The 115343-nt window shown below is 44.2% G+C and carries 104 protein-coding genes, 3 tRNA genes and 2 pseudogenes (1 of these 109 cut by a window edge); 75 read left to right on the plus strand and 34 right to left on the minus strand.

All coding sequences use genetic code 11. The features are described from left to right. The first annotated feature begins 17 nt into the window (after window positions 1-17). From GWP43_RS13375 to GWP43_RS13545, 35 genes and pseudogenes are all read left to right on the plus strand, one after another. On the plus strand, window positions 18-455 hold the full coding sequence (locus GWP43_RS13375) for a hypothetical protein (protein WP_162664565.1): 438 nt from the start codon (window positions 18-20) through the stop codon (window positions 453-455). Next, window positions 452-766: a hypothetical protein gene (locus tag GWP43_RS13380; RefSeq protein ID WP_162664566.1), complete on the plus strand. Its 315-nt coding sequence runs from the start codon at window positions 452-454 to the stop codon at window positions 764-766. The genes GWP43_RS13375 and GWP43_RS13380 overlap by 4 nt, the downstream gene beginning before the upstream one ends. Before the next feature lie 55 nt (window positions 767-821). After that, a complete protein-coding gene (locus tag GWP43_RS13385) occupies window positions 822-962 on the plus strand; it encodes a hypothetical protein (protein ID WP_162664567.1) in 141 nt (46 codons plus the stop codon). Continuing rightward, a complete protein-coding gene (locus GWP43_RS13390; RefSeq protein ID WP_162664568.1) occupies window positions 959-1387 on the plus strand; it encodes a hypothetical protein in 429 nt (142 codons plus the stop codon). Before GWP43_RS13385 ends, GWP43_RS13390 begins: the two co-directional genes overlap by 4 nt. A gap of 7 nt (window positions 1388-1394) precedes the next feature. After that, window positions 1395-1874, plus strand: coding sequence for a DUF1804 family protein (locus GWP43_RS13395; RefSeq protein WP_162664569.1), 480 nt, complete (start codon window positions 1395-1397; stop codon window positions 1872-1874). Window positions 1875-1888: 14 nt separating this feature from the next. Then, window positions 1889-3424: a hypothetical protein gene (locus tag GWP43_RS13400; RefSeq protein ID WP_162664570.1), complete on the plus strand. Its 1536-nt coding sequence runs from the start codon at window positions 1889-1891 to the stop codon at window positions 3422-3424. After that, on the plus strand, window positions 3421-5070 hold the full coding sequence (locus GWP43_RS13405) for a DUF935 domain-containing protein (RefSeq protein WP_162664571.1): 1650 nt from the start codon (window positions 3421-3423) through the stop codon (window positions 5068-5070). Before GWP43_RS13400 ends, GWP43_RS13405 begins: the two co-directional genes overlap by 4 nt. After that, window positions 5067-6290 (plus strand): phage head morphogenesis protein, encoded by a 1224-nt coding sequence (locus tag GWP43_RS13410; RefSeq protein WP_162664572.1) that lies wholly within the window; start codon window positions 5067-5069, stop codon window positions 6288-6290. Before GWP43_RS13405 ends, GWP43_RS13410 begins: the two co-directional genes overlap by 4 nt. Before the next feature lie 302 nt (window positions 6291-6592). Further along, complete coding sequence (locus GWP43_RS13415; RefSeq protein ID WP_162664573.1) at window positions 6593-7186, plus strand: C39 family peptidase; 594 nt, start codon at window positions 6593-6595, stop codon at window positions 7184-7186. A 120-nt stretch (window positions 7187-7306) separates the two neighbouring features. Then, entirely contained in the window at window positions 7307-8278 is a 972-nt protein-coding gene (locus GWP43_RS13420) for a hypothetical protein (protein WP_162664574.1), read from the plus strand. Window positions 8279-8281: 3 nt separating this feature from the next. Continuing rightward, entirely contained in the window at window positions 8282-8662 is a 381-nt protein-coding gene (locus tag GWP43_RS13425; protein WP_162664575.1) for a structural cement protein Gp24, read from the plus strand. A gap of 31 nt (window positions 8663-8693) precedes the next feature. Next, on the plus strand, window positions 8694-9662 hold the full coding sequence (locus tag GWP43_RS13430) for a hypothetical protein (protein WP_162664576.1): 969 nt from the start codon (window positions 8694-8696) through the stop codon (window positions 9660-9662). A 30-nt stretch (window positions 9663-9692) separates the two neighbouring features. Beyond that, window positions 9693-10196: a DUF1320 domain-containing protein gene (locus GWP43_RS13435; RefSeq protein ID WP_162664577.1), complete on the plus strand. Its 504-nt coding sequence runs from the start codon at window positions 9693-9695 to the stop codon at window positions 10194-10196. 1 nt (window position 10197) lies between these two features. Further along, window positions 10198-10719 (plus strand): phage virion morphogenesis family protein, encoded by a 522-nt coding sequence (locus GWP43_RS13440; protein ID WP_162664578.1) that lies wholly within the window; start codon window positions 10198-10200, stop codon window positions 10717-10719. Window positions 10720-10722: 3 nt separating this feature from the next. Continuing rightward, window positions 10723-11241 carry a hypothetical protein gene (locus GWP43_RS13445; RefSeq protein ID WP_162664579.1) on the plus strand — a complete coding sequence of 173 codons (519 nt, stop codon included), beginning with the start codon at window positions 10723-10725 and terminating at the stop codon, window positions 11239-11241. A 23-nt stretch (window positions 11242-11264) separates the two neighbouring features. Further along, entirely contained in the window at window positions 11265-11456 is a 192-nt protein-coding gene (locus tag GWP43_RS13450) for a hypothetical protein (RefSeq protein ID WP_162664580.1), read from the plus strand. Between the two features lie 3 nt (window positions 11457-11459). Further along, window positions 11460-12869: a DUF2586 family protein gene (locus GWP43_RS13455; RefSeq protein WP_162664581.1), complete on the plus strand. Its 1410-nt coding sequence runs from the start codon at window positions 11460-11462 to the stop codon at window positions 12867-12869. 12 nt (window positions 12870-12881) lie between these two features. Then, window positions 12882-13319 (plus strand): hypothetical protein, encoded by a 438-nt coding sequence (locus GWP43_RS13460; RefSeq protein WP_162664582.1) that lies wholly within the window; start codon window positions 12882-12884, stop codon window positions 13317-13319. Between the two features lie 74 nt (window positions 13320-13393). Continuing rightward, entirely contained in the window at window positions 13394-13735 is a 342-nt protein-coding gene (locus tag GWP43_RS13465) for a DUF6848 family protein (RefSeq protein ID WP_162664583.1), read from the plus strand. Between the two features lie 166 nt (window positions 13736-13901). Next, complete coding sequence (locus GWP43_RS13470; RefSeq protein WP_162664584.1) at window positions 13902-16199, plus strand: phage tail tape measure protein; 2298 nt, start codon at window positions 13902-13904, stop codon at window positions 16197-16199. After that, a complete protein-coding gene (locus GWP43_RS13475) occupies window positions 16196-16876 on the plus strand; it encodes a hypothetical protein (RefSeq protein ID WP_162664585.1) in 681 nt (226 codons plus the stop codon). Before GWP43_RS13470 ends, GWP43_RS13475 begins: the two co-directional genes overlap by 4 nt. Then, the gene (locus tag GWP43_RS13480; protein WP_162664586.1) at window positions 16863-17621 is read left to right on the plus strand and encodes a hypothetical protein; all 759 of its coding nucleotides are present in this window, start codon (window positions 16863-16865) and stop codon (window positions 17619-17621) included. The genes GWP43_RS13475 and GWP43_RS13480 overlap by 14 nt, the downstream gene beginning before the upstream one ends. Beyond that, window positions 17618-18241: a hypothetical protein gene (locus GWP43_RS13485; RefSeq protein WP_162664587.1), complete on the plus strand. Its 624-nt coding sequence runs from the start codon at window positions 17618-17620 to the stop codon at window positions 18239-18241. Before GWP43_RS13480 ends, GWP43_RS13485 begins: the two co-directional genes overlap by 4 nt. A gap of 138 nt (window positions 18242-18379) precedes the next feature. Then, a complete protein-coding gene (locus GWP43_RS13490; protein WP_162664588.1) occupies window positions 18380-18604 on the plus strand; it encodes a hypothetical protein in 225 nt (74 codons plus the stop codon). Then, a complete protein-coding gene (locus GWP43_RS13495) occupies window positions 18605-18976 on the plus strand; it encodes a hypothetical protein (RefSeq protein WP_162664589.1) in 372 nt (123 codons plus the stop codon). A gap of 357 nt (window positions 18977-19333) precedes the next feature. Then, window positions 19334-20386, plus strand: coding sequence for a baseplate J/gp47 family protein (locus GWP43_RS13500; protein WP_162664590.1), 1053 nt, complete (start codon window positions 19334-19336; stop codon window positions 20384-20386). A 12-nt stretch (window positions 20387-20398) separates the two neighbouring features. Then, window positions 20399-21313, plus strand: coding sequence for a hypothetical protein (locus GWP43_RS13505; RefSeq protein ID WP_162664591.1), 915 nt, complete (start codon window positions 20399-20401; stop codon window positions 21311-21313). A gap of 18 nt (window positions 21314-21331) precedes the next feature. Beyond that, window positions 21332-21775 carry a hypothetical protein gene (locus tag GWP43_RS13510; RefSeq protein ID WP_162664592.1) on the plus strand — a complete coding sequence of 148 codons (444 nt, stop codon included), beginning with the start codon at window positions 21332-21334 and terminating at the stop codon, window positions 21773-21775. A 12-nt stretch (window positions 21776-21787) separates the two neighbouring features. Then, window positions 21788-22843, plus strand: a complete 1056-nt coding sequence (locus GWP43_RS13515) for a hypothetical protein (protein ID WP_162661915.1) — start codon at window positions 21788-21790, stop codon at window positions 22841-22843. A 72-nt stretch (window positions 22844-22915) separates the two neighbouring features. Further along, a complete protein-coding gene (locus GWP43_RS13520) occupies window positions 22916-23293 on the plus strand; it encodes a hypothetical protein (protein ID WP_162664593.1) in 378 nt (125 codons plus the stop codon). Window positions 23294-23499: 206 nt separating this feature from the next. Then, window positions 23500-24339: a DNA adenine methylase gene (locus GWP43_RS13525; RefSeq protein ID WP_162664594.1), complete on the plus strand. Its 840-nt coding sequence runs from the start codon at window positions 23500-23502 to the stop codon at window positions 24337-24339. A gap of 179 nt (window positions 24340-24518) precedes the next feature. Next, a pseudogene (gene hcp, locus GWP43_RS13530) lies at window positions 24519-25945 on the plus strand (hydroxylamine reductase); the annotation flags it as partial. A 221-nt stretch (window positions 25946-26166) separates the two neighbouring features. Continuing rightward, window positions 26167-26433, plus strand: a complete 267-nt coding sequence (locus tag GWP43_RS13535; RefSeq protein ID WP_162664595.1) for an RNA-binding regulator — start codon at window positions 26167-26169, stop codon at window positions 26431-26433. 318 nt (window positions 26434-26751) lie between these two features. Then, entirely contained in the window at window positions 26752-27903 is a 1152-nt protein-coding gene (locus GWP43_RS13540; RefSeq protein WP_162664596.1) for a tetratricopeptide repeat protein, read from the plus strand. Between the two features lie 181 nt (window positions 27904-28084). Next, complete coding sequence (locus GWP43_RS13545; protein ID WP_162664597.1) at window positions 28085-28609, plus strand: hypothetical protein; 525 nt, start codon at window positions 28085-28087, stop codon at window positions 28607-28609. Window positions 28610-28643: 34 nt separating this feature from the next. Here GWP43_RS13545 and pta read toward each other — a convergent pair whose 3' ends face one another. Next, window positions 28644-29768, minus strand: a complete 1125-nt coding sequence (gene pta, locus GWP43_RS13550) for a phosphate acetyltransferase (protein ID WP_230977731.1) — start codon at window positions 29766-29768, stop codon at window positions 28644-28646. A gap of 108 nt (window positions 29769-29876) precedes the next feature. Between pta and trxB the strand changes: the two genes are divergently transcribed. From trxB to thyX, 3 genes are read left to right on the plus strand one after another with little or no spacing between them, the layout of a single operon-like run. Next, window positions 29877-30803, plus strand: coding sequence for a thioredoxin-disulfide reductase (gene trxB / locus GWP43_RS13555; protein ID WP_203232419.1), 927 nt, complete (start codon window positions 29877-29879; stop codon window positions 30801-30803). 5 nt (window positions 30804-30808) lie between these two features. Further along, complete coding sequence (locus GWP43_RS13560) at window positions 30809-32497, plus strand: glycoside hydrolase family 3 protein (protein ID WP_162664598.1); 1689 nt, start codon at window positions 30809-30811, stop codon at window positions 32495-32497. A 32-nt stretch (window positions 32498-32529) separates the two neighbouring features. Next, window positions 32530-33366: an FAD-dependent thymidylate synthase gene (gene thyX, locus GWP43_RS13565; RefSeq protein WP_162664599.1), complete on the plus strand. Its 837-nt coding sequence runs from the start codon at window positions 32530-32532 to the stop codon at window positions 33364-33366. A gap of 185 nt (window positions 33367-33551) precedes the next feature. Here the strand turns inward: thyX and GWP43_RS13570 are convergent, their stop codons facing one another. The 9 genes from GWP43_RS13570 to coaD all read right to left on the minus strand — a co-directional run bounded on the left by GWP43_RS13570 (window position 33552) and on the right by coaD (window position 45675). After that, a complete protein-coding gene (locus GWP43_RS13570) occupies window positions 33552-34388 on the minus strand; it encodes an SPOR domain-containing protein (RefSeq protein WP_162664600.1) in 837 nt (278 codons plus the stop codon). An 8-nt stretch (window positions 34389-34396) separates the two neighbouring features. Further along, a complete protein-coding gene (locus GWP43_RS13575; RefSeq protein WP_162664601.1) occupies window positions 34397-35029 on the minus strand; it encodes a dephospho-CoA kinase in 633 nt (210 codons plus the stop codon). Between the two features lie 6 nt (window positions 35030-35035). Continuing rightward, a complete protein-coding gene (locus tag GWP43_RS13580) occupies window positions 35036-39103 on the minus strand; it encodes a FlgD immunoglobulin-like domain containing protein (protein ID WP_162664602.1) in 4068 nt (1355 codons plus the stop codon). Window positions 39104-39178: 75 nt separating this feature from the next. Next, on the minus strand, window positions 39179-40336 hold the full coding sequence (locus GWP43_RS13585) for a peptidoglycan DD-metalloendopeptidase family protein (RefSeq protein ID WP_162664603.1): 1158 nt from the start codon (window positions 40334-40336) through the stop codon (window positions 39179-39181). A 54-nt stretch (window positions 40337-40390) separates the two neighbouring features. Next, window positions 40391-41899 carry a flotillin family protein gene (locus GWP43_RS13590; protein WP_162664604.1) on the minus strand — a complete coding sequence of 503 codons (1509 nt, stop codon included), beginning with the start codon at window positions 41897-41899 and terminating at the stop codon, window positions 40391-40393. A 35-nt stretch (window positions 41900-41934) separates the two neighbouring features. Further along, window positions 41935-43083 carry a branched-chain amino acid transport system II carrier protein gene (gene brnQ, locus GWP43_RS13595; protein ID WP_230977732.1) on the minus strand — a complete coding sequence of 383 codons (1149 nt, stop codon included), beginning with the start codon at window positions 43081-43083 and terminating at the stop codon, window positions 41935-41937. Further along, window positions 43043-43264: a branched-chain amino acid transport system II carrier protein gene (locus tag GWP43_RS15100; RefSeq protein ID WP_230977733.1), complete on the minus strand. Its 222-nt coding sequence runs from the start codon at window positions 43262-43264 to the stop codon at window positions 43043-43045. The genes brnQ and GWP43_RS15100 overlap by 41 nt, the downstream gene beginning before the upstream one ends. Window positions 43265-43287: 23 nt before the next feature. Next, window positions 43288-44952, minus strand: a complete 1665-nt coding sequence (locus GWP43_RS13600) for a formate--tetrahydrofolate ligase (RefSeq protein WP_162664605.1) — start codon at window positions 44950-44952, stop codon at window positions 43288-43290. A gap of 237 nt (window positions 44953-45189) precedes the next feature. Beyond that, window positions 45190-45675, minus strand: coding sequence for a pantetheine-phosphate adenylyltransferase (gene coaD, locus GWP43_RS13605; RefSeq protein WP_162664606.1), 486 nt, complete (start codon window positions 45673-45675; stop codon window positions 45190-45192). 232 nt (window positions 45676-45907) lie between these two features. Between coaD and GWP43_RS13610 the strand changes: the two genes are divergently transcribed. After that, entirely contained in the window at window positions 45908-46921 is a 1014-nt protein-coding gene (locus tag GWP43_RS13610; RefSeq protein ID WP_230977734.1) for a hypothetical protein, read from the plus strand. Between the two features lie 30 nt (window positions 46922-46951). Here the strand turns inward: GWP43_RS13610 and GWP43_RS15470 are convergent. From GWP43_RS15470 to GWP43_RS13640, 6 genes and pseudogenes are all read right to left on the minus strand, one after another. Further along, window positions 46952-47989: pseudogene (locus tag GWP43_RS15470) on the minus strand (PTS transporter subunit IIC). 89 nt (window positions 47990-48078) lie between these two features. Further along, window positions 48079-48837, minus strand: coding sequence for a YfcE family phosphodiesterase (locus tag GWP43_RS13620; RefSeq protein WP_162664607.1), 759 nt, complete (start codon window positions 48835-48837; stop codon window positions 48079-48081). Beyond that, window positions 48834-49718, minus strand: coding sequence for a hypothetical protein (locus GWP43_RS13625; protein ID WP_162664608.1), 885 nt, complete (start codon window positions 49716-49718; stop codon window positions 48834-48836). Before GWP43_RS13625 ends, GWP43_RS13620 begins: the two co-directional genes overlap by 4 nt. Window positions 49719-49735: 17 nt before the next feature. Continuing rightward, on the minus strand, window positions 49736-50668 hold the full coding sequence (locus GWP43_RS13630; protein WP_162664609.1) for an ABC transporter permease: 933 nt from the start codon (window positions 50666-50668) through the stop codon (window positions 49736-49738). Window positions 50669-50686: 18 nt separating this feature from the next. Next, a complete protein-coding gene (locus GWP43_RS13635) occupies window positions 50687-51544 on the minus strand; it encodes an ABC transporter permease (protein WP_162664610.1) in 858 nt (285 codons plus the stop codon). A gap of 14 nt (window positions 51545-51558) precedes the next feature. Next, window positions 51559-52680: an ABC transporter ATP-binding protein gene (locus GWP43_RS13640; protein WP_162664611.1), complete on the minus strand. Its 1122-nt coding sequence runs from the start codon at window positions 52678-52680 to the stop codon at window positions 51559-51561. Between the two features lie 175 nt (window positions 52681-52855). Here GWP43_RS13640 and GWP43_RS13645 point away from each other — a divergent pair, with 175 nt between their 5' ends. From GWP43_RS13645 to GWP43_RS13680, 8 genes are all read left to right on the plus strand, one after another. After that, window positions 52856-54046 (plus strand): THUMP domain-containing class I SAM-dependent RNA methyltransferase, encoded by a 1191-nt coding sequence (locus GWP43_RS13645; protein WP_162664612.1) that lies wholly within the window; start codon window positions 52856-52858, stop codon window positions 54044-54046. Window positions 54047-54057: 11 nt separating this feature from the next. Continuing rightward, the gene (locus GWP43_RS13650) at window positions 54058-55068 is read left to right on the plus strand and encodes a permease (RefSeq protein WP_162664613.1); all 1011 of its coding nucleotides are present in this window, start codon (window positions 54058-54060) and stop codon (window positions 55066-55068) included. A 78-nt stretch (window positions 55069-55146) separates the two neighbouring features. Then, window positions 55147-55221, plus strand: a tRNA-Asp gene (locus GWP43_RS13655). A 64-nt stretch (window positions 55222-55285) separates the two neighbouring features. Continuing rightward, window positions 55286-55357, plus strand: a tRNA-Pro gene (locus tag GWP43_RS13660). A 106-nt stretch (window positions 55358-55463) separates the two neighbouring features. Continuing rightward, window positions 55464-56486, plus strand: coding sequence for an omptin family outer membrane protease (locus GWP43_RS13665; protein ID WP_230977737.1), 1023 nt, complete (start codon window positions 55464-55466; stop codon window positions 56484-56486). Beyond that, a complete protein-coding gene (rpoN, locus tag GWP43_RS13670) occupies window positions 56450-57982 on the plus strand; it encodes an RNA polymerase factor sigma-54 (protein WP_230977738.1) in 1533 nt (510 codons plus the stop codon). Before GWP43_RS13665 ends, rpoN begins: the two co-directional genes overlap by 37 nt. Before the next feature lie 148 nt (window positions 57983-58130). Continuing rightward, on the plus strand, window positions 58131-59000 hold the full coding sequence (locus GWP43_RS13675; protein ID WP_162664615.1) for a hypothetical protein: 870 nt from the start codon (window positions 58131-58133) through the stop codon (window positions 58998-59000). A 79-nt stretch (window positions 59001-59079) separates the two neighbouring features. After that, on the plus strand, window positions 59080-59730 hold the full coding sequence (locus GWP43_RS13680; RefSeq protein WP_162664616.1) for a master DNA invertase Mpi family serine-type recombinase: 651 nt from the start codon (window positions 59080-59082) through the stop codon (window positions 59728-59730). 764 nt (window positions 59731-60494) lie between these two features. Here GWP43_RS13680 and GWP43_RS13685 read toward each other — a convergent pair. Together GWP43_RS13685 and GWP43_RS13690 are read right to left on the minus strand one after the other, a co-directional pair. After that, on the minus strand, window positions 60495-63773 hold the full coding sequence (locus GWP43_RS13685; protein WP_162664617.1) for an Eco57I restriction-modification methylase domain-containing protein: 3279 nt from the start codon (window positions 63771-63773) through the stop codon (window positions 60495-60497). Window positions 63774-63791: 18 nt separating this feature from the next. Continuing rightward, window positions 63792-67379, minus strand: coding sequence for an SNF2-related protein (locus GWP43_RS13690; RefSeq protein WP_162664618.1), 3588 nt, complete (start codon window positions 67377-67379; stop codon window positions 63792-63794). A 177-nt stretch (window positions 67380-67556) separates the two neighbouring features. On the opposite strand from GWP43_RS13690, the gene GWP43_RS13695 reads away from it, so the two are divergent. Next, entirely contained in the window at window positions 67557-68612 is a 1056-nt protein-coding gene (locus GWP43_RS13695) for a lipoprotein TP_1001-related protein (RefSeq protein WP_162664619.1), read from the plus strand. A gap of 45 nt (window positions 68613-68657) precedes the next feature. Here GWP43_RS13695 and ychF read toward each other — a convergent pair whose 3' ends face one another. Beyond that, window positions 68658-69764, minus strand: a complete 1107-nt coding sequence (ychF, locus tag GWP43_RS13700) for a redox-regulated ATPase YchF (protein ID WP_162664620.1) — start codon at window positions 69762-69764, stop codon at window positions 68658-68660. 308 nt (window positions 69765-70072) lie between these two features. Here ychF and dinB point away from each other — a divergent pair, with 308 nt between their 5' ends. Beyond that, window positions 70073-71239 (plus strand): DNA polymerase IV, encoded by a 1167-nt coding sequence (gene dinB, locus GWP43_RS13705; protein ID WP_162664866.1) that lies wholly within the window; start codon window positions 70073-70075, stop codon window positions 71237-71239. 134 nt (window positions 71240-71373) lie between these two features. Here dinB and GWP43_RS13710 read toward each other — a convergent pair whose 3' ends face one another. Together GWP43_RS13710 and GWP43_RS13715 are read right to left on the minus strand one after the other, a co-directional pair. After that, window positions 71374-71844 carry a hypothetical protein gene (locus GWP43_RS13710; protein ID WP_162664621.1) on the minus strand — a complete coding sequence of 157 codons (471 nt, stop codon included), beginning with the start codon at window positions 71842-71844 and terminating at the stop codon, window positions 71374-71376. 328 nt (window positions 71845-72172) lie between these two features. Continuing rightward, window positions 72173-72616 carry an Hsp20/alpha crystallin family protein gene (locus tag GWP43_RS13715; RefSeq protein WP_162664622.1) on the minus strand — a complete coding sequence of 148 codons (444 nt, stop codon included), beginning with the start codon at window positions 72614-72616 and terminating at the stop codon, window positions 72173-72175. A 503-nt stretch (window positions 72617-73119) separates the two neighbouring features. On the opposite strand from GWP43_RS13715, the gene GWP43_RS13720 reads away from it, so the two are divergent. Then, window positions 73120-74289: a type III PLP-dependent enzyme gene (locus GWP43_RS13720; protein ID WP_162664623.1), complete on the plus strand. Its 1170-nt coding sequence runs from the start codon at window positions 73120-73122 to the stop codon at window positions 74287-74289. A gap of 52 nt (window positions 74290-74341) precedes the next feature. Here the strand turns inward: GWP43_RS13720 and GWP43_RS13725 are convergent, their stop codons facing one another. Beyond that, window positions 74342-74767, minus strand: coding sequence for a flavodoxin (locus tag GWP43_RS13725; RefSeq protein WP_162664624.1), 426 nt, complete (start codon window positions 74765-74767; stop codon window positions 74342-74344). A gap of 51 nt (window positions 74768-74818) precedes the next feature. Further along, complete coding sequence (locus tag GWP43_RS13730) at window positions 74819-75403, minus strand: DUF3793 family protein (protein ID WP_162664625.1); 585 nt, start codon at window positions 75401-75403, stop codon at window positions 74819-74821. Window positions 75404-75666: 263 nt separating this feature from the next. On the opposite strand from GWP43_RS13730, the gene GWP43_RS13735 reads away from it, so the two are divergent. The 11 genes from GWP43_RS13735 (at window position 75667) to GWP43_RS13785 (ending at window position 85172) form a co-directional block, all read left to right on the plus strand. Then, a complete protein-coding gene (locus GWP43_RS13735; RefSeq protein ID WP_162664626.1) occupies window positions 75667-76104 on the plus strand; it encodes a GAF domain-containing protein in 438 nt (145 codons plus the stop codon). 67 nt (window positions 76105-76171) lie between these two features. After that, a complete protein-coding gene (locus tag GWP43_RS13740; RefSeq protein WP_162664627.1) occupies window positions 76172-77620 on the plus strand; it encodes a TolC family protein in 1449 nt (482 codons plus the stop codon). 25 nt (window positions 77621-77645) lie between these two features. Further along, complete coding sequence (locus GWP43_RS13745) at window positions 77646-78644, plus strand: efflux RND transporter periplasmic adaptor subunit (protein WP_162664628.1); 999 nt, start codon at window positions 77646-77648, stop codon at window positions 78642-78644. 22 nt (window positions 78645-78666) lie between these two features. Further along, window positions 78667-79362, plus strand: a complete 696-nt coding sequence (locus tag GWP43_RS13750; RefSeq protein WP_162664867.1) for an ABC transporter ATP-binding protein — start codon at window positions 78667-78669, stop codon at window positions 79360-79362. Window positions 79363-79588: 226 nt separating this feature from the next. Then, complete coding sequence (locus tag GWP43_RS13755) at window positions 79589-79813, plus strand: hypothetical protein (RefSeq protein WP_162664629.1); 225 nt, start codon at window positions 79589-79591, stop codon at window positions 79811-79813. After that, a complete protein-coding gene (locus GWP43_RS13760; RefSeq protein ID WP_230977739.1) occupies window positions 79806-80228 on the plus strand; it encodes a PIN domain-containing protein in 423 nt (140 codons plus the stop codon). The genes GWP43_RS13755 and GWP43_RS13760 overlap by 8 nt, the downstream gene beginning before the upstream one ends. A gap of 238 nt (window positions 80229-80466) precedes the next feature. Further along, window positions 80467-81276 (plus strand): HAD family hydrolase, encoded by an 810-nt coding sequence (locus GWP43_RS13765; protein WP_230977740.1) that lies wholly within the window; start codon window positions 80467-80469, stop codon window positions 81274-81276. A 424-nt stretch (window positions 81277-81700) separates the two neighbouring features. Next, entirely contained in the window at window positions 81701-81991 is a 291-nt protein-coding gene (locus GWP43_RS13770) for a hypothetical protein (protein ID WP_162664631.1), read from the plus strand. Further along, window positions 81988-82485, plus strand: coding sequence for a PIN domain-containing protein (locus tag GWP43_RS13775; RefSeq protein ID WP_162664632.1), 498 nt, complete (start codon window positions 81988-81990; stop codon window positions 82483-82485). Before GWP43_RS13770 ends, GWP43_RS13775 begins: the two co-directional genes overlap by 4 nt. A 132-nt stretch (window positions 82486-82617) precedes the next feature. After that, on the plus strand, window positions 82618-83841 hold the full coding sequence (locus GWP43_RS13780) for an ABC transporter permease (RefSeq protein ID WP_162664633.1): 1224 nt from the start codon (window positions 82618-82620) through the stop codon (window positions 83839-83841). Between the two features lie 107 nt (window positions 83842-83948). Next, window positions 83949-85172, plus strand: a complete 1224-nt coding sequence (locus tag GWP43_RS13785; RefSeq protein WP_162664634.1) for an ABC transporter permease — start codon at window positions 83949-83951, stop codon at window positions 85170-85172. Window positions 85173-85410: 238 nt separating this feature from the next. Here the strand turns inward: GWP43_RS13785 and GWP43_RS13790 are convergent, their stop codons facing one another. Beyond that, complete coding sequence (locus tag GWP43_RS13790; protein WP_162664635.1) at window positions 85411-87543, minus strand: methyl-accepting chemotaxis protein; 2133 nt, start codon at window positions 87541-87543, stop codon at window positions 85411-85413. A gap of 209 nt (window positions 87544-87752) precedes the next feature. Here GWP43_RS13790 and gltX point away from each other — a divergent pair, with 209 nt between their 5' ends. From gltX to GWP43_RS13805, 3 genes are all read left to right on the plus strand, one after another. Next, window positions 87753-89285 (plus strand): glutamate--tRNA ligase, encoded by a 1533-nt coding sequence (gene gltX / locus GWP43_RS13795; RefSeq protein ID WP_162664636.1) that lies wholly within the window; start codon window positions 87753-87755, stop codon window positions 89283-89285. 68 nt (window positions 89286-89353) lie between these two features. Continuing rightward, on the plus strand, window positions 89354-90706 hold the full coding sequence (locus GWP43_RS13800; RefSeq protein ID WP_162664637.1) for a glycine--tRNA ligase: 1353 nt from the start codon (window positions 89354-89356) through the stop codon (window positions 90704-90706). A 90-nt stretch (window positions 90707-90796) separates the two neighbouring features. After that, complete coding sequence (locus tag GWP43_RS13805) at window positions 90797-91822, plus strand: CDP-alcohol phosphatidyltransferase family protein (RefSeq protein ID WP_162664638.1); 1026 nt, start codon at window positions 90797-90799, stop codon at window positions 91820-91822. Here GWP43_RS13805 and GWP43_RS13810 read toward each other — a convergent pair. From GWP43_RS13810 to GWP43_RS13820, 3 genes are all read right to left on the minus strand, one after another. After that, complete coding sequence (locus GWP43_RS13810; RefSeq protein WP_162664639.1) at window positions 91779-92537, minus strand: glycerophosphodiester phosphodiesterase; 759 nt, start codon at window positions 92535-92537, stop codon at window positions 91779-91781. The two genes, GWP43_RS13805 and GWP43_RS13810, sit on opposite strands and share 44 nt — an antisense overlap. 76 nt (window positions 92538-92613) lie before the next feature. Further along, on the minus strand, window positions 92614-94122 hold the full coding sequence (locus tag GWP43_RS13815) for an NAD(P)H-hydrate dehydratase (protein ID WP_162664640.1): 1509 nt from the start codon (window positions 94120-94122) through the stop codon (window positions 92614-92616). A 92-nt stretch (window positions 94123-94214) separates the two neighbouring features. Continuing rightward, window positions 94215-95750: a DUF5312 family protein gene (locus GWP43_RS13820; RefSeq protein WP_162664641.1), complete on the minus strand. Its 1536-nt coding sequence runs from the start codon at window positions 95748-95750 to the stop codon at window positions 94215-94217. A 179-nt stretch (window positions 95751-95929) separates the two neighbouring features. Here GWP43_RS13820 and GWP43_RS13825 point away from each other — a divergent pair, with 179 nt between their 5' ends. Further along, complete coding sequence (locus GWP43_RS13825; RefSeq protein WP_162664642.1) at window positions 95930-97297, plus strand: ATP-dependent 6-phosphofructokinase; 1368 nt, start codon at window positions 95930-95932, stop codon at window positions 97295-97297. A 149-nt stretch (window positions 97298-97446) separates the two neighbouring features. Here GWP43_RS13825 and GWP43_RS13830 read toward each other — a convergent pair whose 3' ends face one another. The 3 genes from GWP43_RS13830 to GWP43_RS13840 all read right to left on the minus strand — a co-directional run bounded on the left by GWP43_RS13830 (window position 97447) and on the right by GWP43_RS13840 (window position 100622). Next, a complete protein-coding gene (locus GWP43_RS13830; protein ID WP_162664643.1) occupies window positions 97447-98952 on the minus strand; it encodes an IMP dehydrogenase in 1506 nt (501 codons plus the stop codon). 313 nt (window positions 98953-99265) lie between these two features. Further along, window positions 99266-99823 carry an STAS domain-containing protein gene (locus GWP43_RS13835; protein WP_162664644.1) on the minus strand — a complete coding sequence of 186 codons (558 nt, stop codon included), beginning with the start codon at window positions 99821-99823 and terminating at the stop codon, window positions 99266-99268. 82 nt (window positions 99824-99905) lie between these two features. Continuing rightward, window positions 99906-100622 carry an SDR family NAD(P)-dependent oxidoreductase gene (locus tag GWP43_RS13840; protein WP_162664645.1) on the minus strand — a complete coding sequence of 239 codons (717 nt, stop codon included), beginning with the start codon at window positions 100620-100622 and terminating at the stop codon, window positions 99906-99908. 106 nt (window positions 100623-100728) lie between these two features. Here GWP43_RS13840 and GWP43_RS13845 point away from each other — a divergent pair, with 106 nt between their 5' ends. Next, window positions 100729-101529 carry an RNA methyltransferase gene (locus GWP43_RS13845; RefSeq protein ID WP_162664646.1) on the plus strand — a complete coding sequence of 267 codons (801 nt, stop codon included), beginning with the start codon at window positions 100729-100731 and terminating at the stop codon, window positions 101527-101529. On the opposite strand, the gene GWP43_RS13850 is transcribed toward GWP43_RS13845, so the two are convergent. From GWP43_RS13850 to pepF, 4 genes are all read right to left on the minus strand, one after another. Further along, on the minus strand, window positions 101456-102595 hold the full coding sequence (locus tag GWP43_RS13850) for a sigma 54-interacting transcriptional regulator (RefSeq protein WP_230977741.1): 1140 nt from the start codon (window positions 102593-102595) through the stop codon (window positions 101456-101458). The genes GWP43_RS13845 and GWP43_RS13850 overlap by 74 nt on opposite strands. Window positions 102596-102611: 16 nt before the next feature. After that, window positions 102612-102700 (minus strand) — tRNA-Sec (locus GWP43_RS13855). A gap of 437 nt (window positions 102701-103137) precedes the next feature. Further along, window positions 103138-104121 (minus strand): M28 family peptidase, encoded by a 984-nt coding sequence (locus GWP43_RS13860; RefSeq protein ID WP_162664647.1) that lies wholly within the window; start codon window positions 104119-104121, stop codon window positions 103138-103140. Window positions 104122-104139: 18 nt separating this feature from the next. Next, window positions 104140-105972: an oligoendopeptidase F gene (pepF, locus tag GWP43_RS13865; RefSeq protein WP_162664648.1), complete on the minus strand. Its 1833-nt coding sequence runs from the start codon at window positions 105970-105972 to the stop codon at window positions 104140-104142. Between the two features lie 23 nt (window positions 105973-105995). On the opposite strand from pepF, the gene GWP43_RS13870 reads away from it, so the two are divergent. The 9 genes from GWP43_RS13870 to GWP43_RS13905 form a co-directional block, all read left to right on the plus strand. Continuing rightward, window positions 105996-108251: an MFS transporter gene (locus GWP43_RS13870; RefSeq protein ID WP_162664870.1), complete on the plus strand. Its 2256-nt coding sequence runs from the start codon at window positions 105996-105998 to the stop codon at window positions 108249-108251. A 12-nt stretch (window positions 108252-108263) separates the two neighbouring features. Continuing rightward, window positions 108264-109859 carry a hypothetical protein gene (locus GWP43_RS13875; RefSeq protein WP_162664649.1) on the plus strand — a complete coding sequence of 532 codons (1596 nt, stop codon included), beginning with the start codon at window positions 108264-108266 and terminating at the stop codon, window positions 109857-109859. Between the two features lie 95 nt (window positions 109860-109954). Then, complete coding sequence (locus tag GWP43_RS13880) at window positions 109955-110344, plus strand: hypothetical protein (protein WP_162664650.1); 390 nt, start codon at window positions 109955-109957, stop codon at window positions 110342-110344. Between the two features lie 104 nt (window positions 110345-110448). Next, window positions 110449-111339 (plus strand): DUF2156 domain-containing protein, encoded by an 891-nt coding sequence (locus GWP43_RS13885; protein ID WP_162664651.1) that lies wholly within the window; start codon window positions 110449-110451, stop codon window positions 111337-111339. A gap of 4 nt (window positions 111340-111343) precedes the next feature. After that, window positions 111344-112663 (plus strand): pyridoxal-phosphate dependent enzyme, encoded by a 1320-nt coding sequence (locus tag GWP43_RS13890; protein ID WP_162664652.1) that lies wholly within the window; start codon window positions 111344-111346, stop codon window positions 112661-112663. After that, on the plus strand, window positions 112663-112797 hold the full coding sequence (locus GWP43_RS15330; RefSeq protein WP_256478592.1) for a hypothetical protein: 135 nt from the start codon (window positions 112663-112665) through the stop codon (window positions 112795-112797). Before GWP43_RS13890 ends, GWP43_RS15330 begins: the two co-directional genes overlap by 1 nt. Window positions 112798-112846: 49 nt before the next feature. Beyond that, window positions 112847-113914: a DUF7954 domain-containing protein gene (locus GWP43_RS13895; protein WP_162664653.1), complete on the plus strand. Its 1068-nt coding sequence runs from the start codon at window positions 112847-112849 to the stop codon at window positions 113912-113914. 24 nt (window positions 113915-113938) lie between these two features. Then, a complete protein-coding gene (locus GWP43_RS13900) occupies window positions 113939-114592 on the plus strand; it encodes an HAD-IA family hydrolase (protein ID WP_162664654.1) in 654 nt (217 codons plus the stop codon). 120 nt (window positions 114593-114712) lie between these two features. After that, a protein-coding gene (locus GWP43_RS13905) for a 1-acyl-sn-glycerol-3-phosphate acyltransferase (protein WP_162664655.1) crosses the window boundary here: on the plus strand, window positions 114713-115343 show its 5' portion. 239 nt of this gene lie beyond the right edge of the window; only the first 631 of its 870 coding nucleotides appear in the window; the start codon lies at window positions 114713-114715; its stop codon lies off the right edge, out of view.

A 115343-nucleotide genomic window follows, 5' to 3' on the forward strand; every position in this document is an offset into this window, starting at 1 on the left:
TATCTGGAGGTATTACTATGACGACAAAAAAATCACAAATTGCATGGCTTTTATTCGCAGCGCTGTTTGTTGCAGCGATGGTATTTTTCGTAACGGATTCTCTGACGGTTACGGCAATCGCCGGAACTTTTACCGGAGTGCTGGGGACATTTCTCGGTATCGATATTCTTACGATGCTGCATAAAACAAAAGAGCTTCCGGCAGGACGGTATAAAAATATGAACCGGCATCGTTACATTATTGCCCTTATTATTTTTGCTTTGCTGCTTATCGAAGCGTTTATCATTTCAAGCATCTTTGAACGGGATATGAACTCGCTTTATTTATCCTTTGGCGTCGGTTTTATCATCGTTATCGGCGGGCTTGTCTCGGGCGTTGAAGCAAATAAAATCGTAACCGGCGAGCAGCCGCCTGAGCTCAATGAGACAGGTGAACTATCCGGAGACGAGTCATGATACCTCTTTATATCATATTAGCGTTGTTGGGCGTTATCGCGGTGCTTTCACTTTTGCTTACTATCATAGTGAAAAAATTAAAAAGAGCAAAAACGGAAGTACAGCGATTAAGCGGCGCTTTTGAAGCGGTTCGTAAAAGAGCAGAACGCTTACAAGAAGCGCAAGATAAGAATAAAAAAATTACGGAGGAATCGGATGAAAAAAGGCAGGCGCTTTCCGCTACTGCTGACGCTTCTCTTGTTACTCGTGCAAATAGTCTTTTTTCAGACCGGATGCACGACAACAAAAGCGCCGACGACTGCGGACATTGATGCGGTATTACAAAACATTGCGCCTGAAAAACCGCCTGCTCCTGTAATGGAGCCGGTGGTTTTTGAGGATAAAGACGACGGGCTTTGGCTTTCGTATGAAAATTACCGCACACTTGAACGCAATATTATTGCAATGAGAGAATATACTGCGCGTCTTGAAGTCATTATTGCATTTTGGGAGACAAAAGAGAAATGAGTGGAACGGTTATTATATCCCTGATTGGCACTCTTGTCGGAATGCTTATAACCGTCGGCGGGGTATTTATCGCAGTCGGCGGCTTAAAGCAAAAAATACACGACAGCGTCGAAACAAATAAAGCGCAAGAAGAACATATCAAAACGCTCGCTTCAAAAGATGAGTTAGCGAAAGCAATAAAACGTTCCGATGAATTACTGGTGCTGATGCAAAAGCGGGCTGATGAAGACCGTTTATCGGGTGAGCGAAAGTACACGGAATTGTATGGCTTACTGAATGTACACAGTGAACGTATCGGCAAACTTGAAGTGTCGCAAGCACAAGTGTTTAAAATGCTGGATAAGCTTGATTCTAACATCAATAACGGTTTTAAAGACATGAAAGAAGACATCCGCGAATTGCGCAAAGCAATCAAAAAGGAATAGAAGCGGTATGGCAAAAGATGAAAGACGCGCTGAGGCTGAGCGGCTTTATGTAAAGGAAGGAAAATCCTGCGCTCAAATTGCCACCGAACTTGCAGTAAGTGAAGGCACTATATACCGTTGGAAAGCAGACGCTGCAGCCTTAGGGGAGACAAGCGACTGGGACACGGCGCGGCGGGTGTATAACATGAGTCCGCGCGAATTAGTCACCATGTATGCAGAAGCCTTAAAGCAGTGGGTAGTAAAAATAAAACAAAGTCCCGATCTTCTTTCCGATGGAAAAATAGCTGATGCGATTGCGAAGCATGTGAGCGTTTTACAAAAGCTCGATAACCGCAGCCAGTATATGGGTGTCGCGCTTGACCTGATTAAAATTGCCGACCGGTGGCTCTATGAAAATGAACCTGCCTTAAAAACACAAATGGAGCCGCATTGGGAAAGTATCTATCAAGCACTTTCGGAGTATAGCACGAAAAAAGGCTTATTATAAAAGGACTATCAAACGTGAAAGAAATTAGAACAGCGCGGGAACTTGAAAAAGAATGGAATAAGCTCAAAGAAGAAATCTTATCCCGTCCGCTGTTTGTTGATAATAGTGAAAAAGCAAAAGATGCGCGGAAACGTAAGTGTGCTGATTCGGTATGGGAATTTGCCCGTACCTACTTCCCCGAATACGTTGCAAGTGAAGGGGCAAAATTTCATAAAGAATGGGAAAAAATCCGGCTTACCGAAAAAGAGCCAATTTTACTGCAAGCATTCCGCGGCTGTGGAAAGTCTACGTTTTTTACACTGCTTGATCCGATACACGAAATCGCTTACGGCAGACGGAAGTTTATGCTTTTTTCTAGCTATACGGAAGAAAAGTCAGAACGCTTTACCGGCCGCATCTTATTGGAATTGATGTACAATCAGCGACTTAAAAATGATTTTGGTGAGTTTATTCCGGAAGGAAAACGCCCGGCAATGGGCGACTTTTCGGTCAATATCCCCGGTAAAAAAGGGAGTACTATCGGCGTGGTTGCCGTTTCAATCGGACAAGACCCGCGCGGGTTCGTACACGGAGCCGCCCGCCCTGATTATGTCAGACTCGATGATATTCAAAACAGAAAGCGTGCAAAATCACGGAAGTTTGTAAAAGAATCGGTTGAATGGATTATGCAGGATTTAATTCCTGCCCTCGCTGCAAATTATTCATGTATCATTGTTGCAACCCCGCTTAACACACAATGTGTAGCTGCAACGTTAGAGAAAGGCAGCGATGAAATAGAGGCGGTCAAAACGTATAAATTCCCTGCCGAAGTGAGAGGAAAACCGGCATGGCCTGATTTCTTTCCTCTCGACCGGTTAAAGCGGCTCAAGCGCACCATTGGCTCTCTTGCATACGGGCAAGAGTTTTTATTAATTCCGATTGCCCTTGATGAGCGCATTTTTAAGGAAGAGCATATCCGCGGCTACCAACCGGAAGAACTTACCGCGGTACGCTTTGCTTATGTTTTTTCATGGACAGACCCAAGTGTTAAACAGGAAGAAAAACATTGTTTTAAAGCAACTGTTTGTGCAGGTATTACGAATGAAGGGATTATCTATATTTTAAAAGCACGTATTCGTAAAGAAAGTATTCAGCGGATGGTAGACGGCATGTATATGATTTATCAAACGTGGAATCCGTCGTATATGTTTTTTGAAGATAACGGCGGGCAAGCGATGCTTGCAACCGTGCTTGATATGAAGGCGGAACAGGAAGGCTATTACATTCCGTACCGACCTGAGACGGCAACTATCAATAAAGATACCCGCATTGAAGCGACGCTTTCTGCACCGATCGAAAACGGTATCATCCGGTTTTATAAACAAGATAAAGATCAAAAAGAATTGATAGACGAGCTGTTGCAATATCCTGACGGGGAATATAAAGACGGCCCTGATGCGCTTGAAGGAGTGGTGAGAAAACTCATTGAAGCGGCAAAAAAGAAAAGAGCAGGAATGCCGTATTCACGGAGCACGCGGGAAAGCAGCGCTGTGTTACAGGGGTATGAATGATGGGAAAGTATAAAAAGCAGACAGGCGGCGTACAGCGCTTTGATCGCTGGAGTCCGGACACGAAAGATACGGCAGATAAGCGTATACAGACCGTTGAAGAAACGATTGAAAAAATGAGCGGTAATCATTTTGCAACCCGCGAGCGGGCAAATGACTTTGTCCGGCTGATGCGCTCCCTTCCTGATCCTGATCCTATTTTGCAGAAAATGGGACGCGGCATTACCGCCTTGCAGGAACTTTTAACAGACAGCCATTTAGAGAGTGTGTGGAGTATTCGCTGTTCTGCTGCAAGCGGCGCGGAATGGTTTTGTGCTGCAGGCGGAGATGGTAATGGTAAAAAAGAGCAAGAAGCGGCAGACCTTTTTGCAGAAGAATTGAGGCAGCTTGATATTCCGCGTGTCATCGAAGAGATGATGGATGCCATTGCATTCGGCTATGCCCCGCTTGAGGTTATCTGGCGCGCTCAAGGTGGACGGTGGGTAATCGGCGACATCGTTGGTAAGCCTCCGCAATGGTTTGAGTTTGACCAAGAAAATAATCTGGTGTTTCGTACCGGCGTTATCGGAACGGAACCGCTGCCGAAGAATCGGTTTCTTATTGCCCGCCACCGGCCGAGTTATGCGAACCCGTACGGAGTCAAAGTATTTTCAAAATGCTATTGGCCGGTAACCTTTAAAAAGAACGGGTTCCGCTGGTGGACGGTATTTGTCGAAAAATACGGCGGTGCCTTTTTGTACGGAAAATATCCGAATAATGCCAGTGACATTTATAAAAATGAACTGCTTACGTCGCTTGAGCGGATGGCATCTGATGCGGTGGCTATTGCACCTGAGGGAGCAGAAATCACCATTGAAAGCCTTGCTAATAAGGGGAGCGTTTCTAATGTCCACGCAGAGTATATAGAAGCAGCCAATAAAGAAATTTCAAAAGCGGTTTTAGGGCAAACGCTCACGACTGACATCGGCAGTAAAGGAAGCTATGCTGCAGCGCAGGCGCATAATCTTGTCAGGCAGGATTTAGCGGCTGCCGACCGTAGACGTATATCCGCCTGCTTTAATCGGCTCGCGGCAGTCTGGACGTATTACAATTACGGTGCAGATGTACTGCCTCCCGTATTCGAGTTTGTCAAAGATGAGGATTTACAGCAAGAGCGGGCAGAGCGGGATGCCAAGTTATACGCTCTCGGCTGGCGACCGAAAAAGGCGTATATCGAACGTGAATACGATATTCCACAAGAAGATTTTGAGATAGCGCACGAAGGCGAACAAAAAGAACAAGGAGATTTTGCTTTTCATACCAGTCATACCGGCGGTCAAACAAGCTGCCCCTGCGGATGCGGAACACACACGGAAAAAACGCTCTTTCAAAAAGCCGCTTCTTTTTTTGCGGATAAACAAACAAAGCAGCAATTAAAAGACCGGCAGCTCATGGATTCATTTAATAAAGCGATGCAGGAAAAAGGACAAGATGCAATCGACAAAAGTATTGAAAGCTATGTGAATGCACTCGGTATGGTAGACGATTATCAAGACGCTTCAAAGGCGCTTTTAGCTGCGTATAAAAACCGTTCACTGGATGATTTTGCTTCGTGTATCGACAATGTACGGTTTGCCGCTATCGGTGTTGCAGGGGTTAAAAAGAAATGAGTGATACCATTCCGTATCCTGAAATAGCGCATAAGTTTCTTGAAAAGAAAATAAATGTGGCGACTGATAAATGGGATGAGCTTAAATGGGGAGAACATGCCCACGCCTTTACCGTTGCGCATTCAAATGAAGCGGCCGTATTAGATACCATTCACGGCTTACTCAATCAGGCGATAAAAGACGGCATTCCTTTTAAAGACTTCCGGGACGGCCTTTTGGATATGATGAGTGCAAAAGGCTGGTATGGCGGAAATGGGCACACAAAAGATGATAAGCGGTATATTAACTGGCGTATCGGTCTTATCTACGATGTGAATATGAGATGCGCGTATGAAGCGGAGCATTACCGCAACCGGCTTATCGGCGCCGATTTACGTCCTATTTGGGTATACCGCCATGATCCAGCCGTTACGAATCCGCGGGCTGAACACCTCGCGCTTGATGGGAAAGCATTCCGGTATGATGATGCGTTTTGGAATACCTATAACCCGCCGAACGGCTGGGGCTGCCGGTGCTATGTAACAACGATGAGTGAGCACGAAGCGCAAAAAGAAGGGGTTACTATTGAGCATTCTGACGATTCCGGAAACCCTCCCGATATAGCCGGTGTCGATTGGAATACATTCGACAGTACGTGGAAATATAATCCTGCACGGGAAGCGTTATCGCCGAATTTCAGTACCTATAAAAATCTTGCAAAAATAAAAGCGGAAGACGGGAAAAGTATCCTCTCTCACGTAACGGAAAGCTACCGAAAAGCGATGGATGGTACAAAACTTACGAAAGGTGAATTTAATGTATTAGCAAAACGCATCAATAAAAAAGATTACACACCGCAAAATATTTTATATCAGGTAGGAAATCTTGAAGCGGAACGTTTTGAAGCAATGCAAGAAATAGGTGTGGCCGATTGCAAAATTCTTGCCTCGGATAAAGATTTATATCACGGTATCGGAGACAAAAATGCAAAGCAACGGATACCGGAATCTCTTTTTGAAGCGCTGTACGATAGTCTTAGTACTCCTGATGCAATCTATGAAAATACCGAACCGAATATACAAGAAGACGGTCGAGAGTTTCATTTTGTGAAAAATATGGATGGCGGGAAAATACTCAAAACCGTATTAAAGCAATTAGGAAAAGATTTTTCTTTACGGATTAAAACAACAGGATATATCGTGTATGATTATAACGATCCGGTGTATAAAAAAATATGGTAAGTGCCGGGCAGGATTTGCGCCTGCTGTACTTATCGCAGTCGGCGGTAACTCCGGCTGTTCAATGCACCTCTTAATACGCACTCTCAACACTTACCACTATAATGGTAACGGTCGGGCGGAATTTGCGTCCGCTGGATTCATCTCTGATGTCCCTCTCAATATACTCCTCAACCGTTACCTTAATCTATACTTTACTACACCTTGCTTAAAAAATCAACCATATAAAAGACTAATTTTTTCAAATAGTTTCTTTGAATTGTCGCACCGGTAAAGCGTAAAATAATCGCATAAAGAGGTTCGTAATGATTAAAGGCGTCAAGTTCTGGAATGCGAGAGAGTGCTATTTTGTGCAGACGAATAACCCAACAGAAGAAATATTGCGTAAGCGCTCTGACGGAGTATGGCTGGTTTCATGCGGGCCGTCGGCGGCGGTTACGTGCATAGCGGCGATGGGCTTTGATGTAGAGGTGAAAACGCCGGGAGGCTATAAACCGCAAAGCGAAGAGGTTTTGATGGACTTTTTCAATGATCCACGCAACTACCCTGCCTTGCAAAAGGTACGCCCTGAAACGCCTCCTGATGTGTGGCACGGTAATGAAGTGCCGCAATTTTATCCGGTTGCGGTTACCGCCGTTTTCGGCGTAAAGGCGCGCTTTGAATGGGGAGCCGTTTTTGAAACGGTTGCATCCGAACTACAAAACGGAAAAGCAGTGCAGCTCTGTCTTAAAAAGCCGGGGCATTACATTGCGGCCGTCGCATACGATGATGTGGCCGATGAGGTGATTTTTAATGATCCGTGGCCGCGCCGCTTTAAAGACGGGAACGGTTTTAACCGCCGTTTGAGCAAGGCGGATTTCAGCAATGTAAAACCGTTCCGGATTGTATACGACGCATAACCTGAATATGCGCAAAACAGCGGTTATGCGAGCGGCTTGGTTATTTAGCATTCTTTCCGTTTCAATCGAATTTGAACGGGTTTTGAACGCTTTTGAACGGTATTTTAAGAGGAGCTAAAGATGGCAGAATTAAAGGTTTTTAAGGCGGGAAAATACCCGCAAGGGGATTGGCCGAAAGAGCGGGTTCAAAGACTGGTCGATTCCTATAATCCTGAAAAATTATATGAAGCCCCGCTTGTTATCGGACACCGCTCATTCGGTATGAGCGATGATTATCAAGATGCACACGGCTGGGTTCAATCTATACGCATGGATAAAAGCGGTTGGGTTTTTGCCGAAGTACCGGCATTTTCTACTGATGTAATAAAAAAGGTTGCAGAAGGAAAGCTCCGGTACATGTCGGTAGAAATTTTTGAAAACGACATGGTGGATAAAAATGAGCCGCCATACTTGAAAGCAATAGCGCTGCTTGGGCGGGATACCCCTGCGGTTGCAGGAGCTAAGATACCGGCTCTCTTTTCGCTTTCATTCGGCGGATTTGTTGAATATGCAAACCAAGACGACCATGTATCAATCTTCACGCAGAAAATGGATGCAGGGACGATAAAACTCTTTTCCGCGAATGAGGCGGAAAAAACGACACAATCTCGGGAGGAAACTATGGATGAGATGACGGAAAAAGTAAAAACGGAAATGGCTGCAAAAGATGAGCGGATTGCGGCTCTCGAACAAGAAAATAAGAGCCTGAAACAAAACGGCATGAAAACCGATGCGGAGGCCTTTTTTTCCAAACTGCGGGATGAGGGAAAAATCACGCCGGCATATTTTGAAAAAGCCGTTGCCCTTGATGTCAAAATGACTGAGGAGGACAGAAAAGATTTCAGAGCGCTTTTTGCAAACAGCGAACCGATTGTCGATTTGTCCGGTGAGCATACGGCGACAAAAGAAAAGAGCAGCACTGATTTTGCCTGTAGCGCCGATGTGACGGCAAAAATAAAAGCCTTTCAAAAAGAGAAAGGTCTTGCGTCCTTTACCGAAGCGGCCGAAGCATTGTACTCGGCAAATCCTGAAATGTTCAGCGAGGAGGAATAAAAAATGATGAATAGACGTCCATATATCGCACAAAGCGAAATCGCTCCCGGTAGTGCAGTAATACAGGGAACGGTAGATAATACCGTAACCGCTCCGGCCGACGAAAAGGCGGATATGCTCGGCGTGTATCCGTTTGATGCCAATGAAGCCGCCGCAGCGCAAGACCGCATCGGCATAGCGATCGGCGGAGTAGTGAAAGTTGTTGCAGGCGGGACTGCAAGTGCCGGAAAAAAAGCGGTGCTTTCAAAAGATAAGCTCGGTGCGTTTGAAGATGTTCCTGCAACCGCGGGTACCTATAAAACGTGCGGGATATTCCTTGAGTCCGGAGAGGCAGGTGAATATATCGATATGTACATTGAACGCGGTGTCATAACCGTCGCATAGTCGGAAAAACGTATTTTAAGGAGGTTTTTTAATGCCCAGAGAACAAGGATATGTCAGTCCCCTGCTTTCCAATTTGGCAGTGGATTATTCAGCTAAGGTGCGGGAAGGAATGGTCGGCCCGCTGTTATTTCCGCGCGTTGAAGTCGGAAAACCGTCAGGCAAGTACGCCGTATTCAACGAGGAAAATATCTATAAAGTACCCGATGTAACGCTTGCAGGGGAACGCTCTCAAGCAAATGAATTTGCAACAAGCGGTACCATGCAAAACTATGCAACCACCCCGTATGGGTTAAAAGCGTTTATCGACAAAGCAGACTTAGAGTTTGCCGACGGGCCGTTCAAATTGTGGGAGCGGCGCAAGGTTGAGCTTTTAATTACGAAGCTTGAACTTGCGCAAGAAAAGCGCATTGCCGATTTAGTTACCAATTTATCGGGACGCACTACCAGCCTTTCAGGAGCAGGGAAAACGGCAACGAATAAATGGTCAAGTGCCTCGGATACAAAAGGCGGTAATCCCGTTGAAGCGATCAATGCAGCAATCAAGGAATGCTTTTTCCGCCCCAATACAATGGTACTCAGCGAGGCTGTCTATGATGCCCTTGAATACCATCCGGTACTTTTAAAGTATCTCGGTGAAGCTAATTTGATAAAAAAAGTTGACGAGGCAAACCTTGCGAAGCTTTTCAGAATTAACAAGGTCATCATCGCAAAAGGCCGAGCGGATTTCGGCAAGCGAAGCGAAGATAAAAAGGTTAGCCCTGAAAGTATCTGGGGTGATTCAGTCGTTCTTTGTTACACCGACTCTCAATGGGATCAGCCGTGCGCGGGAAAAACCGTCGCAGTAAAATACCGCGAAGCCGATAACTCAGGCTATGTCGTTCGAACATGGGATGAAAAAGACGGCGGTATTCTCGGCGGAGAATATGTGCAGGTTGCCCATGATGTTGCGGAATTAATTGTCTGCAAAAATCTGATTTATACCATCAAGGAAGTCCTTTAAAGAATTTTCAAAATAACGAGAGGTTTTGTTATGAAAAGATTTTTTGTTTTGATGTTAAGCCTTTTATACATCGGCTTAACGGTAGGCTTTGCTGAGCCGTGCAGCAGAAAGGAGGGATGTATGGCGTATTGTACCATCGAAGATATGCAGACTACCTACGGCAATGAGCGTATTGCTGCGTGGAGCGCAGTCGATGCAGAACGTGCAGAAAAGGCAATAGCCGATGCAAGTGCGGAAATTGACGGATATCTTTTATCCGGCGGTTACACTGTACCGCTTGCCGGTACCCCAGCGACGATAAAAAAATACTGCGTTGATATTGCCTGCGCCTCTTTAATTATCAGTACCGGTATGCTTGAAAACGATCCCGGCGGAAAAGCGGTTGTTGAACAGGCGGATATAGCAAGACGGTATTTGGATAAGGTTGCACAAGGCAAATACAAAATACCCGGCTACGATGAAAACAGCAGTAAGCCCCCTTCAGGAAACATACAGGCAGTATCGATGACTCGTATGGACTGGAAAGGATATTAACATGAGCAAGGCGGCAATAGAAGTCCGGTTTGATGATGATGCGGAATATCGGAATATCATCGATGCATTACATCGCGCTTCACACTGCGACCTCAAACGGATAGCGCAGGCTGCAGGGCTTGCGCTTGAAGCGGTAACAGCAGAAGCGTTTAAAAAACAAGAAGACCCCGTAACCAAAGATAAGTGGGAAGCGCTGCGCAAAGCACGCGGCCCGCTTGCTGCAAAACCCGGCTCTAAAACGCCTATCCTCAATGATAGAGGAACGTTAAAAAAATCAATTACGTTTCATGCCTTTGATGACGGCTCTGTCATTATCGGCTCAAACCTTGTGTATGCAGGAATACATCAGAGGGGCGGCAAGACAAAAGCGCATACGATAAAGCGGGGCAATGCAGTCATACAGCATCCCGGCTCGAAAATTCCGTCCCGTCCATTTCTTGGCGTGCCGAAAGATTTTCAAGAAAGTTTTTTCTCCGACCCTGCCATTAAAAAGCTACTCGGTATTGCAATAGGAGCGGAATAAACGATGGACGGGATGATAAAGGCTGCAAAAGATTTACTTGACATGTGTATCACCACCGAGATTCCTGATGCAACCGTGGTAAGGAATCGGGCAGATGAAACAAAACAGGTGATGACGCGCAAATGGCCGCTTGTTTCGCTCATTACTCAAGCAGGCAGACTTGATGACCGAACTGCGCGTCTTGCCCGTTATCGGGATGATGTAACGGGAGAACTGAAACAGCGGAGGATTCGGGGTACGCGGATTATCCCGATTTTAATCGGCGTCTGGGCAAAGGGAGAAAATGAGGTTGATGAGGTATTCAGTAAAATCGTACCGCGTATTCCGCGCAGGTGGAGTTATGACAATTTTGTAGGGCGTATCCTCATTAACAGTGAAGAGCATTCGGATTTTGCGGATAACGTGTCAAACCTGTACTGCTCAATATTGGAAGTAGAGTTTCAAGTTGAAGTTGCAGGGGACGCGGAACTGGTTCCGACATTCGTGCAAGTTTCCGAAATCCCTGATATGCAAAATCCTTAAAAGTGCAGGTAAGGAGTTTTTATATGGAGAAGAACATAAAAAAAGAATCGGCAACATTTCTTGCCGTTGAAGAACATGCGGCAAATTTGCAGGTTCCCGCTCCGGTTTTTCAAGCAGTGATGCAAGCGCAAAACTGGGCTGCAGGAAAAAAAGTTGAAAAAACTGAATTTGAAAAGGCGGTCAATGCCTTTTTAAACGCACCTATCGGAGGGTAAAAAATGGCTTTACCGAATATTAACACGACCATTAAAGACGGCGCTATGGGAGTAGCTGGAGCGGATGCGACCGGTATTTTTGCAGCAGTCGGTGTTGCAACGCTTCCTTCAAACGGCATTATTACCTTTACGGATAAAGAAGATGTGGACGGAAAAATAGGAGATGGCTCCTTACGTGATCTTATCGTCAGTGCCTTATCGATTGCAAAAACGACCGTGTACGCAATCGCTGTTGAAGGAAGTACTGCAGGTACTGTTTCAAACGTGAGCACAGTAAGCGGTAATCAAGGGGACGGAAAAATTACCGTAACGGGAAAGCCGCGCAATGAATACGGTATCCGTATTGATATTATGGCAAGCGGAAAACTCAACGACGGCACGTTCCGGGTAACCATCGACGGTCTTTCCGGAAAGACTATCACGCTTCCTGACGGGGAAGGTAAATACGAAATCCCCGGTACCGGTCTTACGCTGCAATTTAGTCATGCTGATAAAGGCTTTGAGTCCGGAGACGCTTTTACGTTTACGACGACGGCACCGCAAGCGACAAACGGCGAAATACTTGCTGCAATCAATACTATTCTTGACGCAAAAAAAGCCATCGAATGGATTGCCGTTGCAGGCGTTTCAAACGCTGCTCTTTGGGCAGCCCTTGCAACTCAGGCGAAGGGCGCTGAAAGCGTATATCAGTATCTCTTTTTTATTGCGCAAGCCCGCTATAAAAAAGAAGGTGAGACAGTAGACGAGTATGTCAACGCGCTTACTGGAGCAGAGCGTGGGGTAACCTCCTCAACTCGCTTGCAGGTTGTTGCAGGCTGGATTGAAGAGGCGGATTCAAACGGACAGGTCGATACACGCGGAGCTATCGGAGTGTACTGCGGAATGCTTGCTGGGCGAAAAGTCCACGAGGGGCCGGATGCCGTTAAATTCGGCAGCATAACAGCCGCAACAGCGATTAAACCTGACGGAATAAATGACGGACACATTGAAGCGTTGAAAAACGCAGGCTATGTAACGGTGAGACAAATCATCGGGCTGAAAGGTATTTACATCACCTCTGGACAAATGATGAGTGAACAAGGAAGTGATTATGATTTGGTGGAACGCAGGCGCGTCATGGATAAAGCATGCCGTGAGATCAGAGTAGCGCAACTGCCGTTTTTGAACGACACGGTCAAAGTCGGTGCTGACGGTTCTCCCGAAGGTTTGGAGATGTTCGTTGCACAGGGAGAAGCGCCGTTACGGACGATGAAAACGAACGAGCAAATATCCGATGGGTATATCATCATTCCTAAGGGGCAAAATATTTTATCGACAAACACCTTACGGACAAAAATCCGTATCGTTCCGCTTGGTAAATTATCCTATATCGAAAACGAAATCGCCTATCATAATCCTGCGCTTGCACAGTAAAAGGAGGGAAAAATGGTAAACGGATTAATTTATGATTTTGAGTCAATCAAACTGATGCTGCCGACCGGCTTAATCTTAGGCTGTGAAAGCGTTGAGTACTCAGATGAAAAGAATGATGAGGTCATCTGCGGCACAAACAATTTGCCGCTTGGTGTCGGACGCGGCGAATGGAAAGGAACGTGCAAGCTGGAACTGCAACGGTTTGAGTATGATAAGCTCAATGTTTTTTCTGCAGGCTCCGGCGGATTTTACAACATGCCGCCTATTCCGGTTGTTGCAAGTTACGGCAATCTGGGACAGCCGCCTGTGACAGATACGCTTTTGGTACACTTTACCAAGCGAGACTTCAAAGGCTCGAAAGGGGACACAAGCCTTAGCGTCACAATTGAAGGGCCGCAAACGATGCCCATGAATAGCGATGGCATCACCGCCTTTGTTCCGTTCATGTAAGAGTCGAACTTCTAAAAACAATAAAAATCGTTTTTAGAAGCGCTCAACATTATTTTATTTACAAGGAGTTTTTTATGACACTGGAAAAAGCAAAAATCGAAGAATTGAAAACTAAATATCCGCAAGGGATATTTGAAGGGGCAATCGATTTTACCACAACGGAAAATACAACGGAACAAGTTGAATTTATTTACCGCAAGCCTGTCATAGCAGATATGGAGTCGTATTCAAAAGCAGCGCAAAAAAATCCGATAACGGCGAACTTAAATCTTATTCAGTCGCTGATTGTCCACCCTGAACCGGCTCCAATCATTACACAGCTTCGGGATTATCCTGCGGCCTATAGCCGGTTTGTAGATGATGTTATCAGCCCTTTTTTTGGAGCGAACGTGGCAGTGCGAAGCCGGAAGCTGTAAACACCTTTACGAGAATCCGGCTTTTTATCAGGCGGTTTCTCGGTGAAGATGTGTCGCAAGCGGATTACCGGCTTTTGATGGAAAAATACGAAGAGGCTCGCATTATGCGGGATTTTGAAGTAGGTGTCTATCAGGAAGCGATTGTAAAAGCTCTTGGCGGAAAGTAATGGCAAATTTTGTAACATCGATAACACTCCAATTTAAAGATGCATTCTCAAGCGGATTTGCCAATGCACAGAACAGCATGGCAGGCATGAAAGATGCCATCGGAGAAATTAACCGCAATAAAGATATGTTTGACCTTGCGGGCGATTTATCGCTTATGTCAGGCCGGTTCGATGAATTGTCAGGCAAAATTACTTCGATGATGGATGCCCCTTCTACGCTTGCCGGTAGTTTTCAATCGACAATGAAAAACATCCAAACTATAACGGGGATGTCTTCAGATGAAATTGAAAAACTCGGAGGCGAGCTAAACCGCATAGGCGGGCGCAATGCAGCAGGAACGCTTGCAGTTGCTGCTGCGTATAACGATGTTGCAGGAGGCATTACGAATGTTGAAGCGCAAATGCCGGTTATGATGAATGCCATTTCTCTTGCAGAAGCCGGTCAAGCTGACTTAGGAACGGCAACGAACGGCTTGGTAAAGATTATGAACTCCTACGGTTTTTCCGTGAGCAAAGCGGCGACTGAGGAGGAACGGAAAGCGGATATTTCGCAAAAAGCAGCATGGGCATCTGACGTAATGACACAGGCGGTCGGTATGGGGGTTGGCAGTATGGAAGAATTTATTTCCGCCATGTCTCCCATCTCAGGGCTCGCATCGTCGGTCGGTATCGGCTTTGACGAAATCGGCTCCACGATGGCATATATGACTGCAACAACCGACACGGCTTCTACGGCCGGAACGAAATTACAATCGTTTATGATTGCCTTACAAAAACCGAGTAAAGAACTTTCCGCAGCCCTTGCATCAGTCGGTATTTCTTCCGGCTCTGCAATGCTTGAAGAATACGGACTTGCTGAATCGGCTCGTATTGTGCAATCGGCATTTGCCGGTAATCAGGATGCAATGGTCGCTGCGATGGGACGAGCTGAAGCGATGCAGGCAGTTATCGCATTGACAGGAGATGCATATTCTGATTTTGCAAAACAGTTTGGCTCCAGTATGAAAGGTATTACCGAAGTCTCTCAAGCAATTCAAACGGAATCGTATGAAAGTAAGACAGGAAGGCTACAGGCGATAAACGATTCACTTAAAATCAAAATAGGTGATGACATTAATGCAATCAAAGGTTTTTTTGTTGATATGCAGACGAGTTTCCTGACGGATGTTGTCTCCCCAATGATGGATTCTCCAGTAGGAGAAGTATTTCAGCGGATTGCAGCCTTTGCAGGGATTGCTGCAGGCGGTGTCTTACGGCTTGGAAGCGGTGTGCTTAATACGGCGACACAACTTGTAACCCTTACCACGACCATAAGCAATGCCGGAGGCATTACAAAACTTTTTAGTTCTACATTAGGGACGCTGAAAAATGCTGTAACGGGTATCGGATCTTCACTGATGAGCTTAATAGCACCATTATGGGCTAAAATTACAGCAACCTTTACCGCAACTGCAGCGGAATCAGGCTTTGCTACTGCTCTTTGGGCAACAGCGGGGGCAATGTGGGCAGTCCTGTGGCCGGTACTTGCCATCGTTGCAGCAGGAGCCTTGATTGTTAAAATAATCTCGGAAGTGGTAAGCGGGTGGGATTCAGTTACGGCAGCCTTTCAAAACGGCGGCATACTTGCTGCTCTTTTACAGATAGGAAAGCTCATGCTTTCGGCGGTTATCGCACCGATACAATGGTTCATAGAACTGTTGGCAAAGATACCGGGAGTCGATTCTTATCTACAGCCAGCCGTTGATAAGCTTCAAGAATTTAGAAACAGCCTGAAAGGAAAGAGCGCCGAAGAAATGGGTTCTGAAGCAGCTGTTACGGTTAAAAGTGAAACGAGTACGGAATTTACCGGCATTGACACCGGAGAATTAAGCACAAGTATTCAAGGGTTACAAAAGCAAATCGGCAGTAAACCGATGGAAGGAGCAAAAGCGCTCGGCGTAAATGATGACGGCGGAGCAGCTCTTACTGCGGAGCACATGGCGGCCGCTGCCCGGAAAGGCGTGGCGGTTTCCTCTCTTACATCGAATGCTTCAGATGCCTTTATGGGAGCCGGAGCGGGCGGATATAGTGCATTAAGTGAAAATGCACATGAGGATATGCACGTACAGTTTAGCGAAGCGATGGTGCAAAAAAACGCGGCAACGATTCCGCTGTTTAGAGAGGAGAAAAAAGAAGCTGCGCCAACCAATCAGACGTTCAAAATAGAAAATATCTATTTACAAGCGGATGATTGCAAAACGCTTTTTGACTTTATCAGGCAGCTTGAATTTGCCGTCGGTCAGGGAGTAGCGGTATGAGGCTTCCCGATTTTTCGTTTCCCAGTGACAGCCACCCTTCCATTCTCGCTCGCGCTGCGGAGTTTAACCGGTACATCGAAAAAGTCTCTGCGGAAAATTTTATCAAAGCGGGTATCGTAGGAGACGGACAGGCGGTGTGGCTTCCTGCCATTCTGGATAGCATCGAAGTAAGCGATGCGCTTTTAGTCGATAGCATTACGACGAAAGGCGTATCAGGCAGTACGAAAATCATATCGGGCTGGGCTGACTGTGATCTTACCATCAAGCTCATCTTAATTGATATTCCAAAGTATACCGCCGATACCGTTACTCCCGATGTTACGCGCTTTGATTGCTTAAAAGAAATCAGGCAGCGGTTCAAGGCGCAAAAGAACGGGGTGCCGTGCGTGTATACCTTGCAGCATCCGCATCTTCAAGCATGGGGCTTAAAAGATTTTATTTTTAACGATTTAAAATCTATAGAAGAACGGGGAAAACGTATTATTCACTGTACGCTCGGCTTTGATGAATTTGACAGCGTCAGCCGCAAAAGTCAAGACCGGCAATTAGGCTTTCAAGGGCAAAAAGGAAGTTCTGGCAGCAGTAGTGGAGCAGCGGTAAAAGCAGTTAATCCGCCGGTCTCGGATAAGACACGGACGGGTTTAGGAAAGTTGGAGGCGCAATATGCCAAGCAATAAAATAATACACCGGCAGACCCTTGAAGTTGAACTGAACGGACAACTCACCGATACACGGGCATGTCGATTTAATCTTGTAACACAAAAAGGATTCTCTTCGGTATTTGCAACGCTTCATTTTCCGGCCGGTTCAAAGGATGGAAAGAAAGGCGACACGATAAAAGTATACATTGCAGATAAAGAGAGCAAAGATTTATATTTTACCGGAACCGTGTATAACGCAACGGAAATAGACAATTATCGAAAACTTTTTTTGACGGACGGTTACTGGAAACTGTGCCACACCTCGTTTACTGCTTCTTACCGGAAAGAAAAAGCCTCAAGTATTGTCAGTGATGTTCTTGATGCGGCGGGGGTGAGTGAAAAATCGGTCACGGTTCCTGATGTTGAACTTGCCCGCTTTTCGACAAAAGAACTATCGGCACACCTCGTGCTGGATATACTTCTTGATGCATTAGAAGAACACGGTGCAAAAGATATTACCTATTTCTTTGATGAAAAGGATTGCTTTCATTTTGGGACGCCAAAAGACACCGGAAAGAACACAGGGAAAACATTCTGCTTCAATACAAAAGAAACGATTTTTTCACATAGCGCCGATTGGATTGAAACGCTTCCGGCTCCCATACGGCATAGCATGAAGGTAACTGTTGACGGTGTTTCAAAAGAAGTTATCAGAACGGACTTAACAGTATTGGAGGGGGTATCGCGCCTTATACTGCATATTGGGGGGAGCTGCACATGAAAAGCGGACAGGAATTTCTTGCATCTCTTTTAAATGCACTGTTGCCGAATAGAGCCGCTCCCGTGCTTGCAAAAGTGATAAAAGCATACGAAGGGGCAGGCGCGAATAAATACGCCTGCGATGTGCAGGTGCTAACAGCAGGAACGCTTGAGGAGACGGATCAAATAATTGCAGAAGTGCCGATTTCTCCTATCTGGGCGGGAAAGAAAAAGCGGGGCGTGTATGCCATTCCCCCCGCAGGACAAATTGTTATCGTCTCGTTTATCGGATGGAATGTTGCTTTTCCCTTTATTGCAGGGGTTTGGGCAGATGAATACGAAGCGGATGATTTTAAGGCGGGGCAATTTGTTATCACCGACGGGGACGGCTTAAAAATCATCGCCGATAGCGAAGAAAAGAAAATAACAATCGATACCGGTAAGGCGCAAGTCATCGTAAACGGCGATAAAATAGCCATTAAAAACGGCTCAAAGAGTCTTTTTACTATCCTTGACACCCATATTCAAAACCTTATCGGTATGACGACAACCGGCGCACCGGTAAAACATGTGGTAGACCCTGCAAGTATTCAAAAATTCATGCAGGATAAACAAGATTTAGCTCTTGTATTGGAGGCGTAAAAAAATGATTGACAAGTTTATAAAAAGCGCACTGATTGCATTCGCATTAATACCGCTTGCTGTATGGAAGCTCGTTGACATCATTATATGGATTGCAACGCATATCACTATTCGTTTGCACTAAATGCAGGTAAAACGATGTTAAGTAAAAGCAAACTTAAAGCAGAATTGCTTATTATTTTTACCGAGATGGAAGCGGCCGCATCGGGTACGCCTAAGACGAAAGAATGGTATGCGGAAAAAATAGCGGCGGCGATTACCGATCAGATAAAATGTGCGGAAATACCGGCGGGAACGGTTGTTGTAGAGGTTGCAGGGACGGCAAAAGGAATTCCTAATCCTGTCGGTATTAAGGTGAGGTAAATGGACTGGGGCACGGATTTTTTATTGCAAGATGATGACATTGTCTTTACCGCTGACGGGGATGTGAAAGTTATATCGGGCGCTGCAATGGTAGCGCAAGATATAGCGCAATCACTGAAAGTGATAAAAGATTCACTATATTGGGATAAGGAGACGGGAAGCACAATGCCGCTTTTCTTAAACGACAATAATAGCGATGCTGCAAGTGTTATTGCTGAACTTGAGCGGGTGGCAATGGATGATGTACGGGTTGACCCCGATAGTGTTTCTGCATACCAAAAGGCAGACGGGGTATTTGCGCTTGTCTTTACTCCTATTGGGGAAGTACAGCCGGAAATGCTTGAATATGATTTACGAAAGACAAAGGAATGAAAAGGGGAAGAATGAAATGAAACTTATTGAGAGAATACGCACCCACTCATTTTTCTTTTTAAAGAAGAAATTCAGCTATGCTGATTATCTCTTTTTAACAAAGGTTATAAATAGCCCGTATATTCGACGGGTGTGCTACACATACCGATATAGTTTTACACAAGTATGGGAATGCGCCGGTCATTTTTTATATTATGGTTTCTTTTTTTTATTTGCAATTGTGGCACTGCTGTTCTGTCCCATTCTACAGCTGTTTTATAGTTATTGGATATGGAAAGCACACAGACAAGAAGACCGTATTATACAAGAGCAATACAGTACAAAAAGCACACAAACAGAATATAAGAGGTAAAATGAATGCAGAATACTTGGATAGATAAAGCGGAACATGAGATACGAGATGATATTGTTGAGATTGCAAAACAAAATACCGGACTTACCAACTTTAAATCGACCGGAGTCTTACGCGGGTTTATCGAAGTAATTGCAAGTGTTGTCTTTTTTATCTATAAGACGGCGATAAATCCGATTTATGCGAATGCATCACTTGATAAAGCAACCGGTATCTTTCTTTCATTCTGGGGGCTTGCCCTTGGTGTTGTACGGAAAAGTGATAATAAAGCAAGTGGGAACTTTACCGGCAGAGCCTATGGTTCAGGTTCCATTGATTCGGGAACGTGGATAGTCGTAGAAGGAACAGCGCTTCGATACAAAGTAACCGAAAAAGTTACCTTTACCGCTGACAGCACTTTTGCCATTCCTGTGCAAGCAGAATTTGCAGGAAGCGATTACAATATCGGTGCAGGGCTTGCGGTGCGGGCAACACGGGTTATCCGCGGACTTGACGGAATAGAGGTCAAAGAGAATTGGCAAAAAGCGCTTGGCGAAAATAGTGAAAGCGATGACAGTTACCGTGAGCGAATTAAAAACCGCTGGAGAAGCCAGACTCTCGGAGATACAAAAGTAACGTATAAATATTATGCAGAAGAAGTAGCAGGGGTTCGTGAAGCGAAGATAATCCGCACTCCGCGCGGAGCAGGCAGCACGGATATTGTTATTGTTTCAGTAACAGGACTTCCAACGGCAGAGCTTATTGAAAAGGTAAAGATGAATCTTTACCTGCATGAACTGATGGCTTTTGATGTCCAGGTAAAAGCTCCCCTTGTTACCAACATTGAAATAGTTATTGAATATTCAGGCGATGCTGTAGAAGCGGATATCGAGCTTGTGGCGAAAAAATATGTTGATTCTCTCGGTATCGGCGGGCGCTTTGCTGTTAAAGATTTATACGAGTTGTATAAACCGTTTGCCGTCAAAACCCTTGAAATCATTTCTCCCGCACGGGACGTTCAAGCCCCTGATTCAAACGTTATTATTGCTTCCGACATTACAGTGAGAAAAATAGCATAATGGTACAAGCCGATGAGTGATACAAACGAGATACACGAGCTGATTGAGAAAACAATTGCCCCGCCGGGTATACAAAAAAAGAACCGCCGGAGCATATTCAAGACTATAGGAGATGTCGGTGTAAAAATAAAGAAAGATGCGCTGACTGCATTTAATGCACACTTCCCGTATGTGGCAGATGAAAAAAAACTTGAAGAACACGGGCAAGCGTTGCTTATTCCGCATTTATTACATGACGGGCAGCAAGAGTTTAGAAACCGTGTTGCAACAGCTTCATTCTTTCTATCTAAAGCGGGGGAGCGCGGCTATATCATGTCGCAGCTTGAAGCGCACTTCGGTAATCGGTATGTACTCTCAGAATCGTTTTTGAATGTATACATCAAGGTTCTGGATATATCCGAAAGCGACCGGCAATGGGTACGGCAATTTCTTGACGAGCTTTTAAATCCGGTTATCAGGCTTACCTTTGGCGATTGGATGAAGTATATCGAACATCTTCCGTTTACGGATACAGACGAGAAGTGTGTAAAGCGTATCGAATCTGAGCATTTTGCTTCAAACCGTGTATTTCGGAACGGCCAGGTATTACGTGATGGGCATACGGTGTTATCGACACGCTATATTCGGCTTTTTCGTGATGGGGCTGCAAAACGGGATGGCGCTGTACAAACCCGTTCAAAGAAACGCCGTGTTGCTGCAATAGATCAGATATCGATACCGATACAGCGTAGATCGGGATTGGTTGACCTACTGACAACAGTACGCGTAAAGACGGCAGCATCAGATATATGGCAAAACCAGACAACAAGCGGCACTTCAATAGTAGATATGTTAAAAGTCGGTCTACGGTACCATTATATACGCAATAAAATACGGATAAGAAACGGCAGTATAAAACGGATGGGCGGCAGTCTTATCGCTGTATAAATAAAGGAGGCATATACTATGCAGAAAATAAAAGATCCCTTCCCGATTCGAGGGATTTTTGAAATGACGGTAAAACGAAACGGTATAGTTATCGAACGCTACCGGGACAAGAACCTCATTGTAAACGGTGCCCGCAATCAAGCAGCACGGCTTTTTGCCGGAGACAGCGTAAATCGAGCAATTGCAAAAATCGCATTCGGTACAAACGGTACCGATCCTGTCATCGGCGATACCGCTATCACAAACGCATTTGTAAAAGATGTTGTAGGCTTTGAATTTCCGGACATGGGACAGATACAGACCAACTGGCTACTGAACACTGACGAAAACAACGGTATGGCAATTATTGAGTTTGGACTTTTGTCGGTTGATGGAACACTGTTATGCCGAAAGGTACGGACAAAGCCCATCAATAAAGAAGCGGATATCAGCATCGAAGGCAGCTGGACTTGGATTTTTTAAGGAGGTAAATACATGGCGAATTTGAAAGAAGAGGCAAAATGGGAAGAGGGCATCTACCAGTACGAACTTGACGACCCGCTCCAAGGCGGGGAAGACGGCATCGATAACGTACAGGGGAGACAACTTGCAAACCGTACAAAGTATCTGAAAGAGACCTATGAACAGCATGCAGCAGTCGTCAATCCGCACAACGTAACAGCAGAGCAAACCGGTGCGTATACGAAACAAGAGATTGACTCGAAGCTCACTAAACTGAAAGCTGATATATCTACAAATCAGAATGTGGACGCAATGTTTGCTAAATTGACATCTCACGGCGGCTGCACTGACGGCAGAAATCTTCTTGACGTTTTTGGGAAAACCACAGTAGCTGAAGTTATGGAAATCCTACATAACAAATGCAACGGCGAAGGAAAAGCAGACTTTTCAGGGCTGATGATTGGTGATTATCTTGATTTGCCAAGTCTTACGGTTGACGGCACTACTTACACATGGAACGATACCTACCGGAACCTGCGCGTTGTTATTTCGGGATTTAATCATTATATCTACTGTGGCAATCAAGATGGGAATAAAAAGAATCATATTCTTTGGACGTTCCGTAATGTCGTATTGCAAAAAAGAATGAATGCGACAGATACAAATGCAGGCGGTTATGGGACGAGTGAGTTAAAAAATTATCTTGATGGAGTTTTTGCGGTCGGATTGGGTAATGCGCTTGGTTCAAGCGGTTATTTATATACAATCAGTCGGGCTATTTCAATAAAAGGCAATAGTGCCTTTGTAACAGATACTGTTTTCTTGCCTACCGAGGTAGAGGTGTTTGGAGTTCCTACTTATGGAGACGATCAAATTACATGGAATACTAACATTCAATATCCTATCTATCGCGACTCTTCATTCTACCGTGTCAAAACATATAACGGTCTCCGTGCTTGGTTGTGGGAAGGAACGCCGGTGGCCTCGGACTCCAAGTGGTTTTGCGGTATCAACTTCAGTGGTGGTAGCTACCGCATCATTGCGAGTGGTGACTACGGTGGCGTTGCCCCGGCTTTCTGTACCTGTTAAGGTACAGAAATGTAGCTTTAATCCGGCGGCGTAATGCCGCCGGCAGAGGAAATAATATAAGGAGTATTAAGTATGGAAGACAGCACTACAAAAAAGGTCTACTTAGCGATAAAAGGAGATGCAGTCATTCATCATACTGATTTGTCGGCTATGGAGAGCATGGACGGCATCAGTCAACCTGATATGACAATTACGGAAGAAGAATTTTATGCAGCCGACGGCCTTGTGCGCCTTATCGACGGCAGAATCTTCTTAGGGAAGACTGATGCCGAAAAGACCGGCGAGGAAGCAATTGAAAAAATCCGCGTTCTTAAAAAGAACCTTGCAGAAACGGACTATATCGCTGCTAAAATTGCCGAAGGTGGCGCAACAACAAAAGAGTATGCCGACAAAATCGCACAGCGCGCAGCATGGCGGAAAGAAATCAGCGAGCTGGAAAGTGCACTTTAATCGCAATAAAAACGGTATCTTTATTCGTTAAGGATACCGTAAAACACGGGCAAGAACCCGGTGTTAACGGCACCGGGCAGGCGTCTCATCCGCCTTCAGGGTTTCCCCTAATCTTAACCCGTACCCTCGTACTCGGGTACTTTGATTATCGGGTCATCATGCCGTCAGGTTTAGCCTGAAACATATTATGTGGAGGCTATAGGCTTATGAAGACACCTATTTCGTACTACGGCGGCAAGCAAACGCTTGCCCCCATTATTCTGGAACTTATTCCGGAACACAAAATATACTGCGAGCCGTTTTTAGGCGGAGCTGCAGTATACTTCGCAAAAAAGCCGTCTAAGGTTGAAGTCATTAACGACACCAATAGCGAGTTGATTAACTTCTACGAAGTTGTCAAAAATGACTTTTCGGCTTTGGAAAAAGAGATTGCCATAACGCTGCACAGCAGGGCGAAGCACCGGCAAGCGCAGGTTATCTATGACAACCCCGATATGTTTGACAGGATAAAACGGGCGTGGGCTGTATGGATGCTTGCAAACATTTCATACGGTTGTAAGCTGGACGGCGTATTTGGATATGACCGATCCGGTACGGCAAGCAAGAAACTTGCCAATAAACGGAAAGGTTTTACCGAAGAATACGCGATAAGGCTGCAAAATACTCAGATTGAGTGTTGCGATGCCTTGAGAATTATCAGAAGCCGTGATACGGAAGAAACATTTTTCTATATCGACCCGCCGTATGTCGGTGCAGATCAAGGGCATTATGACGGCTATAGCCAAGAAGATTTTGACAATTTGCTTGCTTTATTGGAGGAAATTAAAGGTAAATTCTTGTTGAGTTCCTATCGGAACCCTGCATTAAAAGAATGCATTAAACGGAATAAATGGCATACGGTTGAAATAGAGATGGCTTGCTCTATGACTAACCGGGCACAAACACCCCGCCACAAGGTAGAGGTATTGACGGCCAATTATCCTATATCGGTAGACCTGAAAGGCTCACAAAAGCGGATCGTAAACAGCGATACCGACAGCCTTTAAAATCAAAAAAGCATCCTTAAAAATCCGTTTTAAGGGTGCTTTTCCGGTCATTTAAATCTGCTTTATAGGCGGTTCAATTCCTAATATCGATGTAAAATACGGCCGTTGTTTTTCCTATTCTATGTGTAAAATTTTTCCTAGTTCGCCCGAGCGGTTACAACCACCTTGTAACTACTAATCTCTTTGTTACAATTACCAATGCTAACTTTGATCCCGATGCGATTGAGAAAAAGAATACGCTTACCCTCGAAACAATTGCAGCTTTGCGAAAAGAAGCAAAACTTGAAGCGGACGCAGAAATCGATGCTCTTATCGGTGCCGATACCTCTGCACGGCTTGCAAAGGCGTTGACAATCGGCATTTTACAAACCAAGGATGAAGATAAGCGGGCTCTTAAAGAGTTGATTATCTACGGGCTGAAAGGGCTTTGTGCATATATGAAGCATGCCAATATCCTAAAGCATGAGAATGAAGAAGTAGATGCGTTTATCCAAAAAACGCTCTCCGTATTAATCGACGAAACGCTTTCCGTTGATGAGTTGGTTGCACTCACACTGAAAACGGGAGAATTCGGTGTAAAGGGAATGGCTTTACTGGACAGTGCCAATAGCGGAACCTACGGCAACCCCGAAATGACGGAGGTTTCTATCGGGGTACGGAAAAACCCCGGTATCTTGGTTTCCGGTCATGATCTGCGCGATATTGAAATGCTCCTTGAGCAAACCGAAGGCCAAGGCGTAGACGTTTATACACATTCCGAAATGCTTCCTGCACATTATTATCCCAGGCTTAAAAAAGTACAAGCATCTGGCAGGAAACTACGGCGGTTCATGGGCACGCCAAACTTCTGACTTTGCGAGTTTTAACGGCCCCCATCCTAATGACAACCAACTGTATCATTCCAACGAAAGCCTCCTACGTAACAAGGATGTACACGACAAATGCGGCAGGACATCCCGGCTGTGTACATATCGAAGCTGATAAAGACGGACACAAGGATTTCTCCGCTATTATTGCACAAGCGAAAACGTGTCCGCCGCCTCAAGAAATAGAAACAGGGAAAATCATTGGCGGTTTTGCCCATGCACAAGTGTTTGCCCTCGCCGATAAAGTTGTCGAAGCGGTAAAGAGCGGTGCTATTAAAAAATTTATCGTTATGGGCGGCTGCGACGGACGGCAGGGAGCGCGGTCATATTATACCGACTTCGCGAAAGCCCTTCCGAAAGATACGGTTATTTTAACGGCAGGCTGCGCTAAGTACCGCTATAACAAGCTTAATCTCGGCGATATAAACGGTATACCACGCGTATTGGATGCAGGACAGTGTAACGACAGCTACTCACTCGCGCTCATTGCCTTAAAGCTTAAGGAGATTTTCGGATTGAGTGATATCAACGATTTACCGATTATCTTCAATATCGCATGGTATGAACAAAAGGCCGTTATTGTTCTTTTAGCGCTTTTATCCCTCGGGTTAAAAAATATCCACCTCAGTCCGACGCTCCCGGGCTTCCTATCAAAAAATGTAGCGGGAGTCTTGGTTAGCAAGTTTGGCCTTGCGGGAATTACTTCTGTGGACGAAGACCTCAAACGCTTTTTTGCATAACACAAAGGCTTACGTACGAAAGTGCGTAAGCCTTTTTTTATGTATGCATTGGTTAGTTGACCGTTTATCGTAACTGTGTTACAGTAGTTTATCTACGTGATCGTTGTTTCTGTTAATGATAGAGCCGAAAGTTCAGCTTACATAATCAAATAAAGGTCTCATAGAGATTGTTTCCGTATGGATTCAATATTTAGTACCGCAAAAGGTAAAAGGATTTGAGTATGGCTCAAAAAATCTATGTAGGAAATTTAAACTACGCAACCACGGAAGAAGGTTTGACCAACTTATTTGGAACTTACGGTGAAGTCGTTTCAGCAGTTGTAATTAAAGACAAGTTCAGCAACCGCTCAAAAGGTTTCGGATTTGTTGAAATGGCCGACGAAGGTGCCGCACAAAATGCTATTGCAGAATTAAACGAAAAAGAGTTCGAAGGACGCCGCCTTCGCGTTAATGTCGCGCAGGAAAAACCCCGCCGAACTTATCCCTAATTACTTCTATAAAGGATAAGAATCCTCTAATCTTTAATATCCCGCTTATACCGTGACTACGGTGTAGAACACAGCAATACGTTCTATATCGTTACCATTTATGATTTGAGCATCTCTAAAAATCTCAGCTTTTAGAGATGCTCATTTATCACAAAAATATTTTATCGTTCCATACTTAAATAATACAATCTGCCCCCCCCTGTGTGAAAGTTCATCATTGAATAATTTGACTTTCCTCTGTAAGATAAAGATCAATCAATATTCTCCCGGTACAGCGTCCAGGGATAAAATCTGCTATAAATTGATAGGAGCTGAGCTATGATTAACCATAACGTTCAATTTTTCCGATACAAGATTGTTAAGCATACAGCTGATACACAGCCTTGGATACAATCGATATCGGTCATACCGCTGATTATGGCTGTGATAACCCTTTTCTGCGCCCTATGTAGCATTTCTTGCGCTTCGGTACAAACGGATATCCGCTATTCAGGTGGGGCGGGATCTGCCCGTGAAAAGGTGCTTGAAACACTTGAGGCCACTATTGTTTCGCAGCGTATCCAGTATAATCCCGAACAACTTAAACGGACGCAGGCTGATATCGAAGCCACTCTGCGGGAACCGTCTACCGATTCGTCATATTTGGCGAGGTTGCATGCGCTCTCTGCAGACGTATACTTATTACAACGGCAACCTAACGAAGCGCGTAAGCAGTTAGCTGCGGCCAAGCAACAAAATGAATATGATGAATATGTGCAATTGGTTTCAGCGCGTCTTATTTCCGATCCGGAAAAACGGAGAGCATATTTGGAAGAGCGACTCGTACAAAATCCTACCTATTATCGGCTGAAGGCGGAGCTCGGAGGACTTTATTTCGCAGCACAGGATTATCGGAATGCACTCGCAGCCTTTGACGCTTCTCTTTCATTTTTACCCGAAGGGTACCGACAGCTTTACGGCAAACAGCGAGAGCAGAGTTTACAGCTCTATACAATAGACGGAGCTTCCATTCGGAAATCTTCTGAAAAGATATTACAAACTCCTCAACTTTCATTAGTAGAAATGGCAACGCTTACGCAAGATTCTACGAATGCACTGGATTTTATAACCGGTACGGCGGAATGGAAACCACCGCTGCTCGCCGAATATCTGCAAAAAGATGGGTGGTACCATCCGGAGCGTAATGTTTTGAAGGATCTTGCGTCGAAAAAAGATGCCGCACTGTTTTTATGGCATTTGATTGTCGGTAATGATGAAAGTCGGTTGAAGAGATACACGCGCTATTATACCAGTAAACGGCGGCTCCCCATCCCCGATGTGATGATGGACGGGGTTTATTTTGACGCGATAGTCGGTACGGTAGAAGAAGACGTCGTGCCGCTTACAGACGGCAAAAACTTTGAACCCGACAAACCGGTTAGCGGCATGGAGTTTTATCGCTGGCTTTTAAAAGCTGATGCCCTCCGCTGAATACCAGGGCGGTCGAATCAGAAACTTCTTATATCTTTTCTCTTAGAACCATCGCTTTCTGTGACAGTTCTAACTCGACTGCCCGTCTTTCCTAAAAAAGTACAAAATTTCATTTAAAAAAATTGTACACAAAAAGAAGATAGACTGGTTTTTTATTATTTTTTCGGTTATACTGAAAACCATGGAAGCCATGGATATTTTAAAGCCGCTTTTAGAAAAAGGACTGTTAAAGGAAAGCCTTACTTTGGCAGAAAGCGAAGGTAAAGAACTAAGCAAAATTAGCCATGAAGGGCTTAATTTTGTAACAGCCTCTATATTAGCTGATGTCCCATCTGTTGAAAAGACCGAACTGATTAGAAAAACCGGCGCTTTTTTCTCTGCCGAGGATTATTGCAATTTATTAAATGAAAAGGTATTTACCATTCACCCCGTAACTCGCGACCGGTTAAAAGATCAGGGGGTATTATTAACTGATGAAAATATGAAGCAATACTATGCATGGTATAATATTTTTGATATTGCCTTCCCGTGGCTTCCATTATCGGTATTTGAAGACCTGGTAGTTTATCTACGGGATGAAAAGAGGCTTGTTTTAGATAAAGAAACGCGAGAGCTAGTAAAAGAAAATTTTCTAAATTCCAAACGCTACTCCGAACGGGAGCTAGATCGTTTATTCGAATCACCTATCTTTGATAATGAATTTTAATCCGGGTAGCGGTATAAACACATCAGATGCTATTCTACGGTATTGATGTAGTAGCCATCTGATGTGGAAATCCTTCTCCTAAAATCGATATTTCCCGACTCAGAGCGTTGGGGGCGTAAACCATCTGCACGAGCGGGCAGCTCAGATTTATTTTTTTACCAGCCTGTACGAGTGTTACCACTGCCGTTACAATGATATCTTCGGTCGAACAGCCACGGGATAGATCCGATAAGGGTTTTGCGAATCCCTGCATAAAGGGGGGGCCATAAGCATCGGCTTTTGCAAAGCGCTGAACCAACTTATATCCGATATTTCCGGAATTAAGCTCGGGGAATATCAATGTATTTACCTTATCGCGGATAGGGCTACCGGGTGCTTTTCTATCAGTGACTTCCGGTATGAGTGCGGCATCAAGTTGCAACTCACCGTCATAGCAGAAATTTACCTTTCGCTCATCCAACAACTTAACAGCTTCACGTACTTTAATGAGGCTCTCATCTTTATCGCCGCCTGAACCCTTCGTCGAATATGAAAGAAGCGCAACAACAGGCTCATGCCCGACAAAAGCACGATAACTTTCAGCAGCCGCAGTTGCGATATCCGCTAACTGTTCGGCGGTGGGGTTAGGAATAACTGCGGAATCCGAGAAAATCAATACCCCGTTCGTTCCCCATTCGGTACTTTTGGTATCCACGATAAAGCAAGAGGAGGCGGTCTTAACCCCTTTCTTTACTCCGACAATGGTAAGTCCTGCACGCAGTACATTTGCCGTTGTATTCTCTGCACCGGCAACCATTGCATCGGCTTTATCCTGTGCCAGCATCATTGCCGCAAACCGTAAGGGATCGTGCATCTCCTTTTTTGCTTCTTCAGGGGTCATTCCCTTAGCCTTCCGCTTTTCGTATAACGCTGCAGCAAAATCTTCCGTCCATTCGGAATGCTCCGGATCGATAATAGTAAACCCATTGGTTAACACACCTAACTTTTTACAAGCCCCCTCGACCTCAGCCTTCTTTCCAACTAAAAATAATTCCGCGGGAATTTGCATATCAACCAGCGCACGAGCCGCACGTAGGGTACGAGATTCCGTCGCTTCAGGCAAAACCAAGCGATTGTGATATTCTTTCGCTTTGTCTTTCATTATTTGAACAAACCGCATAATAAACCTCCAAGTCACAAATGTAGGCTCGAGTGTACTATTTTACCGCCTTTTCTGCAAGGCGCGCGTTCAATTGACCAAGAGTTTCTTTTTTCGTACATTATAACAGTGAATACAAATTATGACATTATCGTTATCGGTGCCGGCGCGGCGGGTATGGCTGCGGCGCAATATGCGTGCCGATCAAACTTAAAAGTATTGGTGCTGGAAGAAAAAGCGCCGGGCGGACAGGCTGTTTTAATCGATTCGCTCGAAAATTATCCCGGATACGCGGAACCGGTTAACGGCTTCGACTTTGCTGAAAATATGCGTAAACAAGCGATAGGCTTCGGTGCAGAGTTTGCGTCCGATAAGGCGGAAGCCGTTACAAAAAACGGAGATAAAACTTTTACCGTGCGAACCGCCGGGACAACCTACACGGCGCTTGCCGTCATCCTTGCGACGGGGGCGGAGCATCGCAGCCTCGGTGTAAAGGGAGAAAAAGAACTGCAAGGCAAAGGTGTTTCGTACTGCGCTACCTGCGACGGCCCCTTCTTTCGGAACAAACATATCGTTGTAGTCGGCGGAGGGGATGCCGCTTGCGATGAAGCGCTCTTTCTTGCCAATCTGACGGATACCGTTACGATGGTGCACCGCCGTGACACCTTCCGTGCGCAAAAAGCGCTCGTTACCCGAACATTGAACAATCCTCATATAACCGCGGTATTTGATACGACCGTCACGGAGATTAAAGGAACCGATAAGGTAACGGCCGTTGTACTGCGGAACGTAAAAACGCAGGAGGAGCGGGAACTTGCCTGTGATGCAGTCTTCTTTTTTGTCGGTATGAATCCCAGAACGGAATTATTCCCCGACGCAACAAAGGATGCAACAGGATATATCGTTACCGATGAGGATATGCGTACCTCTATCGAAGGGCTTTATGCGGCGGGCGATGTGCGCGCAAAGTCTTTCCGGCAAGTAGTTACCGCAGTTGCGGACGGCGCGATTGCCGCTCATACGGCTGCAGCTTACATCGACACCCTGCGCAGTTAACCGCTTTGCACCGTAAACATCTTTTTGCCGCCGCCTTGTTCGGCGTCGCGCTGCCGGTTTTACTACAGCTCAATACTCAACTGAATGCTCAAACTCAAGTCGCCGGTCTTAAACCCCTGCCTAACTTTTACGACCCCGTACCCGCCGCGGAACTGGCCGACCGGATTACGGAGGCGATGACCGACGAAGAGCTACTGTCTCAAACGTTCATGTTCGGATGGGCGGGGCAGGCGCCGACCGACCTTTTAATGAGCTGGATTACCGAGCGGAGTCTCGGCAGCATTAAGATATTCGGCTGGAATACTGAGGACAGCGTTGAACTTGCGAAGGCAATCAGCCTTTTACAAAAAAAAGCCAATAGTACCCGCTTCCGTATTCCACTCTTTGTTGCAACCGATCAGGAAGGCGGCTGGATACGGCACGTTAAAGGACGCACGTCGGAAACTCCCGGCAATCTCGCTATCGGCGCCTCCGGTTATCCGATAGACGCCTACTACGAAGGTTTTTATATTGCCCGCGAGCTCTCAGCGCTTGGCATCAATCTCAATTTTGCACCGACGGTAGACCTCTATACCAACCATGAATCTTCCATTATAGGGCCGCGCTCCTTCGGACAATCGCCGGAGGCGGCGGGAATTTTAGCACGCGCCTTTGTCCAGGGGAGTAAAAAAGCAGGCGTACTGACAACCGCCAAGCATTTTCCCGGACATGGAGACACCGCGCTTGACAGCCACGGCAAGCTACCGAGTATTGCCATCTCCAAAGAGACCTTTTACAACCGCGAACTGGTTCCGTTTCAGTACCTTATCGAAGCAGAGGTACCGGCAATTATGACCGGACATTTACACTTTCCCGCCGTATCCGAACACGGAGAGCCTGCCTCATTCTCTCAGTATTTACTGCAAACCGTGCTGCGCGGCCAGCTCGGGTTTAAAGGTTTGGTTATCACTGACGACATGATGATGCACGGTGCCATCCGCTATGCCGGTACGGTTGCCAAAGCAGTACAACTTGCGCTTGAGGCCGGAAACGATATTATCGAATCTTCTACCACGCCGCGCCTCTACGATGCATTTTGGACGGAAAATTTACAGCGGATGCAAACCAACGAAGCATTCAGGCTGCGGGTTAAGGATGCGGCATACAGAATTATCGAAACAAAACTTCGGTATTTTAAAAGCGGCAATGCAGTACCGCTGTATCCCGATGTATATGCGATTCCCGAAAAGCTGCCCGATGCCGAAGGACAGGCTTTCTTTCTTTCTCTTGCCGCACGGGCGGTTACCGTTGTTCGCGGCAAATACATTCCGTATACAATAAAACCGGGCGAAAAGATATTGCTTGCCGGTTCGTATTCCGCTTTTTTACAGGCAGGCTTAAAACGCTTTCCCGCCGCCAAAACGAGTAATCTGTCGGACGGCATTTTTACCAAGGCGGCTGCAAGTGATACTGTCATCTTCTGCCTTGCAAACGATTCATCGCTCCAAGTATTACAGCAGCTCTATAAAGCCTATCCTAACAAACGATATATTATTTTCTCCTGCCTTTCGCCGGTGTTTCTATCCGGTATCCCGGAGATACCCACGGCGATTGCTCTTTACAGCTACGCGCCGGTCTCGTTTACCGCGGGTTTCGGAGCATTGCTCGGCGATTTTAAACCGCAGGGACATCTCCCGCTTGACGGTATCAATTAAGTACGCAACAGAAAAATACCGATATATGAGATATGGCTCATTGTATTGTTCCCACAGCGGAAGAAATTCTTGATAAAGAATATAAGGTGTTGGACAAAGGCTTTGTCCGGTTGGTTGATTATCTCGGCGGAGATGCGCGTATTGTACAAGCGGCACGGGTGTCGTATGGAGATGGCACGAAAAGCGTTCGCGAAGATGCGGGGCTGATTGATTACCTGTTACGGCATCAGCATACGTCCCCATTTGAGCAGGTTGTGCTGACCTTCCATATAAAAATGCCGATTTTTGTTGCGCGGCAATGGGTGCGACACCGTACGGCACGGCTCAACGAAATTTCCGGGCGGTATTCGATTATGCGGGATGAATGTTATCTGCCTGCGTCTGAGGATATCGCGTTCCAAAGTACGGATAACCGACAAGGACGTATGAGCGAACCCGCTCCGCTTGAGGTGCGGACGCAGATACGGGATACCCTGCACGCACAGCAAGAGACCGCCTATCGTGAATACAGTGCCCTTATCGATACAAAACTGGCGCGGGAACTTGCCCGCATCAATTTACCCCTTTCAGCATACACGGAAATGTATTGGCAAATCGATTTACACAACCTCTTTCACTTCTTAAAGCTCCGTTGTGATAGCCATGCTCAAAAGGAAATCCGTGATTACGCCTTTGTGCTGCTGGAGATTTGCCGAAGCGTGGCTCCACTTGCAACAAAATCTTTTGAAAAGCATATCTTAACCGGTGTGCATCTTTCCGGCTCCGAATTGGAAGCCGTGCGCAATCTGCTGCAAGGCAAAGAAAGCGGGCTTAAAGGCAAAGAGCTCGAGCGCTTTGAAGAAAAAATCCGTTCTGGAGAACAGTTATAAGAGAAACAGGATAATCGCATTAGACTATTTTTTTAATCTTGTAGGATAAACGCCCCCTGCGCAGAGCGCTAGGGTATTAACTCCTCCACACACGAATAAAGAGGCGCTTTTGATATAAAAAGAAAAAGGGAGCCGGTTTTACTTACCAACGCGGCTCCCTTTCCTCACTTACCCTATAGTTGTATTTAATTATTCTTCTTTACCTTCTCTTCCGTAACATAGCTTTTTTCGAAACCTTCAATTTTCTTGATACTATTCAGCCAATAATTTGCTTCGGTGTTATTGGTAAATGGGCCGACTCTTACACGGTGTGTTAATCCGGAAGGTGTCTCTTTAGTAAAGATTTCGACCTTCATGTGCTGCGCAGCAAGTTTATCCCGTGCACGTTCAGCGTTAATCCTGCTTGCAAGTGAAGCGGTCTGAACCCAGTAGAGAGTCTGAACCTGCGGTGCAGCTGGCTTAACTGATGTTTTCGCCTTAGACTTAACGGTAACTGAAGCACCTGATTTTGTAGATTTTTTTTCTTCTACAGGTTTCGGCTGATTTTGCACTGCTGCTGCTATCTGCGGCTGCGCGGAGGCATCTTCTTTTTTTGCAGGGGCAGGTCGCTCCTCCGACTGTTCCGGAGCGGTATCAATACCGATCTGTTCCGCTAATTCTTTCGGCAAGCCGGAGACATCGGCATCACCCGCCTGTACGGTTAAATCGGAAACGTCAATCCCGTTTGTTTGGGCGCTCTGCCCATCAGTCGAAATGATATTTAGATTATTCAGATTGATAATATTCCCGGCAGCAGCGGGTGCATTTCTATCCAATCCCGCGACCCTATCAGGCTCTCGCGCCCATGCATCAGGATCTACATTAAGAGCATTCCCAGATGCTTCATACGGAATAGTTTCACCTCCGCCCTGCGCCGATGCGCTATTTCGAGACGGTGAATATAAAAACAGTGCAATACCGAAAATAATCAATACGAATAAGCTTACCGAAAGGATAACCCATAAGATTTTCTTTTGTTCCATAGCTGTCCTCAAAAACCCTTTTCGCGCAGCACACGCTCGATTTTTTTCCGTAGAGACTGCACGGAACGAGCGTTTACCACGCTTACAATATCGGCATTTTGCGAAAGGTATTGAGCAAAGAAATCTCTTTGCTGCAAAAAACGGGTAATTAACCGGCAAAGTGGAATAGTATCACGTCTTTTACCCCTTATAAGCCTGATAAAGAACGGTGCTTTAATGTAAAGGATAAACGAACATTCCGGCATTAGGGAGGTCTTATGCAGCGTCGGTGCGTTAAGGACAATCGGCCTATTCGGCTGCTCGGTTAAAGCAGTATTAATAATATTTCGGATACGTGCTTCAATTTTGGGAAGAATAAAAGCCTCGTGTTCCGCCAGCAAAGGCGGTTCCGAAAAAAGTAGAATACTCAAGGCCTTTCTATCCAATGAACCGTTCTGCCCCCGCAGCTGCAAATCTCGTTTTTCGGCATAAGGAGCAAAACGGGCTATCACAGCCTCGCTTTGTTCCTGCAAAACCTCATGAGTAACTTTATCGGCATCGATAACGATACATCCTTTTTCTTTAAGGAAATCTGCAACAAGGTTTTTCCCCGCGCAGGACTGTCCTGCGAGTCCGATAAGGTTAGCTATCTTTTGTGGCATTCATTCTTACTTAATCAAGATAAATTCGACGCGACGGTTTTTCCACCAATTATCCCGATCCGAAAGCGATGCAATCGGCTTTGTACCACCGATACCGACTGACGACAGTCGACCGCGCGCAACGCCTTTTTCAATTAAGAACCTACGGACAGCATCGGCACGCGCTCCCGAAAGCGGAATAAGATCTTCTCTTTCTTCGCGTTCCGTTCCGCTTGTATTATTTGCATGCCCTTCAACCTGTACCTTATATTCAGGGAATTTGTTCAAAATCTCTGCGATACGGGTTAACACCTTGATATTCCGATCAACAACGTTTTGTTCAAGTTCATTAAAGTCGGCCGCGTTTTTTCTAAAGATAATAGAAGGAACTGCAATCTTCAATTTATCGCCATCACGGATAACCAACACATCAATCGGGATATAGCCTTTTACAACGGAGATCTGCCCGACTTCATCGGTTACGGTAAAGGTATACGGGTAGTCGGTAGCTGATTGTACGGTTTCGCCTTTTAACGAGCGGCCATCCCAAATAATTTGCTCGGTTATCTTATCTTTTCCACCGGTACTCCAGAACAGCTTATTGCCAGTATCTTCCGGTTCACGGATTTCAAATGACCATTGTTTTAATGGTGTATCCGACTTTGCAGACAGATTAATAAAGAGTTCGTCTTCGTTGCCGTCGTTATCGGGACTAAAATATTTGGGCGCCATTGTAACACCAAGTACAGGAGCTTTTGTCGAAGAAACAAACGGAGCGGTACTGACAACCAGTTCATCGCCTTTCGTATACAAGAGAGAAAGCTCTGCAATAAAAGTACCAGCCGCAACCCTACCTGTATCAGATTTACCGTCCCATTGAAGGGAAGAAGCAAAGGCATTACCTTTTTCCGACGACCATGTCTTTACCGGGGTAGCAATGCTGTTATCTGCCGATTTTATTGCAATCGACCATGCAGCAAGGCCATCTTTAAGCGTCGTATGAACAGTCAAAGTTTGCGTATCTTTTATTCCGTCTCCGTTAGGCGAAAATGCCGGTAATTCCGCAGTGATATATGCCTTAGGCACACGCGAATCAATCACAATATTATCAAGAAACTTGATTGTCCTGTTACCGGCAAGGTCTTGCGCAAAAATAGTATAGCGGTAAGTTCCGTCGGGTACTTTATTTCCGGAAGTATCGGTTCCGTCCCACACAAAATCGGTAGCCTGTCCTTCCCATGCAAAGTTCCGCATCTCCCTATTACCGGATCCGGTAATACTACCCGTCCACAAGTTTTCTACAGAAGCACTTTGTGTTACGGGTAAATTCGGACGTTTTGCCGTACTATCCGTCGAGAATACCAAATAAGGCGCAGAAATTTCTACTTCGGGATATTTTGTATCAAGCATAATTTCGGGAAGAGTCGATTTTGCCGTCTGCCCGTTGGTGAGTGTTACGTCGATAGCGGCAGAGTATGAACCGTCTGCACAGAGTCGACCTTTTGTATCCCCCGTATCTGCAATACCATCCCAACTGATTGATGCTGGAGGCACGCCATTCCCTGCAAGCGTTTTTACGGCGGCGCCTGTTGTATCGTAGATTCTGAAAGTATAGGATGCGGCAGCGGTATTCGACTTCAGTTTTGGTGAAAATACAATGGTATCCTGCACACCGTCTTTATTCGGTGAGAATGCCAACATATTTGCGGATAAGATAACATTCGCCTTTTCGGTATTCAGCTCGACTGAAACGGGCTCCGAATATCCGGTATTACCGGCATCATTTTTACCTACTAAGCGATAGGCGTACTTTCCATCCGCAAGCAGGGCGCCGGAATTGTCCCGTCCATCCCAAGCAAAATTCGCAGCATTATCTTTTGTAATTGCGAAACTGCGTACCGGCTTACCACTCATATTTCCGGCGGCGTCAAGCGCATAAATTTCTGCTGCCCAAGTATCGCCGGCGCTCATTTGCTGTGTAAAGGTAACTGTATCAAGCTTTCCGTCTCCGTCCGGTGAGAAAATAGCGGTCGAAGCCGTTACCGTTGCCTTAGGAGCGGTAACATTGAGGGCAAAAACAGGCGAGGTTTCGCTCGGTGCATATCCGTTTATATACTGGGCGGAAAGCACTGCTTTATAATTGCCTTCCGGCAACACCTTTCCGCTTTTATTTTTCCCGTCAAAGGTGATGGGAGCGATGCGGGCATCGGTTATCGTATGCACCGTTGTTCCTTTTGCATTTTGAATATCGATTTTCCATTCCTGTAAGCCTGTTTGAACAGGGATTGTCGGTGAGAAGGTGATAGTATCCTTCACACCGTCCCCATTCGGGGAAAAGGCATTAGCGCTGATGGAAATACCGACTGAAGGTTTAATAGTGTCTACGATGATATTGGGGACAGACTGTGATGCGCTGTTTCCTGCGCGGTCGGTAGCGGCAATTTTATAGGTGTAAATACCGTCAGGCACGAACTCACCTGCATTGTTTTTTCCGTCCCAAAGGAAGTCGGAAGGCGCCGCCTTTACGATATCAGCAGTGCGTACAACCTTATTTCCGGCATCGGTAACGGTTACCGTCCACTTATCTTCAACGGAACCACTTTGCTTGATAAGGAACGTATCCTTATTTCCATCTCCGTCAGGGCTGAAAATCAACGCATTTTGTCCGGTAGGAAGCGTAACGGTAATCATCGGTGGCGTATTATCAACCACCACGGCATACCGTTCGGTTTTTGCCGTGTTATTATTATCGTCGGAAGCCGTAAGCGTAAAATAGTAGGTTCCATCTGGCGCTACCGAACCGGAGTCAAGCATACCGTCCCACCGCAGTGTTTTCGGTATTTCAACGCCGGACTTTGGTTTCGTCAGCAGTTTCAAGAATGATTTTCCACTCAGCTGTGGACGAGCTTCTTTATTTGCGATTGTGCGGACACGCTCTCCTTTTTCATTCTCAAAAACACATTCCCATGACATCACATAGCGTTCATCAGTAATTGATAACGGAATTTCTAGTACATCTTGCACGCCGTCGTTATTGGGAGAAATATATTTAGTCTCAGGATAACTAATACTAATAACAGGTGCAGCCGTATCGGTTTTCCCAACTTTCGCATTTACCCCTGCACCGATTACCCAGATATTATTATATAAAGGTTTAACAGCGACCTGTGGAGTAATATCGCTTTGCTCCCATGCATTCATCTCGTTCGCATCTTTTGATTTAATTTTAATTGTACAAGCAAGACCGAATGAGGGTATATAAGTTTGCCGGTGATTCAGTGTTTCAACCAGATTAAAGTTCCAACCGGTTTTAAAGGTAACCATGTCGGCAAACTTCATATGCAACCCTGCATCAAAAACAACGTTTTGGAATGTCGGAAAAGACAGATCAAAAGCCATACCAAGCTTAAAGTTTTTCACCGAAATAAAAGTGGTTGCAAAACCGACACGGGGCGTAAACATACCGGTAAAACCGCTTGTATTCGCCATCCCCTTTATACCGCCCCTACCGGCGTTGTATGGTTTACCCATTCCGGTAATTGAAGCGCCGACTTTTGAATCCTTCGCAAATCCGAGGTCACCAAACCGATACAGTACACCGATGTCGGCGCCGACACCCCAACCGGTACCGACAATACCATAGAGCCCGATACCAAGCGCCAGCTTATCCGTTAAATCCTTTGAATACGAAAGCCGCATCGAAGCGGCAGTACCCCATTGCAATGAAGCAAACGACGAATTAAAAAAATGAACATCGGCAGCAATCACGCCCCACCGAGCAGGATATAAGAAATCGATATTTGCCAAATGCCCCTTCCATCCAAAATCACCGGCAGTACTTTTATTAAACCCGATAACAGCGGCATAAGAAAGATCAAAAATGACCCGCTGTTCATACGCCGAAAGGGCAGGGTTTGTTGCCAACTCGGCAGGATTCCCATCTCCGAACGGTCCTCCGGTTGCGCTTGTCTGACCACCCAGTAAATCGGGAGAAAAGAACGTATTAGCAGATTCCCCTCCAATAGGCGGGTTATAAGCAAACAAGAATGTATATGTACACAATAATGCACATAAAGAGAACACAATTCGTTTCACAAAAGCCTCCTCAATAGGATACCTTCAAAAACTTCAACTATTAGAGATATCCGCATGTTGTTTAGTAATAATTACCTATTTTAAAACGGAGAAGGGATTGATCAATCTCCCATTTTTATAAATAGACAAATGTAAATGAGGCCCCGTAGAATATCCGGTATTACCGACCGCCCCCACGGCCGCACCTTGTGTAACATACTGCCCTCGCTTTACATAAATCGCAGATAAATGACCGTAAAGAGACTGATAGCCTCTATCATGAGTAATAATGATATAATTACCAAAAATACGATTAAACCCCGTTTCGGCAATCCTTCCGTCGAGTGTTGCCTTAACGGATGTCCCTATCGGTGCTGCCAAATCAACGCCTGAATGAAAACTTCGTACCCCTGTAAAGGGATCGCTCCGGTATCCAAACGGTGAGGTAAGTCTACCGCGTATCGGATAGATAAATAGTTCACCAAGCGCTTTCCGCAGCTCAAAAGACGAAAGCGCCGCACCGGGAATAAAAAGCTTTTGTCCGACGGACAGGGTTTCCTGCGTTAAATCGTTCGCATCGAGCAAAACGGTAACGCTTACGTTATGCGCAGCAGCGATGCCCGCAAGGGTTTCGTTCTTTTTAACCGTGTACAAAAGACCGTCCGTTGAAGGTACCCGTAATACCTGCCCGGCACTGATTCGACGGGCGTTATCGATGTTATTTACCGACAACAGCGTTCCGAAATTCCGTAATCCGGCTCGAGAAGCAATACCGCTGACAGTATCTCCCTTTCTCACCGTATAATCTTTAAACGTTACCGCCGAAACATAACCATCTGAAGCAGGCACAGCTCCTTGATCGGTAAAGGTTTCCTGTTCGGGGAAAATATATGAATGCAGCGCACGCCCAAACGAAGGCTCCTCACCAAAGCTCAATGTACGGATGGAATAAGCACCGGCACCACCGCGCAACAGCGGAAGCGCTAACACTGCATATAGAATACTGAAAACCAGCAAAAAAGGCAAAGGATTAAACCGTATACGCGGTATAGCCCTGTTAGAAGCAGTCCGCGGTTTTGTATACGGCACCTCCCCTCCGCTAAAACCGGAGAAAAAACGCATATCGGCCACAACCGCTGCCTGCTGCGCCGGTCTTCCTATATATTCATTTCTATGCTTTACCTGAACGGCAAATGACATCGGATCGCTTTGCAACAAGTCCATATCGGACGCATGATACGTTATTATATCCATAGTTACACTATCGGCAAAAAACCGGAAGACAAAAGACCTCTAATTTCTCAACCATTATTCTTTTGGCTGATTATCCGATTGCGGCGTATCGGCAGCTCCCGTCTGTCCGGACACAGCGGATAGTTTTCCGCCCAAAAAACCCGCAAGCAACGATTTTACATTGAAACCGGCAGCCTCGCTCGTACCGTCAAAAATTTGATTTGCAGTCCCGATAATATCCTTCATAAGCTTGGTATTATTTCCATCGCCGTACATTACAATTTTTTCTACCTTTGCAAGCGGTTCGGCAAGATTTTTTGCAACAGCCGGCAACGCATTAAAGTACATTTCCAAAACAGCCGCCTCCCCCATCTTCTTCATGGCTTCGGCTTTTTTATCAATACCTTCGGCTTCACTCAAAACCTTCGCCTTCATACCCTCGGCCTCGGCAAGGGCAGTCAGTTTTATGGCTTCCGCTTCGGCTTCTCCTTTTGCACGGATACCTGCCGCTTCCTGCTCCGCAATATACCGGTCAGCATCTGCCTTTGCCTTAAACGCCTCAGCCTGTTGCTTTTGTTCATACGCTGCGGCTTCCGCTTCTTTTTTACGGGTATAAAGGTTTGCGTCCGCCTTTTGTTCGGCTGCAAATTTATCCGCTTCAGCCTTTTTCTTAATCTGGGCATCAAGAGATTGCTCCATCGCCTCGGCTTCTCTCTGCTTGAGAATTATAACTTGTTCTTGTTTAGCGATCTCGGCCTTTATGGTGTTTTCTTCGATTGTTTTACGTTGCTCCTGCTCTTGGATTTTCCCTGCCGCAGCCGCTTCGGCTTCCTTGGAATCGCTCAGTTTTTTTAATTCTGCTTTTTTAATCGTTAGCTGATTTTCCCGTTCCGCAATTTCCTGATCGGCTCTAACCTTCGCTTCATTCGCCTTGCTGTTTGCATTCGCTTGAGCCATTGCAATATCCCGTTCCGCCTCCGCGCGGGCAATTTGCGCGGTTTTTCTGATTTGTTCGATATTATCAATACCGAGATTAGTGATCACTGATTCGCTATCCGTAAAATTTTGCACATTGAATGAAATAATATCGAGACCCATCGACGCTAAATCAGGTTCCGCATTGTTTTTTACCAATTCAGCAAATTTTTGTCGGTCATTTACCATTTCCTGTAAACTCATTTTTCCGACAATTTCGCGCATATTACCTTCAAGTACCTCACGGGCAATAGCGCCGATATTTTCAGACGGCAAATTCAGAAAATTCTTTGTTGCGTGCTCAAGCTTTTCCCTCTCTGTTGATATTTTAATATTAACAATAGCATCCACCATAATATTGATATAATCCGCAGTCGGCACCGACGATGAGGTTTTAACATCTATCGGAATAAGCCCCAATGCAAGCGAATCTTTTCGTTCAAAAAACGGAATTCGTATACCCGCTCGACCGATTAAAAAGCGTTTTGGTTTTTTTAATCCTGATATGATAATCGCTTCATCAGGCGCAGCTTTTACATACCCTGTAAGGACGATGATAATAAGAGCCAATACAAAACATCCAAGTGCGATATATATACCGATAGTCATAAACACCCCCTTTTCTATCTTTTACCTTGAGATACTTAAATATCCGTCTTTTTTCCGCCAAGCAGTCCGAATAAGAACGCACCGATGATTGCCGGAATAAGCCACGCAATACCGATACTTGAAAGCGGAAGCTTTTGTAACAGCGCAGCCAAACCACCGAAGGAGATGGGCTTTGCGCCGAACAGACCGAGAAAATCGTTGACAATACCTTCTGTCGAGGCAAATGCCTGCAAACAGCTAACTAAAAGCGTACCGACCGTTCCGCCGACGTAGTAGTACCGATTGGGGATATAGTCATCCAAAAGATTCATAACCGTTAAAAGGATACAAACCGGATACAACGCTTCCAAAAGCGGTACCGAATAGCGGATGATATTTTCTACTCCATAATTAGCAAGCCAGCAGCTGAATACCGACACGACAATGACAATTGCTTCATAAGAGACCTTATTATGGAATAATTTTTTAAAAAAATGTCCTGCGGTGGCGGTTAAACCGATTGCGGTGGTAATACAGGCAAACGCAATCGAAATCGACAAAATAACCGTTCCGACATTACCCCATAAACTCGCACAAATATTGATGAGGAGCGCAGTGCGGCTGATGCTTTTTGGAAATACCATCGAAGCGGAAGCGCCGGCATGCAGTAATCCGCCGTATACCAGCAAGAGCCCTGCCGCAGCGATTAATCCGGCAGAAAGATTGATCTTTAACAGCGATTTTTTGTCAGAGTATCCCCGTTCCTTGATATTATTGATGATAATCGTTGCAAACAGCATGGCCGCAAGCGCGTCCATCGTCTGATATCCTTCCAGAAATCCCTTTAGAAAGAAATTCTGCGGAGGAGGATTTTCCAGCGGCCCGAGCGGAGCGATAAAGGCACGGATAACAATAGCCGCAAGCACAATGATAAGCACCGGCGTTAAATATTTACCGATAGTATCGATTACTTTCGATGGTTTTATCGAAAATATCAACACAATCGTAAAGAATACGATGGAACTGACAACGGGACTTATCGACGCGCTAAACGGAAGTACGCCAATCTCATACGTTGTTGCGGCTGTCCGCGGCAGCGCTAATAGCGGCCCGATACCCAGCATAATAACGGTACCGAATACATCGGCAAAAACGGGATGAACCTTACCGGCAAAGTGCTGTACATCGCCGCCTGCCTTTCCCATTGCAAAAAATACCCAAAATCGGAATACAAATACCTGTAATAGAGAATGCGATAAACGTAATAAACCATTTGCTGCCGGTCATAAACCCGAGCAGCGGCGGAAAGATAAGATTTCCGGCGCCAAAAAACATTGCAAAGAGTGCAAAGCCGACAATGATACAGTCTCTAAAGCCTTTCTTCATAGCAGGCCCCCTAATATAGTAATTTATGCTAATCCGTCAATATAACCGTTTACAAGATCTATGCGAAGTGCCTGAGGTTCTTTTGGTAGCCCCGGCATCCGCATCATATCGCCCATAACGGCCACAATCATTTCGGCGCCATTGTTTACAATAACTTCGCAGACAGTCATACCGAACTGTTCCGGAACGCCAAGCTTTTTGGGATCGTCGGAAAAAGAATACTGCGTTTTTGCGATACATACCGGATAGGAATCGACGCCCCAGGTACTAATCCGCTTTAGCATTTTTTCCGCATCGGCAGAGTAAGCAACATTTTTGGCGCCGTACACCTGTTTGCATATTTTTTCTATTTTAGTCTTGATATCATCGCTATCCTGATATGTAAACGTAAGCGGCTTCGACGGTTCCGTTTCGATCAACCCTACAACGGTACGGGCAAAATTCGTTGCTCCTCCACCTCCATCGGAAAAGGCGCTGTTTACGGCAAACGGCACTCCGATATTCCGACAGTATGCACGAAGACACTCGATTTCTTCTTCGGTATCGTAATCATATTTATTCAATACCACCAACACCGTCTGTCCGAACTTACGCAGATTTTCAACATGTTTATCCATATTCTTAAATCCATGGACGAACGCCTCTTTATTGGGCTTGGACAGCTCCGCTTCTTGAACGCCGCCGTGCAGTTTAAGCCCGCCGGTGGTAACGACAAGCACAGTTAAAGCAGGCGAAAGCCCCGCCTTGCGGCATTTAATATCAAAGAATTTTTCAGCGCCTAAATCGGCTCCAAATCCCGCTTCGGTAATAACATAGTCGCCGTAGGTAAGCGCTATTTCGGTCGCAATAACGGAATTGCAGCCGTGCGCGATGTTTGCAAACCGACCGCCGTGTACAAATGCCGGAGTGTTTTCGGTGGTTTGTACCAAATTCGGATTAATCGCATTTTTAAGCAGTACGGTAATTGCTCCGGCGACACCGAGGTCTTTAACCGTAAACGGCGTATTGTCCGGTCGGTAGCCTAGGATAATCTTTTCTATGCGGCGGCGTAAATCGTCGATGTCGGAAGCGAAACACAAAATAGCCATAATTTCCGAAGCGGCGGTTATGTCAAATCCCGATTCGGCAGGAACACCGTTTCCTGCACCAAGGCCGGTAACAATTGAACGGAGCGCACGGTCATTGACATCAAGCACCCGTTTCCAAATTACCTTTTTTAAACCCTGCGGCATATTCTGCGTTCTAAACAAATAGTTATCCAGCAGTGCGCTGATCATGTTGTGCGCGGAGGTAATGGCGTGAAAGTCGCCGGTAAAGTGTAAATTGATTTCTTCCATTGGAAGCACTTGTGCATAACCGCCGCCTGCCGCCCCGCCCTTCATCCCGAAGCAGGGGCCGAGCGAAGGTTCACGCAGCGCCAACACCGCATTTTCCCCGATTCTCTGTAAGCCGAGCGCCAAACCGATGGAAACCGTTGTCTTCCCGATTCCCGCCTTTGTCGGCGTCATAGAGGTAACGAGGATAAGCTTATGCTCTTTTACACGGGAAGGTATAATAGCGGTATACGGAACCTTCGCCATATAAAACCCATACGGAATTACGGCAGAAGAATCTATATGGAGTTCTGATGCAATTTCTTGTATCGGTTTAAGAGGAGTCTCGCGTGCTATCTGGATATCGGTTTTCATTGGCCGAGTGTACAATAATCGTATGAAAAAAACAAGGCAACGTCCTTTTGAAACATACGGTGCATCTACTGCGTTGTCGCATCTGTTTAAACCAGCGGCATCCGTGCCGCTACTGAAAATCCTCAACGTTTCAGAACGGACAGAGATGTCCGGGGTTATAAGCAGCAGCGAGTTTGCCTTCGCAAACTCTCGTAGCCAAAGAATGAACACGGATGTTCATTCTTTGGCTATTCTCCGCTATTTTTTGGGTGAAAATTTCTTTTTCAGCATTGCTTCTACAATCGGCGGCACCATAGTCGATACATCACCGCCGAAAGCCGCAAGCTCCTTAATTGAACTGGATCGCAGCACAAAAAATTTAGGATCAGGCACCAAAAATAGCGTTTCGATCTGCGGGTTCAAGCTCTTGTTCATCATTGCCAAATCGAATTCATATAAAAAATCATTATCATTCCTGACGCCGCGGATCAGAACATCCGCTTTAATTTTTTTTGCATAATCGACAATCAGCGAATCCCACAGATGTACGGAAACATTATTCCACCGAGAAACTAGCTGCTGAATAACATCCAATCGTTCTTCGCCGGAAAAACAATAATTCTTATTTTTATTTACAGCAATAACAACATGAATTTCGGGAAAAAGCTTTTGCGCCCGCTCGATAATATTTAAATGTCCGAAAGTAGGAGGATCAAATGAACCTGCAAAGACAGCTTTTACCATACTGAAGCATATTCCTTTATTTTATAACGATAGAACACCGCAAAAAGCTCAAGGCCAATTTTTAATGGTGCTCGATATTCTATTGTATCGCATAAAAAAGTAAACCGCAAATAGTTTTTGTGTCGTAAATAGCTTTTGGCACTACAAATAGTTTTTGCTTCGGTGCAGTCACCCTGGTATCTGTCAAGAAAATGTTTGGCAGAATCCGGATTTTGTGTTATACTGATTTCGTATGACTTATGCATCTTTGTCTGCAACGCTCTCAATGCCATACACACCCGAAGATGGAAGCAATTCAGCCGATATTGTAGTATTCGATAAAGACGAATACGCCGTAATCGACCAGATCTTAAAAAGCTTACAAGCTTATGCTCCCGGGGTACTGAGCAACATTGCAAACTGTATTACAACATTAGAACAAGTGGCCATGGCTGTCTCCCGTTATCCTTCGATACAACGCAGCACTGTTCTTGCAGGAGAACACCGATCGACAGAAACATTAATAGACACACTCTGCAGCAGCGCCCCTTCCTCACGCTTGCTCACTTTACCGACAAAGGTTATTCTCGGTAAAAGCTTTCTTATTGCAAAATTTCAGACATTTTCCGCACTCACCAAAATAGCGATGAACGCTTTTTTTGAAGAAAAAGATATCCAAGCGCTGCGACGAATTACATTGCGCTCTATGTTTGCACTCATGGTCGAGGATGTGTATACAATGCTCCTTGATAATGCCGATCTTCAGCATGAAACACGAAAAGAAATAGCGGAATTATTGACGGAATTATGGGAGCATCGACTGGACGAACACTCATCATCCTTTGCCCCTGTTTTGCACAAGGTTTGGGCAGCGCGGAATAAACTTGCACCGAACTTCGGTTCCATGCTTGGCGTAAGTGAACTCTTTTTGCTTTCTATGGAGCTGGATGAATCGTGGGAACGGTTTATGATTGCAAAATTGGCAGACCCTGAAATCGGCCAAGCACTGGAAGAATTCTTATTCGGTATCTCTTATGAAAAGATCAATTTTATCCGCAATATTTTGAAGGAAAGAAAAGTTTCTGCCCTCAGCAGAGACGAAGCATATAATCTACTCGGCTTCAAAAGAGAATTTCCGAGTGATGATCCGCGCGGCTTCTATGCTTCTTTTATTGACCGGAAAAAACAACGCCGAATCGCGCCGGAGACTCCAAGTCTCCGGCCCCAAGCGAACACTCGAAGACCTCTACATCCAATTTATTTTTGAAGAAGGCTTAAGCGATACATAATACGGCTGTTACAGCGCAAGTTTTAAATCGCCGTCTTTAATCCATCCGATTTTCCGCAACGGCACGGTAAAAAAGAATTGTGAGTACGGCGGGAGCGATAATGTGCAGCAACAAGATAGAAAGGTAGATGCTTGCGGTGCTGTGCCCGGTTCCACTCATCGCCGTCAGCGCGCCGATTTGGCCGACTAATCCGCAAGTTCCCATACCGGAGCCGATAGGGGTATTTTCCAACTTTAACAGCATAGTCGAAACCAGTCCTAGTACGGCGGAAACGGCGATCGGCGGTATCCATATTCGGGGATTCTTAATAATATTCGGCATGTGGAGCATACTGGTACCGATACCGACTGCAAAGCTGCCGCCAAATCCGTTATCACGATAGCTCATCACCGCAAAGCCGATCATCTGAGCGCAGCATCCCGCCGCAGCCGCGCCTCCTGCAAGCCCCGAAAGAGAAAGCATCATACAGAGCGCCGCACTGCTAATCGGCAGCGTAAGAATGATCCCAACCAATACCGCAAGGCAGATACCCATCAGGAACGGACGCAGAGTTGTCGCTGTCATAATAACACCGCCGAGCCAATTCATACATGCAGACATATACGGCCGGCCCGAAAAAGACGGCTATTACGCTTCCGGAAAGAATGGTTACCATTGGCGTCACAATGAGGTCGATCTTTGTTTCTTTTGAAACCAGTTTCCCCAGCTCGGTACCGACAATGGCCGAAATAAAAAGCGCCGACTGCACCGCCGAACATATTACCGGCATACCCGACAATAGAGGCGGAGAACAAGACAAAGGTGTGTGCTTTAAGCGAGTGCGCAACGGCAATACCGATGGCGGCTCCCGTCATATCGCGGCATATCGGCCAAATGGTGTCGGTCAAAAAGGTAATATGCAGCTGCTGCCCTACGGTTCTCAGGATTGTTCCGACAAGCAAGGATGAAAAAAGTCCCATTGCCATTGCGCTCATTGCATCAATAAAATACCGCTTACCGGAAATCTCTATATCTTTCTTTTTTAAGAAAAACTGTAATTTGTTCATATCAAGACAAATCTCCCTTATTCGTGCGGAGAGTTTAATCCCCTGCACTATTTTTTACAAGAAGGAACCTCTAAAAAAACAATCGAGATTTAGAGATGCTCATAAATAGGATAAACCGCATGTACGGCGGCGGAAAAAGCGCCGGCGTTTTTCTTTGTTAATGCATATAGTTTCAGTTCTCCGCGTTTGCCAATCACTGCGCCGCCCGTGTCGGCAATTCCGGCATCGGTTTCTGCAGCCGTTCGGTTGGGCGTCTTTTTTGTATTGCCAATAGCGAGGACAGCAAAGCCTCCGTAGGATTTACCGCGGGGACGCAAGGGGCTACCGGGATTGACAGCCGTAACGCCGCCGAAACATTCGATACTTTGAATATGCGTATGCCCGTATACGGCGATGGTGCAGCCGAGGCTTTCAGCTGTCATGCTCAGTTTACGCCCGTCAAGCTCAACATGGTGCAAATGTCCGTGCGCCAATAAAATATGCTGCCCTGCGATCGTCTTTTGCTGATATACCGGCAGCCCGAATGGCTTCGAGTTTTCGCTGTCGGGAAAAATCGGCGGATAGAGCTGGCTATCGCAATTTCCTTGTGCCATAATAATAACCGGTGGAACGGTTATCAGGCCGGTGGTAGCTTCGCGCACAACGGTTATGATATCCTGAGCGCCGTCTCCGGCAAAAAGGCAAGCTTGGCATTCCTCGCTAAAATTCGATAGAATCCACTGCACTGCATCCACTGCTCCGTGCGTGTCGGAAAGCAGCAGAATGGAAGCGGTATCCGCTTTCTGCAGCCGGTTACAGAAAGCCCCGTCCGCAATAACGCCATTCTCGCAGCAGGTAAAACGGTTCATTGTTTTTCCCCTACGGCGCTCATTTCCAGTTCTTCGCTATCTGCCCGCCCGCCGGTCGAAGGCGACGTCAAAATAAGATAATTATATGAACGGATATTCAGTTCAGGGTCTTTATAGGGCTGCAGCACATACGGTATACCGCCCCATGCCGCTATTCCCTGCCTTTTTAATACGTCGACCGTTGTTGCAACTGCCCGCGCAAACCGCGGGAACGGCTCCTGTTCCGGCAACTCATCGATTTGTTCTACAGCGGTTACGGCACAGAGCACCAGCGTCTGTACATCATGTGCGGGGATATCCACCGCCCTGTCGGCCTTTGCAAACGAGTCGGGCAGTTCAAAGTCCACAACGACATCGCTGTAGGCTTCGAGCGGCAAAATCTCTTCTACCGGCAACAGGGAAAAAATATGCAAGTCAGGGTATTTTTCTTTAGCGATACGCAGTATGCGGGCGCCGCCTTCGGGAATGCCGATAGAAATGAGCGCTTCAACAGGTTGTGCCGCAAGCCGTTCGGTGATCATCGAAAGCCGCGGCTGTTTTGTCTTAGCGGTCATATCGCTGTAGCTTAAAATATGCAGATTTACCTTTAGGCTCTCCGAATCATAGATTTTCGAAAGATAAGTAAAAAGGTCTGAATATTGATAAAAATCCTTTCCCAGCACAAAGAGAAGTCTGTGGTTCAATTCTTTTTTTTGATGAGATTGCCCGTATGAACCGCTTTTCTCGCCGCAGGAAACAGCAAAGGCGATTATGGCAGCAATTAAAATTATGAAACCGGTACGGATAATAGTTTGCCTCAAGAAGCGGCGCAGTGCCCCCTCGCTCCGCAGATATGCGGGATGCACTGCAACCGGGGAGGATATCTCAGTATTTTTTCTCATAATCAAATCCGCAGCATTTAATTTGAGGCCGCGATTCCTTTTAAAAAATTACGCAAAATAAAAGCAATCAACATTGTCCCTAAAATCATGATAAGGGAAAGCGCGTTGATCACCGGCGAAATACCGTACCGCACCATCGAAAAAACATAAAGCGGCAGCGTTGTAGAACCGGGGCCTGACACAAAAAAAGTAATTACAAAGTCTTCAAGCGACAGGGTAACCGACATAAAAAAACCGGATAAAATGGCCGGGAAAATCGCCGGGATCACCACTTTAAATAAGGTCTGCCGCTCCGTTGCACCGAGGTCGTGTGCGGCTTCGACAATTGAAAAATCGAATTCTTCAAGGCGTGCGAGCACCAGCAAAAACACAAAGGGCAAACAGAAGGTAATATGTGCAATAATAATTGAAAGAAAGCCGAGCGGTATGTTGATTGCCGAAAAGAAAATCAGCGTAGACATACCGATAACAACTTCCGGCAGCACCATCGGGAGAATACTTACCGCTTGCACATACCCTCTACCCCGGAACCGGTACCACTGTACACCGAGCCCTGCAAAGGTACCAATAACAACGGAACAAAATGCGGAAACAAAGGCAATAAGTATGCTGTGCCAAAATGAAGTCCATAGTTTTTCGGATTCCAAGAAAAGTGCGGCATACCATTTGAGCGAAAAGCCCGACCATACAATCGCCTTGCCTTCGTTAAAAGAAAACACTGCGATAATCGCAAGAGGTAAAACCAAAAACAGCAGCACAAAGGTCAATACCGTAGAAGAAAACCAAGAGCTATTAAGATTCTTATAGGCACGACGGGCATGACGCGCCGGTTCGGAATCCCGCTTGCTTTTCCCGAATTTTTGAATCAACCGCCGATACGGGCTTTTTACCGGACTATGACGGTACGGAACCGGTAATTGCTGTTGAATATCTTGCGGTATATCAGACATGCTCACTCCTTATCATCACTATTTTACAGCCTGCTTTTCTTGCTTAAAGCTGGCGTACATCATCCAGAGGACACCGGCAGCGCTCACGACGGTAATAAGCACCGAAAAGGCTGAGGCGAGCGGCCAATTGCGGATCTTCGTTACTTGATCGACAATCAGATTACCGATCATATAAGAATCCTTACCGCCGACAAGGAGCGGTACGGTATAAGAACCGAATACCGGAATAAAGGTAAAGATGACGGCGGTTAGAATTCCGGCACGGATATTCGGCAGCATAACCTTAAAGATAGCCTCTGTTTTAGTAGCGCCGAGATCGCGTGCCGCTTCCAACAGCGAAAAGTCAAACTTGTCGATTGCCGAAAAAATCGGAAAAATCGCATACGGGATAAACATGTATACCAGCACGAGTATCACCGCCTGCCGGTTATATAAAAACGGAATGCTTTCCGTAATGAGGTGCAGTCTTTTTAAAAGCCCATTGAGGAAGCCTTGAGTACCGAGTATCGAAATCCATGCATTAATTCTAATCAATGAGTTTGTCCAAAAAGGAATGATAATCAAAACCAAAAAGAACAGCTGATGCTTACTCCGTGCAATTGCATATCCGGCGGGAAGCGCCAGTAGGATGCAAATCAGCGTTACCGCAATACTGACACAGAGCGTCCGCACAAATAATAGCCCGTAGCTTGCGGTAAAAAGCTGTATATATGCGCTGAACGTGAAATGCCGTACAACTCCGCCGTATAATCCTTTTTGAAGAAAACTATACACGCCGATGATGAGAAGTGGCAGCACAAAAAAGACGGTAAACCATGCTGCCATCGGAAAGGTATACAAAAAGGCGTACCGCCGCCGGGAATGATCTTGTACCATAGTCTTATATACCTTTATGTTAAATCTTCGACGATGTAGCCGTCATTGGCCGCCCACGAAACATATACCGTATCCTTCCACTCGATTTCCGGCCCGTCTTCAAGATAATTTTGATGCTGCTTAAAAACTTGTACCACCGTACCGCATTCCAACTTTACAAAAAACTTAGACTGAAAACCGGAATACACCGGTTCTTCAACTTCCCCGCGGAAAACATTCAATTCCTTTGTCAAAGAAGACGGCTTTTCCAACGAGATGCGGATTTTTTCCGGCCGCACGGTAAAGCATACCGGCTGCCCCACTTCGGTTTTATCGTAGTCGGTAATCTTAACCAAAGTTCCCAGCGCCGGTGTGTCAAGCGTAACCATAAAGCCGTCCGTATGCGGCTCGCACGCAACCACGGTTGCATCAAAGAGGTTTGTTTCGCCGATAAATTTTGCGACAAAAGCTGTGGCAGGCTGTTCGTAGATTTCATACGGACTACCGATTTGCAGCACCTTCCCTTGATTCATCACTGCAATACGGTCGGAAACGGACAGCGCTTCGCTTTGATCATGCGTTACAAAAATAAAGGTAATGCCGATTTGGTCGTGCAGTTTATCAAGCTCAATTAAAAGATTTGCCCGTAACTTTGCGTCCAATGCGGAAAGCGGTTCATCCAAGAGCAGCACCCGCGGTTCATTAATCAGCGCACGGGCAATGGCAACCCGCTGCTTCTGCCCACCGGAAAGTTGGGATGGCTTTTTGTAGATATGCGCATCAAGCTGCACCAAATGCAGATATTCTTTAACCTGCCGATCAATTTCTTCCTGCGGGCGTTTGCGAATCCTAAGCGGAAAGGCAACGTTTTCATACACTGACAGGTGCGGAAAGAGCGCATAGGTTTGAAAAACGGTATTCGATTGCCGTTTGTGAGCTTCTATGCCGACAATATTTAGCCCATCAAAGGTTATAATCCCCGAATCCGGCTGTTCAAATCCGGCAATAATGCGCAGCAGCGTTGTTTTTCCGCAGCCGGAAGGCCCCAACAGCGAAAAAAACTCCCCGCGCTTAATGTGGATAACCGCATTATCCACTGCATGAAAATCACCAAATGTTTTTGACACATTTTCGATTGAAATTTCGCACCCTTTCACTGACGCATCGCGCCCCCTTCAGCTTGTTATAGGGCACCTCTAAAAAACGTTTAGCCGATAAGCGAACTTTTAGAGATGACCTACTATATTTGAAACATTTAGCGGTTTATGTCAATATATAAATTTGTTCGTTCCTCCAATTGTATAAAGCAAAAAAAATCGATATAGTCCTTTCATGCTTGAATTTTTAGCGCTTTGCGCAGTCGGCGCCGAGCCGATCCTTTCAAATGAATTAAAACTGTTAGACTTTAAACCGGTTAACCGATTGCCGGGACGTGTTTTTATTACCCCTACGCTGAAGGAGCCGGAAGTTGTAAGCATCATGCGTGCAAACTTTTATCTCCGCACTGCGGACAGGCTCTATCTCGTCCTGAAAGAATTTGCCGCTGATAACTTCGATACGTTGTATGACACCGTTGCCGCGGTGGATTGGCAGCGTTTTTTTTCCAAAGATTCCAAGATAACGGTAGACAAGGTGAGAACCTTTAAGAGTAAACTCGCTTCCGAACATGCAGTGCAGCGAGCTGTTCATAAGGCGGTATGTACCGCGCTCTGTTCCGCATGGAAGATGGATGTATTACCGGAAACGGGGAAGGAGTACAGCATACGCATATATATAGAACATAACCGCGTGTATCTGCTGCTCGACCTTTCGGGAGAGCCGCTACACCGGCGGGGATACCGCTTAAGCGGAGGCACCGCGCCGATGAGAGAAACGCTGGCGGCTGTTTTGTTGCAGTGTATGCAATGGAAACGGAAGCTGCCGCTGCACGACGCTTTTTGCGGGTCGGGTACCATCCCGATTGAAGCGGTGTGGTATGCCTATAATATTCCGCCCGGAATCGGCCGCAGCTTTGCCTTTGAAACCTTTGCCTGCTATTCGTCTAAAAAAGACCGGCAGCTCATTGAAGAAGAACGCCGGCGCGGTACGCTCAATATCCGCACGGATTGCTTGGTACGGGTGAGCGGTTCCGACAACGATCCGGAGGCGGTGCGGCTTGCGCAAGCCAATGCAGAGCGTGCCTGTATGCTTGCAGGTAAAGCGCTGCAGCGGATTGGAAAAGATAACCGTATCCCGCGCCCCGAATTTATCCAAGCTGATTTTAGCGAACTTGCCGCGCCGTATCCCGAAGGAGTGCTTCTTTCCAATCCGCCTTACGGAGACCGCCTCGGGGATGAACAGGAAGCAACCGCGCTCTACGAAAAAATGACGTCCATTCCGCACGAGTTTCAAAACTGGCGCTTAGGTTTTATTACCGATAAACCGGCTTTTGCGGACATATTCCTGCGTGCAGGCATTACGCTCAAAAAGCGGCCGTTAAAGAGTGGCAACCTCGACACCTGCCTGTATTATTACGGGTTGTAGAAAGGTTTTATATGCAGGCATTTTTTTCTACCATACATACCGTTTTTACCGGCATCGTGTTGCAAGCGGTGCCGTTCATGCTGCTGGGAGCGCTTTTGTCCTCGACGCTATACGCTTTTGTTCCCGACCGGCTGCTGATCAAGATTTTTCCTAAAAAATACGGGATCGGCTTTTTAACGGCGCTCTTTGCCGGAGCGTTGTTCCCCGTCTGCGAATGTGCTGCCGTTCCATTGATGCGCAGCCTCATTAAAAAAGGTGTCGCGATGCCTATCGCGGTTACTTTTATGCTTGCTTCCCCCATCGTCAACCCTATTTCGATTGTTTCGACCCTGTACGCTTTCCCGCAACAACCAGCCGTAACGTTCTATCGGCTGTGCTTCGGGCTGACAATTGCCTTCGGTATAGGATTGATATTGCTGTTCTACCCTGAAGAAAAATACTTAAAGGAAGATTTTGATAGGGAACCGGCAGCGCAGCCGCACATCTTTGGCGGCGTGGATGTGGATACAGCGTTTCGCCTTGCAACAGGCAGAACAAGTGCGCAGAACAGCAGTAGCGAACCTCAATCAGACAATTTCGGCGACACCGCTGCAGAAAGCAAACTGCAATGGCTGCAAGCAAAAGTATACGCCCTATTGATGCACACCTGTTCGGAATTTTTTACCGCAGGCCCCTTTTTAATCCTCGGTGCGTTTACCACCGCGCTGATACGCGCGGCTGTGCCTCAGGAATTGTTCAGCATAACAAGCGGCAGTGCGGCAGGTTCGCTTCTTGTGATGATGTTTTTCGCCTTTGTATTTTCCGCTTGCTCCACCTCCGATGCTTTTATCGCCCGCAGCTTTTTAAACAGATTTCCCTCCGGTTCAATTCTCGGTTTTTTAGTATACGGCCCGATGATGGATATAAAAAATTTGTTTATGCTGTTATCTTTGTTTAAAAAGCGGTTTGTGATAGAACTTACCCTTATTATCACGGCAATCAATTTTATCGGGATTTCATTGTTAATGCGATTGGTTTTATGATTAAAGAAGCTTCGGAGAAAATTTCCCAATATTCCCCTTGACTTTTTATTTAAATGGGTATATTATTACCGCCATTACGGGGGCGTAGCGAAGCTGGTTTATCGCGCTGGCCTGTCACGCCGGAGATCGCGGGTTCGAGCCCCGTCGCTCCCGAAGAAGCTCACCGCGCAAGTGGTGAGCTTTTATTTTTATAATCGTTAAGATATAATCACACAAACGGGCAGTAGCGCAGGGGTAGCGCGCTTGGTTCGGGATCAAGAAGTCGGGGGTTCAAATCCCCCCTGCCCGATCTCTCCTAAAGTTGAAAAAGCAAAAAAATTTATCAGCAGCATTCCATTTGAGATATTGAGTAGATTACAAATTAAGACTATAGTTCCGCTATGCGGCCGTGTCGCTTGTTTTCAATATTTTTTATCATTTTTTTCCTCTTACCACCAATACTTTTAGCCCAAGGCGCAAAGCCTCTCGATACTGCTGACAAGACAAAAAAATTTCCGGTAAGCGGATTTATCGCATTTTCGTTCAACACCATGATTGCCGAAAGTCGCGAGTATGTGTGCCGTTATGATGCCATTCTAAGTGATCTAAAATGGCCGCTTACACCTTCGGCTTCTTATACGATTCACGGCGGCGTATATTTCCCGAAAGGGATTCATCTTGAAGGGAATATTTCATTTATGCAGCCGATGGCTACCGCACCCATGACCGATTCGGACTTTGAGGGGATTCTGACGACTCCTCCGCAGGCGGGAATAACCAAATTTTCCAAACATAACTGTACAATTATTAACGGGCTAAGCTGGATGGCAAAACTCGGTTTACAGTTGCCGATGCCGCAATCAGCAGCAATGAGGAGCGCCGGTATTGCAGTGACAGTAGAACCGATGCTCAGTTTTTACTACTCAACAATCAGCTGGCATTCTTACGGCGGCTATCTGCAATATGCAGAAAAAAAGTTTGACGGAACGTATGAACCGTGGAGTCCGGCATTACCTAGGATGCCGCATATAGGATCGGCAATATCATACCGTCAACAAGTAATGATGCCCGCAATAGGAGTCGGTTTTGAAGCAACGCTCCCTCATAAACTAACGCTTTTATCGGATTTTCACCTTACTGCCGATATTACAGCTTTCGCAGAAGATATCCACCATGCTGCTAATATGCGATATATTGACATTCTGGGCGGCGGATGGGCAATGCACGGTAATCTCCGGTTACATTGGAACTGCTTGCCGTTCCTTTTAGTATTCATTAATCTTTTTTATCAGTATTGTATAACAATGGAAGGTAGTAGTATTATTTATAATGACATCACCTCAACTAAGCCAAGCTCCTATACACCGCCCAATTCCGCAGGCACGTCTTTACGCGGTTGTACTTGCTCGATCGGGTGTGCCTTCCGGATAGGCCGGTAACCATGCAGCAGATGGGGCAAACGCTCGGGCAACGGCTTGAGCAGCGGATGAGTCAAAGTCAAATCCAATCGCTGGATATATTGGCAATGCCGACCGTCGAACTTCGAGAAAGAATTGCGGAAGAGCTTGCCGAAAATCCTGCCTTAGAGCTTGTCCACGGAACACAACAAATACCTCCTACATCAACAGATCAGACAAAACTGCTCGAACGGAAAGAACCGTACTACCGCAACGACCGAACATCGTCAGCCTTTTCGACGGAAGCAAGCGACGTATTCCAGACTTTCTTAGAAAATATTCCGGCGCCTCAGCAGCAGAGCTTACAAAGACACCTTTTGGAACAACTATTTATCCACAAGCTGGATCCGCTCACTCTCTCTTTTGCCGAACGAATTATTGGAAATTTAACGAATGACGGTTTCCATGTCGTTCCGCTAAACGAACTTTTTAAAGAGGAGCTCTCTAAAAATAAAGGCGAAAAAAGCATTGCTTTTACACGGCATAAAATATGTCATGCATTATCGATTATTCGACAGCTTGACCCTATTGGATGCGCAACGCAGGATTTTAAGCAAGCACTTTTAGTTCAAGCAAAGATATTATTCCACAAGAAGACCAAAATCGACCCTGTTTATGCTTATACTATCGATATTTTAGCAAATCATTTTGCTTATCTGGAAAAAGCTCGTCCATATTCACTCGCCCGTGCCGTCAATGAAGATCCGGCAATTCCTTATAAACTAACCCAAGAGAATGCGGAAGATATTTTGTCTCTAATCGCCTCACTTAATCCTTTCCCGGGAAGGGGTCTCACCACAGATATAACACCTGATGAGTATATTGTTCCGACAGCCACCATCGAACGAGATAACCAAGAGTTCAGTATAAAAATAAATGATTTTGAAGTGCCGCTTCTTACCATCTCGCCTGAATTTCAGAACTTAATAAGCCATACGAAAGATACCACCGATAAAACCTATATAAAGGAGCAAATTCAAAAAGCGAAAGCTTTTATCGGAAGTTTAAACCAGCGAGAAAGAACAATTGTCGATGTACTGCGTAAAATTGTTTCGGCTCAAGAAGCTTTCTTCTTAACCGGTGATAAGAGGCAGCTGCTTCCACTGACTCAGCAACAGATAGCAAGAGAACTGGATATCCACGAATCTACTGTATCAAGGGCTGTCGCGGGGAAATATGTACAGTGCCAGTGGGGTACTTTTGAAATTCGATACTTTTTTACCAATTCGGTAGCGGTACAGCCTCAAATTTCTTCGAAATCCAATACTTTCGTATCAACCGGTATCCCCTCAACACGAGAAGGGGTAAAAGATTGTATTAAAGAGATACTGATCGAACAAAGCGCAAAAGGCTCAAAGATTTCAGATCAACAAATTTCCGCCTTATTGCAGGAGAAATATGGAGTTTCCATTGCTCGCCGTACCGTTGCAAAATACAGGAAGGAACTTGACATCGGTTCGTCATATAATAGAGCCTAATGGTTCAATCCAATTCTTGACAATTTTCTGTTTTTTACGCTCTAATGATGTTTACGCAATAGAAAGGCTCTACGAAACAACTTTTTTAGAGGTTTCTCTAATTTGCAAAAACATGTTGCAATCTATCTCTTTCAAGCGAGGTTCATGTATGAAACTAAATCGCATCGTTTTTTTCAGCTATCTTATATTTTTCAGTTCTTTTCTTTTTGGTCAGACGGAAAATACGGCTATGCCAGACCCCAACAATCCCAATTGCATTTATGAGAAAGCACAACTGGGAAAATTCGTTATCCACATGGCAAAAATTACGACGCCATCCAAGGGTTCGGCTCCGGCAGTTGAAGTGCTGTTTAATCCCGATTTCCAATGGGAACCCTGTCTTCCTGATGACGGTTGGGGGAAGGCGAATAAAACATATCGTTACCATGAAGACGAAGTTCCCGGCACTGCCGTTTTTTTCAGCATCACTAATAAGCTGAATGATGTAACCTATTACCGCATAGAAGGCGTTCATCCTTTTGAGTTGCCTTTGTATGATGATCCAACTGAAGCGGAGATGCTCAAACGTTTTATCTTCTTTAAATTTACAGCTTATGCAGCAAAAGGCGGATATTTTGAAAATTATCTTAACAATTTAATGTGGGCAGTTGATACCAACACAAAATTACTTTACGCGTATGGAATGCCAAGCGATTATAAAAAAATAATCGGAAATAATTATATTCCGCAAAACTGGCTTCCGTACGAAACACATCCGAATACTGCCGATTCAAAATTGAAATTTTACGAGTACGATCCCATCGGTTTTATTTCTCTTGAAAAAGATTATGATTTTTTAGGTGTAAAAACGAATGTACATTTATACAATTGGTGGAACGAATCCGTCGGAGCCGGTTCTTCTATGAAAACAGTAAAACAAAAGCGCTTTATGCCGCGCATTTCAGATGAGGCACTCGAAGACTGGAGCATTCGCGATGCAGCAAAGCCGGTACGCTCACCGTACAGGCGACCGTCTTAAGGGAGCCATACATATATTACATCCAATTAAAATGAAAACTGATATACTGGCGTTTATATTACTTGATTGGAGAAGCAGTATGACATACGGGTATATCAGAGTAAGTACGGATAAGCAGACGATTGAAAATCAGAAATTTGAAATTACCAATTTTTGTAAACAGGAAAAATTGAGTGTAGATGGCTGGATTGAAGAAACTATTAGTGGAACAAGAAATTATGATAAGCGTAAGCTCGGGGAGCTTTTAAGGATAATCAAAAAAGATGATTTAATCATTTGCGCTGAGCTTTCTCGTCTTGGACGTAATTTGTTTATGATTATGGAAATCCTCAACATTTGTATGAAAAAAGAATGTAGGGTCTGGACGATTAAAGACAACTATCGGCTCGGCGATGACATACAGAGTAAGGTGTTGGCATTTGCGTTTGGTTTGAGTGCAGAAATAGAACGGAATTTGATTAGCCAACGGACGAAAGAGGCGTTAAAACTGCGAAAAGCAGAAGGAGTAATATTAGGAAGAAAAACAGGATCAAGAAATGTTCATCTCAATAAAAAATGTTTGCAAAACCATAACTTTATTTTAAGACAATATAATAACGGTGTAAGTATTCCGATAATTGCCGAAATAATTGGTGTTGCAAAAGGTACGCTATATCGCTATTTAGCTTATACTGAAATTAGATTGCCGGAAAAAAAAGAAAATGATACATGGATACGAGGTATTTATTAGACCTAAAATATCCTCCAATTTTTGAAGACGGATATTAAAGCACGATATCAAGGATATACGTTCTTTTTTAAGGAGGGATTTTGTTGGAATAATTAATAAATTTTAAAATGCAACTTAAACAAAGTTAAAATAAATGTCGGTCAATGTGTGGTATGTCATGGACTTTATTAGAAAATATTCCGAATTATTATCTTGTATGTGTCTTGAACTCCGACTTTATATTCGATTATTATCGAGAATTTATAAATAGCACAGTGAATATTCAAATAAACGATATCAGGCAGATTCCTATTATTATACCAAATAATAAAAGTTATTACAGTTCAAATACCTTTCAGGAAGCAATTGAAATTAAACCAGTTTATGGTATCTGGTATATCCTTTGAGGAAAATAACCTATTCAACAACAACTTGATAAACTAGTTGAAGAATTATATTGCATATAAAGTATTAATGAATGTATTCAACTGTTTTCAATTTGTTGAATAGGAATTAACATCTTATCAGAAGCGATATACCAGATAAAACGGACTTCTTTTATTTCAATTGCTTTCTCATAGATATACTTGAACTGTAATAACTGTTTATTATTTGGAATTATAAGAGGAATTTGTCTTGCATCATTGATTTGAAATGTTTGTGTATTATTTATAAATTCTCGATAATAATCGAATATAAAGTTGAATTAAGACACATACAAAATAATTCGGAATATTTTCTAATAAAGTACTTAATACATTACTCATCATTTACGTCATTTCATTTTAACTTTGAGTAATCTTGCATTTTAAAAGTTTATTAATGTCAGTCCAACAAAATCCCTCCTTAAAATTAAACTGAGGATTTCTAACGACGGGCATTCCGACACCTTTTTTGCCTGAATTAGTCTTCAAAAATTGGACATTTTCTTTAGACCAAGCAATTGCAAAAGGTGTTTCCAAGTACCAGCGATTTCCATCTTTATCACCTTTGTCGTATAGAACATAGAAGGGCTTTTTTGTATCAATCCCATTTTCTTTTTCATCATCCGTGAGTTTTTCTACATCTGCAATTTCCTCCTCCTCAATGAGTTTATAAATATAACCTTGTCCAAAAATATCACGCCCATATTTTTCTTTTATGGAATCAAATTTTTCTGCTATTTCACTTTCAGAAAGACTTGTTAAATATTCTTTAGGATTTATATTGCCTAATTCTTTTGCCAATAGTGGTTCAGCCTTCATCGCTGCTATTAACTTTTTAGGTCTGCCATCTATAACAGTGTCAGCCCATTTTGAATTTTTTCGTATAGCAATATATTTACCATTGTTTCCAGTAGCAAGCCCTTGACCGCCTTCTGTCAGACATCCAAGAAGCGCGATATCACCAGGTTTTAAACTTTCGCGATATTTTTTCAATTCAACTGCATTTTCTGCAATCTTTTTACTGGTCTCGATTTTATTCCACCATTGATCATAAAGCTCCTTTACTTTGGCTCCATATAATTGCCAGATTTTTAAGTTTTTCTCTGTAGGTTTAAAAATTACCATATTTTGGGTGTTTCTATATATTTCTTGCAGAACGGGTGCAAATATTATTGGCTTGTGTAGATTTTCAGATCCGTCAATAAATTTAATAGTATTTGATTTTTCGAACTGAGTATTCGAAATTTGAATAATACACGTATCAACAAGAACTGTCTCAAATGGATTTGCGGTATCAAAGATATATTGAATATTTTTATCAAGAATTAAATTGCGCATATTTCGCTTTGTTTGAGTTGTCCAGAAAGTTTTTGGAATAATATAGTTCAATGAACCATTGTTTTTGGTAAGCTCTAGCCCTTTAAATGTAAAAAGATTGTATGTGTCATCGTTGAATCCGAATTCTGCCTCATACATTTTTTTTGCTTCTGCGGGAATATCTTTTGTCGATATATACGGAGGATTCCCTATAACGATATCGAAGCCGTCTTTTATATCAAACATCCATTCCTTGTCAAAAAACGGACTAACAGTAGTTTGATCATACGGATTCCATGCCGCAAGTTGCCTGGCTTCTTCTTGATTATATATCCTGTCTTTTGCGAGTAAGTCTGCTAAAGATTTCCGTAATTTTTTATCTTCTTCTCTGCATTCAGCTTTTGCTTTTGCTGTAGCCGCATTAAAATGTGCATGACGTACTTTTTTAATATCTTGTTTTATTTTGTTAATTTCGGGATCTTCAAACAAGGCAGATTGTTCGCTTTGCTTTTTGCTGATTAATGTATTTGCCACAACGAATTTAGTTTCAAGGTTCGGCAGCGGATCAAAGCCGTAGTTAGCTGCTATGCTATTATTTTTTTCCTGTTCGCAAATAAGACTTATAAAGAATCTGAGCTTACAAATTTGTACGGCAATCGGCTGGATATCAACTCCGTACAGACAGTTTTCAATTAATGAAAGTTTCAGTTGATAAACCGACTTTTCATCGTCTTTTGTACCGCCGCACTTTTGAATGATTTGCACCATTCGATGAAGAGCGCCCATAGGAAAGGCTCCGGAACCGCAGGCAGGATCCAATATTTTGATGTTTTTAACTGCTATTATGATCGCTTCTTTATTGCATTCGTTATATGAATCGATATTGTTGTCAAAAAGAATCTTTGTCTGGTCATCTGTCATACCTTTTACATTTTGTAAAAGGTATGTTTTGAGCGATTCATCAACCATAAAATCGACAATTTCGCGAGGCGTATAAAACGAACCGGAACCTTTTCTGGCCGTTTTGCTCGTTTCGGGATTATATGTACCTAAGAGGTTTTCAAATACTTTACCGAGCAATTCAGGATCAAGGGCGATCTGCACATTACTCGGAGTATTTTCTTCTACAGTGAAATTATATCGGTTAAGAATATGGATAAGCCCCTCATGTCCCCCGTCATCTTCTTGCCAAAACAGATGATTCGGTATAAACGCCATCCAATACGGCTCACGGCTGAATCCGTCCCTCAATACTTCTATATTCTTTTGTTTATTCTCATCATCTTTAAGCGCATCCAGGCATTCGAATAAACCGCCGTTTAAAAAAGGAACCGATTTAAAATGGTCAATGATTTCTTTATTCGTTTTTTTAAAGAAAGTTTTTTTACAGTTATCGCGGTAATAATTCTTTACTCCGAATTGTTTATTAAAGCTTTTGCTTTTATCATCCGCAAAAGCACGGTCTTCTATCTTTCTATTTAAAGTTGCAAAGAAAAGATTTTGAATAATTGCATTGTAGTAATTGCCTGATTTTTTATTATTCGGATTAAAGTCGGTAAGGATATTTTTCAATTCGTTAATGTCAAAAATCCAGGATGGGATCAGTTCTTTTTGCTTAATAAACCAAACGAACATCAGCCGCGTGATAAGGCGTATAAGATTTATTTCGTTGTTATCCCCTGATTGTTTAACATTAAAACCGCCTTTTGTATTTTTTGTCGTCTCTCCGATTGGGAATGTAACAAGTTTTAAAGCCCATTCATACCAGTTAAAGAGTGCTTTATAAAACTCTTTACTCAAAGCCTCTACACTAAATGCATCCAGCATATCATCAACAGTTATAGCAGACCCCTCGTTGGCTTTTTTTGCCAACTGTTGGAAACGCTCTGCGATAGTTCGGCAAGGATGTTCTGTTCCGCACAGATAAGTATACCGCTTTGCGCTGGTGCTGGTTTTAAGGGTTTCAGCCCGGTGCACAAAACTTACCCGCCACTCATTCAAATTATCAGCAAAATGGAAAAAGATCAGAGCGGATGTATTATCTTCCATGATTGCTCGGATACAGTTTTGAATACTCACTCGGCTGCGTTTTAAGTGTACCGAAGACTGCACTGTTACATCGGCAAATGTTATGAAAAAGGTACCTGAAACTTGCGCTATGATTGACGCTTGTAAAATAGTCTGTTTATCGGATTCTGCTAAAGCAATTGGCGCCGTTTTTCGCAAATCTTTTGCTGTTTTGAAAATAGGAAGGATTATCTCTTCATATATCGTGTCTTTTCCGGGATAAGCTTGTTCAAAAATAGTGCGAAAGTCTGTCATAGTGTGTTCCTCTTTTCTTTATTCCGTGATAAGCGCTATTGAAAGCGCAGCATTTGTGTCAGTTCTTGTATTATTTTGTCGTGCTAATTGATAGAGTTCTGTAATAGCTACAATACTAGTAGCATCTCCCGTATCGAATAATGAGGGTGATTGAAAATTTGTTTTTAATACTTTTTTTGCTAATGCCGAATTATGATGGATAAGCGAATCTGAAATATCATCGAGCATAGCTCGCAATCCACCCGAACTGCTCTGTGTGTATAATTCTTGAATTTTACGCCGCGCTTGCGTTATCTCTTTGTTCTGTTTGTTTTTTCTTCCTCTAATAGTCAATGCTGCGCTTTGCTTATCTTTTTCATAGCATTCCATAATTGCTTCATGGAGATCCTTTAGTGTATCTCTATTTATATTGGTCTGTGCGGTATCAAATTGTATAAGCGGTTTTAATGCCTCAAAAAACTCCAGTTGGCTCACTTGTTTTACTGCTTCATTTTTAGAAGCGAGATACAAGAAAGATTGTGTAGTAGTTTTCCGATCAGTATGCCCATGTACAGCAGAAAAAGAACCGTGTTCTCCCGCTTTTATGGAAGAAATAGCGAGATCGTTTATGACTTTTAGCCGAGTGTATTCCTCCGGTTGCTCTTTTTGGAATACTTGCAATTCTGCAATAAACGGCATGATTGGAGATTCTTCATCATCAGCTGTTTCGTATATTACCGGATCAAAATGTCTTACTTCTTCTTTTGTTGAATAAATTTGAGCATCTTCCCCGAATAATTCATGAAATGCTTGCAATTTTATATATGTTCTATTTTTAATATTGATTTGTGCATCGCCTAATGTAGAAGGATAAAAATTATAATTCCATATTGTTTTTGCGTCAGTACCGATACGGTTAATTCGTCCAAGCCGTTGCATAAGACGTGTCGCATTCCACGGAGAATCATAATTGAGAATTGAATTTGCACGGTGCAGGTTTACACCTTCTGAAAGGACATCGGTTGTAATAAGTATCTGGTAGTCGTCGCGTTTTTCTCCTTTGTAATTTGCATCAAAATTTGCAGCAATAATATCTTTCATAACCTCACGATTCGCCGCAGTAATTGAAAGGACATTACACTGTGGTATCGGCATTTCGTCTAATTTTTGAACCAATGCGCTTTGTGTTGCAATACATTCGGTAAAAATAATTAACTTTCGGTTTTTATTTCTGCTTTTTTTTAGAAACTGATTTGCGGTTTCATAAATAAACGTACTCATTTTAGGATCAGAGGTTTGGATATCCCACTGTGCACATAACTTTTTGATAAGAAATAAATCATTACGCAACAAGGTAATATAGCTTTCATCAAAATCATCCCTTTTATATTCTCGATTGCTGCCTGTGTCATCATGCCCGGAATATTTTTTGTTTGCTTTTTTTGCTTTATCTGCAAGCATATCAAGACACTGTTCAAATTCATCATTGCTTTTAATAGCATTATTGCCGAGTTCTTTATTCACATCTAAATCGGGACAAATAAAAATACGATTTACTTCCCACATCTTAATCATGTTTTCCGTGTAACGGGAGAGGTTATGGAGTGATTCTTTAAAGGCCGCTTGGCTGCTTTCAAGGCGTTTAACAAGTAACATTTCCATCAGCTGAGCTAATCGTTCTGCCGTATTACTTACCGTTAAATTTTTTACTTCGTATAACACACGATGTTTTTCGTTTTTCAGAAATTCAATTGCTCTGTAACGGTAATAACCGAGCCCGTCTTTTCCTGCTTCGGTACCGAGCGAAAGGATTTGATTTCCCGATTCGTCTGTATCGATACAGCTGACTTGTGGGGCAATAATATTTATCGTACTATTAAAAAGATTTCCCAGTTCACCTTTCATTTCATAAGGAATAGCGATCGGTTTATTTATTTTAGGGAACGTTAAATTTTGGGTATTCATGTCATCCTGATAATATTTTTCAATGTCCGTTCTTGTTCGTCTGATTATCAGCGGTTCAACAATATGTTTGCGTATATCTCCATTATCTGCGATAAGATTTTGTTTATCCTGATTTAATTCATCCGGTGTCTTCTGAATTTTTATCCCATTCACAAGTTTATACCGTTGAATATATTGCTTGTAACGGTCTTGCTTTTCCTTAAAGTAGCGCTCAAGATCATTTCCGAATCCGCCGAGGTTACACAGGGTTGCATTTTTATGTTCGCGCTGGAACAAATAAATCTGATTCCGTAAATCATACGGAGCATTATTTTGCGGAGTCGCCGAAAGAAGCATTACATAAGGCTGAGGCTGTACGCTTCCTATTAAGTCATCAAGTTTTTGGTACATGAGAGTATTGTTGTTCCTAAAGCGATGACTTTCATCAACGACAATCATGCCGTATTGTTGTTTTTTAAATACTAAATCAAAATCATTTCCATCAACATAGTCATCACTCTCGCCGCTGTCATCAAGACGCCCGATTGTAGTAAGATTGATAAGCGGTTTGATTGTTTTACCAACTACTTCGTTTTTATCAAAATAGTTGATTGAATCAGTCCAGCTCTGATAAATGGCTGGAGGAGTGATAATTAACACCGGATGCGTAAAGTTCGTTTCTAAAAGATACCGCTTTACAATCATCAATGCAGTAAATGTTTTTCCAAGTCCGACAACATCGGCAAGGATAAAGCCATGATGCCGTTTCATAATTGAAAAGCCTTGGTTCACTGCGTGATTTTGATAGGTAAGCTGCTTGAAGTCTTCGTCATGGGGTATATACGCATCGGGGGAGATTTTACCGTCGCCGTTTATTACTTCATCAAATTGATCAATCAAAAACTTTATATAGGTTTGATAGGGAGAAAGTACGGTATACGGCGGTTCATGTTGAAGTTTAGTTGTATCTCCCATTTTTTCAGTTTCTATCCCTATCTCCGATTTTTTTAAGACCTCCTCCAAAAACGCTCGTGTCCAATCGGATGCTAATGCCCATTTTTCATTGAACCATGTAGTATGCCCTTTTGAAAGATTTATCCCGTCCGGCTTTGCCGAAATTATTTGGGTGTGTGTTTCAAGGTAATTCAGTTCTGAATTTTCTTGTAAGCCTTTTTGGGTAAAATTACTACTGCCGATAATCCCGTATGCGATGCCGGTTCCGTATAAAATATAGCACTTGGAATGGAAAAACTGCTGCTTATCATCCTCGGTTACACCGCGAAAAATGCGTATCTCTATTTTCGGGTCATTGAGGTCTTCATGCTGTTCTTTGCAAAAATCCAGTAAAAGCTGTACAGCGGGGGTGTATTCAGATTTTACCTTTAAATCGGCAAGATCGGTTTTGATAAAATCCTGCGGATAGTCGGCATCCTTATATTTGACATCGGCACTGTACTGTGCAAAAAGATACGGATCTTTTCCGATAAGAATCCGCACGCGTGTATCTGCCGACCGCTCTAAGAATGCTCGAAGTTCTGCTGCGATCAACTGTGTACCCGGAATGTCCCAGTACCCTGTTGCAATGTCGATGTGTGTAATGTCGGGGACCTTGATGAGTTCTTTAAGCGTATCAACAAGCTGTAAATGTTCGGAATTATCAATCAGTGTACTGTGTATAGGCATAGTCCTGTTCCTCGAACAAAAAGTATACCATAAATTTGCCCTATAAGAAATGTCAATTTTTTCATCTGTTTTCACACTTTTTTAAAAATTTTCCTTCTTTTCCCTCAAAATTCTTAGCCAAAAAGCCATGCATGTCGCATATAAAGATTAGTTTACAGATATTTAGGAGGCAAAACGATGAAAAAACTCTTTTTTCTTGTATCAATTATCTGCGCTCTGTGCGGAGCAGGGTGCGCAGGTTTTTCTAAACAGCCGATTTTTACCGAGATTATCGGCGAAGAAGCCGAACCCGTCAAAATAGTTAAAACCGTACGGACAGAAACCAATACCATACAGATGTACTTCACCGGTACAACGGAATTTCTTTCGGCGGAAATTTTTATCCCCGAAACGGGCGAAACGCAAACGTGCAGTGTCGAACCTATGGATATCCCCAACGACTTTACCGATTCCGAAGGGAAATCCGGTAAAGCAGATACCTACACTGCCTTTGCGCTTACTCCAACTGCTCCGATCGGAATCGGCACTCCTTTTGTACTGCGCGGTTCCGTATCGGATACAAAGCACAGCGTTCTCGATTTTGCGCTGCCGTTTGAGGGAGCCAATACGCGCCCTGCAAAACTGCGGATAACCGAAATTCGCCCGTTGTACAGCAGTAAACCGAAAAGCGAATTTATTGAGTTCATCGTAATGGAAAGCGGAAACCTGTCCAGCATCACAATCACGAATGTCGGGGATAAGCAAAACCCGCATTATCACTTCCCCGCCGCAGAAGTTTCCGCTGGCGAGACCATCGTATACCATTGGCGTTCCGTCGAAGAAGGTATCCGCGATGAACTTACCGCTAAAACTATTTCAGGCGGAACGCAATCATGCCCTGCTGCGCGCGATTTTTGGGGACCGTATACAAGCATTCCAAAACGGAACGCCAATGTCATCCTGATAAAAGCCGGAGTAAATGGCGATATTCAAGATGCCATTCTCTACTGCACCGAAAAAGAATTTGCCAAGCGAGGCGCAGCTCATGCATGGAACGATGAAGAACTGGGACGGGAAGCGGAAGCAGCCGTTGCAAGTGGCGTATGGCGAGGCGGCGCCGTTTTAAAGTCAGCGGTTATCGCGCCGATAACCGCCTCAAAATCGTTAGTACGCGATGCAAAGTCCGGCATCAATAAAGCCGAAAGCTGGGCACTTCGCGATTCAAAAAAGGTTACAATGGGAAAACCGTATTAACACACCAAAGATATAGAAACTTCAATACAATTGTTTACAAAGGAGTTATACGTTAAATTTGAAGAACATAATATCCCCATCTTGAACGACGTATTCCTTACCTTCTTGGCGATAGCGGCCGGCTTCTTTGATTTTTTGTTCCGAACCGTATTTCAAGAAGTCTTCAAAACTGTAGACTTCCGCCTTGATAAAGCCTCGTTCAAAGTCGCTGTGGATAACACCGGCTGCTTTGGGGGCGGTATCTCCTGCGTGGATAGTCCATGCGCGGCATTCGTCTTTCCCGGCGGTAAAGAAGGTACGTAGCCCGATTAAATGATATGCTGCATGGGCAAGAACCGATAAGCCTGAAACCTTGAGCCCGATCTCTTCCAAAAAGGCGGCTCGTTCTTCCGCATCGTCGATATCGGCAAGCTCCGCTTCAAACTTTCCGCAGATAACGACGGTTTCAGCTCCTTCTTGTGCGGCGATTTTTTTAACCGTTTCGATATACGCATTCCCGTTTTTTATTCCGTCCTCATCGACGTTGCAAACATACAGCTGAGGCTTCATCGTAATCAGATGTGTGTCGTACATCACGGCTTGCTCTTCATCTGTTAGATCGGCATTACGTGCACCCTTTCCATCCTGCAGTAACGGCTTGATTTTCGCAATAGCGCTCATCGCAATCGCCGCTTCTTTCTGCATATCTTTACCCATACGGGTTGCTTTCTCCGCTCGTTCTGCTCGTTTTTCCAGCGATGCAAGATCGGCAAGCGCGAGCTCGATATTGATGGTTTCGATATCCGATGCGGGATCAATTTTATTGTTTACGTGAACGATGTCGGGATCGTCAAAGCAGCGTACGACATGTGCGATAACGCCTACCTCGCGAATATGAGAAAGAAACTGGTTGCCGAGTCCTTCGCCTTTTGAAGCACCCTTTACAAGTCCTGCAATATCGACAAACTCAACTGTTGCCGGAACAGTCTTTTTCGGTTCAAAAAATTTTGACAGTTTTGTGAGCCGTTCGTCAGGGAGATCGACGATACCGACATTGGGATTAATAGTGCAGAACGGATAGTTTGCCGCCTCTGCCGGTGCCCGGGTCAATGCAGAAAAGATGGTGGATTTACCGACATTCGGCAGCCCGACAATACCACAGTTTATAGCCATAGGAGAACCCCTTTAATCAATCATGTTCAGTTAAATAGAAAGATAGTTAAACCTTCCTTAAAATTCAACAGCCGAACAAAATATCAATTTTGGAGACTGTTGAATTCGTGCGCGCAACGCGCATACGTCAATAATCGACGTTTGTGTAAGCAAACTCGACGTGTTTTTAAGCGATACCATTTGTACCGCTTAAAATAAACCATCCTTAATTCCAATTCTCTTTTATTGGATTGTATACCGAAGCGCCCGAAAAGTCAAAGGAACCATTGTCTTGCAGATTGATATCAGTTGAATATACTGAATATACGATGATTCATAATCCGGTATTTTTTCATGTTGATTTGGATGCTTTTTTTGCCTCAGTAGAACAGCTCGACAATCCGGCATATCGCGGAAAGCCGGTTATTGTCGGCGGGCTTGGTAAGCGAGGTGTTGTCTCGACGGCTTCGTATGAGGCGCGAAAGTTCGGTGTGCATTCCGCGATGCCGATGGCCCGCGCACGAGCCCTGTGTCCGAATGGTATCTTTATAAAAACACGAATGCAGCGATATTATGAAAAATCGAAAGAGATTATGACGATTTTTAAAAACTTCAGTCCCGATATACAGCAGCTGTCCGTCGATGAAGCATTTCTGGACATGAGCGGTACGGAAAAAATATTCGGCGATACTGCAACGGCTGCCCGGCTTTTAAAGAACTCTGTCTTTGCACAAACAGGTTTGCGGGTTTCCGTAGGGGCGGCTTCTAATAAATACATTGCGAAGATCGCTTCGGGGCAATCGAAACCGGACGGTTTATTGGTTGTGCCGCCGGGCGAAGAAGCTCAGTTTATGCAGTCGCTGCGTTTAAGCGATGTATGGGGTATCGGCGGTAAAACGCGTGGACGGCTTGCGGAAGCGGGGCTGACGACTATTGCCGAAATTCTCAAGCAACAGGAATCTGTTTTGCAGCTGATTATTGGGAATGCTGCGGGTACGTTTCTGTATCAAGCAGTTCGCGGAGATATGGCGCATGTTTTTAACGAAGAGCACAAAAGCCATTCCATCAGTACGGAACGTACATTTGAAACCGATCTGCATGAAAGAGATGAAATCTCCGATGTGCTGTTCCTGCTGAGCGCGGAGCTGATGTGCCGTATCCTTGATGAACGCATCCAAAGCCGTACTGTGCATATTAAAATACGGTATGCAGATTTTACCACCGTCTCGGCGCAGCAGAGCGGAGCATTGATTAACGATTCTGCGGATTTATACGGCCGGGTTCAGAAGCTATTCTTTTCCCGATTCGATCCGGCGCTGTCCGTCCGGCTCATCGGGATTGGGGTAGACATCGGCAGCGACAACAGCCAACTGGAGCTTTTTGCTTCCGAAAAGGCCGCAAAAAAGCGTAAACTTGAAGAGGCGGTTTTGGATATTTCAAAGAAAAATAAAGACGTCAAAATTGTGCAAGCACGATTGCTCCCGCCGGTGGAGTAGACAGATAGTATTATTTTCTCTCTAAATCCCCCACACACTCGACAACACATATACCATAACATCGGACATGGGGACAGGCAGTTCAAAACGAATAACGGCAGTACCGCATCGAGCAATAACGAATCAAACTTTCGTTAATATTCTCCGGGATGGATGATCACAGAAAACAGCTCTTTACCGTTTTTATCTGTATAGATGTAAATCAATGTAACCTTATCTTTTCTTATTTGATAGATCATCTGATTTGTTTTTAGCTTTTCCTTTAACATACCTTCGGCTGTTTTCTCCACTATTGCCCAGGTCTGTTTATCCATGTCTTCATATACACCGCCGGAAAAGAGATAGGTATAGGCAAGTGCATGCTGATCTTCCTTGTATTCAAGCTTTGTTAGAGTAGTCGCTTCATCAACCTCTATGGGGCATTGCTTTGTTACCCCTTCCGCCATAGCGTGATATATCCTGGCATTCTTATGGGTGTCTTCAGAAGCTGCATGAGGTCCCTTTTTAGATGTACTGCCCATTGTCTGGCAAGAGAAGAGGCAAACTAAACACGCAGTTACGAGGAATCCTAATGCGATTCGTTTCGCATTTCTAAGTAATTTCATATATAATCTCCCCTATAAAGGATTTCAACATTTCCGCCGCCCTCTATCATGGGGAAAAATGTACCACAGTTTCCTGTTTATGAAAAGATAAGGAGATTTTTAAGGGAGGTGGGTAATATTGAGAATTTCCATATTTTTTGTACAATAAGTCTAATCAAATGAATAAAAAAAGAACCATGAAATGCGAAAATGCAGCTTAATACAATGTTGAACGGTACCCACACATAGGCTACATAAAAAAAGCCCTCTGCATAATGACTATACAGAGAGCTTTTTAGTTAGTTTCCGATGCCTCGGCCAATCTTAATTCCGATTGATCGGGAACCCCTTAGTTTGATTTTATGGCAATCTGCCGACGGGGAGCAAGCTCCTTACGCGGTATGGTGACGGTCAACACACCGTTTTTAAAGGACGCTTCAACCTTATCTTGATCAATATCCTCAGGTAGCGTAAACCGTCTGACAAAGTGCCGCTGTGTGCGTTCGCGGATCAGGAATTGTTCGCCGTTCGGTTTTTCTTCCTTCTCTTTTGTTTCTTCGTGGTTGGAAGCAACAGTCAAAACACGTTCTTTTAAGTGAATGGTAACGTCCTTCTCCGTATAACCGGGAAGATCGATATCCATAATATAGGCGCCGCTTGTTTCGCGCACATCAACAGTCGGATAGCTTGCATTTGCCAACGGACTGAAAACGCCGAAATGAGGGCTGTCGTGATTTAATGAGTCAAGAACAGAGTCCGCAAATAAGGGATTAAAAATGCTTAATGAGTTCATAGTTTTCCTCCAAAAGGCTTACAAGTTAGGGTTTTTAGAAAACCCTCGAAGTTTTTCAACTTCAGTAATTATATAGCAACAAGCGTGCCAAGTTATACAATATACCTAATAAGAGAATCGGATGAAAAAAGGCTGTTTTGACCGAATAATTCCGCTTATACGGCTTTTTTATAACTTAAAGTAAGCGTTTATCGGCGTTTTTTAAACAGCTTCAATGGCAAAATCCGACTGTGTAAGGTGTTTACGTCCCGTTTACCGGTATGATGTGTCATTTTATATACCATATTGAGTCAATTTTTCCAACACAAAGCAAAATATGTGTCATTATGAAACATATTTTGCTTTTATCATAACTATTACTATTTTTTCTATTTAAAAATCGGGAAATCGGTTATACTATCTTTTATTCAATTATTGACAGATAAAAACGATATGTTTACAGTGATATTCTTTACAGCAAAAAAAGCTGTACGAATATCCCATAGACGCATCCGGAGGCGGACATGAACGTAACCGATTATATGAGTGAAAGCGACTGGAAAAAGCTGGTGCAATTTTCCGAAAAACTCGAAACTCCCTGTGTTGTTATCAATTTGGATCGCATTAAAAAAAATTACCTTGAATTAAAAAAGTTATTTTCCCCCGCAGATATTTACTATGCAGTGAAAGCAAATCCCCATGAAGAAATTTTAAAGCTCCTAATCGATTTAGGAGCCAATTTCGATATCGCCTCACGCTACGAGCTTAATAAAATCCTCGCTTTGGGAATCACTCCGGATCGTCTCAGCTATGGGAATACGATTAAAAAAGCAAAAGACATTGCCTATTTTTATGAAAAAGGTATCCGGCTGTTCGTTACCGACAGTAAAGAAGATTTGAAAAATATTGCAAAATATGCTCCTCAATCGCATATCTATGTCCGCATCTTGGTTGAAAATACCAATAGTGCCGACTGGCCGCTTTCCCGTAAGTTCGGCTGCCACCCCGATATGGCGTATGATCTCTGCATTTTGGCGAAAGAACTCGGCCTTATTCCTTACGGGATTTCATTCCATGTCGGCAGTCAGCAACGGGATATCGGACAATGGGACGATGCTATTGCAAAAACAAAGTATCTGATGAGCTCTCTTGAAGAAGAAGAAGATATCGAGCTCAAGATGATCAATATGGGAGGCGGTTTTCCTGCCCCGTATGTGGTGCCGACCAATGAACTTTCCGAATATGCAAGCGAAATTAACCGCTATCTTGATGACGATTTCGGCGATGAGCGGCCGCGTATTATCCTTGAACCGGGAAGATCTATGGTGGGCGATGCAGGAGTTCTCGTTACCGAGGTTATTACGGTTTCACGAAAGAATAACACGGCTTTACAGCGCTGGGTTTATGTAGATGCCGGCGTCTTCAACGGATTAGTGGAAACGCTGAACGAGAGCATCAAATATCCTATCGTTACCTCGAAGGATTCTAATTGCAGCAAGCGCGGGGAGGTTATTCTCGCTGGGCCAACTTGCGACAGCATGGATATTATGTATGAAAAATATAAATACCAACTTCCGATCAATCTAAAACCGGGCGATAGGGTATACTTTCTTAGTGCCGGCGCATATACGGCGACTTATGCATCTGTAGAATTTAACGGCTTTCCACCGCTTAAAACCTATATTATAAAATAAAAAAACGGCACAAAGATAACATCTTTGTGCCGTTCATTACCGTATCTTACGGTTATTTCGCGAACCGTTCGCCGAATTCCTTGCACTTTTTCTGTGCTTCTTCATCGGGATCGTCATAGGCAATGAGGCCTTCTTCAAACACATCGGCTCCGTCTCGCTTTGCGCGTTCTACCCATGTCTGCATCCATTCACCGTCTGCCCATTCGTAAGAACCGAACAGTGCAATTTTGCGACCTGAAAGTTTATTTTCGATAGAAGCAAAGAACGGTTCAAATTCATCCGGTTCAAGTTCCTCAGAACCCATCGCAGGGCAGCCAAAAGCGATTTTGTCATAGCTATCCAATTTATCCGCACTGAACTGCGAAACAGGGAATAATTCAGCCTGTGCTCCGCCGGCTTTCAGTCCATCCATAATACAATGAGCCATTTTTTCGGTATGACCGGTTCCGCTCCAAAATACTACTGCAACTTTTGCCATAGCAAACTCCTTATAAAGTGTGATGAGAATAATAGAAGTATTATTCTGTCATTAAGCGGCACAAACAATCTCAAAGATCGTCATGCCGCTTTTTATCTGTAAAGCAAAACGCTCTTTACATTCCGTATACTGATGGAATACTTGTAATGCCTGTTCGGGATTGCTGTATACTTTCCAATACCCGCAAAACAGACAATTTTGTCCGCCCGTTTTTACATACTGCATTACATCGTCGGCAGGATACCCTAAAAAAAGTCCGATCTCGTGCGGAAAGCTTTTTTCTTGCTCTCTGCTCCGTGTTCCTATAAAATCAGACATCCGCTCTTTTAACCGCATGATAATTGCATCGAGCCCACATTCCGGCAGATACCCGAAATATCGTAGCGCCACTGCCACTTGAGGCTGAAAACAAAGGCAAGTAAGCAAATCCTTCCGATATACTAATACTTGGGTGCGATTTTCGCATACGCAAAGCGGCGTAAAATATATCCCTTGCTCATTCAACATTTCATTATAAGTATCGCACCATTGGATATCGGTACTTGGAAACGACACAAGGTTCGCCGGTTTAATTCCTGCCAGACAGGGAGCCGCATGACGGGCAAGGGCTGCTTCAACGTAAGCGTGCGGTAACATGTTTCTATTATGAGCATAGAACTTGAAAAATGTCAACCGTGAATAACTGGAATTTTCGGGCAAATGCATCAGGCCGTTTTTTTAACAGTCTCCTGATTTTGCGATTTATATTTATCCGTCTGATGTGTTCGCCCTGTATACTTAAATATTATACTTGACAATATATTATATTATAAATAGTATTGTAACGTTTAAAGAAACACCACGGGCAGTATTAAAAACGGATTGTTGATCTTAGTTAAAGATAAAAGTAGGAGCGAAAGATGAAAGAAAAATTAGCTCAATATCGTGCATTAATCGAAAGCGAAACCGATGTTATCGCGGTAATGGCAAATACCAGCGCGTTTATCATGGAAAATATTTCCGGCTTAAATTGGGCGGGGTTTTATCAAATGAAAGGTGATGAATTGGTACTGGGGCCATTTCAAGGCCGACCGGCTTGCTATCGAATTGGTTATGGAAAAGGTGTTTGCGGACATTGTGCGGTCAGTCGAAAAACGATCATGGTACCCGATGTACACGCTTTTCCCGGGCACATTGCCTGCGATGCGGCAAGTAAAAGTGAACTGGTTGTACCGATTATTCACAACAGTATTTTATTCGGTGTAATTGATCTCGATGCTCCCGAATACGATCATTTTACCGATACCGACAAGTGCCTTATCGAGGCTATCGCTGAGATATTTTCCCAAAAATTGTAGAAGGGGACTTCTAAGAGTCTCGTTTTTTTACGTGCTCAAAATAGTCTGCAAGGAGTAATTCACCTCTATGAAAAAGATTGTTTGTATAACGGTATGGTTATCCGCGGCCTTTGTTCTTTTTGCTCAAACGGAAACAGGAGCGGCTCAAGATTCAGTGTATCAAAAGCTCTTACAGTACCGTGTTGAACATGATAGCAATTACCGGCAGCTGCAAATGCAGGCGGATATCGCAGCCAATAAAGCAGAAAAAGCAAAAACCGAATCGTTAGTAACAATGGAAGTCGGCAGCGGAAATACGCAGCTTGTTCTTAATACGGATGCGAATAAACGAGGTATTACAACCGAACCGTATGCAAATATCGCATTACCTTCGTACAATAATACAGGCATAAAACTGAGCGTACCGTATAGTAAAGTAGGGCAGCGGCAAGAAACCGGCGCCGAGGTTTCTGTGTCTACCGATATCTATTCCAAAAATGCAGAAGCGAAAAAATATACGCTTAACCTTGCGCAATCCGCGGCAGATCAAGCGCGGCGGGCAAAAGAAGAAGGTTTGGCGCTTGCTGAAAAGCAGTTCCTTCAAGATATTCAGCGGCTTTTGGACGATTATACAACACTCCTTGATAAAGAACTGAGCGAAGTAAAAGCTGAGATTCAATATAGTCAAACAAAGGCACAAGGCTATGCCGACAGTTCTACAAAAATGCGTACGGCCAATTTAGAGCTGCTGGGTGCAAAACGGGAACATCAGAATGCGGATTTTAACTTTTCGGCGTCATACCATGTTTTTGCAGAAAGCTGCGGTCTTACAACCGATGAAAAACCTCAAATGTTTTTAACGTCGCTATGGGATTCCATCCCCATACAAAAGGCCGCGGATATTGAACAGTATCCTCAAGCTGCTTATAAAAAACTTGTTGAAGCGGAGCAACAGCATACGCAAAATGCAGCGAAACGGGATATTGAACTGTCTCCGTTTTCCATCGGTGCAGACGCTGGTTATAAATTGCGTAATACGAAAATCGGCAGCGCCTCCGCAAAAAATGAACATTCCGTCTTAGGCGGATTGAGTATGCAATTTCCCGGAGGGAAGGCGTACACCGGCGTCGAGGTTCCGCTTTCCGATCCTAAAAACACGGCAATTAAACTGTCATTCAGCTGGAATCCTTTTTCGATTCAGTATCGGAAACTCGATAAAAAAAATGCCGAGCTTGAAGATGCGATTGAACGGCTTAAAATTGAAGATGCAAAGGAACAGTATCAAAAACAGCTCCATACCAATAAAACAGCGAAGGAGCAGATGATATGGCAGCAAACGGCGACAGCGGATGAATTAAGCATCTATAAGCAAAACGCCGATGACCATGCCCAATGGTACCGCAACGGTGTTATCAGCAAGGTGGAAAGCCTGCAAGCAGAACTTGAGTATAAAAAAGCGGAAGTCCGCTATGCAAAGGCTAAAACAGCCGTTATGATTTTCAATATCGATACGGCGCTGCTGTTTGAAAAGCGGTAACTAAACTACTAATTTGGAGGACACGATGAGTATCAATAAACAGCCGCTGACAGCACGGCAGCGGAAATCGAAGAAAACGAGAATTATTGTTATTGTATGCATAGCGGCGTTGGTAGGCAGCTGGTATATTTTTATGAAGCCTAAAAGCACAAAAACAGGTGATTTGCCACCTTTGACGGTAAAAAAGGAAATCGAACACAATCAAATTGAGGTGTCCGGTTATATCGAAGCGGCACAAACGCAGGTTTTGGAGGCACCCGGCGAGGGGTTTATCGAACAGGTGCTGGTAAAAGAAGGCGACAGAGTAAAAAAAGGCGCATTGCTTTTTGCGCTTGATACCGACAAACAGAGTTATGCTGTTGCAGAACATGCTTTTGCGATAAAACGGGAGCAAATTAACGGAGCCTCGCAAAAGCTGAGCTTGATGGAGCAAGAACAGCGGCTTTTGGAAAAACAGCTCGCCGACCGTAAGGTGTATGCCAAATTTGACGGCATCGTTGCTGCCTTAAAAATTACGCAGGGGCAATACGCCAAGGCAAAAGATACCTTCGGCACACTGATTGACCGCAGTTTTCTTAAAGCCACGGTCGAAATTGCCGAAAGCGATGCGTCTCGCCTTGCAGTCGGACAAAAAGTTGATATGACATTTCCCGCCGAACCGGATATTAAAGTGCAGGCGGAGGTTATTTCTTATCCGGCAATCGCACGCCTAACCAGCCTTGGGCGGACGGTTGTCGATACGCTGATCCGGCTGGATAATCCGCCGGAGAAAATTCTTCCCGGTTATTCTTTTAATGGAATCATCGTAACGGGCGCCGACTCCGAAGCGCTTATAGTAGAGCAAGATGCCATCCGTTATGTGGAAGGAAAGCCGTTTGTCGATAAAGTTGTTGGCAATACCACACAGGAAATTGCGGTAACCGTCGAACCGTATATTAAAGGCTTTGTGAAGATTCTCTCCGGCGTGCAAGAAAACGATGTGTTGAAAAATCAAGCAAAACTGAACAACGATAGAGATTTCTAGGAGACGTGTAGTGAAAACAGGGATGATTGTCTCCCTTGATTCGGTGGTAAAAACCTTTTTTATGGGAGAAAACGAAGTACATGCCTTGCGCAGCGTCTCGTTCGATATACCGGAAGGGAGCTTTGTTTCGCTTATGGGGCCGTCCGGTTCAGGTAAAACGACGTGTATGAATATGATCGGCTGCCTTGACCGCCCGACGGCAGGCGCCATCTATGTTGACGGAGAAAACACTGCCGAAATGAGCGAAAAAGATTTGGCGTTTTTGCGGAATAGAACGATTGGGTTTGTCTTTCAGCAGTATTTTCTTCTGCCCACGCTTACCATTCTCGAAAACGTGATGCTGCCGCTTCGGTATCAGGGGCTGCCTGCCTCTGAACGGAAGAAACTTGCTGCCGAAGAGCTGGACAAAGTGGGTTTAAGCAACCGCCTCAAGCACCGTCCGAGCGAGCTGTCGGGCGGACAAAAACAGCGTGTCGCTATTGCCCGCGCCCTTGTAACCCGTCCTAAACTGATTCTTGCCGACGAGCCGACCGGAGCGCTCGATTCCGAAACAGGTCAGTCCGTACTCGATCTTTTTTTTGACATAAACCGGCAGGGTACGGCAGTTATTATTGTTACCCATGATCCGGACATCGGTGCGATGGCGCCGCGTTCCATTCATCTTAAAGACGGAAAAATCATCTCCGACACGGCAGATAATTTTTTAGAAAATCAATAACCCCGACGCAAGTATAGGGGTACAGTGCTCAACGTTTCGCACGGTATGGGATATCCGGCACGGATGCCGGTTGTTCCAAACAGGAACGAGTTTTTTACCTTGCAAAAAACTCGCAGTCAAAAATGTACAAGGATGTACATTTTTGACGAGGTGGTTGCGTCGGGTTTAATACCCTTCTTGACTTTATTAATGTGCGCACTTACACTGTGTTTATAGAGGAGTGTTTATGAAAAATATAACGCTATCAATTGATGAAACTGTTTTACAGGCTGGGCGAGAATATGCCAAGAGACATAACATCTCATTTAATTTTCTTGTAAGAAAACTTGTTGAGCAAACGGTTATTCCCCACAAAGATAACTGGCTTTATGATACTTTTTCGCTTATGGATACATTAAATGCAACATCAAGTGATGAGAAATGGACAAGGGAAGAATTATATCGTGTCTAAAATATTTATTGATACAAATATACTTGTTTATACCCTTGATTCAAAAGATTCATATAAGCAAGCAAAAGCGCGGAAAATAATGGAAAAAGTTGTAAACTTACATCAGCCGGTAATATCAACACAAGTACTCAAAGAATTCTATGTAGTTGCAACAACGAAATTAAAAGCAGATCGAATAATTGTTAAAAATATTATACACAATTTTTGCAATATTGAAATTGTTCAAAATGACTTAGAATTGATAGAGCAAGCAATAGATATTAGTGTAATTTTACAATTATCGTTTTGGGATTCATTGATAGTAGCTGCTGCTGAAAAAGCAAAATGTGAATATATTATTTCTGAAGATTTAAATTCGGGACAAACATATCGCGGAGTAATGGTAATAAATCCATTTAAAGAAGATGTTTTCTAACGCCCGCTTCAACCTGACATTGCTATGTACTTTAACCGTTTCTTGTAACACCATTTTTCCTGTGGAAGTTGCAGCTTTGCTGACTTATATATGCTATACTAATACAACAAAAGTCGATACTTAGAGAATTTGACTGTGACATTGAGATATTAAATGAATTTTTAACGCGATATGCAATCAAATCACCTAACACGCGCTTCAACCTGACATTACTCTTACGACGATGCAGGTTAAACGAATGTCAGGAGGACGCCCGACTGGGGCGCTTGGAGGAAAAATGTTATTTGTATTTGATTTAGATGGAACTTTATTAAATTCTAAAAAAGAAATATCTGAATCTAATAAAAAAGCTGTTCAGAAACTTTATTTAGCCGGTCATAAAATTGTAATAGCAACGGCTCGTCCTCCGAGAAGCATAGATTCTAAGATTAAGAAAATTGGAGTTTCAACAGATAATATTTATTATAATGGCGCTCTTGTCCGTTGTTTTGATGGCGTAACTTTTTCTCATTTTATAGAAAAAAATATCTTTAAAGAAGTTTTTTATTACATAAAAGAAAATGATAAATCTGCCGTGATTTCTATCGAAGATAATGATACATGGTTTTCGTGTTTTAATTTTGATTTTAAGAATTTTTATTCTGTAAAGGATGCTCCTGAAATTATCACTGAGGCAGAATTACTTCAAAAAAATCCGAACAAGATATTGATAAATTCTTATTCGAATTTAAATTATTTAAATGAAAAATTTAATAACATTTGTAATATAATAGAGACGGATTCCAAGACACTGATTCAAATAATGAATAAGAATGCATCAAAAGAGAAATCAATTAATGAGATTTCTAAAAAATATAAAATCAGTTCTAATGATATATATTGTTTTGGTGATGATTTCAATGATATTGAAATGTTCAAATTTTATAAAAATACCGTGGCAATGGGAAATGCAATTAGTGAATTGAAAACAATTGCAAAGTTTGTTACTGAGACAAATGATAATGATGGCATTGCTAAATTTCTTGTTGAGAAAGGATTTATCGCCTAACATCCGCTTCAACATGGCCTTGCCTTTGGCAATGCAGATTATGCAAATGTTAGGCGGGACGTTTTCTAGGAGAACCTATGAGATTACATATACAACACATACGGGATGGCGCTCATGTTTGAAGATATCCTTTCAGCCTTGCAGAATTTCCGGCACAATAAAATGCGCACGATGAAACCAAGAAAAGTTTTGCTGCTTTGCTGACTTATACTGCCTAGCTTTTTATGCTATACTAATACCATGTTGGACGGACGGGGCAGGGCACCGTTGAGGAGAAACAGAAAGTGAAAAGGGCATCTCTAGAAAACTTGAGTTTTTTAGAGGTTCCCGGAAATATGTTTTATCAATTGTCAACTTAGTTGAGCAATTTTATGAAAAGGAATTATGTACTTTACTTGTAATTTTTCATTGGGAGGGTGGTCGTATGGAATATGCTACAATTCAGATAACAGTTCCAAAGGATATGAAAACTTATTTTACCGACAATTATAGCTGTGAATCAAATGGAGATCTTGAGCGAAATGCACTCCTTTTATATCCCTATGTCTACAAAAATATCATTTCTCATGGTCGTGCAGCTGAAATTTTGGGAATTAAAAAACTTGATTTGATTGATTTATATGATGGTATGGGATTCCCGTATTTTGATATGGATATAACTGATATTATGCAAGATATTCAAACATTTCGTTCTCTTAAGAAAGTAAAGACATGATAGTAATTTCAGATACTACACCAGTTATTTCATTTTTAAAGATTGATCGTTTGGATTTACTTAAAACACTTTTTGAAGTTGTTCAAATTCCGAGAAGTGTTTTTGCAGAACTTATAGGAAATACTAAATATAGAGATGAAGCAGAAATAATAAAAAAGAGTCCTTTTATTCAAGTGATAGACAATATAGACGAGAATTATGTTTCACTTCTTCGCCGTTCTACCGGTCTTGATTTAGGTGAGAGTGAAGCAATTTACCTTTCGGATAATAAAAAAGCGGATTTACTTTTAATGGACGAAGTAAGAGGGCGTGAAGTTGCAATTCACATGGGTATTAAAATTATGGGAACGATCGGAATTTTAGGACTTGCTTATGAAGATTCTCTTATTTCAAAAGAAGAAATCAAACAAGCTATAGACATTTTGAGAGACTCCGGTCGGCATATCAGCGAACGACTTTATGAACAATTATTACATTTTATTCAAAGAAGCTAATAATTGTCTAACACCCGCTTCTTGTAACGTCATTTTTCCTGTGGAAAAGGATTTGACCGGCAGATATTGATATTACGAATTTTCTAGGAGAACCTATGAGATTACATATACAACACATACGGGATGGCGCCCATGTTTGAAGACATCCTTTCAGCATTGCAGAACTTCCGGCACAATAAGATGCGCACGCTCCTTTCGCTTTTAGGGATTATGATTGGTGTATGCTCGGTTGTTATTACGATGAATTTAAGCCGTTCGCTGGAGGCAAGCGTTGCTTTGGTGTTTAAGGATTTCAGCAGTTCGATAGTAGCCGTGTGGCCTTCGTCGTGGCGGAATTCTGCGATTACTTTTAACGACCGCTATGCCGATATGCTGAAAAAAAAGATACCGCAGATAAAACGCGTTTTTTGGTTTGATTCGTTTAATGCCGCGGTCATGCGTGGCCGCCTGAACGCCGGCACGAAGGAATGTTTCGGTGTAGAATACGGGTATATGGAAGCGCAGAAATGGCATCTTGAATACGGCACGGGATTTACCGCTTCGGATTTTATGAGCGGTGCGCAGAAGGTTATTATCGGGGAAGATATTGCCAAAGGCCTATTTCCGGAAGGAAGCGCCGTAGGTAAAACGCTGACGCTGTCGGTGGACAATGGAAATGCTGCGCCGCTCCTTTTTACGTGTACGGTTATCGGCGTGCTCAAAACAAAACAGACGACGGTAGGGCAGATGCAGCGGTTTGTATTGATACCGCATTCATTTATAAGGCTGCAATTCGGCCGAAAGGAAGCTGACTCGGTTGATGTTGAATTGTACGATACCGTAATGGATATCGAAGCTGTTGAAGAGGCGATTAAAGCAGCCTCCGACGAATATGCAAACAGTAAAAATGCGGTACGGATATGGTCGGCGCAGTCGATGCAAAAACAGGTTCAGAGCAGTCTTGCGATGATTGCCGCCGTGCTGTCCGGTATTGCAGGGCTTTCACTGTTGATAGGCGGTGTCGGTATTATGAATATCATGCTCGTAACGGTTGCGGAGCGGCGGCAGGAAATCGGCATCCGTAAAGCAATCGGCGCTACGACGGGGGCTATCCTTTCGCAGTTCTTAACGGAATCGGCAGCTATCAGTATTGTTGGCGGCGGTATCGGTCTTGCAGCAGGTTTTTTAATCAGTCTTGTTGCCGTTACGCCCATTTTATCTCAGTTTTCAGGCGGTAGCGACGTTGTGTTATCGTTCAATATGCGGGGTGCGTTGATGGCGTTTTTGATTTCTGCAGGAGCAGGTATTTTCTTCGGGCTGTACCCCGCATGGCAGGCCGGCAAACTCGATCCCGTCAAGGCGCTGGAAGAAACGTAAACACGGTACTTCCATGTACCGTGTTTACGTCCTGTTTTGCGCTTATGCAAAACAGGTTACTGCTGTATATCACCGACATCCATGTCGGTACTGATTAAGGAATAAGTATGCTGGAAGATTTTATCAATGCATTCGGCAATTTCCGCAGCAAAAAATTGCGGACGGTACTGTCCCTGTTGGGCATTGCAATCGGCGTTACCGTTGTGACGGTTATCAGCAATATCGGAAGCTCTATGAAGGTAAGCATGGCGAAGTTATTCAATCTTGATACGATGAATATGATTCAAATTGAGCCTCGCTGGGATTTTGATAAACAAAAGTATCATATCAAGCTGACTGAAAAATACCGTAACGCATTAGAGAAAAATGTACCGCTCGTAAAAGACGTATTTTATTCAGGCCTTTTCAACGCAACGGTTTCACATAATTCGTTTTATCTGAAAAATCAGCGGATAGTCGGTATTGAATACGGTGCGCTTGAAGCAAACGGGTACGAATGGTCTTATGGGAAAAGCTTTAGTCTTGATGATTTTGCAAACCGGCGGCACAAGATTATTCTGGTTGAAGATGAAGCGAAGGTGCTATTCCCCGAAGGAAACGCTATCGGGAAAAGAGTTACGCTTACCGTTCCGTATAATCAGGGGCGCCAGTTTATTCCATTTTCGTTTGAGGTATGCGGTGTTGTAAAGCCGCGCAATCGGTTTTCCAGTATCGGTTCTTTTATGGTGCCACGTTCATTTGTTACAGAGGATATGGGTATCGGTAAAAATGATTCCGATCTCGCTTCGGTGCAGATTTACGATCCGGCATATATTGACAAAGCAACGGCGCAGATAAAGGCGTTTTCCGATTCGTTTGCAAAAGCTGAAAACACCTTATGGACGTTTTCGGAAAAAGATATACTGAATCAAATCAATTCGCAAATCGCTCTTATCAGCGTGGTGCTTACCGTGATTGCGGTTATGTCGCTTCTGGTCGGCGGCATTAACATTATGAATATTATGCTGGTTACCGTAACGGAACGAAAAAAGGAAATCGGAATCCGCAAGGCGCTCGGCGCAAGTGAAGCGGTAATACGCAATCAGTTTTTAGTTGAGTCCGCGACGTTGAGTTTGACGGGCGGGATATTCGGTATGTTGCTTGGAGGAGGGCTTAGCATGCTTTTGGTACAAACGGTTTTTCAGTCCGACAACTTCAAGATGGTCTTTAGCCCGAATATTAGCGGTTCGGTTATTGCATTTGCCGTGTCCATAACCATCGGTATTTTCTTCGGTCTCCGCCCTGCAGTTAAAGCCGCGCGGCTCGATCCGGTTAAAGCCTTGGCGGATTGATTGATGATTCGGGTGGATTTGTGACAAGCGCAAATCTCGTGCCTGTATGAAACCACCGCCATCCATGGCGGTACTGATACGTGTTATCGTGAAAATCATAACTGCCTGGCTTTTATCTTAGAACCATCCTTGGAAATAAAGCGGGTTCTTAGGGCAGAGCCCTAAGTCGCCGTTTTTCTTTAGATGGGGTCATAGGGGAAGACTTTTCTTTTTATCGAAAAAAAAGAAAAGTCTTCCCCTAATTGATTTTGAATTTTCCCACCTCTTGCGCAAGATGATCAATACTGGTTTTATTTTGCTCTGTAATAGAAACAACCTCTTCTACAGCATCGGTTATTTGCTCTGCGCCGGAGGCTATTTCGGTCATACTGTCGGTTGTTTCCCGTGTAATTTCCGCCAATTTTTGCATCTCTTCGGCAATTTGCTTACCGCCTTCAAGCATTTCTATGGAAGCGGTGCTTACATCTTTCGTCACCTTATTGATAGTCTCGATAGCCGATAAAACTTGCGTACCGTTTTCTTCCTGTTCCCGCATAAGGTCTACAATCGAATCTTCTTTCTCCGAAATGTTACTGATAAGTCCATAAACATCGGTAAAAGTTTTCTCCGCTTGTATACCCGCCTCTGAAACTTGCGCGATAATTTCGGTTGATTCTTTTATAACCGCGCCGATCTGTTTTCCCTGCATATTGGATTCTTCGGCTAGTTTTCTAATTTCATCGGCAACGACGGCAAACCCTTTGCCCGATTCTCCGGCATGGGCAGCTTCAATTGCGGCGTTCATCGCTAAAAGATTTGTTTGGCTGGCGATATTTTGAATGACCTGACTCGCTTCCAGCAGCGCTTCCGATCGTTCCGCAATTTTCTTGACAAACTCATTTGCTGCCCGTGCCCCGTCTGTTCCCGCTTTCATTTGACCGTATACGGTTTTAATCAATTCATCATTTTGTGAAAGTATTTTATTAATACGAAGCATATTTTCCGCAGTGCGTGTTATTAACGCCGAAGACTGCGTAATACTTTCCGACTGCCTTGTAATCCCTTCAACAAGCAGGTTTAATTTTCCTTGAATCTGCTCACCGGCTGCAGCTGTTTCCGTTACACCGGCTGCTTGCATTAACGCTTTTTCCTTTACCGTTGTGGCATTGCTACTTATCTGTTTTACCGCGGCAGCCGTTTCTTCCATATTGCTTGATAAGTCGGAACCGATCGCCGTCATTTTATCGGCTTCTTCTTTTAAAACGGTCAACATAGTGTGGGTATGTTCTATCGCCATATTCAAATTTGTCATAAGCCGCCCGATTTCGTTATTACGTTTTACCGCTACGCGATCGGTAAGATCTCCCGCCGCAATTTTTTCAAACATAGATTCAAGTCTCGCAAAATACCGCTTTAGTGCACGGGCAGCGATAATCGCCAATGTGAAATATATAACAAACATCAACAGCCCGATGAGAATCATAATTCTGACTAGCGCATAAAACAACGAAAGGATTTCCCTTTGTTCCACAATGACAATAAGCTTCCATCTTAATTCGGGAAACGGAAAGATATAAGCTTTTCTCTGTTTTCCGTCCAATGTAATAAAAACGGAACCTTCCTTTTTTTGAGTGATTTTCGCGAAAGCGGCATCGACATCACTTAGGTTCTTAGAAATGAATGCACTATGGGCTGCATCCGCTAAAATCATCCCGTCATCTTGCACGAGCATACAGTATCCCGTATTCCCTATTTTGACACTGCTGATAAATGATGTTAAATCAGACAAATTAATATCAACACCGACACATCCTAATAATGTACCGTTACCGTCTTTTATAGCCTTTGCGACCGCTACGACAGGAGTACCATCTGTAGCAATATATACCGGTGTGATAACTATAGCTCCATTTGCTTCGGCGGCTTGTTTATACCATGATCTTTGGCGAGGATCATACCCTAGCTCGTCTTCCCCAGACCATGAAGTTGCAATTCCTCCCCATCGAGTCCCCATATAGACATCTTGGAATTCGGAGAAGCTTTCCTCTATAGCTTTAAACAACGTTACAAGCTCCTGTTCCGTTTTTCCAGTATGCGTATATATTCTTCCCGATTTTTGTGCTTCTATCGTATAATTATAAATAGTATCATCGGCTCCTCGTACAGCAGGATGCGAAGCAAGCATGGTAACAACATTCTCACCCTTTTGCATGAGGAGGTTGATCGATTTCTCAACGTTGAAAAATTGCTGAGCGGTAAACTCGTTAAACAATGCAGTATTTCTTTTGTAAAGTTCATAACCGACAACTGCACTAATAAAACCGATAATCGAAATGATCGTTATAGTGATCGCACGTAAAAGTCTAAAACGAATTGAAAGTGCTTTTTTCATTATGGTGTCTCCAATTGCTAATTGGTAATGGTAACTAATACATTTATTAATATGATCTCTGAATAATTCTTTATATTATATACTATAGTTAACAAATCCGTCAACTTGCTCAGGCAACGTTGCTGGCAGAACCATACACTTGCTCAAAAAGATAAAACTTTCTATAATAGTGAACTATCATTTTCTTAAAAAGTGATTAGGAGAAAAATATGGAAACCCGAAGCCGTTATGCCCCGTCTCCGACAGGATTTCAGCACATTGGCGGAGTACGTACCGCGTTATTTAATTATCTTTTTTCCCGCGCTACCGGCGGAAAATTCATCTTGCGTATAGAAGATACCGACCAAACCCGCTATGCCGCCGAATATGAAACAAATCTTTACGATACCCTTGACTGGCTTGGAATTGACTGGGATGAAGGCGGCTCCCGCGGCGGTCCGTATGCCCCCTATATTCAGTCTCAACGTTCCGAATTATACCGCGAGTATGCGGATAAACTCGTCAAAAGCGGTCATGCCTATTATTGTTTTTGCGATGAAGAACGGCTCGAACGCATCAGAAAAATTCAAACCATGAATAAAATGCCTCCGGGATATGACCGGCACTGCCGCAATTTAACGCAGGAAGAAATCGATGCGAATATCGCAGCGGGAAAGCCCTATGTTATCCGCCTCAAGGTGCCGCTTGAAGGAACAACGGTATTCCACGATGTCCTTCTCGGTACAATCGAGTGGAAAAACGAAGACATCAACCCCGATCCCATCTTGCTGAAAAGCGACGGCTTCCCCACCTATCATTTGGCGAACGTTGTCGATGATCACTTAATGAAGATTACGCATGTTATGCGTGCGCAGGAATGGGTACCCTCAACGCCGATGCATGTTATTATGTATAAAGCGTTCGGCTGGGAACATCCCGATTTTTGCCATTTGCCGATGGTTATGGGGAATGACGGGCATAAGCTTTCTAAACGGCATGGTGCGACCAGCTGTAACGAATTCCGCAACAACGGCTATTTAAAAGAAGCGATTATCAACTATGTTGCGATGCTCGGTTGCTCTTATGAGGAAGGGCGAGATATGTTCTCGCTCCAGGAATTGGGTGAACGCTTTAATCCCGAACACATCAACAAGGCTCCGGCGATTTTCGACTATAAAAAGTTGGAATGGTTTAACGGGCAGTATATGCGGCTTAAAACCGATGAAGAACTCTTTGAGTTAACATGGCCGTTTATTGCGAACTCCGGTATCTTCGGTGAGCAGGATCAAAAAGCTCGTGAAGCAGCCGGATTACGTTTTGTCGACCAGACGCTGCTTAAACCTACCGATGAACAAAAGGCAATGCTGATGAAGGTGATGCCGTTGATTAAAGAACGCCTCCACTTTTTAACGGAAGCCCCGCAAATGGTGCGCTTCCTCTTCGAAGAGCCGGCAGTTCCGCCTGCAGAAGAGATTATCCCCAAAAAGTTGGATGCAGAAAAGACGCGGGCTGTGCTGGAGAAAGCAAAAACCGTATTACCCTCAATTGCAAACCTTGATGAACACGCTGCAAGCGAGGTGTTCCGCGCGGAAGCAGAAGCGACGGGCGTTAAATTGGGCGACTTTATGATGCCGATGCGTATGGCAATTACCGGCAGCCGCGTAAGTCCGCCGCTGGTCGGTTCGATACAGATCTTAGGTATAGATCGTTCTATTGCCCGCATCGAAAAAACTTTGAAAGAACGGTTTAACTTCGGCTGCTGATATGGCGCAGCCTCGTTAACCGCGAGTTCCGGCAGATGCCTTTAATAACCAAACGAGGAGTTTACAGTATGGAAGATCACGCAATTTCAATGGAAAAAATCGTCAGCCTATGCAAAAGGCGCGGCTTTGTGTTTCAGTCTTCTGAAATTTACGGAGGACAGAACGGGGCATGGGATTACGGTCCGCTCGGTGTTGAATTAAAAAACAATATCGCCCGCGCATGGTGGAAGGAAATGACCCAGCTGCACAACTCAATTGTCGGTATCGACGCAGCTATTTTGATGCACCCGCGCGTGTGGGAAGCATCGGGACATGTGGAAAACTTTACCGATCCGCTGGTTGACTGTAAGAAGTGTAAAGCACGCTTCCGTGCCGACCAGATTGATCAGAACAAGTTAGCAAAAAAAGAATGTCCCGACTGCGGCGGCGAGCTTACCGATGTACGAAAGTTCAATTTAATGTTTAAAACCCATATCGGGCCGACGGACGATAACAGCAACCTCATCTACTTACGCCCCGAAACCGCACAGGGTATTTACGTGAATTATAAAAACGTTGCGCAAGCCAACCGTATGAAAATCCCTTTCGGTATTGCGCAGATCGGTAAGGCATTCAGAAACGAAATTGTAACGAAAAACTTTATCTTCCGTACCTGCGAGTTTGAGCAGATGGAAATGCAGTTTTTTGTAAAGCCCGGTACCGACGACGAATGGTTCAACTACTGGCGTGAACAGCGGTGGGCGTTCTACAAAAAGCACGGTGTCCGCATGGATAAGTTGCGCTGGCATCAGCATGGCCCGGATGAGCTTGCTCACTATGCAAAAGACGCCTACGATATTGAATATGAATTCCCGATGGGCTTTAAAGAGCTTGAAGGCGTACACAACCGCACCAATTTTGACCTGACCCGCCATACCGAATATTCCGGTAAGGATATGCAGTATATTGATCAGGATAACGGCAACGAACGGTATATTCCGTACATCATCGAAACCTCAGCCGGTTTAACCCGCAACCTCTTAATGTTCCTCTGCGATGCGTACGAAGAGCAAAAAGTTGCCGACAAAGGCAATGATGACGATTGGCGAACCGTGTTGCATTTCCATCCGGTTATTGCGCCGATTACCGTAGCAGTGTTACCTTTGATGAAAAAAGACGGCCTTGCGGAGCTTGCACAGGATATTCAAGCGGAATTACGTGAAGACTTCCGTACCGACTATGACCAATCAGGAGCAATCGGTAAGCGATATCGCCGTCAGGATGAGGCGGGCACTCCATTCTGCGTTACCGTCGATTATGACAGCAAAGAAGACGGAACCGTTACCTTACGCTTCCGCGATTCTATGGAACAGGTGCGTATTCCCCGTACCGAACTTGCAAACCGAATTAGAACAGAAATAAAAAATTATACAAGAGCGTAGGCAATATTTTCCCGTATAATGCAGACGTACAGCATAACCAGCAGCACGAGTGTTATACGGGAAGCAACACTCTCTTACGCGGAGTTTTCTATGGCTAAAAAATATTCATATAGTGCAGAAGATCAATCTATTCTGTCGCCGATATTATATAAGTTTTTCGTTAATCCATTGGTAGCAATTTTACCTTATCGTGTACCGGCAAATTTTATTACATTTTCATCCTTTCTTTGTATTATTACTGCTTTTTGTGTTGCAGTACATGGGTACTATGTCGGAAGGTACGAGCACTGGTGGCTTATTCCAGTACTTGCACTGATTTATCTGACCGGCGATTGTGCCGATGGAAAGCAAGCCCGAAAAACAGGCACCGGTTCACCGCTTGGTGAATATTTTGACCATTTTTTAGACTGTTTTGTGACCGGTCTTTTAATGGGTATTCTGATGATATCTTTCAAGGTAACAAAACCGGCTCTCATTACAATAGGTTTCTTTAATCTATATGCCGGGCAAATCGGAAGTTTCTGGGAACGCTATAAGCGGCGGGTAATGTGCTTTGGAAAACTCGGATCCAATGAAGGAATCATTGCAATCGGTTTGACATCGTGGCTTATGTCAATACCGTCGATCCACGCGGCAGCAGACACAGTTCTCCTTTTCAATATAACAGGTGGAGAAGCTCTGATTATTACTATTATGACGGGAACAGCAATCTCCGCAATTCATTCAATTGTCCGATCTCGCGCAATTTCTGCCCGCCTCATTGCACATTTAATACTATCGTTCGCCGTTACCTACACAGCTGCCTATCTCTTTGGGAATAAGAATATAGTATATATCACGGGTGTGGTAAGTTTCTATAATGTATTTTTCCTTTCTTCGCTTTTAGCAGCAACCAACCTTGATAGCCGAGAATGCTTGCCGGATGTTATCATCCCTCTTTCATTCATATTATTCTTTTTGATCCCGAATTATACTTCACTTATTCAGCATATACAAATTGTATATTTGGTAGTGCGGGTTGCGATAAAATTTATCTCGTTTGTCAGAATAAACCGGCAGTATTGGTATTGGATTAATCCGCCGCCGCCGGATGAAGATCTTTCAGCAACGCGGTAATCCGATCGGGGTAGTCAGTAATAAGACTGTCTACCTCCATTTCAATCAGCTGCCGGTAATCGCACTGAATGCTGCCGAACCATGGATTGATGCGGATACCAGCCCGGTGCAAAGCCCCAACCAGTTCAGGCGTTACACAATAAGCTGATGGGTGATAACATTCGATACCGAGGTTCCGCACATACTGCTCAGGATGAATTTGCCAACTGTCTACCAATAATCCGCACGTTACCACCGGATCGATCTTCTTCATCCGCAGTACGCTTTCATGATTAAAAGACGAGACGATACAGCGATTAATCAGTTTATATTCCTTCATCAGTCGATACACAACTTCTTCAATTCCTTCATAGATAAAAACGCCCGTTTTTAATTCGATATTCGAAATGATGTGTGGCTGTTCCGCAATATATTCAAAATATTCTCGCAATGAAGGGATCGGAGCAAAATCTATCGTTTCGGGATGCGGCTTCGCGGCATTCAACGCTCTTAACTCACGATATGTTTTCTGCCCGACCAAACCCGTACCATCAGTCGTGCGGTCAACTGTTTCATCGTGAATAATAACCGCTTCACCATCTTTTGAAAGATGCACATCAAACTCTATCCCGTCACAGCCGGCTTCCACCGCTTTCCGAAAGGCAAGCATGGTGTTTTCAGGGTACCGGCTGCGGAATCCCCTGTGCGCAATATTAAGCATTGTTTTTTCCATCATGACGGGATTATAGCACAGAGGGGGCAATGATGTACACTTTTTAAGGTGAGCATGGCCATAGGTTGTTCTATTTTTCCTATTTCAGCCTACCGGTAGCTTGTGCAAGTGCACTCGCCGTTAAACCGTAGTCGGAAGTATACAATAGTTTTGCAGCCTCGGCATGAGCAAGGCTCGCGGTATACGCAGCCTCCAGAGATGGATATCCTTGAGCCGCTAATGCGGTAATCATCCCGCTCAAGACATCACCAGCCCCCGCTTTGGCGAGCGCATTGGTTCCAAGCGGGTTCACAAATACTTGGTTTCCGCAGCCAATCAGCGGATAAGCGCCTTTCAATACTATGACTGCCTGAGGAAAAGCGCCGCAAAACAGCCGCAAATATTCAAACCGGTGCTCCTGTATTTCGGCGACACTTACCTGCGCAAGTCCGCTATTTGCAAGCAGACTTTGGAACTCCTTTGGATGCGGCGTTAAAATAGGTGCTTTGAAAAGCGACAGCAGTGTAGGCAGTTTGGTGTTATGCAGTATATCGGCGTCAAGAATGAGAGGCAGTTCCCGAACGTGCTCTTGTGAAAGGAAGCCGAGCGCCCGAGCCTGTGTATCGGAATTTCGCCCTAATCCGGAGCCGACCATTGCTGCCGAAAAGTTTTCGGGCAGCTGTAACGTATACATAAAATCGAATGGAGCGGCAGATACAGGCTCTCCGAACACGGTAACCAAACCGATTCCGAAGTGAAGAGCAGCTGAAGCAGCAAGCATACAAGCGCCGGTTTTTTCACCACAGAAAAAAAGGCCGTGTCCGTAGCTCATCTTGTGGGTATTTTGCACGCTGCGGTGAGGCAGCTTCATATCCTCTACCGACAAGAGAAAGGTGCCGGTCTCACCTTCGTAGCAGCGCCGCGGCAGGCCGAGATTACAAACATGAATAGCCCCGGTATAATCCTTCGCAGCGTCGGCATAGAGTGCTGTTTTGAGGGCACCCATCGTACAGGTTTCATCGGCGCGAAACGCAACAGGAGATGGCATACCGAATTCGTTTAAACCGCTCGGAATATCACAGGCAATTTTATAGCCCTGTACCGCATTCATCCGCTCAATCAAAGCGCTCATTTCGCTATCGAGGCTGCCGCGGATTCCCGTACCGAACACCGCATCAACAAGTACATCGCAATGCTCCTGTAACATGTCCGTTATCGGTATGCCAAGCAGACTAAGCCGATCTTGCTGTAATTTGCACAAGGGGGATTTCGGCTCTTTTACTAAGACAACGCGAACAAGACAAAAATCGGCGAGAATCCGTGCAAGAGCATACCCGTCACCGCCGTTATCACCCGAACCGCAGACAATCTGTACAAGCGGTAATTCTGCCTGTGGAAATTTTATGTGCGAAGACGGTAAATCCAAAGCATTGTTCTGCCTCGAACGTCCCTGTATATTTTGTGGGTACAATAAACGTGATGAAAGAAGATTTCGGATACGTTCAACCATGCCGCAGGCAGCATGCTCCATCAGTACACCGTTTTTTAGATTAAAGGCATCTTCCGCCCGCTTATCCAGCTCTCGTACCGAGTCAAATATCTTTTCCATCAAAAAAGCCTCTCAAAAAGACGTTAGGTTATTCATCACATGAGAACTGCGGAATTAAAGCGGCAGATGAGGATTGTATTTCTGAGTCGTTTCTAATCTTCTTTCTTTAAGACCACTTGTTCCAACATGATAAAGTTATAAATTTTTGTATAGACAGCGGTCATCCATTCCCGTATCGGCTTGTCGGAATGCTGTTCAATTTCCTTCCAATTTTGCAGTAAATCTCGATGGGGTTTATCATAGTCGGCAATACAATTCTTTATAGCATTTCCAAGCGTCATAATATTTTTAATAGCAACTTTAAGCAGTTTAAGAGCAGCTTCGTTAACGGTATCCAAGTGTTTTTGCACTTGACGACCGGCTTCTTTTTCCCGCTCCATTCGCGACAACAGCGTGCGGAATTTAACCCCCATTTCGGAAACCTCTGACAGTTTTTCGTCAAACTCCAAAAGCTTAGTCGAAATATGCATCAAATTGTGGTAGCTTTCGGAATATTCGGCAGAAAGCACCTGCTGTGTCCATTGCCCACGTACTAAAATTAAATCGGATAGAGCCCGGATATCACTTTTAAAGTACTCGACTAAAAACGATTTAAGGTAGTTCATTGCATCAGCATAGATATAACCTTCAAGTCCCCGTTTTTCAAATGCTGCATTGGAACGCGGATTATAGTTTTTAGTACCTGACGAAATCACATTTCCGAATACACGCTGCACGAGCATTGCTACCTGAGAATTCTTTTGCTCCATAACAATGTCTCTTAACGTATTATCAATCGACCGTTCTATTTGCTTAAGATAATCATCAGTTACCTTTTCGGTGAAGGGACTGATTTCGACCGTGTAGGCAGTATCTTTTGTAATATGCTGAATAATTTTTTCTAAGATATGGGAACGACGGACATCGTTTAAAAGGCTCAGATGCTTTTTCCACAGAGGAGCATTAACCGGCTGTACATTCTTGTATGCGGTAATAATTGCGAAAAGCTTCTCCCAATTTGCATCAAGCGAAAGTCCGTTTAGCACAACGATAAAATCTTTTAATTCATCTTTAAGGTACTCGCCATTAACAGTAGCAAAGTTTGGCGTATAAGAAAATTTGTCTTCCGGCAAAGCGGGATCGAATTTTTTTAAAAAGAAATAATAATCAAACAGCACAAAGTGGATAAATTCATTGAGCTGCCGATACTGTGTATCAATCTCGTCTATCTTCTTGCCGTCAAACTCACGCATAAAGGCATCAAATTCTTTCTGTACCTGAATACTCAATTCTTTTTGATTGGTCGTTTTTGCACGTTCCTTGATGGCTTCAGGCGTCAGTTTTTCCCGTATTTGATGCTGTCGTTTTGACAAATTTTGCTCTACGGTGATACTCTTGAGAACCTTTGACGAGGCGGCACTTGCAAGGAGAGCCCGTGCAGGATCGACAATTTTATACAGCTCAAAAAAGAACCGCGCCATCTGCGGTTGGAGTTCTTCCGAAGAAGGTTTATACCACTTACTGAATTTATTTTTTGAAATTTCCTTTGCCAACGCTTTTAAATGTCGTTTCTTTATCGCCTCTGCATCATCCCGTGGAAAAAAAAGCTGTAATATACGTGTAAGAAAAGATTCTTTTTTCTGTGCCATAGATATACCTATAATGAATAAAATCCGCAAATCTGTCAATCAAAAAAAATTTTTTATCCCTTTCAAACCCTGCAAATTTATGATAGTGTAGGAGAGGTTATCATCGATAATTACAGAAAGATAAAACTACGGCTCCCTTGCCTTGGAGTTTGATACTGTCGATATAACGGAGGTACAGCATGCGCTATAATGAAGAATTTAATTTTACCATTGATACACTCTGTCCCTGTAAAATACCTTCTCCTATTCACCTTTCAAACGTAATCGGCGACAGTATTGCAAATTACGTTACCAATGACGATTTTATTCGCTTCCGGTTGGAATCTAAGGTCGGAGAGCAGTACGGGACATTCAAACGCGAACAGCTTATCGAGAAAGCAGGTCCGCGGGAAAAAATATTCTTTAATCCGAGTCATGTCCATGCAGGCATTATCACATGTGGAGGATTATGCCCCGGCCTTAATGATGTGATCCGATCGGTCGTACGCTGTTTGTGGGGACGTTACGGCGTTAAGCGAATCAGCGGCATTCGCTTCGGATTTAAAGGCCTTTTACCGGACTACCATTTCGATGTTATGCCCTTAAACCCGACGGTTGTCGATGCATGTCATAAAACAGGAGGAACAATCCTCGGCACTTCACGAGGCGGAGGTACCCGCGTTGTCGAAATCGTAGACGGAATCGAGCGGCTCAATTTGAATATCCTTTTTGTCATCGGAGGCGATGGAACACAAAAAGGCGCTTTAGAAATTGCAAAGGAAATTGAACGACGCGACCTGTGTATCTCCGTTGTCGGCATCCCGAAAACCGTTGATAACGACCTGTCGTTTATTCAAAAGTCCTTCGGTTTCGACACGGCAGTTGTAAAAGCCTCTGAAGCAGTTGCTGCCGCCCGTATGGAAGCACAGTCCCAAATCAACGGTATCGGATTAGTCAAGCTGATGGGACGAGAATCGGGATTTATTGCGACGCACACGGCTATTGCAAGCCATGAGGTCGACTTTGTACTTATCCCCGAAATTCCTTTCGATATGCGAGGTGAAAACGGTTTTTTAAAGCATTTGGAAGACCGCTTAGCCCAAAGTCATTACACAGTTATTGTTGTTGCAGAAGGAGCCGGTCAAGACTTAATGCAAAGCAAAAATGAAACCGACGATTCAGGCAATAAGCGTCTTTCCGATATTGGCGTATTCTTAAAAGAGCAAATCGATGCTTATTTTAAGTCAAAATCCATTCATATCAACTTGAAGTATATCGATCCGAGCTATCAAATCCGGTCAGCGCCGGCAGCGCCGGTTGACTCTATTTACTGTGAACGGCTTGGGAATAATGCGGTACATGCCGCTATGGCGGGAAAGACAAAGTTGATTGTCGGTCTTATGTATAATAAGTTTGTTCATTTGCCGATCAATGTCGTCGTCCGTTCTCGCAACTATGTCGAACCGGACGGCTCGCTCTGGCGCGACACCCTCGATGCGACAGGTCAGCCGCCTCTAATGAAAAACAAGACTCACGATGACCACAATAAACATACATCTGCTCATTAGTCGAACAAGCATAAACGCGGTAGCGTAGTTAAATTTAAGGGAACCATCCAGAGACTGTTTTGCAATCCTCCTCAGCGGATATAATGCATCTTTACCCTTACAGAAAAGATCGATAGGATTTCAGTCTTTGGACTATCCATCGCTTTTATTTAGTGTATAGAGGAACGAACATCCTTCAATACAACATCGTGAGAACCGCCTTCGATAATACTGGAAGGAGAGACCAATGTTATTTTGGCATTCTGTTGCAGCTCAGGAATGGTGAGGACACCACAATTACACATCGTAGAACGTACCTTATAGAGTGTTGTTTTAACACCGTCATGCAATGAGCCCGCATAGGGAACATAGGAATCCACGCCCTCTTCAAATGCGAGTTTACTGTCTCCGCCGGAATCGTAACGCTGCCAGTTTCGTGCCCGCGATGAGCCTTCGCCCCAATATTCTTTCATATAACTGCCGTTTACCAGTATTTTATTTGTCGGACTTTCATCAAAACGAGCAAAGTAGCGCCCTAACATACAGAAATCGCTGCCCATTGCAAGCGCCATTGTAATATGATGATCATACACAATACCGCCGTCAGAACAGATAGGAATATAGACACCTGTTTTCTTAAAATAGTTATCGCGAGCTTTGGCAACCTCGATAAGTGCCGTCGCCTGCCCTCGGCCTATGCCCTTGGTTTCGCGGGTAATGCAGATGGAGCCTCCACCAATCCCCACTTTGACAAAATCGGCACCGGCCTCCGCCAAAAAAATAAATCCATCTTCGTCAACGACATTGCCGGCTCCGATGGGAATTTTATCTCCGTATTGTTTTTTTACAAAGTTAATAGTACGCTTTTGCCATTCCGAAAAGCCGTCGGAAGAGTCTATACATAAAACGTCAGCGCCTGCAGCCACCAACGCAGGAACACGCTGCTCATAATCACGAGTATTAAGCCCCGCCCCAACCAAATAACGCTTTTTTTCGTCGAGTAGCTCATTCGGGTGCTCTTTTTTGCTTTCATAGTCCTTACGGAACACAAAAGCCACAAGTTTTCCTTCTGAATCAAGGACGGGAAGGGAATTGAGCTTATACTCCCAAATAATATCATTTGCTTCTTTTAAGGTAACACCTTCACCGGCATAATGGATCTTTTCAATCGGCGTCATAAATTTCGCAACGATTAAATCCCGTGCCATCCTACTTGGGCGATAATCACGGCCGGTAATAACACCAAGCAACTTCCCATGTGCAGTACCGTCATCAGTAACAGCAACTGTCGTATGCCCCGTTTTCTCCTTTAAACGCAACACGTCTTCCAAAGTATTTTCAGGCTTTAAGTTTGAATCGCTTTCTACAAAGCCCGCTTTATAGTCCTTAACAGCAGCAACCATTGCAGCCTGTTTTTCTATACTCTGTGAACAGAAAATAAAGGATAACCCACCCTCTTTTGCAAGAGAAATTGCCATACCATCATTGGAAACCGACTGCATAATTGCCGAAACTAACGGAATATTGAGCGTATACAACGGTTTTTTCCCTGTAGAAAATCGGGTAAGCGGCGTGTGCAGATTGATATTCTGTGGATTATGCTCAATACCAGTATAGCGAGGAATTAACAGATATTCATTAAACGTATGCGACGGTTCTTCATAATAGTATGCCATAATTTCTCCTTACGGTTACATCATATTTTAGGAATCTTTTTTTATCAAGTATTAATTCGGCACCGATTATTCACAACTTACTCACCAACATAACAGATTATCCACAAGTTATTAGCAATATCATTCTATTATTTTCTCTTTTTTTTAACCGATATAAACAGACACCCTTTTACATTAAAAGGGCATAAACCTTTTACACATAAAACTTTATACAGCAAAAACAATATAAATGATATAATAAAGGGCAAGAAATGCAGATATATAGTTTACAAGATATCCACAACTTCTACACAAGTAATAATATTATCGAATATCAACCAAGCGAAACCTGTGCGTTATTATCAATCGCCAAAATAGTCTTACATTCGGAGCAGCGGAAGCGACCTGGACGAGGCGCCTTTAATTTCTTTGCACAGATAGGACACGAAAAAATTTTGGGGAAGAGATTAACCTGAGAAGTAATATTTGCTCCTTTATTTTTAAAGAATTCAATAGCTGTTTCTAAGGAATCATGGATAGTAAAGAAAGTTGCAAAACCGAGCAGTTGAAACACTTCATATACTTTCGGCTGAAGACTTAACAATACAATATCACCGCCCTTCCCTTTTACAGCCTTTAGGAAAGCAGTAAAAGAGCCTATCCCCGTAGAAGAAACATAATCCAAATGGGCACAGTTAAAAATAATCTGAATATATCCTGCATCAATAAGGGTTGTAACTCTTTTTTGAAAGAAGGTTGAATTATACGTATCGACATATCCTGACAGAATGATCACGATACATTTTTCAAGCCCTTCTACCTTTTGTAGTTGTATTTTAAGGCTTTTGTCTTTTTCGTTATCGAAACTCTGAATTATTTCTGCGTCATTCATATGCCAATCCTTTGTCAAATCCATCCTTGTTATGAAGTAAAAATTATATCTATATTCATATCCCTATTCAAGGGACTCAGCCCTAAAACGACGACCACCCTTTATCAACCGGTAGTATAACCCCATTATAAGCGCACTCTTTTAATAAAAAGAGCGCAGCATCCGTAATTGTAGTCGGATTAATCAATTCACCATCAGGATTTTTTTTCGCCCATATCGCCCGAGTATTCTCCGACAATAAACCGCTATCGGTAAAACCCGGGCAAACGGCATTTGCTGTAATACCATATTGAGCATATTCCATACTCACGGATTTTACAAGTGATATAAGGCCTGTTTTTGCCGCCCCATATACGGCATTTGTTCTAAAACCTCGTAAAACTTGAGTTTCCGTACCGCCAAACAGCAAAATACGCCCCCAAAGCCGTTCTTTCATACCAGCTAAAGCCGATGAAACCAGTATACCAGGCAGTGTAAGGTTTGCATATACTGTTGCACTCCATTCCTGAGCAGAAGTCATATCAAGCGGTTTTTGCAAAAACGGACCGTAAGCGACGCACAGAATATCGGCAGCATTGGCATATTTGCACAGCTCCCCCACATAGGAGGCTTTTTGCAAATCACAGATAAAACAGGCTACATTTCCTTGGCAGCAAAGACTTGCAACACGTTTTGAATTGCTCTGTCCCTGCATCACAACAGAAACAGATTCTTGTAAAAGCGATTGCGCTAAGCAGTATCCAATTCCACTTGTCCCGCCGACGACCAATGCGCTTTTACCTTGCAGCACATTATCCATAGCGTATTCCTTCCATACGGTTTATTAGGCAGTCCCCACGCTTACTTTTTTCATTATACTCCGAAGTACTTGACATAGCAAGCGTTCTCTACACAAAATAATTACCATGAGTACTTCAACCTCACAAGAACGGCTTCCGATTGCAGTTATTCTCTGCCGCCCTGAAATAAGCCGTAACATCGGCGCTGTTTGCAGATCAATGGCCAACAATAATTGTTCCGATTTACGTATTATAGGAAACAAAAAAGATTATGATGAAGAAGAGATCCTCCGGTTAGCCATCCATGCCGGAACAATATGGCAGCAAGCCCGTTTTTTTGAACCTTCAATTATGGGATTAAAAGCATCAATTGCCGATTGCTGCATTGTCGCCGGAACAACACGGCGCATAGGAGAAAAGCGCAAATCATGGGGCATGACACCGGAGGATTTCGCTTCGTTTTCTTTCAATACGGCAGAAGGACTTACCGGCCTTGTATTCGGCAATGAACGAACCGGGCTTACCGATGAGGAATTAAATGTTTGCTCGGTTGCCATCAATATCCCTTCAGCCCCCGATTTTCCATCGCTTAACCTTTCGCATGCCGTGCAAATCGTCTGCTATACGCTATTCCGCGCCTATAGTCCCCGAAAATACGGCTATGAGCGTATCCCTTATACGCGGGTTACCTCAACCTCAGAACATATCAACGACTGTTTATGTAAAATGGGTCTTTTTAAACATGCAGGGAAAGAAGATAACATTCGTTTTTTTCAGGAGATAATTGCAAGAGCGGGATTATCCGCCCGGGAAGCGCGGTATTTGGAAGAACTTTTTCAAAAGCTATGCTATGTTAAATGTCGAAATGCTGAGGGAACAGTACAGGAGATGCCTTTGCTGCAAACACCGCCCGTTCCAAACAATTAAAAAGTTCACGGACATTCCCCGGCCAATTATACTTACACAGCAGAGACAGAGCCTCCCGTGATAAGTGTTTTCTCGTTTGTTTTAAATAATTATATGCCAGCACTCCGATATCTTCTTTATGCTGACGCAGCGGGGGAACGATAAGATGGGCAACATCAAGACGATAAAAAAGATCTAATCGGAAGAGTCCCTGATCTACCATTTCTTGCAGATCACAATTTGTCGCACAAATCAATCTAAAATCAGAAGAGTACTTTTGAGTACCTCCCAGTTTATAATATTCGTGTGTTTCAAGAACCCGTAAGAGTTTTGCTTGCAAATTCAGTGTAAGATTTTCTATTTCATCAAAAAATAATGTTCCTTGATCTGCCTCTGAAAAGAGACCTTCCTTATCGATTGCTCCGGTATAAGCTCCTTTACACGAACCAAACAATAAACTCTCTGCGAGATCTTCCGCAATGCAAGTAGTATTTACCGGTAAATATCTACCGGGACGATTTTTAGAATAGTAATGAATGAGCGAAGCAACGACTTCTTTACCTGAACCGCTTTCTCCGTACAGCAATACATGAGAATTTTGCTGTGCTGTCTGTAAAATAAAGTTCCGTATCATTTGAATTTCGATACTCTGCCCCTGCAATTTCGTATAGAGCGGAGCCGTTACCGGATCTATATCGTACATATCGATTATTCGGATAATTTTTCCTTCAAGCGTATTTTGAATAGTATTGTGTAATATATTGAATTCATAAGGAATAGAAAAACATCCTAATATCATATTTGTTGCAAAAGCGGCCTTTTCTACAAAATTACAATGCTGATGTGATAATAAAAAGATAGGTAAAATGGGATATTGCCCGTAAATTTCTTTGAGTATATTCGGCGGATACTCGCCCCCTGCTTCAAAATCAAATAACAGAAAATCGTAGGCTTTTTCTTCTAAGCAAGGTAGGACAGCCCGATTGTCCAATATATAGTCTATAGACCAAACTTTTTTAGACACACAAGCGAGTTTTTCGGCATCTGTCGAAAATGCTGCAACAAACAAAACACTTAGCACAGCCACACCTACAACAGAAAACCGGAAGAGGCAGGAATCGAACCTGCCGTTGCGAATTATGCAACCAACGGTTTTGAAGACCGCGAAGACCACCAGATCCCATCAGCTTCCATTAATAAGAGAAATTATGATTTAGTATAAAGTGAAAGTTTCTTTTAAGCAACCCTACTGCTTTTAATTTTAACGCTATCAAGAGGAAAATTTTCCGGTTTTTTATCTTTTTAGGATTATTATGCTTTACTTATTTGATCTCTAGTGTTCCGTCTTAAACATGACAAATATTTCACTCCCCGCAAAGGGATATTAGAATCGCCGCATGAATAAACTTGAGTGATGAACGGCCAAATATAATCAAATTTAAGCATACAAAGATTGTTTATATATTGCCGATACTATGTTAAAATAGTACCAATGAGCAAGATAACATACCTATCCGTACAGGATGTAATGAAGCAATGTTTGGATTATTTCGATATTGTGTATTGAAAAACCGCCCCGGAAATGATCACCTAAGATTCATTACCAAAAGTCGGCGTATTAGAGTTCTTTTATCCGGCCGCTTCTTTCACACCCGCCAGATACCGGAGCATTTTATCTACTAGGATAAAGGCTTGCGGCGTCAGTGTTTCGAGCCTGTCCTGCGGCGTGTGCATCCGCTGCCATGTCTGCGGAATGACGGCGGCAAGCGGCGAATCAGGCGGAACATGTGCATTGGTGATAATACACCGTTGAAGCGCTTGAGCGGCGCTTTCGTTGGCGGATATTTCCATACCGGCCGACTTATTACATCCGGCGCAATGCACATTACCCGATGGGGGCGTTCCAGCCGAGTGCGGCATATACCGCATCAGCAGCTCCGCTTCCGTCCTCGGCAATACGGTGATAACCTGTGCGGTTAATCCGGCGGAAATGAGCCCCGCGTTGTCGCTGTAGGCAGTCGGCAGCGAAAGCCAGCGCCCCCTGCACGCGGCGTCGGCATAGATGCGGCAGCGCCGATGCAGAGCGGAAAGCGCCGCCGTTTTCTGCTTTTCTCTGCCGTATATCCCCGACTCTGAAAGGATGAGCGTATCCCCGCTGCCGCACATATCAAACACAAAGATGTCATCCTGCTGCATTGAAAGCGCACGTAGGCCTTGCCCCAAACGGTACGCCCCTTGGTTTTTAATGCCATCCGTACCCGCTTCCTCACCGTCGGTAAAGATGATGCGGATGTTATGCGCATCCCGTTTCTGCAACAGCGTTTGAGCAAACAGCAGCAGCTGTATGCAGGCGGCGGAATTATCGTTTGCGCCCTGTGTACCGGCGGCGCGGTCATAGTGCGCTATCAGCGTTTTCATCTTAAAGCGGGGATTGTACGCGGATTGCCGGTAGGTAATAACAATATGAGTTTTATCTTGAAGAGTAACGGTACGGTAGGGAATTCCTTGCGTCGCCAACCGTTCCGTTATAAAGGTGCGCCGGTCTGCCGCCGGTTTTAAAAAAGCGCTGAAAAGAGGCGAAGCGATAATCGCTTGAGCTTGTTCAAGAGTCACGGCGGCAGAGGAATCGGGTTATAGAGCGGCTAAGGCTTTTTCAAGCTCGCTGACTAAGTGCGCAAAGTGCTTACAGGCTGCCTCAACCGGTTCGGGAGAAGCCATATCGACACCGGCAATCCGCAGCGACTCGATGGGATAGCGGGAACCGCCGGAGGTTAAAAACTTAAAGTAATCCTCCCGCTCCGTTTTTCCGCCCGAACATACCCGTTCTGCAAGGGCAAGCGATGCGGAAATACCGGTTGCGTATTTGTACACATAGAACGAATTGTAAAAATGCGGGATACGCAAGCCTTCAAGATCGCTGCATTCCTCAAAGTGCATCGCGGGATCGAAGTAAGCGGTCAGCAGTTTGCGGTACTCGCTGCGAAGGTTCTCGATGGTAAGCGGCGTTCCCTCTTCAACAAGCTTATGCGTGATATGTTCGTATTCGGCAAACATCGTCTGGCGGTAAAGCGTCGCGAGGATATCGCTTACACGAATACTCAGAAGGTATGCGCGCATTTTGGGGTCGCTCGTGTTTTTCAGCATAGAGCGGAACAGCAGCTCCTCGTTAAAGGTTGAGGCAACCTCTGCTTCAAAAATCGTGTAGTTGTAGCTTAAAAACGGATTGTTCCGCACTGAATACCACGAATGCATGGAATGCCCGCCTTCATGCACAAGGGTGAACACATCCCGAATAACATCCTCTTTGTAGTTAACCATGATATACGGATCGCCTTCAAAGCAGCCCCACGAAAAAGCGCCCGAACGCTTGCCTTTGTTTTCGTACCGGTCAACCCAGCCGCCGAGTAACCCGTTCCGCAGCGTGGTGACATATTCATCGCCGAGCGGCTGTAACGCTTCGGTAATCATATCAACGGCTTCGTTGTACGGAGTGTGGCGCCGCACTTCGCCCACCAACGGAACATACACATCGTAGTGCCGCAGTTCATCAAGTTTGAGCGATTTTTGCATAAGCGCATAAAAATGATGCAGCGGCTCCAAGTTTTTCCGGATTGTGCTGATAAGGTTGTCGTATACTTCCGTCGGAACCTTATCGGGATAGAGTGCCTGTTCACGGGCGGAACCGTATCCGCGGATACGGGCAAGCGCGATATTTTGCTGCACTTGACCGGTGTACAAAGATGCTATCGTATTTTTGTACGTGTCGAATGTGCCGTAAAATTGCATATATGCTTGCTTACGGATATTCCGGTCGGGATTGATTAAGAACTGTGAATATGAAGATTGCGTAAGTTCTTTCGCTCCGTCGGGAGTTTCAATCGAACCGAAATGGAAGTCTACATTCGTAAGCGTCGAGAAGCTGCGGCGTTCGACATCCTGCGATTCGGCTAAAAGCGAAAGGAGTTTTTCTTCTTTCTCGCTCAATGTATGAGCCTTTAATCTGATCAGTTTTTCGATAAAGACTTTGTACGGAGCAAAAGCAGCTCCGGTCTTTCCGGCAGGATCGATCCAACCGCGGATAGTCTGTTCGGGAATATCCAGTAAAGCGGGGATAAACCAGCTTGTTTCGGAAGAAAGTTCCGTGTCGGCCATCATCGCGAGAGAAACCCGTTCGATGTTTTTAGGATCGCTTTCATCTACCGACTTCATCAAAAAGGCATAATGGCTTGTCTTTTCCGAAATAAGGGACGCCGCTTCCACAGCCTGTAAACAGCCGAGCACCGTTTCGGCAGTCAGTTTTTCAGGTGCGGCAAAGGCGGTTTTGTAGGTTAATACGCGGTCTTTTGCGGCGGTAATGTCTTTCAGTGAGGCATTCCAGTCTGCATCATTTGTAAAAAGTTTGCTTAAATCCCATTGGTCGCTTTTTGCGACCTCCGAGCGGAGGGGTACCGTTGAGTTTTTCATACGTTCACTATACAATATGGCCGATGAATGAGCAACTGTCGGCCTATAAAATTAAACAAGGGCGGCGAATCTACGACATTTACAATATCTTCAATTCTTTTTCTTTTGCGCTTGTTACCGGCAATACGGTTACTCTTTATGCGCTCTTTTTAAAAGCTAACACAACGGTAGTCGGTTTACTGACTGCGTTTATGTATCTTTCGTTTTTTGCCATTCCGCTTGGTAAATTGATGGTGATGCGTTTCAGCATTATGCAGACATTCGGCAGTACATGGCTTTTGCGTACCGCCTCGCTGCTGCCGCTGCTTGCCATCCCGTTTCTTGTCTCTGCAGGACACGATCAGTATGCGCTCTATTGCCTATTGCTTGCGGTAGGGCTGTTCAATTTTTTCCGCGGCGTCGGGATGATTGCTAATAATCCCGTTATCAGAATCCTTGCGCCCGGGAAAGACCGCAGCTCGTATATCGTGCGTCTTTCCTTAATCAACAATCTTGCAGCATTACTCGCCACTGTTTTGCTGGCATGGCTTTTACGGAGGGATCCTTCGGTACAAAGCTATAACCTTGCCAGCATGATCGGCATACTGCTCGGCTTTATCGCCTCTATCCTGCTGTTTAGAATACCGGAACCTCAGTCCGCAAAACCGAACCGTCAAAAGCGGAAAGACAATACTACCCCGCGCCAAGGCTCCACTTTTTTGAGGCACATTCGTGATGCCTTTAAAGATGCAAACTTTAGACGGTTCGTATTGGCGTTCTTTATTATCAGTCTCGGTATTGCGATGATCCGTCCGTTTATCATCGTGTATGCAAAAGAAGTTTACAGTAGACGCGACAGCGCTGCGACCATCTTATCCGTGTACTCACTTGTAGGCGCCCTCAGCGTCGGGCTTTTAATGCATCTGATTATCGACCGCATCGGCGCTAAACCGATCTTTATCATTTTCAGCGCAATCAGCGCCCTTTCGTTAATACCGGCTTTCTTTGCGCCGGGACTTGCAAGCGCCGGTATACTCAGTACCGTTTTTCTCATCTTATTTACGATGATCAGCAATGTCGGTTTTGTCGGGCAGGATAATTCGTCGCAAGCATATTTCTTCGCAATGGTGCCGGAAGAGGCGCTGATGGATTTAAGTATGCTCTATTACTTTATCCTTGCGATTACCGGCGGAGCAGGTTCCATCCTCGGCGGAACGATACTCGACCTTTTGCGTGTGCAAGGGTTTTCCTACCTGCAATCGTATCAAATATTTTTCTTGATAGTTATCGCCATTATCGCAATCGGTATCGTATTTCAGCGCAAACTCTTGAACCTCGGCAGTTACCGCGTGTTTGAAACGCTTGCCGTGCTCTTTTCTCCCCGCGATATGAAGGCACTTAACCTTCTGCACAAATTAGACCGAAGCGAGACTATCGAAACCGAGGAGAAAATCCTCAACGAACTCGGCGAAATTGCTTCATCGGTATCCTGCGATCAGCTGCTGCACTACCTTGAATCTCCGCGGTTTACAATTCGGATGAACGCATTACGGGCGCTCTATTCGATGAATACCATCAATGCGAAGGTACGCGATGTAGTGTTGAAAGAGCTTGAACAGGGGGCGTTTACCACAGCGCCGCTCGCCGCGCGGATACTCGCCAAATTCAATGTGCAGCAGGCGGTTACCCCGTTACGGACAGCGCTCGACAGCGACGACTACTATCTTGCCGGAGAAGCGATGGTCGCCCTTGCCCGGCTGAACGACAGCTACAGCCAGCCTAAAATCGGCACCATACTATCCCAAGCGGAAAACCCCGCGCTGATACTGAAAGGAATACGTGCGCTGGAGCTTTTTAATGCAGATAATTCCCCTATGTTTATTCTGGATATTCTCCGCAGGGACACCGTTCCGCCCTATATCGAAAACGAAGCGCTGCTTGCACTGGCATCATTAATGGGTATCCAAAACGACTTTTATTATATGTTTGAAAAATACCGGAACGAAAAACAATCGCCGTCCATTTTGTTTATCGATATACTCGATGAAATTTTTGAAACGAAAAAAACGAGCGATCCCGTGCTGAAAAAGACTGTCATCGATTTTATCCAAGACTACCAATACGACGAAGCCTTTGTACACTGGCTCATCGGATTCGGTAAAAACAAATTGGGCATACGGTCGGCTCTGCTCGTGGCCGTCGCCCTTGATATCGGCTTAATTCATCGGGAAGCGTTCCGCTTCTTTTTGTCGTTTTGGGCTATCTCCTTATTCAAAAAACCGGAACTTGCGGAACGGTAGGAGAAAACAATTATGACATTCAAAGAAAGAATGAGCGAAATTACGCAGAGTATACGGGCAGCAGCTGTCAGTTCTCCGTCCGTATTCTTTTTTGTATTAGCAGCGGGTATATCGCAGCTCTTTTATAAATATATTCCGAATGCGATACACTTGAATTTTCTGTTTTCGTTTTCGGTCGTTTTGCTATGCAATGACAAGATAAAAGCAGCGACAGCCCGTACAAAACTGACGATCTTCTGCGGTCAAATTGCTGTCCTCACCGCAATGTATCTTACCGGTCTTTTAACCCTCAATAAAAACATTGATTTGGTGTATCTATCGTTAATATACCTATATTGTATCTGTGCTTTTATCTTCTTTTTCCCTGCGGAAGACTTTCTGAAAGAATTTAAATTGCGATTTATTCATTTTCTTGTTTCGTTGCTGTTTTTTGGAGCTATCTACTGCATACTGTTTATCACCATCTTTTTGATTAATGCTATTTTTGATCTTGATATCGTCTTTACCGAAAGTATTATTTTCCGCATCACTAATGCAACAGCCACAATCATCGCCCTTACTGTGTTTGCCGTATACCGGTCAAAGCCACTCATACACTCAAAGTTTTTTACCCTAATGTTTCAAAAACTGCTACCGGTTTTGCTCGTGCCGCTCAGTATTCTCGGTCTTATATATCTGATAAAGTATGCGCGTTTCCCGTATTCTACCGAGGGAATACCTTTCCCATTATACTATCTTGTACTCGGCAGTATCGTGATCTGTCTTTTGATGATTCAGCATTTTAAAGACCGGCAAGGTATTGTGCGGCTGATGCTCGGTCTCCTTGGTATCGCATCACTTTTGTTTATTGTCGCTTTGCTGCGCGATCGAGCAATCAATGCTTGGAAGTATGGAGGAATCGGCTTTAGCGTATCCGATAAACCGCCGCTGCACGAAATCGAAATCAACAGCCTTTTAGCGGTGTATTTTTTTTATGCAACATTAAGCGGGAAAAATATAACATCACAGCTCCGCACCGTAACGGCGCTTATCACGATTATCCTCTTTTTGCCGGTAGTAGGCTTTTACAATTTTGCTTATTTTGGACAAAAAGATATCATAAAAATCCACAGCGCTTTAGAGGAATTTATACTGGAACGAAACCGTCAGACTACTAATGATAGTGATAACACACCGCGTTTTGAATATTTTTCTCAACATTATCCTTTAGAAAATGAACCGCCGGAAAATGTTGATCGAATTATCGATACCGGCGAATACGATGCAGTTCTTGTAAAAGTTCAACTGAAGTTAGATACGATCCCCGCTTCTTCTATTCCTCGTCATGCGCAATGCCGGTATAAACAATTCTTATTTTCGATCGAACCGGACGGAAAATCGGTAAAAATAAGCGATGAATCTGACGGACAGATCGTAATGCTTGATTTTTATACACGGATAAAAACCAACAGCACAAAAGCCGAAAAGGTATCGGACAAGACACCTTTCATCTACGAAGATCAAAAGATGAAGATTATCGTTCGCCATGCTTTCTATTCCGAAAACCGATCCGCGCGCATTACCTTCGATGCTTATATCAAAAAGACACCGGCCATGCCGCAACGGTAAATAACAACTCAATCAGATACGGCAATCCGTATGTTTGTAATTATTCTAAAGTACATAAAAAAAATGCCGATTATTGGAATAGTGGAGGGATCGGTATGGTATCGAATTATGTACCGTTGTCATCATTGTCTTATGCGGCAATGACGAGTATTTCGGCCGGAGGGCGTGCATATCTTCCGGTCGATACAAAACAAGTTGTTTATTCTCATTTTCAATATGTTTCCGGGGTACCGCGCACGAAGGATCAAAACGGTGTCAGTATCGGGAAGCTGAAGATTTTAAATACGCTCATCGATCAGCTGGTTAGAATGCGCGAGAATGAACGGGAAAACAAGCTGTTAACGGCTAATCCCGATGAAAAAACGCTGGATGCGATGATTGAATATGTCAACACTAAAATCCATACGGAAATAACGCTTTCAAAGAACACCGGATATACTTCCGCATTGCCGGAATCGGCTTATTTATTGGATCTGACAGCTTAGATACAGAGACGTTTTCTCACAAATAGCGTTAAACGTCTCATCTGTATGTTTTATCTTTTCTAAAGAACTTGCGATTTTTTTCATAAAAGAGTAACATAGCGGACATGGACGTCATCGCGCGGTATCCTGAATTTTCTCCGCTATCCCTTGAAGCTGTACAAGCAATTAAAAACGATTTACGGTTGCTAAAGGACGGTATTTCGGAGTTAACCTTCGGAAGTTTGTATTTTTTTAGGAATTTTTATAAATATAAGATAAGCAGATTTAATGAGCATACCCTGCTCTTTTTGGGGGAAGAGAAGCAAAAACAGTTTTTTTTCACAATTGGGGCACCTCTTCCTATTTCTACGATTAAAGAACTGTACAACGATTGTGCTTACTGGAAATTAATCTCGGAATCCTATTTAAGTAACAATGAGTCGCTTTTCCAAAATTTTAAAGCCTCCCCTGCAGAAGACAGGGACAATTTCGATTACCTGTACACCCGCCTCTCGTTGAGTACGCTTTCCGGCAAGCAATTACATAAAAAAAAGAACCACATAAACGGATTTTTACACAACTATCCGGACTTTACTTTAAAAAAATTGGATTCCGATACAAAAAAAGACGCATATAAAATCTTAGATATCTGGGCAACGGAACAAACCGATCTCCAAGATACCGATTACGAGGCTGCACAACAGGCTTTAGCATTACCGTCGATAGAGGATTTTCTTAGTCTTATCCTCTATGTACAAGGTGTGCCGGTGGCATGGTGTTTAGCTGAATTAGCCGGTCAAGGGTCTATCGCCGTTGTCCATTTTGAAAAAGCACGAACCGATTTTCGAGGCAGCTATCAATACATCAACTATGCCTTTGCACAATCGCTTTCCGAACAAGTCGTGTACATCAACCGCGAGCAAGATTTGGGAGACGAGGGGCTGCGCCATGCAAAAATGAGCTACAAGCCGGAAGGTTTTGTTAAAAAATACCGGCTTGATAAAGGAGCGCTTTGAAACTATGAAGTTAGTCAGCACTCGAAACAGCAACATCACTGTTTCTTTTAAACATGCAATCTTTGATTGTATGCCTGCCGACGGCGGTTTATATGTTCCGTACTCCGAACACGATTTACGATCGTGGATATTACACATGAATGAGCAAACGACCTTTTCGACCATAGCGGGTTCGTTAACAGCCGCATTGCTCAAAGAAGAGATTAGTCCGGTTATCTCCGAGCGGATTGCGGCGGCGGCGTTTCAGGGATACAGCCCACGGCTCCGTCAGCTTGATGACCGCCTGTTTTTGCTGGAGCTGTTCCACGGCCCGACCGGCAATCATCGGGACTTCGGCTTTCTATGGCTCGCCTCTGCATTGGAACATCTGCTGACAATAGATGAAAAAAACGCCATCGTAATTGCCTCCAGTACCGGAGCAGGCGGTAGGAGCATGGCGGCGGCATTTGGAAACAAAAAGCATCTTAAATTGATTATCCTATACCCAAAGGGCTATGCAAGGGGACTAAAACCCGAGCATTTATTCCAAAACGGCGGATCCGTTTATCCCGTAGAGGTTGAAGGTGACACTGCCGCAGTCGAAAACCTTATCCGCTCTATTTACCAAGAGCGGCAGCTCATAGAAGAGTATAACTTAACACTGGCAAATACCGTCAACATCGGGCGTATTCTGCCGCAGGTGTTTTTCTATATGTTTGCGTTTACCCGTATAAAGGCACGGACTGCGGGGGAAATATTCTATGCGGTTCCGTCAGGCAACTACGGTAATCTTGCAGCCGGCTTATATGCGTGGAAATTTTGTTTACCGGTAAAAGGTTTTATTACCGATGCGACGGAAGCGCTGAATTGCGACGAAACCGGAAGCTGCCGCTGTGTTGCTTCTTCAATCCCGCTTGCGGAACGCGGCCCTGCCGACCCTGCTGTTCCTTCCAGTATCGAACGACTTGAACAAGTTTTTACGCTCAGCCCCGCTATTATGAAATCGATTATTTTCCCGGCGCCGGTTTCGGATGCAGAAGCACAAACGCTTATCAGCGATTCCTATCGGCGCTATGGCATCATGTTCGATACGGCAACCGCCCATGCATACTCAGCGGCACAAAACCGAAACATATTCCGGCAGCGAAGCGGGGAATCTCTCGTGTTGGTCTCGAAAGATCATCCCGCCTTTGAAAGTGAAATTCTTACCCGGATATGCGGCGAATCCCCGATAATACCCGAATATCTGCACGGTATTGATACGCCTATTCCGAATGTGCCGCTCATTAAAGGAACAAAAGAAGAGCTCATCAAAATTCTCAATACTATAAGTGAGGTGCAATAATGCCATACAAATTAGACGGTGCAAAATTCCCTACGTTGGAAGACTTAGTCGAAGCGCTCTATCCGCTCTATGCCGACAAAATGAGCGAAGAAGAATTTAAGAAATATGCGGAAGAAAACGCCGAAAAGAGTTAAGACAGAGTTGTTGTAATCGGTCATTTTTTAGAAATGTTTGGAGATTATAATGAATTACTATCACGATTCCCCCAAGAGAAGCGCCGCATGGTTCATCTTATGCTGCATTACGGCGTTTATTCCGGCTTTCCTCTTTGCAGCGCAAAAGCCTGCAACCGAATCGGCACAGGGAACTCTTTCCGGCGATTACGTTATTTACCGCGATTATTCTTGGAAAGCCCCTACATGGATAGGTTTTTTGTACTATAATGATGAAACCTACGGCGCTTTTATTCGTACCGACGATCCCGAAAATCCCCGTACCGTATCTATCTTGTTTAGCGGAAAAATCGAAAAGGGGAAATTATCGTTAACCGGTCAACAGATTATTTCTTCCATTACGCCTGATGATACGTTGAGTGTTAATTATTTGATGGAACTTTTGCCTAAACTCTATGAACTTAAAACCTTTCCCCGCGCCGGGAAAGCGCCGTTCGGCACGGCAACGGTACGTAAACAAATGGAAGAATTCGGCGGCGCAGTTACACTGGACTTTCAGTCTTTTGTTCCGCTCTTTCATCTTAAAACAATAACCGGCGCAAAAAAAGAACCGGTTTTGGAATTAACCGAAATCGGCTCTATTAACGGCAACGGAGAATCCGTGTTTTATGGTTACAGCCCTGCAGAGCCTAAACAGGGAACAAATACATTTACCCTTAATAAAAGGGCGAAAAAAGAAACGGTAACCGTTTCGGGCATATCGCTCCATTTAGATAGCCAGTGGAAAAAAATCGCTGACAATTCATTCCTGTGCGGAAATACGGCGTTTTTAACCGTCAGCATGGTCAATCTACCTGCAGACAAAACTGGAAATACATTATCGGTACCGGAACAGCTGCTTCGGTTGTTAAGCTCATCAAGCCCCTTTGCAAAAGCGTTGCTGCCATATACGACTATCCAAGGAACGCAGACGGCCTTCACCCTTACACAGTCTATATACGATGTCGAATCGAAACAAGTTTCAAAAGATATAAAGCGGTGTATTAAAAATAAAGACGGCAGCTTTATGATTATCAGCCTAACGGTGAATAGCCATGCTTATAGCGCCGAACAAGCCTATTTTAATGGACTTTTTTAGTTTTTGTGCTATACTGCAACAGAGATGATAGGTCATTTACTTTTTGATATTGATAATACGCTCTATTCTGCATCGAACCTGATGGAACGGAGAATCTCCGAGCGGATGTTTCAATTTATTGCCGATTTTCTGTCAGTACCGCTGGAAGAGGCCATAAAACTGCAACATACACGGCGGCACAACTACGGCACTACGCTTGAATGGCTTGAGTGTGAATATCATTTCAACGATAGAGATACTTATTTTGAGGCCATACACCCCGCTTCGGAGATTTCCGAATTACAGCCTGATCCCAAATTACGGAGTTTTTTAATTTCGTTACAACTGCCGATGACGGTTTTGACCAATGCGCCGATGGCACACGCGGAGCGGGTTTTGGACTTCTTTAATATCAGGGACTTATTTCTCGGCGTTTTTGACATTTCTTATAACCAAGGCAAGGGAAAACCGCAGCCGGATGCCTTTATCAAACCGCTTACTGCGGTACATAAAACAGTTGCGGAAACATTATTTTTGGATGATTGCCCCGCTTACGTTCAAGGCTTTGTTCAAATCGGCGGGCAGAGCGTACTAATCGACGAAAAGGAACAATGTACGGATTTTACCAAGACGTCCGGCATTCCTTCGATTAAGTCGATTTACGAACTGCCACCTCTCTTGGAGCGACTTTCCGTATAGCGAGGCAGTAGCAACCGGTAAATTCCGGTAATAGGCTCTATAATATTTGTGATTATATAAAGTGCGCTCTAAAAATCCGGTTGGATTTTTAGAGGTTTCTACAATTTTTAGGAGGAAAAAATGGACGGTTTGGTACTAAAAAATATGCTTGAAGAGCTGCGACCGCTATTTGAACGGTATGCAAGTAAGGATAATATTATCACTGAAGAAAATGTACACAAACTGGAAAATCCTCATATCCGTTCAATCTTGGAATCTGCCGTACAGAAGCTCTTATTGGACGGCTCAAGACTATACCCCGAAGCACATATCATCGAATTTTTAAATGCAATCAAAGCCGGAAAGAAGGGAATTATCCTTTCCGAACACTACAGCAACCTCGATTTACCGATCTTCTTATATTTAATGGAACAAACAGGGGATGCGGGAAAAGAACTTGCCCATCGCTCTATCGCAATGGCAGGGATGAAGCTTACCGAAGAAGATCCGCTGATAGCAGCTCTTACCGAAGGGTATGAGCGCATTGTCATTTATCCGAGTAGAACGCTTGCCGGCATTACCGATCCCGTACAACTGGAAGAAGAGAAAAAACGGAGCCGCACTATCAATATTGCCTCAATGCGGACATTAGAAGAAGTGCGGAAAGAAGGAAAAGCCGTTATCGTATATCCGGCAGGCACCCGCTACCGCCCGGGAAAGCCCGAAACAAAACGGGGTGTCCGCGAAATCGACTCATACATCCGAACCTCCG

The organism is Treponema vincentii, assembly GCF_010365865.1.
Classification (GTDB): domain Bacteria; phylum Spirochaetota; class Spirochaetia; order Treponematales; family Treponemataceae; genus Treponema.

What these genes read in the sequence shown, in the direction of transcription:
- GWP43_RS13740 (WP_162664627.1), top strand. Translation starts at nt 76,172, where the DNA reads ATGAAAAAGATTGTTTGTATAACGGTATGGTTATCCGCGGCCTTTGTT.
- GWP43_RS13685 (WP_162664617.1), bottom strand. Translation starts at nt 63,773, where the DNA reads ATGACAGACTTTCGCACTATTTTTGAACAAGCTTATCCCGGAAAAGAC.
- GWP43_RS13490 (WP_162664588.1), top strand. Translation starts at nt 18,380, where the DNA reads ATGTTAAGTAAAAGCAAACTTAAAGCAGAATTGCTTATTATTTTTACC.
- GWP43_RS13870 (WP_162664870.1), top strand. Translation starts at nt 105,996, where the DNA reads ATGAATGAGCAACTGTCGGCCTATAAAATTAAACAAGGGCGGCGAATC.
- GWP43_RS13810 (WP_162664639.1), bottom strand. Translation starts at nt 92,537, where the DNA reads ATGATGGAAAAAACAATGCTTAATATTGCGCACAGGGGATTCCGCAGC.
- GWP43_RS13895 (WP_162664653.1), top strand. Translation starts at nt 112,847, where the DNA reads ATGAATTACTATCACGATTCCCCCAAGAGAAGCGCCGCATGGTTCATC.
- GWP43_RS13765 (WP_230977740.1), top strand. Translation starts at nt 80,467, where the DNA reads ATGTCAGGAGGACGCCCGACTGGGGCGCTTGGAGGAAAAATGTTATTT.
- GWP43_RS13590 (WP_162664604.1), bottom strand. Translation starts at nt 41,899, where the DNA reads ATGACTATCGGTATATATATCGCACTTGGATGTTTTGTATTGGCTCTT.
- GWP43_RS13540 (WP_162664596.1), top strand. Translation starts at nt 26,752, where the DNA reads ATGATTAACCATAACGTTCAATTTTTCCGATACAAGATTGTTAAGCAT.
- GWP43_RS13625 (WP_162664608.1), bottom strand. Translation starts at nt 49,718, where the DNA reads ATGAGAAAAAATACTGAGATATCCTCCCCGGTTGCAGTGCATCCCGCA.
- GWP43_RS15330 (WP_256478592.1), top strand. Translation starts at nt 112,663, where the DNA reads ATGCCATACAAATTAGACGGTGCAAAATTCCCTACGTTGGAAGACTTA.
- GWP43_RS13470 (WP_162664584.1), top strand. Translation starts at nt 13,902, where the DNA reads ATGGCAAATTTTGTAACATCGATAACACTCCAATTTAAAGATGCATTC.
- GWP43_RS13410 (WP_162664572.1), top strand. Translation starts at nt 5,067, where the DNA reads ATGAGTGATACCATTCCGTATCCTGAAATAGCGCATAAGTTTCTTGAA.
- GWP43_RS13755 (WP_162664629.1), top strand. Translation starts at nt 79,589, where the DNA reads ATGAAAAATATAACGCTATCAATTGATGAAACTGTTTTACAGGCTGGG.
- GWP43_RS13610 (WP_230977734.1), top strand. Translation starts at nt 45,908, where the DNA reads ATGACTTATGCATCTTTGTCTGCAACGCTCTCAATGCCATACACACCC.
- gltX (WP_162664636.1), top strand. Translation starts at nt 87,753, where the DNA reads ATGGAAACCCGAAGCCGTTATGCCCCGTCTCCGACAGGATTTCAGCAC.
- GWP43_RS13645 (WP_162664612.1), top strand. Translation starts at nt 52,856, where the DNA reads ATGCTTGAATTTTTAGCGCTTTGCGCAGTCGGCGCCGAGCCGATCCTT.
- GWP43_RS13875 (WP_162664649.1), top strand. Translation starts at nt 108,264, where the DNA reads ATGACATTCAAAGAAAGAATGAGCGAAATTACGCAGAGTATACGGGCA.
- GWP43_RS13440 (WP_162664578.1), top strand. Translation starts at nt 10,198, where the DNA reads ATGAGCAAGGCGGCAATAGAAGTCCGGTTTGATGATGATGCGGAATAT.
- GWP43_RS13505 (WP_162664591.1), top strand. Translation starts at nt 20,399, where the DNA reads ATGAGTGATACAAACGAGATACACGAGCTGATTGAGAAAACAATTGCC.
- GWP43_RS13845 (WP_162664646.1), top strand. Translation starts at nt 100,729, where the DNA reads ATGAGTACTTCAACCTCACAAGAACGGCTTCCGATTGCAGTTATTCTC.
- GWP43_RS15100 (WP_230977733.1), bottom strand. Translation starts at nt 43,264, where the DNA reads ATGAAGAAAGGCTTTAGAGACTGTATCATTGTCGGCTTTGCACTCTTT.
- GWP43_RS13425 (WP_162664575.1), top strand. Translation starts at nt 8,282, where the DNA reads ATGATGAATAGACGTCCATATATCGCACAAAGCGAAATCGCTCCCGGT.
- GWP43_RS13570 (WP_162664600.1), bottom strand. Translation starts at nt 34,388, where the DNA reads ATGGAACAAAAGAAAATCTTATGGGTTATCCTTTCGGTAAGCTTATTC.
- GWP43_RS13420 (WP_162664574.1), top strand. Translation starts at nt 7,307, where the DNA reads ATGGCAGAATTAAAGGTTTTTAAGGCGGGAAAATACCCGCAAGGGGAT.
- GWP43_RS13715 (WP_162664622.1), bottom strand. Translation starts at nt 72,616, where the DNA reads ATGAACTCATTAAGCATTTTTAATCCCTTATTTGCGGACTCTGTTCTT.
- GWP43_RS13790 (WP_162664635.1), bottom strand. Translation starts at nt 87,543, where the DNA reads ATGAAAAAAGCACTTTCAATTCGTTTTAGACTTTTACGTGCGATCACT.
- GWP43_RS13395 (WP_162664569.1), top strand. Translation starts at nt 1,395, where the DNA reads ATGGCAAAAGATGAAAGACGCGCTGAGGCTGAGCGGCTTTATGTAAAG.
- GWP43_RS13405 (WP_162664571.1), top strand. Translation starts at nt 3,421, where the DNA reads ATGATGGGAAAGTATAAAAAGCAGACAGGCGGCGTACAGCGCTTTGAT.
- GWP43_RS13535 (WP_162664595.1), top strand. Translation starts at nt 26,167, where the DNA reads ATGGCTCAAAAAATCTATGTAGGAAATTTAAACTACGCAACCACGGAA.
- GWP43_RS13515 (WP_162661915.1), top strand. Translation starts at nt 21,788, where the DNA reads ATGGCGAATTTGAAAGAAGAGGCAAAATGGGAAGAGGGCATCTACCAG.
- pepF (WP_162664648.1), bottom strand. Translation starts at nt 105,972, where the DNA reads ATGAAAAACTCAACGGTACCCCTCCGCTCGGAGGTCGCAAAAAGCGAC.
- GWP43_RS13720 (WP_162664623.1), top strand. Translation starts at nt 73,120, where the DNA reads ATGAACGTAACCGATTATATGAGTGAAAGCGACTGGAAAAAGCTGGTG.
- GWP43_RS13880 (WP_162664650.1), top strand. Translation starts at nt 109,955, where the DNA reads ATGGTATCGAATTATGTACCGTTGTCATCATTGTCTTATGCGGCAATG.
- GWP43_RS13890 (WP_162664652.1), top strand. Translation starts at nt 111,344, where the DNA reads ATGAAGTTAGTCAGCACTCGAAACAGCAACATCACTGTTTCTTTTAAA.
- GWP43_RS13785 (WP_162664634.1), top strand. Translation starts at nt 83,949, where the DNA reads ATGCTGGAAGATTTTATCAATGCATTCGGCAATTTCCGCAGCAAAAAA.
- GWP43_RS13415 (WP_162664573.1), top strand. Translation starts at nt 6,593, where the DNA reads ATGATTAAAGGCGTCAAGTTCTGGAATGCGAGAGAGTGCTATTTTGTG.
- GWP43_RS13745 (WP_162664628.1), top strand. Translation starts at nt 77,646, where the DNA reads ATGAGTATCAATAAACAGCCGCTGACAGCACGGCAGCGGAAATCGAAG.
- GWP43_RS13520 (WP_162664593.1), top strand. Translation starts at nt 22,916, where the DNA reads ATGGAAGACAGCACTACAAAAAAGGTCTACTTAGCGATAAAAGGAGAT.
- GWP43_RS13430 (WP_162664576.1), top strand. Translation starts at nt 8,694, where the DNA reads ATGCCCAGAGAACAAGGATATGTCAGTCCCCTGCTTTCCAATTTGGCA.
- brnQ (WP_230977732.1), bottom strand. Translation starts at nt 43,083, where the DNA reads ATGGGAAAGGCAGGCGGCGATGTACAGCACTTTGCCGGTAAGGTTCAT.
- GWP43_RS13725 (WP_162664624.1), bottom strand. Translation starts at nt 74,767, where the DNA reads ATGGCAAAAGTTGCAGTAGTATTTTGGAGCGGAACCGGTCATACCGAA.
- GWP43_RS13620 (WP_162664607.1), bottom strand. Translation starts at nt 48,837, where the DNA reads ATGAACCGTTTTACCTGCTGCGAGAATGGCGTTATTGCGGACGGGGCT.
- GWP43_RS13735 (WP_162664626.1), top strand. Translation starts at nt 75,667, where the DNA reads ATGAAAGAAAAATTAGCTCAATATCGTGCATTAATCGAAAGCGAAACC.
- dinB (WP_162664866.1), top strand. Translation starts at nt 70,073, where the DNA reads ATGATTCATAATCCGGTATTTTTTCATGTTGATTTGGATGCTTTTTTT.
- GWP43_RS13630 (WP_162664609.1), bottom strand. Translation starts at nt 50,668, where the DNA reads ATGTCTGATATACCGCAAGATATTCAACAGCAATTACCGGTTCCGTAC.
- GWP43_RS13800 (WP_162664637.1), top strand. Translation starts at nt 89,354, where the DNA reads ATGGAAGATCACGCAATTTCAATGGAAAAAATCGTCAGCCTATGCAAA.
- GWP43_RS13835 (WP_162664644.1), bottom strand. Translation starts at nt 99,823, where the DNA reads ATGAATGACGCAGAAATAATTCAGAGTTTCGATAACGAAAAAGACAAA.
- GWP43_RS13710 (WP_162664621.1), bottom strand. Translation starts at nt 71,844, where the DNA reads ATGAAATTACTTAGAAATGCGAAACGAATCGCATTAGGATTCCTCGTA.
- GWP43_RS13525 (WP_162664594.1), top strand. Translation starts at nt 23,500, where the DNA reads ATGAAGACACCTATTTCGTACTACGGCGGCAAGCAAACGCTTGCCCCC.
- GWP43_RS13690 (WP_162664618.1), bottom strand. Translation starts at nt 67,379, where the DNA reads ATGCCTATACACAGTACACTGATTGATAATTCCGAACATTTACAGCTT.
- ychF (WP_162664620.1), bottom strand. Translation starts at nt 69,764, where the DNA reads ATGGCTATAAACTGTGGTATTGTCGGGCTGCCGAATGTCGGTAAATCC.
- GWP43_RS13900 (WP_162664654.1), top strand. Translation starts at nt 113,939, where the DNA reads ATGATAGGTCATTTACTTTTTGATATTGATAATACGCTCTATTCTGCA.
- GWP43_RS13500 (WP_162664590.1), top strand. Translation starts at nt 19,334, where the DNA reads ATGCAGAATACTTGGATAGATAAAGCGGAACATGAGATACGAGATGAT.
- GWP43_RS13830 (WP_162664643.1), bottom strand. Translation starts at nt 98,952, where the DNA reads ATGGCATACTATTATGAAGAACCGTCGCATACGTTTAATGAATATCTG.
- pta (WP_230977731.1), bottom strand. Translation starts at nt 29,768, where the DNA reads ATGCGGTTTGTTCAAATAATGAAAGACAAAGCGAAAGAATATCACAAT.
- GWP43_RS13780 (WP_162664633.1), top strand. Translation starts at nt 82,618, where the DNA reads ATGTTTGAAGACATCCTTTCAGCATTGCAGAACTTCCGGCACAATAAG.
- thyX (WP_162664599.1), top strand. Translation starts at nt 32,530, where the DNA reads ATGGCTCATTGTATTGTTCCCACAGCGGAAGAAATTCTTGATAAAGAA.
- GWP43_RS13480 (WP_162664586.1), top strand. Translation starts at nt 16,863, where the DNA reads ATGCCAAGCAATAAAATAATACACCGGCAGACCCTTGAAGTTGAACTG.
- GWP43_RS13510 (WP_162664592.1), top strand. Translation starts at nt 21,332, where the DNA reads ATGCAGAAAATAAAAGATCCCTTCCCGATTCGAGGGATTTTTGAAATG.
- GWP43_RS13455 (WP_162664581.1), top strand. Translation starts at nt 11,460, where the DNA reads ATGGCTTTACCGAATATTAACACGACCATTAAAGACGGCGCTATGGGA.
- GWP43_RS13675 (WP_162664615.1), top strand. Translation starts at nt 58,131, where the DNA reads ATGAAACTAAATCGCATCGTTTTTTTCAGCTATCTTATATTTTTCAGT.
- GWP43_RS13585 (WP_162664603.1), bottom strand. Translation starts at nt 40,336, where the DNA reads ATGGATATAATAACGTATCATGCGTCCGATATGGACTTGTTGCAAAGC.
- coaD (WP_162664606.1), bottom strand. Translation starts at nt 45,675, where the DNA reads ATGGTAAAAGCTGTCTTTGCAGGTTCATTTGATCCTCCTACTTTCGGA.
- GWP43_RS13825 (WP_162664642.1), top strand. Translation starts at nt 95,930, where the DNA reads ATGCGCTATAATGAAGAATTTAATTTTACCATTGATACACTCTGTCCC.
- GWP43_RS13435 (WP_162664577.1), top strand. Translation starts at nt 9,693, where the DNA reads ATGAAAAGATTTTTTGTTTTGATGTTAAGCCTTTTATACATCGGCTTA.
- GWP43_RS13680 (WP_162664616.1), top strand. Translation starts at nt 59,080, where the DNA reads ATGACATACGGGTATATCAGAGTAAGTACGGATAAGCAGACGATTGAA.
- GWP43_RS13460 (WP_162664582.1), top strand. Translation starts at nt 12,882, where the DNA reads ATGGTAAACGGATTAATTTATGATTTTGAGTCAATCAAACTGATGCTG.
- GWP43_RS13820 (WP_162664641.1), bottom strand. Translation starts at nt 95,750, where the DNA reads ATGGCACAGAAAAAAGAATCTTTTCTTACACGTATATTACAGCTTTTT.
- GWP43_RS13575 (WP_162664601.1), bottom strand. Translation starts at nt 35,029, where the DNA reads ATGCCACAAAAGATAGCTAACCTTATCGGACTCGCAGGACAGTCCTGC.
- GWP43_RS13840 (WP_162664645.1), bottom strand. Translation starts at nt 100,622, where the DNA reads ATGGATAATGTGCTGCAAGGTAAAAGCGCATTGGTCGTCGGCGGGACA.
- GWP43_RS13770 (WP_162664631.1), top strand. Translation starts at nt 81,701, where the DNA reads ATGGAATATGCTACAATTCAGATAACAGTTCCAAAGGATATGAAAACT.
- GWP43_RS13650 (WP_162664613.1), top strand. Translation starts at nt 54,058, where the DNA reads ATGCAGGCATTTTTTTCTACCATACATACCGTTTTTACCGGCATCGTG.
- GWP43_RS13380 (WP_162664566.1), top strand. Translation starts at nt 452, where the DNA reads ATGATACCTCTTTATATCATATTAGCGTTGTTGGGCGTTATCGCGGTG.
- GWP43_RS13750 (WP_162664867.1), top strand. Translation starts at nt 78,667, where the DNA reads ATGATTGTCTCCCTTGATTCGGTGGTAAAAACCTTTTTTATGGGAGAA.
- GWP43_RS13450 (WP_162664580.1), top strand. Translation starts at nt 11,265, where the DNA reads ATGGAGAAGAACATAAAAAAAGAATCGGCAACATTTCTTGCCGTTGAA.
- GWP43_RS13445 (WP_162664579.1), top strand. Translation starts at nt 10,723, where the DNA reads ATGGACGGGATGATAAAGGCTGCAAAAGATTTACTTGACATGTGTATC.
- GWP43_RS13485 (WP_162664587.1), top strand. Translation starts at nt 17,618, where the DNA reads ATGAAAAGCGGACAGGAATTTCTTGCATCTCTTTTAAATGCACTGTTG.
- GWP43_RS13600 (WP_162664605.1), bottom strand. Translation starts at nt 44,952, where the DNA reads ATGAAAACCGATATCCAGATAGCACGCGAGACTCCTCTTAAACCGATA.
- GWP43_RS13545 (WP_162664597.1), top strand. Translation starts at nt 28,085, where the DNA reads ATGGAAGCCATGGATATTTTAAAGCCGCTTTTAGAAAAAGGACTGTTA.
- GWP43_RS13805 (WP_162664638.1), top strand. Translation starts at nt 90,797, where the DNA reads ATGGCTAAAAAATATTCATATAGTGCAGAAGATCAATCTATTCTGTCG.
- GWP43_RS13495 (WP_162664589.1), top strand. Translation starts at nt 18,605, where the DNA reads ATGGACTGGGGCACGGATTTTTTATTGCAAGATGATGACATTGTCTTT.
- GWP43_RS13730 (WP_162664625.1), bottom strand. Translation starts at nt 75,403, where the DNA reads ATGTTACCGCACGCTTACGTTGAAGCAGCCCTTGCCCGTCATGCGGCT.
- GWP43_RS13885 (WP_162664651.1), top strand. Translation starts at nt 110,449, where the DNA reads ATGGACGTCATCGCGCGGTATCCTGAATTTTCTCCGCTATCCCTTGAA.
- GWP43_RS13695 (WP_162664619.1), top strand. Translation starts at nt 67,557, where the DNA reads ATGAAAAAACTCTTTTTTCTTGTATCAATTATCTGCGCTCTGTGCGGA.
- GWP43_RS13465 (WP_162664583.1), top strand. Translation starts at nt 13,394, where the DNA reads ATGACACTGGAAAAAGCAAAAATCGAAGAATTGAAAACTAAATATCCG.
- GWP43_RS13815 (WP_162664640.1), bottom strand. Translation starts at nt 94,122, where the DNA reads ATGGAAAAGATATTTGACTCGGTACGAGAGCTGGATAAGCGGGCGGAA.
- GWP43_RS13775 (WP_162664632.1), top strand. Translation starts at nt 81,988, where the DNA reads ATGATAGTAATTTCAGATACTACACCAGTTATTTCATTTTTAAAGATT.
- GWP43_RS13475 (WP_162664585.1), top strand. Translation starts at nt 16,196, where the DNA reads ATGAGGCTTCCCGATTTTTCGTTTCCCAGTGACAGCCACCCTTCCATT.
- GWP43_RS13375 (WP_162664565.1), top strand. Translation starts at nt 18, where the DNA reads ATGACGACAAAAAAATCACAAATTGCATGGCTTTTATTCGCAGCGCTG.
- GWP43_RS13635 (WP_162664610.1), bottom strand. Translation starts at nt 51,544, where the DNA reads ATGGTACAAGATCATTCCCGGCGGCGGTACGCCTTTTTGTATACCTTT.
- GWP43_RS13390 (WP_162664568.1), top strand. Translation starts at nt 959, where the DNA reads ATGAGTGGAACGGTTATTATATCCCTGATTGGCACTCTTGTCGGAATG.